Genomic DNA, 112865 nt, shown 5'->3' with positions numbered 1-112865 from the left:
GTCGTTCGCGGTGGTCGCGGCCGGCGTCGATCCGACGCGCGCGCTGGTGCTCAGCCAGGTCGTGCTGTCGTTTGCGCTGCCGGTGCCGATGGCCGCGCTCGTGTGGTTCACCTGCCGGCGCCGCGTGATGGGCGAGCACGCGAACGGGCTCGCGCTTGCCGCGGCGGCGCTCGTCGCGGCGTGCGCGGTGCTCGGCCTGAACGCGGTGCTGCTGCTGCAGACACTCGGGGTGGCGCTGCCCGGGCTGCCGGGGTGAGGGCGGGGGCGGAAGCGGAGGCGGAGGAGGCGGAGGCGGAGGAGGCGGAGGAGGCGGCGGAGGCGGAGGAGGCGGAGGAGGCGGAGGAGGCGGAGGAGGCGGAGGAGGCGGAGGAGGCGGAGGAGGCGGAGGAGGCGGCGGAAACGGCGGAAACGGCGGAAACGGCGGAAACGGCGGAAACGGCCAATGGGGCCAACGGGGCCAACGGGGCCGCGCAGTGCGCGCCAAACCGCCCGCTGTCATCGCGGCGCCTTTTTCGTGTGGATCATGTCGGCAGGGCGGTATCAGGCGTGCGACCCGCGACGGCGGGCGCCGTGCGCGGCCGGCCCTCCCTCCTTTCCCGCCACTCACCGATCCATTCATGCCCAGCCGAAGCCAGAAAGTCTCATGCATCATCTGCGCGTACAACGAGGCGCCGCGCATCGCGGCGGTGCTCGCGGTCGCGTCGGTCCATCCGCTGCTCGACGAGGTGATCGTCGTCGACGACGGTTCGACCGACCATACCGCCGACGTCGTGCGGCGGTTCCCGTCCGTGCGGCTGATCCGTTGTGCGCGCAACGGCGGCAAGAGCGCCGCGATGGCGCTCGGCATCGCCGCCGCGCAAAACGAGTGGCTGATGCTGCTCGATGCCGACCTGAAAGGGCTCGCGCCAGGCGACATCGGCGCGCTCGCCGAGCCGGTGCTGAGCGGACGCGCGCAAGTGAGCCTGAGCCTGCGGCAGAACAGTCTGCTGGTGTTCCGCCTGATCGGGCTCGATTTCGTGTCGGGCGAGCGCGTCGTGCACCGTCGTCTGCTCGACGCGGCGCTAAAGGAGATTCGCGGGCTGCCGCGCTTCGGCATCGAGGTGTTCATGAACCGGCTGATCATCGCGCGCCGGATGTCGATCGCGGTCACGCACTGGCCGCACGTCACGCAGGCGCGCAAGACCGAAAAGCTCGGCTACTGGAAGGGCCTGCGGGCCGAATGGCGGATGATCGCCGATCTGCTGAAGGCCGTGTACCCGCTCGCACTGGTGTCGCAGACGCTGCGTCTGTTCGCGCTGCGCGTCGATCATCCGGGCCATGCGCGGCTCGCGGTGCGGCTCAGAAAGCCGCGCGACAGCGCGGTCTGACGCGCGCCGCCTCCAGGGCGCGTGGCGACGTCGCCATGCGCGCCGCGACGACGCTACGCGCACCACGACGACGCCACGCGCACCGCGATGACGCTACGCGCGCCGCCCGCGCCGCGCCGATAGCGCGATGAAGCCGGCCGCGCCCATCAGCAGCGGGCAATAGAGGGTCGAGAAGCGCCATAGCACGAGCGCGGTGGCCATCGGCGCGCGCGGCACCCACGGCGCGAACGCCGCCGCGAGCGCGAGGTCGCCGCTGCCGCCGCCGGCGGGCACGCCGGTCCACAGCGCCGCGTGCAGCACGACGGCCTGCACCGCGAGCACGAAACCGAGCGGCAGGCGGTAGCCCAGCTCGGCGAGGATGTACCACAGCACCGCATAGCGCAGCAGCCACTGCAGCGTCGTCAGCACGAGCAGTGCCGCGAGCCGCCCGCGCGAGCCGGTGAGCAGCCGCGCCCACTGTACCTTCACGCCGCGGCGAAAGCGGTCCCAGCGCGCACGGCGTGCGCGCAGCCACAGGATGCGCCGCCCCGCGGCATCGAGCGCCTGGGCGAGCGGGCGACGGCTCGCCCACAGCACGATGGCGAGCACCGCCGCACCCAGCAGCGCGCCGACGATCGCCGACAGCGGAAACGCCGGGATGATCTGGCTGAGCGGCCCCAGCGCGACCAGTAGCGAGAGCGGCACCGCGACCGCGAAGAACGTGAAATCGAGGGCCTGGTCCGCGCCGACCACCGTCGTCGCGAGCGCCCACGATGCGCCCGCGCGCTGCAGCAACCCCATGTTGACGCCGTAGCCGGCCGCGCCGAGCGGCGAGACGAGGAAGGCGAAGTCGGTCACCACGGTGATCGTCAGCGTGCGCCGGAAGCGCAGCCGCAGGCCGAGCGCGGCCTGCATCAGATGCAGCTTGCCGGCCTTGGCGGCGGCGCTCAGCAGCGCGCTCGCCGCGAGCGCGGCGAACAGCGGCGGGCTGACGCTGCGCAGCCCCTGCCAGACGCCTCGCGCGCCGAGCAGGAACGGCGCGCCCATCGCGAGCGCGACCCCGAGCACCGCCAGCAGCAGCGCCGCGCGGCGGATCCGCGTGCCGCTCATGCGCGCCGCCCGCGCCGCGCGGCGAGAGCGGGCGCCGGCGCGGCGCTTCCCCGTAATATTCCGGTGACAATCATGGCCGACAATCGTGCCCGAAAAGTTTGGCGCGCCGATGACAGTGCGTCGCTTGCCGCACGTTCTAGCCCGAGGACCGTTTGAATCCGACCAACCCGACGTCCGCGGCCTGGTCGCCGCATCGCAGTGTGGAAGAGCTGTCGTTCGCGTTCGCGATGCTGCTGAACCAGCCGCTAGCGCGCGCGGAAGCTGCCAGCCGCTTCGCGCAGCTCTGGAACGAAACCAACGAGGCTGCCAGCGCGAGTCTCGGCAGCGGGCGCGCAAACGGCTATATCGCGCTGCTGCGCGACATGGACGCGCGCTGGCGCCGGCTGCCGGCGCTGAACTAGCGGGGCGGGCGCGGCGCGCGCGCTTCGGTTTCCCGCCCCCGTCCATGGTCCCAGGCGTGGCAATCAATATTGATTCGTACTGCGATATAACAGGGCGCGATGGGAAAATCGAAACGCTCGCGTGTCATGCCTTCACGGTCATGTCGAACGGCGTCGTGCGCTTGCGCTCGCCGGTGAGGCGGAAGATCGCGTTCGCGACGGCGGGCGTCACCGAAGGGCTCGACAGCTCGCCGACGCCACCCGGCTTCGCGGGATCGCCTTCGACGATCTGGATGTCGACCGCCGGCATGTCGCTCATCCGCATCACGCGGCAGGTGTCGAAGTTGCGTTGCACGACGCGCCCATCATGGATGTCGATGCGATCCGCGCTCGCGTGCCCGAGTCCCCACATCATGCCGCCGTACAGCTGCTCCTCGACGCCGCCGGGCGACACGGCGAGCCCGCAGTCCGCGACGCACGTGAGCTTTTCGACGACGAGCCGCCCGTCGCGCCGCGCGACCCGCGCGACGATCGCGATGAAGCTGTCGTACGCCTGATTGGTCGCGATGCCGAGCGCGACGTTCGCGGGCAGCGGGTCGTGCCAGCCCGCGCGGGCGGCGGCGGTGCGCAGCACGTGTGCGTGGCGCGGCTGGTCGTGCAGATGCGCGAGGCGGAAGTCGAGCGGATCGCGGCCGGCCGCGTGCGCCGCTTCGTCGATGAACGATTCGACCGCGAATACGTTCGGGATGTAGCTGACCGCGCGATACCAGCCGGTCGGCACACCGGTTTCGTGCCGTACCCAGCCCAGATCGAGATGCGGGGCGCGGTACGAGAATTCGCCCGCGTTGATCGCTTCGGTCGTGCTGTAGTCCATCCGGTTCGGCCGGTCGAAATAGCCGGGCTCCCACTGTTCCGGCGACGCGGGCATCACCGCGCGCAGCTGCATCGCGTCGAGCCGGCCCTGCGCGTCGAGCGCGCCGCGCACGCGGTGGTAGCTTGCCGAGTGATAAAAGAGCGCGCGCATTTCGTCCTCGCGGCTGTTCATCAGCTTGACGGGCGTGCCGGTCTGCAGCGTGAGCCACGTTGCTTCGAACAGCCAGTACTTCGATTCGCGCGAGCCGAAGCTGCCGCCGGAGATATGCTGATGCAGCGTCACGCGTTCGTGCGGAATGCCGCCGATCGCCTGGGCGGCCTCTTCGACCACCGACGGCACCTGCAGGCCACCCCAGTACGCAATCGCGCCGTCGTGCGCCCACGCAGTCACGTTGACGGGTTCGAGCGCGTTCTGCGCCTTGTACGGCATCGAGTACGACGCGTCGATCACCTGCGCCGCGTGTTGCAGCGTCTGCGCCGCGTCGCCCGTCTGCACGGTCGGCACGACGCGCGCGTCCGGATCGTCGAGCCACGCGGCCTGGCGGGCGGCGAGCGTGGCGCTGTCGAAGGTTTCGAACGGGCTGTCCTCCCATTCGACGTGCAGCGCCGCGCGTCCCTGATGAGCGGCCCAGTAGTCGTCGGCGAGCACCGCGACGCCGGCCTGGTTGCCGCCGAGCAGATCGGGGCGCGGCGGAATCTGCAGCACGTGACGCACGCCCGGAATGGCCAGCGCGCCACGCGCATCGACGTGGCGCACGCGCGCGTCGATTACCGGCGCGCGCGTGACGAGCGCCACCAGCATGCCGGGCAGCATCACGTCGAGGCTGTAGCGCAGCGCGCCGGTCGATTTCTGCAGCGCGTCGCGCTTCTTTTGCAGCTTGCCGATGTACTTGTACTGCGCCGGATTCTTCAGCGCGACGTTGCGCGGCACCGGCAGGCGCGCGGCTTCGCGGGCGAGCGCGCCATAGTCGAGCCGGCGCGCGTCCAGTCCGTTGATCACGCAACCATTGTCGGTCGTGCAGTGGGCGGAGCCGGTTCCCCAGCGCGCGGCGGCCGCCTCGACGAGCATCGCGCGCGCGGTTGCGCCCGCGTGGCGCAAGCGGTCGAATTCGAGCGCGACGCTGGTGCTGCCGCCGGTCGAAAACACCTTCCACAGCGGATGCAGGTAGGCGATGAAAAACGGGTCTTCCGGCGTGATCACGTCGACGCGGAACGGATCGACGTCGAGCTCTTCCGCGACGATGGCCGCGAGCGCGGTATACACGCCGGTGCCCGAGTCGTGCTTGTGCACGACGAGCTTGATCGTGTTGTCGGGCAGCACGCGCACCCATGCGTTCGGTTCGAATTCGCCGGGCTGCGGATGCGGATCGCCGCTCGCGTTCGCGGCGGCCGCGCAGGCATCGGGCAGATGAAAGCCGACCGCGAGGCCCGCTGCGAGCAGGCCGGCGCTGCGTTTCAGGAAGCGGCGGCGCGGCGCCTGCGGCACGGTGTCCGCGGATTGAACGATGCGCGCCATTTATGCCTCCGGCTGCTCGATCGCCGCCACTGCGGCGGCGCGCCGGATCGCCCGGCGAATGCGCTCGTAGGTGCCGCAGCGGCAGATGTTGCCCGACATCGCGGCGGCGATGCTCGCGTCGTCGAGTGCGGGCTGGCCCTTCAGGAACGCGGCCGCGGACATCAGTTGCCCGGATTGACAGTAGCCGCATTGCGGCACGTCCTCGGCGACCCAGGCGAGCTGCAGCGGATGGCGCCCGTCGGGCGACAGCCCCTCGATCGTCGTGATGTGGCGGCCCGCGAGCGCCCCGATCGGCAACTGGCAGGCGCGCGTGGCTTCGCCTTCGAGATGCACCGTGCACGCGCCGCAAAAGCCGCCGCCGCAGCCGAATTTCGTGCCGGTGAGCTTCAGGCGGTCGCGCAGCACCCACAGCAGCGGCATGTCTTCCGGTACATTATCGAGCGAGTGACGCTCGTTGTTGACGACGATCTCGATCATTCCGTGTCTCCTCGTGTTTGACGGAATTATCGAAACCGGCACCCGCGAGCGGCAAGCGACGATTTCTATCAGCGCCCGTCAGCCGGGCTAACAGCCATGTATAAACGGTACCCGTCGCTGCAGTCGATGCAGGCGTTTCTCTGCGCGGCCAAGGCGGGCAGCTTTTCGAGCGCTGCCCGGCAGCTTGCATTGACGCATGGCGCAATCAGCCAGCAGATCCGCACGCTCGAAGCGTTCGTCGGGCGGCCGCTGTTCGCGCGCGAAGGCGGGCGCGTCGTCCTGACCGATGCAGGCGTGCTGTTCGCGAACCAGCTCGCGGACGGCTTCGAGCAGATCGACAACGCGCTGTCGTCGGTGCACGCGCGCAAGGCGCGGCAGACGATCGTGCTCGACGTCGATCCCGAACTCGCGCAGCACTGGCTCGTCACGCGCCTGCCGACGCTGCTCGCGCAACTCGACGGCGTGTCGCTCACGCTGCTGTCCGCGCCGCGGCACGACCGCGGCGCGTTCGAGCGCGCCGATCTCGCGCTGCGCTACGGCTACGGCGCGTGGGAAGGCTTCGAAAGCGAGCTGGTCTGCGGCGACCGGCTGAGCGCGGTGGCCGCGCCCGCGCTGCTCGCGCGCGTGGGGCTGGCGGCGCCGCTCGACGCGTCGCAGGTGCTCGACTTGCCGCTGCTGGGCTACACGAAGCGCTCCTGGGTGCCGTGGCTCGCGGCCGCCGGCCTTCCCCCGGTGGAGCCGGCCGCGGTCGCGGTGTTCGACAACGCGGCGGCGCTGATCGCCGCTGCGTGCGCGGGAGTCGGCGCGGGACTCGCGCGCGGGCTGCTCGCGCTCGATGCGCGCCGCGAAGGGCGCCTCGTCGAGCTGACTCCGGTCGCGATTCCGACCCACTACAACCTGTACGCGGTGTGGCCGCGCGAGCGCACGTCGCGCGTGGCGCCGGTCGTCGACGCGATCCGCGCGCTCGTTCAGGCGTCGCAGCGCGCGCCGGAGGCGTCCGACGCCCCGGAGGCGTCCGACGCCCCCGATGGCGTGGCCGCGCGCAGGTGAGCGAGGAACAGCGCGAGCGCGGGCGAGGCGTCGCCCGTGCGATAGCGCGCGTGCAGCGAGACGTCGGGACCGGGCGCGGCGAGCGGCACGAACGCGATGCCGCCGGTGCTCATCTGCTGCGTGGCCGACGGCAGCAGCGCAATGCCGATGTGCTCGCGCACCAGACACAGCAGCGTGTGCACCTCGACGACCTGCTGCACGATGCGCGGCGTGAAGCCCGCTTCGACGCAGCAGTCGTGCAGCGCGCGCGCCAGCTGCGAATGATCCAGCCCGAACGACACGAAACGCTCGTGCGCCAGCTCGCGCAGCGCGAGGGTCGCGCGCCGCGCGAGCGGGTGCGCGTCCGGTAGCGCGACGACGGCGGTATCGCGCATCACCGCTTCGCAGCAGATCTCCGGGTCGTCGTGCGCGACGCGGAAGAAGCACACGTCGAGCCGCCGCTCCTTCAGCGCGGCGATCTGCGCGGCGGGCGTCATCTCGTGCAGCCGCCAGTGCAGCTTCGGATGGGCCTCGGCGAAGTTGTGCAGCAGGCGCGGCAGCGGATCGATCATCGCCGAGCTGATGATGCCGATCTCCAGGTTGCCGACTTCGCCGCGCCCCGCGCAACGCGTGAGGTCGATCGCGCGTTCGAACTGCGCGAAGATCAGCGGCGCCTGTTCCTTCAGTGTTTTCCCTGCCTCCGTCAGCTCGACCCGGTGTTGCGAGCGCAGGAACAGCGCCGCGCCCATCTCTTCTTCGAGCAGGCGGATCTGCTGGCTGAGCGGCGGCTGCGAGATGTGCAGCCGCGCGGCTGCGCGGCCGAAATGCAGTTCGTCGGCGAGTACCGCGAAGTAACGCAAGAGCCGGAGGTCCATATCGCCAACGTATCAGGAACGAGGTCAAAAAATATTGTACAGAGACGCGCGCTGCGGTGAGACTGCCACTCAAGCAGCAGTGCACGTCAGTGTGACACTCGATGCCGGCGAGGGGAAGGCGCAAGCGACGCGCCTTGTGAAAGGCCGCACGGAATGGCCGCACCGGTTCGCCCGGACGATGCCGCGCCTCATGGGCGGCAGCGCCGGCGGACCCGCGCGAGACCGGTCCTGCCGATGCGCCTGCCCGCGATCCGACAACTGGCTCGCGCCAGTTCCCCTACCTGGAGATCGAGTACATGATCATCGACACCAGCTGTTATCCGACCAACCTGGTCGACCTCGCCTGGCGCCACGACGGCGAGCCGTTCACCGGCGAGCGCCTGATCGAGATGATGGATGGTCCCTACATCATCAACGGCAAGCCGCGCCGTATCGACAAGGCCTTCATCCAGCCGCCGCAAGGCAACACCATCTACACGTGGACCGACGGCGAACGTTCGGGGCGCGAGTCGATCGACGACTACATGGCGTACACCGTCGAGCTCACGCAGCGCTACCCGGACCGGCTGCTCGGCTGCTTCGTCTACAACCCGCGCTGCGGCGCCGCGAACGGCGCCGATGCGATCGAGTTCTACGCGAAGGAGCACGGCTTCCGGATGGTCCAGCTGCAGGCCAACATGCACGCCTACCGGCCCGACCGCGCGCTCGACTGGCTGCGCCCGGCGCTCAGGAAGTGCGCGGACCTCGGCCTGCTCGTGAAGCTGCACACCGGCGACGGCCCGTACAGCATTCCGACCGAATGGTACCCGCTGATCCGCGAGTTTCCGTCGGTCAATTTCATCATGGCGCACTTCGGCGTGCAGACGGGCGGCGTGTACTGCTTCGAGCCGTACCAGATGGCGCTCGATGCGCCGAACGTCTACTGCGAGTCGGGCTGGTGCCTGCAGTCGCGCATCGTCGAGTTCGCGAAGGAACTGCCGAAGCACAAGATTCTCTACGGCTCCGACACGCCGCCGAACGAACCCGGCATGTGGCTGCGGCTGCTCGAGGTGCTCTGCCACGAACCGCCGCAGGGCCTGAACCTCGACGAGGACACGCTCGAAGACTACCTCGGCAACAACCTCGCGCGGATGATCGGACTCGAACCGAGCCCGCCGCCGCGCAGCGTCGCCGAGGCGCAAGCCCGTCTGAACCCGTTTTCCGGCACGCGGGACGCGCGCGCCGGCCAGTCCGCCTACGCCGGAGCCCGCTGATGATCATCGATACGCACCTGCACCCGACCAACCTCGTCGACGAAGCGTGGCGTCACACCGGCGAGCCGTTTACCGGCGAGCGTCTGCTGAAGATGATGGACGGCCCCTACCTGATCAACGGCAAGCCGCGCCGCATCGACATGGGCTTCATCCAGCCGCCGCCGGGCAATACCGGCTATCGCGACGGCAACCGGCGCGGCCGCGACGGCATCCGCGACTACATGTCGTATATCGCCGAGCTCACGCAGAAGTACCCGGACCGCTTCATCGGCAACTTCACGTACAACCCGCGCTGGGGCCCGGAAAACGGCGCCGCGGAGCTGGAATTCCACGTGAAGGAGTACGGCTTCAAGATGCTGAAGCTGCACGCGAACATGCACGGCTACCGGCCCGACCGCGCGCTCGACTGGCTGCGCCCGGCGATGAAGAAGTGCGCGGAGCTCGGCGTCGTCGTGCTGATCCACACCGGCGACGGCCCGTATTCCATTCCGACGCAGTTCTATCCGATCATCCGCGAGTTCCCGATGGTGAACTTCATCATCGGTCACTTCGGGATCCAGACGGGGGGCAACTACTCGTTCGAGGCGTTCTGGATGGCGATGGATACGCCGAACGTGTACTGCGAATCGGGCTGGTGCTTCCAGTCGCGCATCGTCGAGTTTGCGCGCGAGCTGCCGCGCAGCAAGATCGTGTTCGGCACCGACTCGCCGCCGAACGAACCGGGCATGTGGCTGCGCGAGCTGGAGATGCTGTGCTCGCCCGCCCCGCAGGGGATGGAACTCGACGAGGACGGTCTGGAGGACTACATGGGCAACAACATTGCCCGGCTGGTGGGCATCGAGCCGACGAAGCCGCCGAAAGACCTCGCGGAAGCGGAACAGCGTCTGAAGTCGACTTACGTGTGAGCGCCGCGCGGGCGCCGCGCGCCGGCACACGGCGCGCGGCATCCGCGCACCGCAGGGGCCGGCCCGTCCGGCGGCCACGCCCGGAGCACGGGCTGATCCGATGGAGCCATCATGGCGTATAGCGTTTTCAGTGAAACCCAGGATTTCCACACGTTCGTCGACGCGTATCGCGCGCGTTTCGCCGACGATGTGCTGACGGTCCCGGACCCGGTGTCCGCCGATCAGGACGTGAGCGCGCTCGTGTCCGGGCTGGCCGCGCGCGGCGCGCATCCGATGCTCGTCTGCGAACGGGTGGACGGCATCGGCACGCCGCTCGTGACGAACTGCTTCGCGTCGCGCGCGCGCATTGCCCGCCTGTTCGGCGTCGCGCCCGACGCGCTGCACGACGCGTACCAGCAGCGCGCGAATGCGCCGCTCGCGCCGAAGGTCGTCGCGCACGGACCGGTGCTCGATCAGGTGTTCGAGGGCGATGCGGTCGATCTCGCGTGCCTGCCGATGATCCGCCACTTCGAGACCGATCGCGGTCCTTACGTGACCAATGCGGTGATCGTCGCCGAGGATCCGGCGAGCGGCATCGCGAATCTGAGCTATCACCGCTCGATGCGGCACGCGCGCAATGCGCTCGCCACGAGCCTGCATTCGCGCGGCCATCTGTGGCGCATGCTGCAGACCGCGAAGGCGCGCGGCGACACGCTGAAGGTCGCGATGGTGATCGGCGCGCATCCGCTGTTCATGCTGGCGGCCGCCGCGCGCGTGCCGTTCGGCTGCGACGAGCGCGCTGTGGCGGGCGGCCTGTTCGGCGAGCCGCTCGCGATCGTGCGCACGCCGCGTCATGGGATCGGCGTGCCGGCCGCGGCCGAGTTCGTGCTCGAAGGCCATATCGATCCCGATGCGCACGCGGACGAAGGACCGTTCGGCGAATTCACCGGGTACTCGTCGGACCGTTCGACGAACAACGTGCTGCGCGTGGACGCGCTGTTGCGGCGTCACGACGCGTGGCTCGTCGACGTGGTCGGCGGCCCGTATGCGGAGCATCTGACGCTCGCGCGCCTGCCGCGCGAAGCGGAGATGATCGAGAAGCTGAAAGCGCGCTTTCCCGCCGTGACCGCCGTGCACTATCCGAACTCGGGCACCCATTTTCACTGCTACGTCGCGATGACGCCGGGCCGCGACGGCGAGGCGCGCCAGGTGATGCTCGCGCTGCTCGGCTGGGATCCGTATCTGAAGAACGTCGTCGCGGTGGACAGCGACATCGACGTCAGCAGCGACGCCGAGGTGCTGTGGGCGATCGCGACGCATTTCCAGCCGCATCGCGATCTGTTCGTCGTCGACGGGCTGCCGGGCAGCGCGCTCGATCCGTCGGCGTCCGCGACCGGCACGACCTCGCGCATGGGGATCGACGCGACGCGCGGCGCGGGGTTCGACGGCGTGCGCGCGCGCATCGGCGATGCCGCGCAGCAACGTGCACGCGCCGTGCTCGCGCGGCTCGACGACAGCGCGCGAGGCCGGACATGAACGCGCGTGTCGCGGCGGGCGCGCGGCGGCTGGTGGTCGGCATCAGCGGCGCGTCGGGCTTCGTGTACGGCCAGCGGCTGCTCGAATTGCTGCGCGGGCTCGACATCGAGACGCACCTGGTGGTTTCGCGCGGCGCGCTGCTGACGATGACGCACGAAACGTCGCTGAAGCTCGCCGGGCTGAACGCGCTCGCATCGGTCACGTACCGCTGCGACGACATCGCGGCGGCCATCGCGAGCGGCTCGTTCGCGACGCTCGGGATGATCGTCGCCCCCTGCTCGATGAAGACGCTCGCCGAGATCGCGCACGGCTTGTCGTCGACGCTGCTCGCGCGCGCCGCCGACGTGACGCTCAAGGAGCGTCGCCGGCTGGTGCTGCTCGCCCGCGAAACGCCGTACACGCTGGCGCATCTGCGCAACATGGCCGCGGTCACCGAGATGGGCGCGATCGTCGCGCCGCCGGTGCCCGCTTTCTACGCACGACCCGCATCGCTCGAACAGATGGTCGATCACACGCTCGGCCGCGTGCTCGATCTGTTCGGGCTCGATACCGGCCGCGTCGCGCGCTGGGGCGAGGCGTGCGGCGTTTCCTCGCTGCAGAAGAGCAGTTCCGAGAGTACGACTGGAGAGACGACATGACGATGATCCATACGACGCACCACCACCCCGAACGCATTCCGGTCACCGTGCTGACCGGCTTTCTCGGCGCGGGGAAGACGACGCTGCTGAACTACATCCTGCGCGAGAAGCATGGCCGCAAGATCGCGGTGATCGAGAACGAATACGGCGAGATCGGGATCGACGGCGGCCTCGTGCTCGACTCGACCGAGGAAATCTACGAGATGACGAACGGCTGCATCTGCTGCGTCGGCGCGGTGCGCGAAGACCTGGTGCGCATCGTCAGGATGCTGGTCGAGCGGCCGGAGCGGCTCGATCACATCATCGTCGAGACGAGCGGTCTCGCGGATCCGTACCCGGTCGCGCAGACCTTCTTCATCGACGATCCGATCGCGCAGCGCGTGACGCTCGACGCGGTCGTGACGATGGTCGACGCGAAGCACATCGGCGCGCATCTGGACGATCTCGTGCTCGACGGCACCGACAACCAGGCGGTCGACCAGATCGTCTGCGCGGACCGCATCGTGATCAACAAGGTCGACCTCGTCACCGGTGCGCAGGTGGACGCGCTCACACAGCGCATTCGCGGGCTGAACGAAACGGCGCAGATCGTCACGTCGAGCTATGCGCAGATCGATCTCGACAGGATTCTCGGCGTGGGCGCGTCCGAGTTCGCGCAGACGCTGGTCGACGCGGACGGGCTGCTCGGCGCGGCGGCGCACGGGCATGAGCATCAGCATGAGCATGAGCATGAGACGGACCACGACGCCCATCACGCGCACGCCGGCGCTCACGATCACGACGACCATCAGCACGACCCCACGGTGTCTTCGGTCGGCATCGAGGTGGCCGCCGACATCGATCTCGACGCGCTGCAGACCTGGCTCGCCGAGCTGCGCCGCGCCGGCGCCGACGCGCTGTTCCGGATGAAGGGCATTCTCGCGGTGCACGGTCAGCCGTATCGCTACGTGCTGCAAGGGGTGCACGACATCATCGAACTGCGCGCGGCGCAGGCGTGGGGGAGCGAGCCGCGCACGAGCCGCATCGTATTCATCGGCCGCGATCTCGATCGCGCCGCGCTGACCGACCGCTTCCACGCCTGCCTTGCCGAGCCAGTGACGGCCTGACGGGCGAACCGCGCGGCGCGCGCCGCGCCGCCGGCGCACAGGCAAGCCGGCAGGCGCGTGCCGATCGACAACGAGATTCAGGAGACAGACGATGAACACTGCCGTACACCCGGTCGACCGGGTTCTGCCGAAGCGCCAGATGATCACGCTCGGTTTGCAGCACATGCTGGTCGCGTACATCGGCGCGATCGCCGTCCCACTGATCGTCGCGTCGGCGCTGAAGATGTCGCAGGCCGACACGACGATCCTGATCAGCACCGCGCTGTTCTGCTCGGGCATCTCGACGATCCTGCAGACGGTCGGCTGCTGGCGTTTCGGCGTCCGGCTGCCGATCCTGCAGGGCGTCGCGTTCAGCAGCGTCGGGCCAGTGATCGCGATTGGCACGAGCCCGGGGGTCGGTTTTGCCGGCGTGTGCGGCGCGGTGATCGGCGCGGGGCTGTTCACGATGGTGGCGGCCTCGGTCGTCGGGCGGCTGCGGCGTTTCTTTCCTCCGGTGGTGACCGGATGCATCGTGATCGTCATCGGCCTGCAACTGTTTCCGGTCGCGTATCACTGGGTCGGCGGCGGCTCCGGCGCAAAGGCCGCGGGGCACTTCGGCGGACTGGCCTATCTGGGCGTGACGCTGTTCGTCGCACTGGTGATTCTCGGGATCAACCGGTTTGCAAACGCATTCGTGCGCAACCTGGCAGTCCTGATCGGTCTGATCGCCGGCGGCGTGCTGGCCTGCGCGCTCGGCATGGGCGATTTCACGCCGGTCACGCGCGCACCGTGGTTCACGGTGCCCGTGCCGTTCCATTTCGGCACGCCGGTGTTCGCACTCGTGCCGGTGCTCACGATGATCGTCGTGATGATCGTGCAGATGGTCGAATCGATGGGCTTGTTCGTCGCGATCGGCGGCATCGCCGGCAAGGAAGTGAGCGAAGAGGAGGTGGTGAGCGGGCTGCGCGCGAACGGCCTCGCGAGTGCGATTGCCGGCATGTTCGCCGCGTTCCCGTTCATCGCGTTCATGGAGAACGTCGGTCTCGTGATCCTGACGGGCGTGCGCAGCCGCTGGGTGGTCGCGGTGAGCGGGGTGCTGATGTGCGTGGTCGCGCTGGTGCCGAAGATCGGCGCCGTGGTGGCCTCGACGCCGCCCGCGGCGCTCGGCGGTGCGGGTATCGCGATGTTCGGCGTGGTCGTGGCGGCCGGCGTGCAGACGCTCGCGAAGGTCGACTTCGACGGCAACCGCTACAACGTGCTGATCGTCGGCTTCTCGCTCGCCACCGCGCTGATTCCGGTGATGGCGCCCACGGTGTTCGGCCGGATGCCCGAGTGGACCCAGCCGTTCCTGCAAAGCGGCGTGGTGCTCGCGTGCCTCGTGTCGGTCGCGCTGAATGCGGTATTGAACGGCGTGCATGCTGCGCCGCCGTTGTCGGCGGCCACGCATCCGCTCGTCGGCGACGAGCAGCAGACGGTCTGAATCCACAAGGAGAACGCATTGAACACGCAAACCGGATCCTTGCTGATCAGGCGGCCGCTCGCGGTGATGAGCGGCCGGGAGGGCGACGACGCGCGCCTCGGGTCGGTCGACCTGCGCATCCGCGACGGACGGATCGCGGAAATCGGCCGCGATCTCGTGCCCGGCGACGGCGAGCGCGTGATCGACGCAAGCGGCTGCGTCGTCTACCCGGGCTGGGTCAACACGCACCATCATCTGTTCCAGAACCTGCTGAAAGGCGTGCCGTCGGGCCTGAACGCGGACCTGCAGGCATGGCTCGCGGCGGTGCCGTACCCGCGGCTCGCGAAGTTCGACGACGCACTGGTGCGCACCGCGGTGCGTCTCGGCCTCGCGGAGTTGCTGCTGTCGGGCGTCACGACCTGCGCGGATCACCACTACCTGTATCACCGCGACGGGTCCACGCACAGCGGCGATCTGCTGTTCGAGGAGGCCGCCTCGTTCGGGATGCGTTTCGTGCTGTGCCGCGGCGGCGCGCTGCAGTCGGCGGGGGATCATCCGGGTTTCGCGAGCGGTGCGCTGCTGCCGGAGACGCTCGACCAGATGCTCGCCGACATCGAGCGGCTCAAGTCGCGCTATCACGACGCGGGCGCGGCATCGATGCGGCGCGTGGTGGTGGCGCCGACCACGCCGACCTTTTCGCTACCGCCCGCGCTGCTGCCCGAGCTCGCGCGCGCGGCGCGCGGGATGGGCCTGCGCCTGCACACGCATCTGTCGGAGACGATGCGTTACGTGGATTTCTGCCGTGAGCGCTTCGGCAAGCTGCCGGTCGAGTTCGTCGCCGATCACGAATGGCTCGGCCCCGACGTCTGGTTCGCCCATCTCGTGCATCTGCAGCCGGGCGAGATCGCGTTGCTCGCACAAAGCGGCAGCGGCTGCGCGCATTGCCCGGCGAGCAACGCGCGGCTCGGCAGCGGCATTGCGCCGGCTCCGCAGATGGCGCAGGCGGGCGTGCCGATGTCGCTTGCCGTGGACGGCGTCGCGTCGAACGAATCCGGCAGCATGAGCCACGAGGCGCATTTCGCGTGGCTCGTGCACCGTGCCGCGCAGGGTGCGGACGCGACGAGCGTCGAGCAGACGATCCATTGGGGCAGCGCCGGCGGCGCGCGCGTGCTGGGTCTCGCCGGCGTGGGCACGCTCGAAGCCGGCAAGGCGGCCGACCTCGTCGTCTACGATCTGAACGCGCTGCGCTTCGGCGGCTTTCACGATCCGGCGGTGGCGCCGGTGGTCGCGGGCGAGCCGGTGCGCGTGCGCTACAGCATCGTGAACGGACGCGTGGTGGTCGACGACGGCGTCATTCCCGGCCTCGATCTCGAACGCTTGCGCCGCGACGCGCGTCAGGGGGTGCGGGCGCTGCTCGACTGAGCGGGCACAAAACGATAACGGCCATCGGTAACGGCGGCGCGCGGCGGAACTTGAGCAACATTTCGCCGCGCCGCGCATATTTTCCGAACGCGCACGAATGCGCGTCTATCCCCGTCGTTCAGAGCAACGGCGAGCAGCGGCGCGGCCCACGGATCCGCGCATGGTCATCTGCAGGTCACATTCTTCCCACGATAATCGTGACGCTCGTCACAGCGGCTCACGCAATCAACAAGATCGGGCCGCGTGCTCCACACCAGGGTGCGCACAGCTTACGGGGAATTGCCTTCATGACCATTCGTCATCGCATCATCTTGCTGGTCCTTCTGATGTTCGCGGCCCTGTCCGCGATCGGCATCTATGCGGTTTATCAGACCTCGCGCAGCGCCGTCGAGGTGAAAACCGTGACGCAGGGCGTGGTGCCGAGTGCGCTCGCCTCGTCCGATCTCGTGGCCGAGGTGAAGGACGTCCAGCTCGCCGTCATGACGCTCGTCTACTCGCCCGACGGCAACCTCGTTGCCCAGGCGCGCGACGAGCTGAAAGCGAAGGAAGCGGCGCTGAAGCAGGCGCTCGCGCTGCAGGCGCGCGATGCCGCGAGCCACGCGCAGACCGGACTGGTCGCGCAGGCCGACGAAAGCCTCGGCAACTATTTCGCCGCGATCGACGAAACCGCGAAGATGAAGGCGGCCGGCAAGGACGCGCTCGCGCAGGCCTATCTGTTCGCCGACGTCGCCGAATACCGCGACGAGCTCGAAGGTATCGTCGAGACGCTGCGCATCGAGAAGAATCGCGAAAAGGATGCGGCCATTGCCGCGCTCAACGGCACGCTGTCGACCACGACGACCGCGATCGGCATCGTGACCGCATTGACGGTGCTGGTGCTGGCCGCGATCGGCGTGCTGCTGTATCGCCAGATCACGCGTCCGCTCACGCGCATGCAGTCGATGATGAGCGAGATCGCCGCGAGTCAGGACTTCACGCGGCGCGTGCCGGTGGGCCGCCTCGACGAAATCGGCCGCTCGATCGTCGCCTTCAACGAGATGATCGCGAAGATCGAGGAGAGCGCGCTGCAGCTCAGGCAGAAGACCGCCGACATCCAGGCGATGCTGCAGAACATGCAGCAGGGCATCCTCACCGTGCTCGACGGCGGCGTCATTCACGCCGAGTACTCGGCGTATCTCGAAGCGATCTTCGAGACCCGCGAGATAGCGGGCCAGGACCTGATGGCGCTGGTGTTCGCGCAGGCGGACCTGAGCGCGGACGTGCGCGCCCAGATCGACGCGGCGGTGCACGCGTGCCTTGGCGAGGATGCGATCAACTTCGCGTTCAACGAGCATCTGCTGATCGGCGAGATCGAACGGCGCATGCCGGACGGACGCGTGAAGATTCTCGACCTGAACTGGTCAGCGATTACCGACGACCACGACACGATCGTGCGTTTGATGCTGTGCGTGCGCGACGTGACCGAGTTGCGCAAGCTCGCGGCCGAAGCGGGCGAGCAGAAGCGCCAGCTTGAAATGATCGGCGAGATACTCGCGGTCAGCGAAGAGAAGTTCCACCGCTTCATCGAGAGCGCGACCGGCTTCGTCAGCGAAAACGAACGGATCATTCGCCAGCATTCGGAGGCCGATCGCGAAGCGATCGCGCGGCTGTTCCGCAACATGCACACGATCAAGGGCAACGCGCGCACCTATAACCTGCAATACCTGACCGGCGTCGTGCACGAGACGGAGCAGCGCTATCACGCGTTGCGCGAGGCGGCGGAAGACGTCGAATGGGATCAGGACACGCTGATGCAGGAGCTGGCGCGCGTGCGCGCCGCGCTGGACAGCTATGCAACGATCAACGAGGTGAGCCTCGGCCGCAAGGGTAGCATGCCGCGCGACGCCGCCGAGCAGTATCTGAGGGTCGACATCGCGCACATCCAGGAGAGCCTGCGCCTGCTTGAAGCGGCGAAGGGCGACGATCTGCAGGCGCTGCAGGCAATGCGCGACACCGTGCGCCAGACCTTGCGCGTGCTCGGCACCGCGAGCATCGGCGAGGCGCTGGCGGGGGTGCTCGGCTCGCTGCCGTCGCTCGCTCGCGAACTGGGCAAGGACGCGCCCGCCGTGCGCATCGACGACAACGGCTACCGCGTGCGCGGCGAAGCGGCGAGCACGCTGAATCACGTATTCATGCATCTGCTGCGCAACTCGGTCGATCACGGCCTGGAGGCGGCCGACGCGCGCGTCGCGCAGGGCAAGCCGCCGGCGGGCACGATCGGCATCGAGGTCGGCGTCGACAGCGGTGCGCTGGAGATCACGCTCGGCGACGACGGGCGCGGACTCGCGCTGCAGCGGATTCGCGGTGTCGCGATCGACAAGGGGCTGATCGATGCCGATGCGGTGCTGAGCGACGAGCAGATCGCGGAACTGATTTTCCGGCCCGGCTTTTCGACGGCCGATGCGGTGACCGAGGTGTCGGGCCGCGGCGTCGGCATGGATGCGGTGCGCGACTTCCTCGCGCGCGCGCAGGGCGGCATCGCGCTGCGCTTCACCGATACGCACGTGGGCGCGGCGTTCCGCTCGTTCGAGACGATCGTCAGCCTGCCGGCGCACCTCGCGGTCGACACCGTCGGTCTGCCGTTGCGCGCGCATGCGGGCGGCGATGCGTCACGCGGCGCGCTGGTCGCCTGAGCGCGCGACGTGCGCAATGTTCAATTGATTGCCGGCAAGGAAAAGCAGTGATTCAACCGTATCTGTGGGCGGCGCTGGCGGGCGGCGCGGCGAGCGCGTGTGGCGCGCTGGGTGTGCTGCGGTTCGCGCACGCGAGGACACAACGGCGCGCGCGCACCGACGCGGGTCGCCATGAAGCGGCGCTCGCGCAGGCCGAGGCGCGCGTGGATGCGCTGGGTGCGCAGCACCTGGAGGAAAGGGAGCGATTCGAAGCGATGCTGGGCGCGCTGCGCGACGAACTCGATGCGCAGACCCGGCATGCCGTTCAGGCGCACGATGCGCTGCAGGCCGCGCGCGACGACAAGGTTCAGTGGGAGCGCCAGGCGAACCGGATCGCGAGCGAAGCGTCGCGGCTGAAAGGGCTCGCGGCCACGTTCGAACGCTGGCACGAGCAGATGATCTCGCTGATGACCCAAAACCAGGACATGCATACGAAGAATCACGAACTGTCGTCGATCGTGCGGCACGTGGTGATCGTGTCGCTGAACGCGTCGATCGAAGCGGCGCGCGCCGGCTCGGCGGGGCGCGGTTTCGCGGTCGTCGCGAGCGAGGTGCGTGCGCTCGCTGCGCGCTCCGAGGAACTGTCGCGCAGCTATCGCGACAGCCTGCATCGCAACGATCTCACGACTACCGCGACGTTTCAGGACATTCAGGCCGGCGGCAAGATGCTGGCGGCGTCGCTTGCCAGCGTCGAGACGCTCGCGAGCCAGTTCGAGGCGGCACTGCAGCAGGCGGCGCCGTGATCGGTCCGCATGCACGGGAAGGCTTCGAGCGGATTCTGTTCCACGCGCTGCGCACGCGTCTTGCCGCGCGGCCGGACGACACGTGCGAGATCACTCGGGCTGGCGAGGCGCGCGTGCCCGGCGCGCCGCACACGCACCTCGCGGTGCTGACCCTCTCCGGGCTGGCGTTCAGGCTGCTGCTGATCCTGCACTTCGGCGAGGACGAACGCACGGTGCGCCATTACGTGCGCGACGACGGGCCACGTGCGTTTCGCGAAGTGTTTCTGGAGATCAGCAACCTGTGCTGCGGCGCGCTCAACCAGTCGCTGCAACAGCATTTCCCGGATCTCGGGATGTCCACGCCGTATCTGCTGAGCGCGAAGTGTGCATCGTATCTGGCTGCGCTGAAGCCGGATCTGCTCGCGACGTATGCGGTGACGCTCGCCGACGGCGTGACGCTGGGCGCGACGCTGTGCGTGTGCGCGCATGCACCGCTCGATTTCGTCGCGCAGATCGACGACGTGCCCGAGACAAGCGGCGAACTCGAACTGTTTTGAACGACTCAACACGGACGAACATCAAGGACGAACATGGCAAAAATTCTGGTGGTGGACGATTCGAGCACGGTGCGCGACGAGGTGGCGGGCTTCCTGCGCAAGAACGGCCTCGACGTGGACACGGCGGTGGACGGCAAGGACGGGCTCGCGAAGCTGCGCGGCAGCCCCGGCGTGCGGCTCGTGATCAGCGACGTCAACATGCCGAACATGGACGGGCTGACGATGGTCGAGAAGATCCGCGGCGAACTGGGCAACAGCGCGGTGAACGTGATCATGCTCACGACCGAGAGCAGCCCGGCGATGAAGGAGCGCGGCAAGGCGGCCGGCGTGAAGGGCTGGATCGTGAAGCCGTTTCGCGGCGAGGCGGTGCTGGAGACGTTCCGCAAGCTCGCGGGCTGAGCCGGGCGGATTTCCCCACGCCCCCGGGCGGGGCCGCGCCGCGTGGCCGCCCCGGCGCCGGGCGGTGTAAGGCGGGCGAGCGGCAGGTGCGCGGCAGGTGCGCGGCGGCCGCACCGCCGCCCGCGGCGATGCGCGACACATGCGGCGCCGGGGGGGGCCACGCGGCGCGACGTGAAGTGAAGTGAGCGGGCGCAGGCAGATTGTCGGCACGATCGGCCACTTTCGGCTACATTGCGGAAGTTGTCGTTGCCTCTGCAACGAAGCGCCGGGCCTGCGCCCGGCCCGTTCGATCCATGCTCGCGCCTGTTTTTACTTCATCCATGACGCCCATCGTCACCGTCAAGAATCTGTCCAAAACCTATGCGTCCGGCTTTCAGGCGCTGAAGAACGTCAACCTGACGATCGAGCGCGGCGAGATTTTCGCGCTGCTCGGTCCTAACGGCGCCGGCAAGACCACGCTGATCAGCATCATCTGCGGGATCGTGAAGCCGAGCGAAGGCACGGTGAGCGTCGACGGCCACGATATCGGCAGCGGCTACCGCGCCGCGCGCTCGCTGATCGGCCTCGTGCCGCAGGAACTCACCACCGACGCGTTCGAGACCGTGTGGGCCACCGTGTCGTTCAGCCGCGGCCTGTTCGGCAAGCCGCCGGATCCCGCGTGGATCGAGAAGGTGTTGCGCGACCTCTCGCTATGGGACAAGCGCAACAACAAGATCATGACGCTGTCGGGCGGCATGAAGCGCCGCGTGCTGATCGCCAAGGCGCTGTCGCACGAGCCGCGCGTGCTGTTCCTCGACGAACCGACCGCGGGCGTCGACGTCGAATTGCGGCGCGACATGTGGGCGCTCGTGCGCGCGCTGAGCGAAAGCGGCGTGACGATCATCCTCACGACGCACTACATCGACGAGGCCGAGGAAATGGCCGCGCGCATCGGCGTGATCAACGGCGGCGAGATCATGCTGGTCGAGCGCAAAGAGGAACTGATGCGCCAGCTCGGCAAGAAGCAGCTCACGCTGCAGCTGGAGCAGCCGGTCGCGGCGCTGCCGCCGGCGCTCGACGCGTACCGGCTCACGCTGTCGGCCGACGGCAGCGAACTGACCTATACGTATGATGCGCAGCGCGAGCATAACAGCGTCGTCACGCTGCTGAAGGGGCTGGAGGATGCCGGCGTGCGCTTTCGCGATCTGCAGACCACGCAGAGTTCGCTCGAAGACATTTTCGTGAGTCTGGTGGGAGGCCGGCAATGAATCTGCACGCAATCCGCGCGATCTACCGGTTCGAAATGGCGCGCACGTGGCGCACGCTGATGCAGAGCATCATCGCGCCGGTGATCTCCACGTCGCTGTATTTCGTCGTGTTCGGTTCCGCGATCGGCTCGCGCATCCGCGAGGTCGGCGGCGTGAGCTACGGCGCGTTCATCGTGCCGGGGCTGATCATGTTGTCGCTGCTGTCGCAGAGCATTTCGAACGCATCGTTCGGCATCTACTTTCCGCGCTTCACAGGGACGATCTACGAACTGCTGTCCGCACCGGTGTCCTATCTGGAGATCGTCGTGAGTTACGTGGGCGCGGCGGCGACGAAGTCGATCCTGCTCGGCCTCATCATCCTCGCGACGTCGGGGCTGTTCGTGCCGATCCAGATCCAGCATCCGCTGTGGATGGTGCTGTTTCTCGTGCTCACGGCCGTGACCTTCAGCCTGCTCGGGTTCATCATCGGCATCTGGGCCGACAGCTTCGAGAAGCTCCAGCTGGTGCCGCTCCTGATCATCACGCCGCTCACCTTTCTCGGCGGCAGCTTCTATACGGTGAACATGCTGCCGCCGCTCTGGAAGATCGTCACGCTGTTCAATCCGATCGTCTACCTAGTGAGCGGATTCCGCTGGAGCTTTTATGGCCTCGCCGACGTGAACGTCGGCGTGAGTCTCGGGATGACGGCGCTCTTTCTCGCCGTGTTTCTCGTGATCATCGCGTGGATCTTCAGGACCGGCTACCGGCTCAAGTCGTGAACGCACGCCTGCCGAAGCGCATGCCGCACGCGCGCCGCATCCGATGAAAATGCTTTTGCTGCGCGTATTGATGGCCCTCCTCGCGGCGGCGAGTTCGGTCGCGCACGCGCGCATCGACGACCAGTCGGGGCCGCAGGCGCTGATCCGCAGCGCGACGGGGCAGGTGCTCGACGAAATCCGGCACGAGGCTATCGCGCCGGACGATTCCGCACGCGTGATCGACATCGTGAACCGCGACATCCTGCCTTACGTTGACTTCGACTATACGACCCGGCTCGCGCTCGGCCGCTACTGGCGCGAAGCGACGCCGGCCCAGCGGCAGGCACTGGTGGTGCAGTTCCGTACGCTGCTGATCCGTCTTTATGCGGGCGCGCTCGCGCAACTGCGTCCCGACCAGCGGATCGAATACCCGCCGCAGCACGTCGCGCCCTCGGCCACCGATGCGCTCGTGCGCACGGTGGCGCTGACCCGTTCGCAGCCGGTCGAGATCGACTATCGGCTGCGCAAGACCGCGCAGGGCTGGCGCGTGTACGATCTGAACGTGCTGGGCGCGTGGCTCGTGCAGACCTATCGCGAGCAGTTCGGCGAACAGATTGGGCAATCCGGTCTCGACGGGCTGATCCGCACGCTGACCGAACGGAATCAGGCGCTGGCCGCGCCGCGGCCCTGACGCGCCGCACGAACGGGTGTCTTGTGCCGTAGCGGGCGGCGCCCGGCGTGTGAAGCGGCCGGCGCGCGCCCGGCACGGCGCGGACCCGGAGCAGCGGCCGGGCGTGCCCGCGAACTGGCCCGACCGGCCGCGCCGCAACTGTTACTGTCGGCGCCGCGCAAGCGGCGCGACAATGGGCGCCGACCGGCCACCCCTTTCACGCATTCTGTGGACAGACGCTCATGACCCGACTTCGCATTACCGCCTGCGGCCATTCGTTCGTGGCCGACACGCATCCCGACGCGCCGCATACCGTGGCTGCTTTCCTGAAGCTGCTGCCGTACCGGCAAAAGCTGATTCACGTGCGCTGGAGCGGCGAAGGCTGCTGGGTGCCGCTCGGCGATTTCCGGCTCGAACACGACGGCCAGGCGGTCGGCTTCGAAAATCATACGAGTCATCCGTCGGTGGGCGACATCCTGTTCTATCCGGGCGGCTACAGCGAAACGGAGCTCATCCTCGCGTATGGCGCGTGCTGCTTCGCGAGCAAGCTGGGGCAGCTCGCCGGCAATCATTTCCTGACGATCGTCGAAGGCAAGGAGCATCTGCGTGCGCTCGGCACGCGCGTGCTGTGGGAAGGGGCGCAGGAGGTGCTGTTCGAACTCGCGTAGCGGGCGGCCGCCCGGCCGCCGTGTCGCGAGAGCGGCGGGCGTGAGCGCGCCGCCGCGGCCGCCCGTCGCGCGCGGGCGGCGACGGGCGGCCCTGGCGGCGTCTAGCCGAACAGCTTGACCGCTTGCCGCAGCGTATTGATGACGCCCCACGCGAGCGGAATCAGCACATACAGCCAGAAAACCGCAAGCGCGACAGGCGAGGTGCGATGTACCGACGGGCTTTCATTCATTTCGGTTTCCTCATTGTTCGGATTTCAGCTGCGCGTCGCTCATGAAGTGCGCGTCGTCGACACGCCGCACCAGCAGGTTGCAGATGAAACCCACCACGAGCAGCACCACCATGATATGAACGGTCATCGTGTACGCGTCGGCCTTCGCGACGCCGTGCGCGACTTCGTACGCGCGGATGTAGTTCACCAGCACCGGGCCCGCGACGCCGGCCGCGGCCCAGGCCGTGAGCAGCCGGCCGTGGATGCCGCCGACGAACGCCGTGCCGAACATGTCGGCCAGATACGCGGGCACGGTCGCAAAGCCGCCGCCGTACATCGACAGGATCACGCAGAACGCGAGCACGAAGAGTGCGATCTGCCCCGCGCCGGCGAAGCCCGGCACGAGGTAGTAGAGCACCGCGCCCAGCACGAAGAAGATCGAGTAGGTATTCTTGCGGCCCACCCAGTCCGACGCTGAAGCCCATACGAAGCGTCCGCCCATGTTGAACAGCGACAGCAGCCCAACGAAGCCGGCGGCGGCTCCCGCGCTCACCGTGTTCCTGAAGCTCTCCTGGATCATCACGGAGGCCTGGCCGATGATGCCGATCCCCGCTGTCACGTTCAGGAACAGCACGAGCCAGATCAGGTAGAACTGTGGCGTCTTCAGCGCTTCGTCGATGTGCACGTGCGCGCGCGTGATCATCTTCTTCGCGCTCGTGTCAGGGGGCGTCCAGCCTGCGGGCTTCCAGTCGGGCGCGGGCACGCGGATCAGCAGCGCGCCGATCGACATCGAGATGAAGTACGCGATGCCGAGCACGACGAACGTCTCGGCGACGCCGACGCTCGTCGCGCTGCGGAAGTGGTTCATCAGCGCCACCGACGCCGGCGCGGCGATCATCGCGCCGCCGCCGAAGCCCATGATCGCCATGCCGGTCGCCATGCCGCGCCGGTCCGGGAACCAGCGGATCAGCGTCGACACCGGCGACACATAGCCGAGGCCGAGCCCGATCCCGCCGATCACGCCGTAGCCGAGGTACAGCAGCACGATCTGATGCAGCCAGACGCCGATCGCCGACACGATGAAACCGCCGCCGAAGCAGCATGCCGCGGTAAACATCGTGCGGCGCGGGCCGACGTGTTCGAGCCACTTGCCGGCAAACGCCGCGGACAGGCCGAGGAACACGATCGCCAGCGAGAAGATCCAGCCGAGCGTCGTGAGCTTCCAGTCGCCGGGCGCCGATTGCGTGATGCCGATCACCTTCGTGAGCGGGCCGTTGAACACCGAGAACGCGTATGCCTGGCCGATGCACAGGTGCACGGCAAGCGCGGCGGGCGGCACCATCCAGCGCGAGAAACCGGGCTTGGCGATGGTGGCCTGTTTGGAAAAGAAAGGCGCGGAGCCGCTGCTGCCGCGCGGCTCGCTGATTGTACTCATGGTCGGTCTCCTGACACAGGTCTTGTCCTGGGGGGGCTGCCACACTACAGAACCGCGTCATGCACGCGCGTCGCCGTTATAGGTCGTCGGTCTTCATATTGAACGAACGAGCGTGCAAAAAGACGTCGGCGACTGAACGATAGGTGGTGCGCGACGCGTTGGCAATATGAGATAGGACTGCATAAGGGACAGGCCTGACACGATGCGCCCGCAAGGCAGGATCGAAACGATCGGAAGCGCAGCGGGGGAGGGGGCGGCCTGGACGGCGGGGCGGGTGGGAGCCCCCGGAAGCCAGAGGAGCCACGGAAGCCACGGAAGCCACGGAAGCCACGGAAGCCACGGAGGCCACGGAGGCCACGGGAGCCACAGAAGCCACGGCTTCCGGCCGGTATGGGGCCGCTATCCCGGCGCGATCGGGCTGCGATTGCAATCACCGCGCAGTGCGGCTGCAACGCGCTTGAAGCGCGGTTCGCCGTCCGTCCGGCATTGGCTCCAGGCGCGGCGTGGGGTGCGTCGCGAGCGCGGCGGCCCGCGATGCGGGCGCCGCGCGGCGGGATCAGGCGACGGTCCGGCCGGTTTTCATCCGTGCGGCGACGACGAGCGACAGCAGGCAGCCGATTCCGAGGTAGGCCGCCACCGGATGCCACGATCCGCCGGCGGCGCTCACCAGCGCGACCGCGATGAACGGCGTGAACCCGCCGCCCACCACGCTCGCGACCTGGTAGCCGACCCCCGCGCCGCTGTAGCGGTACGCCGTGCCGAACAGTTCGGTGAACATCGGCTGCTGGACGCTCACGACCATGTCGTGTGCAACGTTGGCGAGCATCACCGCGAAGAACACGATCCAGATCGTTGCGCGTGCATCGAGTGCGACGAAGAACGGCACCGCGCTCAGCATCCCGACGAGCGCCCCGGTCATGTAGACGTTGCGGCGGCCGAAGCGGTCGGCGGCGAGCGCGAACAGCGGAATGGTCACGCAACTCACCGCGCCGACCAGAAAACCGATCGTGAGAAAGAAACTGCGCGGCATGCCGAGGTTCGCGGTCGAGTAGTTGAGCGCGAACGCGGTGACGATGTACATCGTGAACAGCTCCGCAAGGCGCAGCGCGATGATCAGCAGGAACGCCTTCGGATTCTGCAGCAGCGCCTCGACGATCGGCAGGCGGCGTTTCTCCGCCCGGTGCCCGGCGACCCTGTCGGTGAACTCCTTCGACTCCTGCATGCTGGTGCGGATCCACAGTCCGATCAGCACCAGTACGACGCTGAACAGGAACGGCAGACGCCAGCCCCATGCGAGAAACGCGGCATTGTCCATCAGATGGCTGATCAGCGACACGAGTCCGGTGGCGAGCACGAGGCCCACGCCGTAGCCGACCTGCACGCCGCAGCTGTAGAACGCCTTGCGCTTTTCCGGCGCGCTTTCGACGGCCATCAGCGCCGCGCCGCCCCATTCTCCGCCGACCGCGAAGCCCTGGATCGCGCGCAGCGTGACGAGCGCGAGCGGCGCCCACCAGCCGATCCGCGCAAACGACGGCAGCAGGCCGATCGCCGCGGTCGACAGGCCCATCATCATCACGGTGAGGACCAGCATGCGTTTGCGTCCCAGCCGGTCGCCGTAGTGACCGAAGACGAAGCCGCCGAGCGGACGGAACAGGAAGCCCACGCCGAAGGTGGCGAACGCGGCGAGCGTGCCCATCGCCGGGCTGACGTTCGGAAAGAACTGCGAGTTGAACACGAGCGCGGCGATGATGCCGTACAGCAGAAAGTCGTACCAGTCGACGACAGCGCCGACGAAGCTGCCCAGCGCGGCCTTGCGGGCCGCCTGTGCGTTGAGTCCGGCGCCGACGGGCGCCGCGGTCGTGACTGCCGGGGTCATGGTCTGTCTCCTGTGTCTTGGGCTGCAGGCGCCGCGTGCCGGGGGAGGTGGCCGCCAGGCGCGCATCGTGGGCTGCAGGGTTCCCCGAAGGATAGGGGCGACGCGGGGCTTCGACAATCCGTGTCCCGCCCCGGTTGCGCGATTAGCGCACGAAAGTGCGCGCATAGCGCGCGTTTTCCGCGTTAACACCGAGTCGCTGCGAGGCCGTGCCGAGGGGCCGGGACGCGCGCCGGGGACGCGGGGCCGGGCGTCCGGTTGACGGAGCGCTCAGTTGACCGAGCGGAGGAAGGCGGGGTCGCGGATCAGCGCTTCGACACTCAGCGAGACCGTATCTTCGAGTGCGTCGTTTGCGTTGGTGAACGTCGGGCGCCTGAGCCTGACCGTCTGGGTGGACGCATAGACGAGCCGCCCGGTCGCGGTGTCGTGCACCGTGTAGTGCGTCCTGAGCGTCCAGACGGCCGGCGAGCGGATGTCGCTGACCGAGAAGTGCTCGATGCGGCCGGCCAGCGCGCGCGCGGGGTTGTCGAGCTGGAAGCCGCGCAGACGCAGGGCGCGTGCGACCGCGTCACGCACCGCCTCGTTGATGTCCTCCTTCAGCACGATGCTGCTCATCGCCGTGTTCTCGATGCGGTTCGGCGAAATCCTGCCGTCGCGCGCGGCCAGGTAGACGAACATCCGCGCGGGTGCGACGCTCAGCGACCCGCCGGCGGCCATCGGCGCGGACGGATGCAGGAAGCCGAACCACGAACAGGCGGACAGTTGCAGCACGGCCGCGGCGGTGCCGCAGCGTTTGAGGAGGGCGAATTTCACGTGTGCGGACGGCTTCGGGGAGGGAGCCGCATGCGCGGCGTGCCGCCGCGCATGCGGGCAAAAGCGCGAGTGTGCGGCACAAACCATTCCGTGTATACGGGCAATCTCGCGTGCGGGCGCGCGGCCGGCGCGGTTCAGTGGAACAGCGGCAGCGCGAGAAAGCCCTTGATCACGATTGCGTTGGCGATGTCGATGAAGAACGCGCCGACCATCGGCACGACGAGAAAGGCGACATGCGAATGCCCGAAGCGGTTCGTGACGGCCTGCATGTTGGCAATCGCGGTGGGCGTCGCGCCCAGCCCGAACCCGCAATGGCCGGACGCGAGGACGACGGCGTCGTAGTTGCGGCCCATCACGCGAAACGTGACGAAGATCGTGTACAGCAGGATCAGCAGGGTCTGCGCGGCAAGCAATGAGATGACGGGCAGCGCGAGCGTGGCGAGGTCCCAGAGGCGCAGCGTCATCAGCGCCATCGCGAGAAAGAGCGCGAGGCTCACGTTGCCGAGCAGCGCCACCGCATGCGAGGCGACCGGTTTGCCGAGCGCCTTCAGGCCATTGCTCAGCAGCACGCCGACGAACAGCACGCAGACGAACGCCGGCAACTCGAACGTCGTGCCCGCGAGCAGGCCGGCGATCGCGTTGCCGGCCGCGAGGCTGATTGCGATCAGCGACAGCGTGGCGATGAATGCGGCGGGCGTGGTCGGCTGCTCGGCCTTCGGCTCTTCGAATGCGTGGCCTACTTCGTCGGCGGTGTTTGCCGCGGGCGGCGCGCCGTGCGGCGCGATGCGGCGCATCAGCACGCGCGCGACCGGGCCGCCGAGAATGCCGCCCATCACGAGACCGAACGTTGCACAGGCGATCGCCGCCTCGGTGGCGGACTGCAGGCCGTAATGCTCGGTGAACACCTTGCTCCAGGCCGCGCCGGTGCCGTGCCCGCCCGACAGCGTGATCGAGCCGCCCAGCAGTCCGAACAGCGGATCGATGCCGAGCAGCCGCGCGAGGCCGATGCCGACCGCGTCCTGCAGCACCAGCAGGCCGACCACCACGCCGAGAAAGCGCACCAGCACGAGGCCGCCGCGCCGCAGGCTGGCGAGATCGGCGTTCAGACCGATGGTGGCGAAGAACGCGAGCATCAGCGGCGTCTGCAGCGCGGCGTCGAAGCGGACTTCGACATGGCCGGCCATGCGCACGACCAGCAGCACGAGCGCCGCGACGAGTCCGCCCGCGACCGGCTCGGGGATGGTGTAGGCGCGCAGCAGTCCGATGCGCGCGACGAGCTGGTTGCCCAGCAGCAGCACCAGCGATGCGATGACGAGGGTGCCGTAGGTATCGATTTTCATGGGTCACCTCAGGATGCCGGATGCGTGCGGCGGCATGTCGCCGCCGCCTCGCAAACCCGATGGCGTAGTGAAGCCGATGGGTTGCGCCGTGTGATGTCGCTGTCCGCAGGCATGCGGCAGTCCTGTCCATCTTGACCATTAGTCCGCCGCCGCGCAAGGGGGCGAACCGCGAGTCAGACGATGTCAAGGGTGCTTGTCGGTGGAGGGCTGACGTGTCCTCCCGTTGAGCAGTGCATCAAGCCGGACGAGTCTGATTTTTTCGCGCCGTTTTTGTCCGTACACTCGCAGGTTCTGTTGCCGGGCCACCGTGTTCCGTCCTTGCTTGTTGCCCATTGCCCATTGCCCGTTGCCGGTTGCCCATTGCCGGCGCGAGGGCGGCCGTTTTGCAGCAGACCCTTCCGACTGCCGGGTGCCTTGTGCGCGCCCCTGCACGCCTCGCGTGCGCCGGCAGCCTTCTGGTTGAACTGCGGGTTGAACTGCGAGACTGTCAAACGATGATGTGGTTGTCGTATCGAAGCAAGTCCCCTGAGCGTTCGCAACGCTCTTCCTTTGCATGGCACCCTGCCGCGCGCTTCCTGAAGCGGGTCTTGCAGACCTCGCGGATCTCGCAGACCTCGCAGACCTCGCAGACCTCGCAGACCTCGCAGACCTCGCAGACCTCGCGGATCTCGCGGATCTCGCGGATCTCGCGGACCTCGCCGGTCGCGCGGTCCCGCGCGGCCATCGCGGCTGCGCTGGGCGCGGCGCTCGCGCTGCTCGGGTCGGGCGTCGCGCATGGCGCGCTGCCGCCGTCGCAAGCGGGGCGCGTCGGCGCGCCCGACCCCGCGCGCGTAGCGTTCGCGCCGCCCGCGCCGCATCCAGGATGGGCAGCCGGCGCGCAGACGGGCGGGCCGTCCGTGCTGCGGCGCGATCTGCTCACGAACCCGTCGCTGACGCTGGCGCCCGATCAGGCGGTACTGGTGGCGATGTGCCGGCGCTATCTCGCGCCGTGCACGGCGCCCAGGTCCGCCGGCGGCACGCCGGACGCGGCGCGGTCGTTTGCGTCGTTGCTGGCGTCGCCGCCTGGGTCGTCGCCTGTGTCCTCGTTCGCGTCTTTGTTTGCGTCTTCGCTTGCCTCGCCGGCGGACGCGGGCGGCTGGTACGACGGCGCGCTGGCGGCCGGACCGCACGGCACGTGGCAGCTCGTCGGCTTGCCGGACGACCTCGCAGCCGAGGTCAAGGCAATCTTCGCGGATCCGTTCGGCGGTGCGATGCAGGCGAGCCCGCAGGACCGCTATCGGGTCATCCATGAACCGGCTGCGCACGCGACGCACGCTGCGCCGGGTGTCCCGGGTGTCCCGGGTGTCCCGGCTACGCCGGCGCAGCGTCGCGTGAGCGCCGTCGAATTGCGCGCCGCGGGACGTACCTATACGGCCGTCTGGTTCGAGCCGGCAGGCGGCGGCACGGGGGCGTACTACTCGTTCGACGGCGCGCATCCCGGTGCGCAGCCTTTTGCGATGCCGGTCCCGCGCGCACGGCTGAGTTCTCCGTTCGGCTACCGGCTCCACCCGGTGACGCGCCAGCGCGTGCTGCATGCCGGCATCGATCTCGCCGCGCCGTCCGGCACGCCGGTGTGGGCGGCGGCGGCCGGCACGATCGGCTACGTGGGCGCCGGCCGCGGATACGGGCGCTATGTTCTCGTGTATCACGCGCACGGCTATGCGACCCGGTACGCGCATCTGTCGGCGTTCGCGCCGGGGCTGCGGGTGGGGATGCCGGTCGGGCAGGGCGCGCCGCTCGGCGCGATCGGACGCAGCGGAGTATCGACCGGCGCACACCTGCATTTCGAGGTGCGTCTGAACGGGCAGCCGGTCGATCCGCTCGGCGTCACGGACGTCCCCGGCGCCCCGCTGCTCGCGGGTGCGCAGCGCGCGGCGTTCGAGCGGACCGTCGAACGCGCGCGTGCGAAGCTCGACGCCGTCGCGTCTCACCAGCATGTGGCGTCAGACGCGTTCCCTGTGTATCGCTAATGACGCACAGCGCCGCGTTGTTGCACGTCGCACATGTTGCCCGGCGTGGTTGCCCGGCGTGGCGGCAGGACTGCGTGTGAGCGACACGGGCGGGCTCGTTCGCCCGATCGCCGCGTCTTGCCGGGTCGGTTCGTTATCCTGATCAGAATGCGTGGTGCATCGGTTGACGCGCATCGGTTGACGCGCCCCCGCGCCGCTCTCGCCCGCGATGCGCGCCGGCGTGCCGCCGCGCATCCTTGGCACGTCCGTCGCCGTACTTGCGCGGCGCGGGCGTGCACGCTCTAATACGGCATCGTGGACACCCGCGCCGCGCCGCGGCCCACGGCCGGCTCTCCCGCAGGTGCGGCCGGCGCCGTCGGCGCGGCGCGGGGCCGCCCGGCAGACCATTCCAACGGAGGAGAGCATGAAAGCCAGCACCATCGCGCAGCGGGAGGCGCGCGGCAAGGCGGCGCGCGAGCACTCGAAGCGCTCGCTCCATCGCGGCGTCGGCGATCTGCATCGCGATCCCGTCGCGCTGCTGCGGCAAAGCAGCGAGGGACGCGTGACGAAGCTGGTGCCGCTGCGCTACGGACGGATGGCGGAGTCGCCGTTCGCCTTCCTGCGCGGCAGCGCGATCCTGCAGGCGCACGACCTCGCCCGCGGGCCGGCGACCGGCCTCGTGATGCCGATCTGCGGCGACTGCCATCTGCTGAACTTCGGCGGCTTCGCGACGCCCGAGCGGCGGCTCATCTTCGACCTGAACGACTTCGACGAAGTCGCGACCGGCCCGTTCGAATGGGACCTGAAGCGGCTCGCGGTCAGCCTGGTGGTGACCGCGCGCCATATGCGGCTGAGCCGCGGCGTCGCGCATGACCTCGCGATGACCGCGCTGACCGAATACCGCGACCGCGTCGCGCAGTACGCGCAGGGCGGCGCGCTCGAACTGTGGTACGAGCACATCTCGTTCGAGCGCATGAGCGAGACCGCGCTTACCCAGGAGCGCCGCCGCACCGTGCGGCGCGCGATGGAAAAGGCGGCGGGCCGCACGCACGAGAGCATGCTGGAGAAGCTGTGCGAGCAGCACGGCGAGCACTTCGAGATCCGCGACGCGCCGCCCGCGCTCTTTCACGTGCACGGCGCGAACACGCTGTTCGAGCCGGAGGACGACTGGTTCAGGATCGGCGACTGGCGCAGGCTCATCGAGCCGATGTACGCGAGCTACCTGAAGACGCTCGCGTACGACCGCCGCGAGCTGCTCAGCCATTTCTCGACGCAGGACCTCGTGTTCAAGGTGGTGGGCGTCGGCAGCGTCGGCACGCGCTGCCTCGTGCTGCTCAATACCGACCACCTCGGCAAGCCGCTGTTCCTGCAGATCAAGGAAGCGCGGCCGTCGGTGATTTCGCGCTACTTCGAGGCGCCGTCGCCGCTTCACGAAGGCGAGCGGGTGGTGCGCGGGCAGCGCATGCTGCAGGCGGCAAGCGACATCTTTCTCGGCTGGGCGAGCGGTCCGTCGGGACGGCATTTCTATTTTCGGCAGCTGCGCGACATGAAGCTGTCGGCGAACGTCGAGCTGTTCGACAACGATCTGCTGACGGGCTACGCGCAACTGTGCGGGTGGGCGCTCGCGCGCGCGCACGCGAAGGCGAGCGGGCTAGCGATCGAGCTGCGCGCGTACATCGGGCGCAGCGACCAGTTTGCCGAAGCGCTGACCGACTACGCGCTCGTGTACGCGAATCAGGTCGAGCGCGATTACGACGCCTTCCTCGCGGCTTGCCGCAGCGGCGAGCTCGAAGCGCGCAACGACGACGACATGGCGGCGGACTTTCTCATCTAGCGGGGCCGCGCGGGCCGTGCGGCCCCGCTGCCCGCATCCGCGAGCCGTGCGAGGATGCGGGTGACGGAAGCCGCCCGGGTTTCCGCTCACCCGACAGGAGGGGGCGATAGTGACAGGCACAGGCACAGGCACAGGCACAGGCACAGGCACAGGCACAGGCACAGGCAGGATCGCGCTCGTGACGGGCGCAGGCAGCGGCATCGGCCGCGCAAGCGCGCGCCGGCTGCTCGAACGGGGCTACTGCGTGGTGCTGGCAGGCCGCCGCCGCGCACCGCTCGACGCGCTCGTCGAGGAAGCCGGCGCGCGGGGCGCGCAGGCGCTCGCGGTGCCGTGCGACGTCAGCGATCCAGCCAGCGTCGCGATGCTCTTCGAGACGATCCGCACGCGCTACGGCCGGCTCGACGTGCTGTTCAACAACGCGGGGCGCAATGCGCCGCCGGTCGAGATCGACGCGCTGTCGGTCGACGACTGGCGCGCGGTGGTCGACACCAACCTGACGGGCGTCTTCCTCTGCACGCGCGCGGCGTTCGGTTTGATGAAGGCGCAGATGCCGCGCGGCGGGCGCATCATCAACAACGGATCGATCTCCGCGCATGCGCCGCGGCCGCACAGCATTGCCTACACGTCGACCAAACACGCGATCACCGGACTCACGAAGGCGGTGTCGCTCGACGGCCGCCCGTACGACATCTGCTGCGGACAGATCGACATCGGCAACGCGGCGACCGAAATGGCCGCCCGGATGGCGCGCGGCGTGCCGCAGGCGAACGGCGAGATCGCGGCGGAGCCGCTGATGGACGTCGAGCAGGTCGCCGACGCGGTGCTGCAGATGGCCGAGCTGCCGCTGTCGGCGAACATCCTGTTCATGACGATCATGGCGAGCAAGATGCCGTTCGTCGGGCGCGGCTGACGGCGGCGTGCGCCGGCGCGTCTTATACTGTGAGTTCGCCTGAACCGGGACTTCGCCATGACGCGTGCTTCGCACAAGGGGCCGTTGCGCGGCAACCCGCGTGACGACGTGGGCACCCCCCCGGGCGACGACCCTCCTCCGACGCCGCCCGTCGCGCCCAGCCCGGATGCGTGTTGCGGCAACGGTTGCGATCCGTGCGTCTACGATCTCTACGAAGCCGCCCTGCGGCGTTACGAAGCGGCGCGAGCCGAATGGGCGGCGCGCCACGGCCGGCCGGCGAAGCCGCGCGGCCGTCGTTGACCGGCGTGCCGGCGCTATGTGACGACCGACGATGACACGCGACAAGACTCGAGGACATGCGATAAGACGCGACCGCCCGCGACGACACGCAACCGCCCGCGACCGCCCGCAACCGCACGCGACCGCACGCGACCGCCCGCGACGACCCGCGACCGCATGCGACCACCCGCAACCGCCCGCGACGACCCGCCGGAATACGCCGGGCCGCGCGCCGGCCCCCACCCCGACGTGCGCCGCCCGCAGGACTGCCCATGACCGAATGCCCTTCATCGACATTGCCTGAATCGTCCCCTGACGCGCTGTACGATTTCATCCAGCGCCACCCGCGCGTGTTCGTGCTGACCGGCGCGGGCATCAGCACCGCTTCCGGCATTCCCGGCTACCGCGACGCAAACGGCGACTGGCAGCGCTCGCCGCCGATCACGCTGCAGGCGTTCCTCGGCTCCGAGGCGTCGCGGCAACGCTACTGGGCGCGCAGCATGCTCGGCTGGCCGGTGCTCGCGCAGGCGCGCCCGAACGCCGCGCATCGCGCGCTCGCGCGGCTCGAGGCCGCGCGGCGGCTGACTGCGCTCGTCACGCAGAACGTCGACGGGCTGCACCAGGGCGCCGGCAGCGAAGCGGTGATCGAACTGCATGGCAGCATCGGCGCGGTGCAGTGCCTCGATTGCGGGGCCGCGCACGCGCGCGCGACGATCCAGCAGCAGCTTGAAGCGGACAACCCGGCGCTGCGCGCCGTGCGCGCCGAACCGGCCGCCGACGGCGACGCCCATTTCGACGACGACCCCGGCAGCTTCCGCATTCCCGCCTGCCCGCGCTGCGGCGGCCTGCTGAAACCGGCGGTGGTGTTTTTCGGCGAGAACGTCCCGCGTCCCCGAGTCGAAGCGGCGACGCGCGCGCTCGAAGCCGCCGATGCGGTGCTGGTGGTCGGATCGTCGCTGATGGTGTATTCGGGGTATCGTTTCTGCGTGTGGGCGCAAAAAATGGGCAAGCCGATTGCCGCGGTCAATCTGGGCCGCACCCGCGCCGATCCGCTGCTCGCGCTGAAGGTCGAGGCGCCGTGCGGCGATGCGCTCGGCGCCCTGGCGGCGCGCGTTGCCCCGGCGTGACGCGCGCGGTTCGCCGTCAGGTCCGGTGCGCGCTTTGTCGCGCGGTTCGCCGCATCGCGCGCCCGATTCGCCGATAATGTGCGGCATCAGGAGGCCACCCCCATGACATCCGACTCCGACCCGGAATTTGCATTGCGCCAGCGCGCGCCTGCCGCCGAGCGCAACCGCGAGCCGATCCTCGCGGTGCTGCGCGACGTGCTGCCGGCGCGCGGCGTCGTGCTCGAAATTGCCAGCGGCACCGGTCAGCACGTGATGCATTTCGCCGCCGCGCTGCCCGCGCTCGACTGGCAGCCGAGCGACCCCGATGCCGGCGCGCGCGCGTCGATCGCCGCATGGACCGCGCATGCGGCGCTCGCGAACGTGCGCGCGCCGCTCGATCTCGACGTCGAGTGCACGCCGTGGGGCATCGATGCCGCCGCCGCGCTGCTGTGCATCAACATGATCCATATTTCGCCGTGGAGCGCGACGCTCGCGCTGTTCGACGGCGCGCGCCGCGTGCTCGGCGCGGGCGGCATCCTGTACCTGTACGGCCCGTACCGGCGCGGCGGCGCCCACACGGCGCCGAGCAACGCGGCCTTCGACGAACAGTTGCGCAGCCGTCATCCGGCATGGGGCGTGCGCGATCTCGAACAGGTCGTCGCGCTAGGCGACGCACACGGGTTCGACTGCGGCGAGCCGATCGGGATGCCGGCGAACAATCTCAGTCTGGTGTTCACGAAACGCAAGTGAATGCGGGTATGAACGCGCGCATGAACGCGCACAGGAACGCGCACAGGAACGCGCACAGGAACGCGCGCAGGAACGCGCGCAGGAACGCGCGCAGGAACGCGCGCAGGAACGCGCGCAGGAACGCGCACCGATGACGCCGGTCTGATCCGGGCTTCGCCGCGGCTTCGGTGTCGCGCGCGGGCCGCATGCCGTTCTGCGAGCGGTGCATGGCCGTTTATTTTATGCTTGCATCCTTGAGGCCGCGCGGCGAGGGCAGCAGGGGCGCGGCGTCCCGACATGACGGAATCTGGAGAATTCAAATGGGCAAACAGGCAATCGGCGTAGTGGGGCTCGCGGTGATGGGGCGCAACCTCGCATTGAACATCGAAAGCCGCGGGTATGCGGTGTCCGTGTTCAACCGCAGCCGCGAAAAGACCGACGAGCTGATCGGCGAATTCCCCGACCGCAAGCTGGTGCCGAGCTACACGCTCGAAGCGTTCGTCGAATCGCTCGAAACACCGCGCCGCATCCTGCTGATGGTGAAGGCCGGCGAGCCGACCGACGCGACGATCGCGTCGCTCAAGCCGCTGCTGGAGAAGGGCGACATCCTGATCGACGGCGGCAACACGCACTTCACCGACACGATTCGCCGCAATCAGGAGCTCGCGAAGGCGGGCCTGCATTTCATCGGCACCGGCGTATCGGGCGGCGAGGAGGGGGCGCTGAAAGGCCCGTCGATCATGCCGGGCGGTCAGCGCGACGCATACGACCTGGTTGCGCCGATTCTCACGCAGATCGCCGCGCGCGCGCCCGACGGCGAGCCGTGCGTCGCTTACATGGGCCCGGACGGTGCGGGCCACTTCGTGAAGATGGTGCACAACGGGATCGAGTACGGCGACATGCAGCTGATCGCCGAGAGCTACGCGGTGCTCAGGCAGGTCGCGGGCCTGACGAACGCGGAGCTGGGCGCGGTCTATACCGAGTGGAACACGGGCGAGCTCGACAGCTATCTGATCGAGATCACGTCGAAGATCTTCGGCAAAAAGGACGAGGCGACCGGCAAGGACCTCGTCGACGTGATCCTCGATCGCGCCGCGCAAAAGGGCACTGGCAAGTGGACCAGCCAGAACGCGCTCGACCTCGGCGTGCCGCTGCCGCTCATCACCGAGTCGGTGTTCGCGCGCGTGCTGTCGTCGCTCAAGACCGAGCGGGTCGCGGCGAGCAAGGTGCTGCGCGGACCGTCGCCGCAGGCGTTCGGCGGCGACCGCGCGGCGTTCGTCGAAGCGGTGCGCCGCGCGCTCTACTTCAGCAAGGTGATCTCGTACGCGCAGGGTTTCGCGCAGTTGCGCGCGGCCTCCGCCGAGTACCACTGGGATCTCGATTTCGGCACGATCGCGAAGATCTTCCGCGCGGGCTGCATCATTCGCGCCCGTTTCCTGCAGAAGATCACCGATGCCTACACCAGGGACAAGGCGCTCGCGAACCTGCTGCTCGACCCGTACTTCAGCGACATCGCCGCGCAATACCAGGGGGCGCTGCGCGACGTGGTGGTGGCGGCCGTGCAGGCCGGCGTGCCGGTGCCGGCATTCGCGTCGGCGATTGCGTATTTCGACGCGTACCGTTCGGAGCGCCTGCCGGCCAATCTCGTGCAGGCGCAACGGGATTTCTTCGGCGCGCATACGTTCGAGCGCATCGACCAGCCCGGCAGCTTCCACGCGAACTGGTCGCAGGGCTGAACGGCGCGCCCGGACGCGTCGTCTCAAGCGGGTTAAGGGTTTACGCCTGGCTGTCGCCCCGGCAGCCGCGCGGGCCGCGTCGGGCGGCCCGCACGCCGCTCACTTTCAATCCTTACGCGCCTGGGCCGTCGATGGCGTGCAGCGCGTTCTAGCGCGTGGGCAGATGCGGCACGCCCTCGCTGCTCGCGACGTTCAACTGGTGGATCTGCCGGAACGCCTTGTTCAGTTGCGCCTGCGCGGCCACGCGCTGCGCTTCGAGCTGCGCCACCTCTTTGCGCACCTGATGCTGGCGCCCGCTGACCGACTGCTCCTGGGCCGCGTTGCGCTGCAGGTTGCCGCGCAGCCGCTCGGCCTGCGCCTCGGACTGGGCGATCATCCGCGCGAGCTGTTCATTCTGCGCGGCAAGCTGGGCGCGGCGCGTCTCGCCTTCGGCAAGACGGCTCGCCTGCTCCTCGAAATGATGGAACGCGGCCTCGGCGGCATCGAGGTCGCCGGCCTTCACCGCGCGCCACAGCGAGCCGTCCTGATAGAGCGCCACGTAGTAGACGAGCGCATGCGCATGGAACAACAGGCTGACCGAGTAGTCGAAACTGCGGAACAGCCGGAATGTCGTGAGCGCATCCTCCTGCGCGAGCCACTCGAGTTCGACTGCGTCCGCGCTTTGCAGCGACTTGCCGTTCACCTGCGAGGGGACCGTGGGCACCGGCCGCAGCGTCGTGACCGGGCGGGCCGTCGACTCCTGGGGGTCGGAGACCTCCTCGGCGTCCTCGGGCGGCTCGCCGCGCGGCGCATGGCTGCCGAGGCCGATCGGCACGAGATGGGACGGGCCGGAGCCGGGTAGGGCGCTGCGTCGGTTCAGAAGACTTTTCACGGCGGTTCCTCTCAGGGGCAAGTCCGTCGTCGCGCGGTGCCGGCAGTACGGCGGTCGCCGGAGCGTCGGGCGTGGCGGGCGGGCAACGAAAACAGGGCAGTGGACAGGGCGCCGCGAGAGCGGCGCGTCGCGATGCTCGGTGAACTCAGTGCAAGGTGCGATGCCGGTGCGCGATCCCGTCGAAGAGCGCGCGGCTCGGCTCCAGCGCGAGCAGCCACGACTCGTCGTAGCCGCTCAGGGTGTCGAGCGCTTCGCGCAGCCGTTCGAGCGCGACGGCGGGAATTTCGACGCTTGCCTCGATGCCGCTCGACAGGCGGGCAATGCTGGCAAGCTGGACCAGGGCGTCGGCCGCTTCGGCCACGTCCGCCGCGAACACCAGGTGAGCGTTGAGCAACTCGACCAATCCAGAGGACGCCGCAACATCGTCGACGTTCAGTTGCACGGCCAGAAACGTGGCTTTGTTCATCCCCGGACTCCTTCGGAACTCAGGATGTGGCGGCGAGCGTCGGCGGCGGTACGTCGCATCGGCAAGACCCAGTATAGGCGAGCGTCCGCGGGTTGCAATGGCGAGGGCTCGCGGGCGGGCCGGACAGGCGGTTGCGCGGGCGATCGTACAAGCCGGCGTCATGGGCCCCTATAATGAGGGCGGCAGTGTCGCGGGGTCGTCCCGCTCATGCGCACGGGCAAGGGCTTGCACAGGGTGCGTAACGCGGCGGCGCGTACCGTCATTCAGTCTGCATGAGAAAAATGAAAGTCATTCGTAGCCGAAGCTTTACCGCAGAGCGCCCGTGGGGGGCAATGGAGATCGCCAGCATGCGCGGCATCACGACGCGCCTGCACTGGACCGATCAGCCTTACCGCTGGCACGTCAACGACGGCGAGGAAGTGTTCGCCGTGCTCGATGGGCGCGTCGAAATGCGGTACCGCGAGGCCGGCGTCGAGCAGTCGGTCGTGCTGGAAACCGGCGACGTGTTCTACGCGTCGGCCGGCACCGAGCACGTTGCGCATCCGCTTGGCGAGGCGCGCGTGCTCGTCGTCGAGACCGAAGGCTCCGTTTGAAACGGATGATATTGCTTCGGACCGCCAGGCAAGATGCGGCGCGCGGTGCGCGGCCGCCGTCCGCGTGGCGCGCCGCATCGGGGCACAGATGAAAAGATTGATGGACTCTTATGTCGAGGTTTTTCAGATGACAGATCAGTCACTTCGTACGGGTTTGCAACGCCTGCTCACCGCAACGGCCGTCGTGGCGCTCGCGGGCTGCACGATCACGCCGTGGGGAGCGTCGCCGGCGTCCGATAACGGCACGGCGGGCAGTTACAGCACCGGCGTGCCGGTCGAGCCCGGCTATTACCGGGTCAATCCGGGCGATACGCTGCCGGCCATCGCGGCGGCGTTCGGTCAGCGGCCACAGGACGTGGCGCGCTGGAACGGCTTGCAGCCCAATGCGTCGGTGACCGTGGGGCAGGTGCTGCGGGTCGCGCCGCCGCCGGCCTCGATGCCGGTTCCGCCCGCGGCAACCGCGGCCGCGCCGCAGCCGCAGTCCGGCGCGGCCGCGAGCACGGCGGCGGCGCCCGTGCCGGGCATGCTGAAATGGCCGCTGCAGGGGCCGCTCCTGAATACCTTCAAGCCCGGCGTGACGAAGGGCATCGTGATCGGCGGCTGGGTCGGCGAGCCGGTGAAGGCGGCCGCGGCGGGACGGGTCGTCTATGCGGGTGACGGGATCGAGTCCTACGGGCCGCTCATCATCATCAAGCACAGCGATTCGCTGATCACCGCCTACGGCCAGAACAGCGCGATGTTCGTGAAGGAAGGCGACGTGGTCACGCAAGGACAGACCATCGGCGAGGTCGGCACGGACAGCCGCGGGGTCGCGTCGATCCAGTTCGAAGTGCGTCAGGACGGCCAGCCGGTCGATCCGCTCGCGTGGCTGCCGAAACAGGGCGGCTAGCCGCTCCTTGAGGGGCACCCGCCGGGGCCGCCGCTTGTCGCGCGGGTGTCGCGCGGGCGTGGCGTGCCGGGCGGCCGGTTTTTTCGACCGCCCAGCGAGTGCACCGTTGTTCCGCCGAAGCGCTGGACCGCCGGACCGCCGGAGCGCCGAAGCGCCGAAGCGCCGAAGCGCCGAAGCGCCGGAGCGCCGGAGCGCCGGAGCGCAGGTCGCCTTACGGCCTCTCCTTTCTCGTTCCTTTCTTCGCCGCTCCTCCACGCCGATCGCCGCGCGAGCAGCCCGTATCGCGGCGCGGCTGGCGTGCCCGCGAATGGTTGCGCGCGCATCCAATGCGCCGGGAGCGCTTGCCGGCAACGCGCGGTTTTCAGCGCCGGCATAATTGAATACACTGTCCGGATTACCCGCTCCGCATGCCGCGCGACGCCGTTCGCCGTCCGCGCCCGTTCACTCCCACAGGATTCCCCGATGATCGATTTACGCAGCGATACCGTCACCCGCCCGAGCCAGCCGATGCTGGCGGCCATGATGTCCGCCGAGGTCGGCGATGACGTCTGGGGTGACGACCCGACCGTGCAGCGTCTGCAGGCCGTGGTGGCCGGATGGGCCGGCAAGGAAGCCGGGTTGTTCTTTCCGAGCGGCACGCAGAGCAACCTGGCGGCGCTGATGGCGCACTGCGCGCGCGGCGACGAATATCTGGTCGGGCAGGCGGCGCACACTTACAAGTACGAGGGCGGCGGGGCGGCGGTGCTCGGCAGCATCCAGCCGCAACCGATCGAGAACGCCGCCGACGGTTCGTTGCCGCTCGAGAAGATCGCCGCCGCCATCAAGCCGATCGACGATCACTTCGCCCGTACGCGGCTGCTCGCGCTCGAAAACACGATCGGCGGCAAGGTGCTGCCGGCCGATTATGTGGCGCAGGCCGTGCAACTCGCGCGCTCCCATCGTCTGTCGACCCATCTGGACGGCGCGCGCGTCTGCAATGCCGCCGTCGCGTCGGGGCAGCCGGTCGACGCGCTGTGCGCGCCGTTCGATTCGGTGTCGATCTGCTTTTCCAAGGGGCTCGGTGCGCCGGTGGGCTCGGTGCTGGCCGGCAGCCGCGCGCTGATCGAAAGCGCGCACCGCTGGCGCAAGATGCTGGGCGGCGGCATGCGCCAGGCGGGCGGGCTGGCCGCGGCGTGCCTCTATGCGCTCGAACACAACGTCGAGCGTCTCGCGGACGATCACGCGAACGCCGAACATCTCGCGGCGGGGCTCGCGCAGATCGAGTCGGTGACGGTGCTGTCGCAGGCGACCAATATGGTGTTCGCGCAGTTTCCCGCGCAGCATTGCGCGCCGCTCGAAGCGTGGCTGAAGGCACGCGGCATCCTGACGCAAATGCTGTACGCGTCGCGTTTCGTCACGCATCGTGACGTGTCGCGCGCGGACATCGACACGTTCGTGGCAGCGGTGAAGGCGTATTTCGCCGCGCATTGAGCGCATCGGACTGCGCGCGACACACACGTCCCTGCTGCGATGACGGCGTTGCGCGTGGTGTTTGCTGTCGTGCTGTGAAGGTGCTTGCTGCGAAGGCACTGTGAAGGTGCTTGCTGCGAGGGCACTGCGAAGGCACTGCGAGGGCACTGCCAGGGCACTGCGAGGGCACTGCGAGGGCACTGCGAAGGCACTGCGAAGGCACTGCGAAGGCATTGCGAAGGCATTGCGAAGGCGCTGCGAGGGCACTGCGAAGGCATTGCAAGAGCACTGCCAACGCCCCGCCCCCCCGCAAGCCGCCGCTATCGCCCCGCCGCGCGGGCCGCGGCGCCTCCGCGGTGCGACGGAGCCAGCAGGCGCAGCGCGCTCGCGACAGCCGCCAGCAGCGCGAACACCGCGCCGGCCGCCAGCGACAGCGTGGGCCCGTGCCGGCCGCTCATGCCGAAGCTCAACGCAACGAGCGCCGCGCCGGTCGTCTGACCCAGCAGCCGCGCCGTCGCGACGATGCCGCTCGCCCCGCCGCTGCGGTGCGGCGGCGCGCTGGCCATCAGTGCTTTCAGGTTCGGCGACTGGAAAAAACCGAAGCCCGCGCCACAGACCGCCATCCGGATCGTGATGTCGAGCACCTGCGGGTGCGCCGGCAGCAGCGCGAGCGATGCCATCCCCGCTGACAGGATCGCAAGGCCGATCGCGCCGAGCAGGCCCGGCGGGTAGCGATCGGACAGCCGCCCGGCAAACGGCGCGGCGAGCGCCACGACCACCGGCCAGGGCGTCATCAGAAAGCCGGTCTCGACCTGGCTGCGGTTCAGCAGGTCCTCGAAATAAAACGGCAGCGACACGAACGCAAGCCCTTGCGCGGCGAACGAGCAGACCGCGGTGAGCGCCGACAGCGCGAACACAGGCAGCCTGAACAGGTCCACCGGCAGCATCGGCGCGGGGTGGCCCGCTTCGCGGCGCAGCAGCAGCGCGCCGAACACCAGCGCGAGCACCGCGGCGACCAGCGCGTAGCGGGCCGGCTCGCGCTGCGCCGCTTCGGCGAGCGCGAAGATCAGCGCGGAAAACGTGACGACGTTCAGCAGCGCGGCAACCGGGTCGAATGCGTGGCGCCCGCGCGTCGTGTGCGGCAACGCGGGCAGCGCGAAGCCGAGCGCCAGCACGCCGAGCGGCACGTTGACCGCAAACAGCCACGGCCACTTGCCGAGCGACAGGATCAGCGACGCGACCGTCGGCCCGATCGCAAACGACACGCCGACCACCAGCGCGTTCAGCCCGACGCCGCGGCCAAGCCGGTGCGGCGGATAGAGGAAGCGGATCAGCGCGACGTTCACGCTCATGATCGCGCTCGCCCCGAGGCCCTGCAGCACGCGCGCGAGCGCGAGCATCGGCAGCGTGCCGGACAGCGCGCACACGAGCGAGGCCACCGTGAACGTCGCGATGCCGCCGATGTAAATGCGCCGGTGCCCGACGATATCGCCGAGCGCGGCGAACGGCAGCAGCGTCGCGACCATCGCAAGCTGATAGGCGTTGATGATCCAGACCGACGCGGCGGGCGCCGCATGCAGGTCGGTGGCGATCGTCGGCAGCGCGGTGTTGGCAATTGCCGTATCGAGCGTCGCGAGCGCGACGGCCAGCATGATGGCGGCCATGGCGCGCTGGTGGCTGGCCGACATCGGCGCGTCGGCGCGCAGCGGGACGTCGGGTGTCGGGCCTGGCTGTTCGGACAAGGCGAATCCCTGCGAGGTGGCGCGTCGGCGCACGCACGGCGCGCCGGGTTTCGCGCGGCGCGCCGCGCATCGGTGCGAGGACGCGGATCAACGGGTTGGTCGGGCAGGCGCGCGGGTGGTCGGCTGCGAGGATCGATCACCGGTCGCGAAGGTCGTCATTGTTGCAGAGATGGCGCAATCGTGCAGGCGGCCCGTCGGGCGCCTGCGCGCGCCGGGCCGGTCGTGCGTGTGTGTGGCGCGTGCGTGCGGTGCGTGTGGCGCGTTCGGTGCGCGCGGCGAGTGTGGCGCGCACGATGCAGCGGGTCGCGACGCGATCCGGCCCAAAGCAGGCGCGACTGCGCGCACGGTGACGACTCGGACGCGGTGGTCCGGCGTCTTTAACGCAACTAACGGTCCAGCGCGACCCGCATCCCCGAGCAGGGGCGTTTTCGCGTGCCGCCGTCCGCTCCTTTCAACTGAAAGACGCAAGCAGAATCGACAGCCGGCGAATATGCGCAGTGAATGCTTCGGTGGCTTCACGCCCGGCGGCGGCGTCCCGATGCGGCGATTCGGTCCGCTCGACCTGCGCATGGAAGCCGTCGGCGATCGCGCTGCGCGTCTCGGGCGGCAGCGCGCGGATCACCGAGATCAGCAGCAGTTCTTCGGCGTGCAACATGCCGAGCATGGTTTGTGCGTTCATGTTGACCTCCCGTGCGGCGAACCGGCCAATGGACGCGCGATACGCAGGCATCGGGGCGATGCGTGCCGCGCGTCTTACCGTGCGTTGGTACCGTGTCTGTCACCGCGCTATGTCACCCTGTCCATCCATCGTAGTGCAGGCATGGGTGCAAGGGGGCGTGCGGCGTGTCCGGGTGCACCATGCGTGTGCGTGTGCGTGTGCGCGCGCGCGCGCGCAGCCCGCAAGCCAATTGCAAAGCGGCGACACGGGTTTGCAAGCGTCTGTCGCGCGCCGGAGGCCGTCGCAATGGGCACGCGCGGGTGACGCGTGCGATGAAATGTCCTACGCTGCTACTTTGTCCGCCTGACCGGCTCGTGTGCGTTGTCCGTCCGTTGGCAGGGCGCGCGTGCCGCGTCGCTTTTACCGGAGGCTTCGATGACCGCGGTGGATCTGGAGATTGACCAGCTCAACAGTACCGTCGACGCGCTACGGCGCTCCATTTCGAACCGTCTGATGTACGGCGTCGGCAAGGACGCCGTGACTGCGCAGCCGCGCGACTGGCTGCACGCGGCCGCGCTCGCGGTGCGCGACCGGCTGGTCGCGCGCTGGATGAAGACCACCCGCCTGCAATACGAGCAGGACGTGAAGCGCGTGTACTACCTGTCGATGGAGTTTCTGATCGGCCGCACCTTCACGAACGCACTGCTCGCGCTGGGCATATACGAGCCGATGCGCGAAGCGCTCGCGAGCCTCGGCGTCGACATGAGCGCGCTTGCCGAACTGGAGCCCGACGCCGCGCTCGGCAACGGCGGCCTCGGCCGGCTGGCTGCGTGCTTCCTCGATTCGATGGCGACGCTCGGCATCCCGGGCTTTGGCTACGGAATCCGCTACGAATACGGTATGTTCCGCCAGGAGATCGTCGACGGCGAGCAGGTCGAGGCGCCCGATTACTGGCTGCGGGCCGGCAATCCGTGGGAGTTTCCGCGTCCCGAGATCCAGTACCTGGTGCACTTCGGCGGGCGCACCGTGCAGCGCGGCGAGCACGTCGAGTGGATCGACACCGAGCACGTGAATGCGACCGCCTACGACACGGTGATCCCCGGCTATGCGACGAGCGCGACCAATACGCTGCGGCTGTGGTCCGCGCGCGCGACCGAGGAGCTCGACCTGTCCGCGTTCAACCGCGGCGACTACCGCAGCGCGGTGGCCGCGAAGAACATGTCGGAGAACGTGTCGCGGCTGCTGTACCCGGACGACTCGACGCCCGCAGGCCGCGAATTGCGGCTGCGCCAGGAGTATTTCTTCGTGTCCGCGACGATGCAGGACCTGATTCGCCGCTACCAGCGCACGCACAGCACGTTCGTGCGCTTCCCGGAGAAGGTCGCGGTGCATCTGAACGACACGCACCCGGTGCTCGCGATCCCCGAGCTGATGCGCCTGCTCGTCGACATTCATCACGTGCCGTGGGATACCGCGTGGAAGCAGGTTCAGCAGATCTTCTCGTACACGAACCACACGCTGATGCCCGAAGCACTGGAGACGTGGGAAGTGGAGATGCTCGCGCGCCTGTTGCCGCGTCACCTCGAAATCATCTTCGAGATCAACGCGGAGTTCCTGAAACAGGTGAGCATGCACTCGGGCCACGACATCGACATGATCCGGCGCATCTCGCTCGTCGACGAGTACGGGCAGCGACGCGTGCGCATGGCGTATCTCGCGATCGTCGCGAGCCACAAGGTCAACGGGGTATCGAAGTTGCATTCGCAACTGATGACGCGCGACATCTTCGCCGATTTCGCGCGGCTCGATCCGCAGCGCTTCACCAACGTGACCAACGGCATCACGCCGCGCCGCTGGCTCGCGCAGGCGAGCCCGCCGCTGTCGGCGCTGATCGACGCGCGCCTCGGCACGCACTGGCGCCGCGACCTGTTCGAGCTCGCGCAACTGCGCGAACTGCGCGAGGACGACGCGTTCATCGACGCGTTTCGCGAGGCGAAGCGGCGCAACAAGGCGCGTCTCGCACAACGGCTCGCGCAGCATACGCACATTGCGTTCGACCCGGACGCGCTGTTCGATCTGCAGGTCAAGCGCATTCACGAATACAAGCGGCAATTGCTGAACGTGCTGCATGTGATCGTGCGCTACAACCAGATCCGCGCGCATCCGGAACGCGACTGGGTGCCGCGGGTCGTGATGTTCGCGGGCAAGGCCGCGTCCGCATACCGGATGGCGAAGACGCTCATCCACCTCATCAATGACGTCGGCGAGAAGGTCAATCGCGATCCGCTCGTCGGCGACCGCCTGAAGGTCGTGTTCGTGCCGAACTACGGCGTGAGCGTGGCGGAGCTGATCATTCCGGCGGCGGACCTGTCCGAGCAGATCTCGATGGCGGGCACCGAGGCGTCGGGTACCGGCAACATGAAGCTCGCGCTGAACGGCGCGTTGACGATCGGGACGATGGACGGCGCGAACATCGAGATCTGCGATGCGGTCGGACGCGAGCACATCTTCATCTTCGGCCATACCGCCGACGAGGTCGACGATCTGCGCGCGCGCGGCTACCGGCCGCGCCAGCTCTACGAGGACAACCCCGATCTGCACCTGGCGCTCGACCAGATCCGCAGCGGCTTTTTTTCGCCCGACGACCCGCGCCGCTTCGCGGATATCTTCCACACGCTGGTCGACTGGGGCGATCACTACATGGTGCTGGCCGATTTTGCCGCGTTCGCGGCCGCGCAGCGCGACGTGGATACGCGCTTTCGCACGCCGCGCCAATGGGCGCAGAGCGCGATCGAGAACGTCGCCGGCATGGGCCAGTTCTCGTCGGACCGCACGATCGCCGAGTACGCGCGCGACATCTGGCGCGTGAAGCCGGTCGATCTGTCGTGATGCGCCGTGCGCCGCCTCAGTGCGGCGCAGCAGGCGGCGCAGCGGGCATCATCTGGCGAACCGCCTGGGCGACGCGCTCGACGAACGGGCGGTCCACGCTCGACAGTGCTTCGCGTTCGCCGCCGGCGGTCGTCACGATGAGCCGATGCAGGATGTCCTGGGTCGACCAGCTCAGGTAGCCGACCACCACCAGCATCGCGCCGCACACGAGCGCGACGGGCCACCAGTAGAGTGCGCCCACGATCGCGGTGACGAGCCCGGCTGCCGCAATGGCAAGCGGCACGACGCGGTTCTTCGGCACGGTCTGCACGCGCACGGCCTGGATGTCGCGCAACGGGAATACCTGGCCGGCGGCCGATAGCGCGTTGCGCGTGACCGACACGCCGCGGTCGTTGAAAGGGGTTTCCATCGGGTGAAGGGCTGACAGTCTCGAAGCGCGCAGCGTACCAGATGCGCGGGCATCGCAGAAAGAGGCCGGGTGACGCAGCCGCGCCTGCCCCGCCGCGAAGCGGGGCAGGCGCGGCGCGCGCGGCTGTGCGTTCGTCAGTTCGACAGCAGCGAGCCGCTGCGGAACGGCGTGGCGCCGGCAATCCGCGCGAATTCGAGGCCGGCGGTTGCAAAGCGCGTCAGGTGACGGGCGTACAGCACGCCGGCGACGCTGCTCTTCAACGTGACGACCTGATCGGTGAGCGGATCGACGATGTCGGCGATCGGATGGCCGGCATCGACCCACGTGCCCGGTTCGGTGCGGTACACGAGCACGCCGCTCATCGGCGCGACGATCGGCTCGGCGCCGGCCAGCGGCGTCGCCGGGAAGGCGAGCGGCGGCAGCGGCGCTGCCGTGCCGTCGATCACGCCGCGATGCGTCAGGTACTCGACGATCGCCTGCGCGTCGTGCTCGGCGAATTCATACGTGACGTCGCGCTGGCTGCGCAGCTCGATCGTCACCGAGATCGCGCCGTTCGGAATCGGGAAACGCTCGCCGTAGCGGTTGCGCAGGTCCGACCAGCAGAAGCTGTGGATTTCGTCGAACGGATTGCCGACCGAATTCAGCGCGAGCAGCGACGCTTTCGCGTCCAGATAGCGGGCGAGCGGCTCGACGTCCTGCCACAGGTCCGGATTCGTGTACAGATGCAGCGCGGCTTCCCAGTCGCAATGCAGGTCGAGCACCACGTCGGCGTCGTAGGACATGCGCTGCAGCGCGAGGCGTTGCGAGTCGAGTTCGGTGGCCGGCTGCTGCGCGTCGAGCGCTTCGCGCATCGCCGCGCGGATGACGCGGCGGTTTTCGTCGGCATCGGCCGTGAGGCGCGACTCGATCACCGGCTGCACGAGCGCGGCGAGGTCGTGGAAGTTGCGGTTGAAATTCTGCGCGGTGTGCGTCTCGAAGCGGCCCATCAGATGGCCGAGCAGATGCTGGTTCAGCCCGATCGGATTGGCGACCGGCACGACGACGATTTCGCCCCGGATCCTGCCGGCGGCTTCCAGCGCGGCCAGCTTGCGCCGCAGCGCCCACGATACGAGCATGCCGGGCAACTCGTCGGCATGCAGCGACGACTGGATGTAGATCTTTTGCCCGCCGCCCGCGCCGTAGTGGAAACTCGTCAGGCTGCGGGCGGTGCCGAGGGTCGGGGAGATGAGCGGATGAGAGTGTGTTCGCATGATGTCCGGGCGCGGACCACGCCGGCGCGGTCCGCGCTATGTCTTTGATTGCAGTGGGAAAGCCGGGATCCGGCGAGACCGGCGGCGCGACGCGGCGCCAGCCTGTCGTTCGATCTTAGCCGATCTGCGCCGCGCTGGGCAGCGTGCGGGCCCGCCCGGTATCGTTGCGGGCGCAACCAACCGCGCGCGCAGCGGCGCCGCAAATGCAACGGGCCCCGCCGGTCGGCGGGGCCCGTTGCGCAAGACCGCGGCACGCGGCGCGTGCCGCGTGCTGTCTGTCGTGCGGGCGGCTTTTAGCTGCCGTACACGTCGAACGTGAAGTACTTCTTCTCGATCTTCTTGTAGGTGCCGTCCTTGATCATCGACGAGATCGCGCCGTCGATCTTCTCCTTCAGGTCGGTGTCTTCCTTGCGCAGACCGATGCCGGCGCCATTGCCGAGAATCTTCGGATCGACGAGGTTCGGACCCGCGAACGCATAGCCCGTGCCGCGCGGCGTATTGAGGAAGCCGAGATCGGCTTCGACCGCGTCCTGCAGCGACGCGTCGAGGCGGCCCGACAGCAGGTCCGTGTAGACCTGGTCCTGGTTCTGGTACGACACGACCTTCACGCCCTTCGGCTCCCAGTAGGTCTTGGCGTACGTTTCCTGGATCGTGCCCTGTTCGACGCCGACTGTCTTGCCCTTCAGCGATTCGGCCGTCGGCAGCAGGCCCGAGCCCTTCTTCGCGACGAGGCGCGTCGGCGTGTTGAACAGCTTGTCGGAGAACGCGATCTGCTCTTCGCGCTGCGGCGTCATCGACATCGACGACAGCACGCCGTCGAATTTCTTCGCCTTCAGCGCGGGGATCATCCCGTCGAAGTCGTTTTCAACCCACACGCATTTCGCGTGCAGGCGGCGGCAGATCTCGTTGCCGAGGTCGATATCGAAGCCCACGAGCTGGCCGTTCGCACCCTTCGATTCGAACGGGGGATAGCTGGCGTCGACGCCGAAGCGGATTGTCGACCAGTCTTTCGCATGTGCGCCAATCGAGACGGTGGCAAGCAGGGCGACCGTCAAAGCCGCTAGCAGTTTTTTCACTGTTGTACTCCTCGGAGTGGTTCATGTGTTACGCCCGCATGCGGTTGTGCCGCGGCGGGAGAGGCCCGGCGCGACTTACGACCGGGCGGCATTGTGCGCGAGCCCGGCGGGCTCGCAGCGCGGGCAAAGCTTATCAGGTCAAAAAATTTGCGTACTTGGTGAAACACCGGATAGTGCTGCAAATTGCGCCTGACTCGCGTGGCTGCCGTTGCCGCATGCGGGCTGCATCGTACCTGCTGGGCGATCGGGCTGTCCACCGTGCGGGCGGGGGCGGCCTGCGCGGCATGGCGGGCGCGCGGCCTGAAGGGGGCGCGAGGGCGGCGTGAGCGGGTCCATGAGCGGTCCTTGCGCGATCGTTGCGCGATCGTTGCGCGATCGTTGCGCGATCCTGCGCGGTGCGCGGCATGGGCTGCGCACCGCGCGCTACAATGCGCGTCTGCAACCCGGCGCGGCAACGCCGCGCCGCGCCCGACCCGCCAGGCCGACGCGCCCGCACCGCGTCCCCGGCCTCGCGCGCCCCTTCCGGAGTGACCGATGACCGATGCCCCGCACGCTGTTTCCCCGTTGACCCGCATTGCCGACCTGGAGCCGGCCGCGCCGATGCTGCGCGAGATTCGCCATCACATCCATCACCATCCCGAGCTCGCATACGAGGAAGTCGCGACCGCGGCGCTCGTGGCGAGCAAGCTGGAGGAATGGGGATGGCAGGTGACGCGCGGCGTCGGACGCACCGGCGTGGTCGGCACGCTGACGGCCGGCAGCGGCACGCGCCGCATCGGCATTCGCGCGGACATGGACGCGCTGCCGATCGTCGAGCAGACCGGGCTGCCGTATGCGAGCGGCACGCCCGGCAAGATGCACGCGTGCGGCCACGACGGTCACACGACGATCCTGCTCGGCGCTGCCAGGCACCTCGCAAGCACACGGCGTTTTTCGGGCACCGTGCATCTGTACTTTCAGCCGGCCGAGGAAAGCGGCGTCGACAGCGGCGCGCAAAAAATGATCGAAGACGGGTTGTTCGAGCGCTTCCCGTGCGATGCGGTGTTCGGCCTGCACAATCATCCGGGCGCGGAGCCGGGGGTGCTGCTGTTTCGCAAGGGCCCGTTCATGTCGGCGGGCGACAAGGCGATCATCGCGATCGAGGGCGTCGGCGGCCACGCGGCGCGCCCGCATCTGGCGGTCGACCCGGTGGTGGTGGCGGCCAGCATCGTGATGGCGCTGCAGACGATCGTCGCGCGCAACGTCGATCCGTCGCAGCCGGCGGTCGTCACCGTCGGCTCGATGCATGCGGGGACCGCGAACAATGTGATCGCGAGCACCGCGCGGCTCGAACTGAGCGTGCGCTCGTTCAGCCCCGAGGTGCGCGCGCTGCTGAAGAAACGTATTGTCGAGCTGGCGGAGCAGCAGGCCGCGAGCTACGGCGCGAAGGCGAGCGTGGAGTACATCGAAGGGTATCCGGTCGTCGTGAACAGCGACGCCGAGACGGAGTTCGCGGTGCAGGTCGCGCGCGAACTGGTCGGCGACGAGCGCGTCGTCGCGCAGACCGATATCCTGATGGGCAGCGAGGACTTCGCGTTCATGCTCCAGAAGCGCCCCGGCACGTTCCTGCGGATCGGCAACGGCGTCGGCGAAGACGGTTGCATGGTCCACAATCCGCACTACGACTTCAACGACCGCAATCTCGCGGTGGGGGCCGCATTCTGGGCGCGCCTCGTCGAGCGCTATCTGCCGGCCTGATCCGGCGCGCGCGGCGACCCGCGCGCCGGCACGGCGCTGCAATGTCGTGACCGCGCGACCGCGCGGCGCCGCCCGCCTAGCCGCGCCGCGCGACCAGTTCCGACACGTTGCGCGCGGCGTTCTGCAGCGGATCGAGGAACGTCTTGACCATCTGCTTCGCGGACGAGCGCTGCGCGTTGCCGCTGATGTTCATCGCGGCGATCACGCGCCCCTGGCGGTTGCGGATCGGCGCGGACAGCGAAATCAGGCCCACCTCCAGTTCCTGGTCGACGAGCGCCCAGCCCTGCAGGCGCACCTGTGCGATCAGCTTCTTCAGTTCTTCGCGATCGACGACCGTGCGCGGCGTGTGCGCATAGAGCGGCGACGCATTCAGCGTCGCGTCGAGCGTGCGCTCGTCGAGCGCGGCGAGCAGCACGCGGCCCATCGACGTGCAATACGCCGGCAGCCGGCTGCCGATCGACAGGTTGATCGTCATGATCTTGTGGGTCGGCACGCGCAGCACGTAGACGATCTCGCTGCGATCGAGCACGGCGGCCGAGCAGCTTTCGTGCACCTGCGCGGACAGTTCCTCCATGACCGGCTCGGCGAGGTTCCAGAACGGCATCGACGTGAGATAGGCGAAGCCGAGATCGAGAATTTTCGGCGTCAGGCGAAACAGGCGTCCTTCGGACTCGACGTAGCCGAGTGTCTGCAGCGTGAGCAGGATGCGGCGCGCGCCGGCGCGCGTGAGACCGGTGGCGGCGGCGACGTCGGTGAGCGTCTGCTCGGGCCGTTGCGCGTCGAACGCCCGGATCACCGCGAGGCCGCGCGCAAACGACTGCACGTACGAGTCGCCCGGCTTGTCCGGCGCGGCAGCGTCGGAGGACGCGGCGTCGGTGGGCGCGACAGGGGCTTTGTTCATGAATCGGTGTGGATTCGTGGTGGTGACGGTGGGAATGAACGGTCGTGACCGGCCGCGCCTGCGGGTTCGCCGCGTTACGCGGAAAGCCGAGAAGATAGCCGATTGACGCGGATTTCGCCAATCGCGCCGGCCATGCGCGCGGGTTTGACGGCCGGCGCGGCGCCCGCGCGGCGCGTCGGCCGCTCATGCAGCGGGGGGCAGCGGGCGGGCAGCGCGCACGCATCAGGGTTTGCCGCGATACGCCGCGTGCATGCAGATTTGTATGATAACCCGATCACATGATCAATCGGGCCGCCATGTTCGAGAAGATTCCGGCACGCGCGCTAAGCGATGCGGTCGCGCAGCAACTGCTCGGGCAGATCGACAAGGGCGTGTTCGCGCGCGGCGGCAAACTGCCGACCGAGGCGGTGCTCGCGCAGCAGTTCGGCGTGAGCCGCACGGTGATCCGCGAGGCCGTGTCGCGGCTGAAGAACGAAGGGGTCGTGCAGCCGCGCCAGGGCAGCGGCGTATTCGTCGCGGCGCAGGGGGCGGTGCGGCCGCTGCGCATCGACTACGCCGAGGCGATCGAAGGCGACGCGGTGCTGCAGATTCTGGCGCTGCGCCGCGCGATCGAAGCCGAGGTCGCATCGGAAGCCGCGCAGCGGCGCAGCGCAGCCGATCTGGCCGCGCTCGATGCCGCGCTTGCCGCGCTGGATCGTGCGGTCGCCGAGGGGCGCGACGGCGTGGCGGAGGACGTCGCGTTTCACCGGACGATCGCCGAAGCGACCGGCAATCCGTATTTCCTGAAGACCCTCGCGTTCCTGAACCAGTACCTCGAAGCGGGGACGCTCGTCACGCGCCGCAACGAGGCGCGCCGCGCGGATTTCTCGCGCGAAGTGCGCGACGAGCACGCGGCGATCGTCGCGGCGATCCGGGCGGGCGACGCGTCCGCCGCCCGCCACGCAGCCGCCACCCATCTGCACAACGCGGCGCGCCGTCTGACCCAGGCGGGCGCGCGCACTCTGTCGGGAGATGAACATGGCGGCTAACGTGGGTGTGATCGGCCTCGGTGCAATGGGGCTCGGCGTGGCGCGCACGCTGCTGCGCGCGGGCTTTCGCGTGCATGCATGCGATCTGCGCAGCGCGGTGCTGCAGGACTTCGCCGCGCAGGGCGGCATCGCCTGTGCGAGCCCCGCCGAACTCGGCGCGCAGTGCGACATCGTGATCACGCTGGTCGTCAATGCCGCGCAGACCGAGGACGTGCTGTTCGGCCCGCAGGGCGCGGCCGCGCGGATGCGGGCCGGCGGTGTCGTGATCGCGAGCGCGACGGTGCCGCCCGAGTTCGCGGCGGCGCTCGGCGCGCGCCTCGCCGCCGCGTCGCTGCTGATGCTCGATGCGCCGGTATCGGGCGGCGCGGCCCGCGCGGCATCCGGCGAGATGACGATGATGACCTCCGGGCCGGCCGCTGCCTACGCGGCCTGCGAACCGGTGCTGGCGGCGATTGCCGGCAAGGTGTACCGGCTCGGCGACGCACACGGCGTGGGCTCGAAAGTGAAGATCATCAACCAGCTGCTCGCCGGCGTGCATATCGCGGCGGCCGCCGAGGCGATGGCGCTCGGATGGCGCGAAGGCGTCGACGCCGACGCGCTGTACGACGTGATCACGCACAGCGCGGGCAACTCGTGGATGTTCGAAAACCGGGTGCCGCACATGCTGAAGGGCGACTACACGCCGCTCTCGGCGGTCGACATCTTCGTGAAGGACCTCGGGCTCGTGCTCGATACCGCGCGCCGCTCGAAATTTCCGTTGCCGCTGTCGGCGGCGGCGCACCAGATGTTCATGATGGCCTCGGCCGCCGGACACGGCGGCGAGGACGACGCGGCGGTGATCCGGATTTTTCCGGGCATCACGCTGCCGCAAGCGAAACCGTCGTGACGGCGCCGGCGCCTTCACGCGCTGATTGACCCGGACGTTCACCAGGAGTGGCTCCATGCCCCGTTTCGCCGCGAATCTGACGATGATGTACACCGAACACGCGTTCCTTGACCGCTACGCCGCCGCCGCGCGCGACGGGTTCGCCGCGGTGGAGTTCCTGTTTCCATACGACTTTCCGGCCGCGGACCTGCGTCAGCGGCTCGATGACCACGGCCTTGTCCAGGCGCTGTTCAATGCCCCTCCTGGCGACTGGGCGGCCGGCGAACGCGGGCTTGCGTCGTTGCCGGGCCGCGAGGACGCATATCGTCGCGGCATCGATACCGCGCTCGACTACGCGCGCCGGCTCGGCAACCGCAAGCTGCACGTGATGGCGGGCCTGCTCGCCGACGAGGCATCGCGCGCACGGCAGCGCGAGTGCTATCTGCGCAATCTCGCGTATGCGGCCGAAGCGGCGCGCGCAGATGGCATCACGATCCTGATCGAGCCGATCAATACGCGCGACATGCCCGGCTATCTGCTGAACCGGCAGGACGATGCGCATGCGATCTGCGCCGAGGTGGGCGCGCCGAACCTGCAGGTGCAGTTCGATTGCTATCACTGCCAGATCGTCGAGGGCGATCTCGCGACGAAGCTCAAACGCGACATCGCGGGCATCGGCCACATCCAGGTGGCGGGGGTGCCGGAGCGCCACGAGCCGGACCTCGGCGAGCTGAACTATCCGTACCTGTTCGAACTGATCGATGCGCTCGGCTACGACGGCTGGATCGGCTGCGAATACCGGCCGCGCGGGGACACCTCGGCGGGACTCGGCTGGCTGCGCGCGCTACGGCGCACCGCATGACGCCGAACCGCGCACGGGCGCGCCGCCGGGCGCCTCGTGGCATGCTTTGCGGGTCGCTTTGTTGCACGCTTTGTTGTACGCACACCCTTTTGCGACACGCGGAGAAATGCCGATGAAGGTACTGATCACAGGGGGCGCCGGATTTCTCGGCGGGCATCTGGCGCGCGCGCTGCTCGCGCGCGGCACGCTGCGCGGACGGGACGGCGCGCCGCAACCGCTCGATGAACTCGTGCTGGCGGACGTCGCGCGCGCCGGGGGCTTCGACGGCGATGCGCGCGTCCGCGTCGAAGTCGCGGACATCGCCGCGCCGCAGGCACTCGACGCGCTGATCGACCCGGATACCGACGCGATCTTCCATCTGGCCGCGATCGTCAGCGGCCAGGCGGAGGCCGATTTCGACCTCGGGATGCGGATCAACCTCGACGCATCGCGGCTGCTGCTCGAAACCTGCCGGCGTCGCGGCCATCGGCCGCGCGTGGTGTTCACGAGTTCGGTGGCCGTCTATGGCGGCGCGCTGCCTGAGCAGGTGCGCGACGATACCGCGCTCAATCCTCAGTCGTCCTATGGTATGCAGAAGGCGATGGCGGAACTGCTGCTGAACGACTACACGCGGCGCGGTTTCGTGGATGGCCGCGTGTTGCGGCTGCCCACGATCAGCGTGCGGCCGGGCAAGCCGAACGCGGCGGCGTCGTCATTCGCGAGCGGCATCATCCGCGAGCCGCTGAACGGCGAGACCGCGATCTGTCCGGTGGCGGGCAGCACGCGTTTGTGGCTGCTGTCGCCGCGCAAGGCGGTGGCCTGCCTGATTGCGGGGCTCGAACTCGATGCCGACGCGCTCGGCGTGCAGCGCGCGGTGAACCTGCCGGGGCTATCGGTGAGCGTCGACGAGATGATCGCCGCGCTGCGCGAAGTGGCCGGCGACGCGGTTGCGGCGCGCATCGCGTGGCGGCCCGACGCGCGTATTGCGCAGATTGTCGGCAGCTGGCCCGGCGCGTGGGACACGACGCGCGCGGAGCAGTTAGGGCTGCCGGTGGAGCGCAGCTTTGCTGAGGTGATCCGCGCTTACATCGAGGATGAGCGCGTGCAGGCAGGATAGTGTCTGGGGCCGCTGCTGCGTGTGCCGTGTTGTTCGCTAGCGCGGGGCCGGCGGGGTTGCCCGGACATGCTTGCGGTCGTCCACATCGCCATTGGCTTCGCCCCACTGCGCGCGGATCTGCTCGGGCGTTTCTGGCGGCCATTTGACTCCCAGACGGATGATGCGGTCGCGGATTTCGACGAGTTTTTTGTAGGTGATCGAATCGGGGGCCGAGGCATTCCGGTTGAGATCGTCGGACAATGCGAGCGCGAACGACACGCCGTTGACGTTCCAGGTGTTGGGGTTGGCGCCGTGGTCGAGCAGATAGTCGATCTGGTCGAGCGAATCGCCCATCAGCGCCTCGTAAAGCGGGGTATTGCGCAGCGAATCCCGCTGGTTGACATCTGCGCCGCGCGCGACGAGCAGTTTGAGTGAGGCGAATGTGGGTTCCTGGACCACGTAGAAGATGATGGGCGCATCTCCGTCGATCATCGTGTTCGGATCGAGGCCGGCATCGAGCAGCGCGTGCAGGAACTCGGGATGCGGGCTGTTGAGCACGACGCCCAACACGCTGCCATAACCCGGTACCTGCTGTCGCGGGTCGGCGCCGGCTTTGACCAGCACGGTGATCATGGCCAGTTGTTTCGGATCACGCTGGAGGGCTTTCTGTATGGCAAAGAACAGCAATGTCATGTGCTTGCGCCCAGGCGTGTTGAGATCGGTGGCGGGGGCAAGTTGCTGAACCTTCTGGATGTCGCCCTCTTCGATGGCCTGGGCAAGCACGAGTTGCTGGCCAGAGAAGAAATCGGTAGCGGGGAATTTTTTCATGGCGTTTTTCACAAAAGGCATTAGCGATAGCAAGAGGGTGACCAGGCTGAGTGCAGCAATTCCACGCTTCACGGTGTCAACTCCTGCAGGATCGCCATGTCCGCTTCCTTCTGTTTTTCGATGCCAGCGATCACTTGACAGAGGCGTCCGGCGTATAAAGTTGCGCGCGAAAGTTTGTGCCCTCGATGTTGAAGAGTCGCGGCGCGAGGCCATACTGCTTAAGCACCCCCGCATCCCCGCTCACATTCCGCCACCCCTGCGGCACCGCCCGCGTCGGGTGATAGATATGATCGGCGAGCCGCGCTTTTTCCACCGCCACGTTATTGATCGCGAGCCGCTGCGCGGCCGCGTTCGCCCGCGCCGACGGCGCCGCGCGTCCGGCTGCCACCCGTTGCTTGCGCTCGGCCCAGCGCTGCGCCTTGGTCGGCGCCGCGGGGGCCGGCGCCGCAGCGGCGCGGGACGAAGCCGCCGTGCGCGCGGGCTTCGCCGGGGCCCGGTGCGGTTCGGGCGTGGCCGTCGCACCGTGGGACACCCGGACGGTCGCCCGTCCGAGCAGCACGTCGACCACCGTCTCCGTGCCGATCTCCCGCGCCGCATCGATCAGATGGTCGCCCGCGAAGTCCAGATCGAGCGACTCGCGCGCATCCACGACCGCCTGCCCAAACCCGACGATGCGTTTCATCGCAAAGCGGGCCTGCGCGCGCTCCACCGGCGACGCCTGCGGGTCGGCCCGCACGATGCCGGTCACCTCCATCACGTCAGCCGTCCCGTACGGATCGAGCCAGCCGGGCAGCCGCGCGGCCACCGATTCCACGCCGCGCGTCGCGCGCAGCTCGCCGAGGCGTGCCCCATGCAGGTCCGGCATCCGCCACGAGACGTCCCAGAGCGCCTGCGCCAGCTTGCCGGTATGCGGCCGCCGGGCAAACCCGACGCGTTCCTTCAGTTCGAAGCGGTGGCTGCGCAGCGTCGCGCAATGCGAGGCAAGTGCGCGCTCCAGCCGGCACGTTTCCTCTTCGTAGCGGCTCACCAGCCGGTCGAATCCGAACGTGTGCGTAAGGGGATGCCGTTCGTCTGCCATCCTGCTTCTCCTCGTTTCCTGACACGGAGAACGCAACCTAGAGCGTGTTAGGTACTTTCGGTCAAACCTGGTAACCTGGCGGAATGCCAGAACGCAAGCCATATCCCACGGACGTTTCGGACGAGGAATGGAGCTTCGCCGCTCCCTACCTGGTCTTGATGAACGAAGGCGCGCCGCAGCGCCGATACGAACTGCGCGAAATGTTCAACGCGCTGCGCTGGATGGCGCGCGCCGGTGCGTCGTGGCGCATGCTGCCGACTAATTTTCCGCCGTGGGAGATGGTCTACCAGCAAACGCAACGCTGGCTTAACGCGGGTTGCTTCGAGGCGATGGTCAACGATTTGCGCTCGGTGCTGCGCGTGGCACAGGAGCGGCAGGGCCAGCCCAGTGCGGTTATCCTGGATGGCCGCACGTTGCAGTCCACGTGTGAGAGCGGTCCGCGCGCGGGCTATGACGGTCACAAACGCAAGCGGGGCAGCAAGGTTCATATGGCCGTCGACACCCTGGGCCTGCTGCTCGCGGTACACATTACGCCGGCCAACGAGCAGGAGCGTGCGCAGGTGGGCGAGCTGGCGCGCCAGGTTCAGCACGTCACCGGCCAGACAGTGAAACTCGCCTTTGCAGACCAGGGCTATACGGGTGACACGGCGGCACAGGCCGCTCGTGACGAAGGTATGGAATTGCAGGTCATCAAGTTGCCCGAGGCGAAAAAGGGCTTCGTGCTGCTGCCGCGTCGCTGGGTGGTCGAGCGCAGCTTCGGATGGCTCAACCGCTTCCGGCGGCTGGCACGCGACTATGAGCGCTTGCCTGAAACCCTGGCGGGCCTGCACTTTGTCGTCTTTGCCATGCTCATGCTCGTCCATGCTGTGCCCATTATCCAAAGTGCCTAACACGCTCTAGCTTTCCCGGGGGAGGGTGCCTATCGGAGTAATCTGAAAATGCGCCAGGCCTGCCCGGCCTGCGCCAGCCGGTATCCCGCGAGGGACGTTGCCTCCCCGCAGCGGATGTCCTTGACACGGTTTCCGGCTCCCGCCTATCATCGTGGCCTGATGTTCGATTAGCGATCTATTGTTCACATAAAGAACAATTGGGGCGCCCGGCATCCCGTTCAACTGGAGACAACCATGACCGAAGCTTTCCTGTGCGACGCGATCCGCACGCCGATTGGCCGCTATGCCGGCGCGCTGTCGTCGGTCCGCGCCGACGATCTGGGCGCCGTGCCGCTGAAGGCGCTGAGGGAGCGTCATCCGGCGCTCGACTGGAGCGCGATCGACGACGTGATTTACGGCTGCGCGAACCAGGCGGGCGAGGACAACCGGAACGTCGCGCGCATGTCGCTGCTGCTCGCCGGACTGCCGAAGGACATCCCCGGTTCGACGGTCAACCGCCTGTGCGGCTCGGGCATGGACGCGGTGGGCATCGCCGCGCGCGCGATCAGGTCGGGCGAGGCCGCGCTGATGGTGGCCGGCGGCGTCGAGAGCATGAGCCGTGCGCCGTTCGTGATGGGCAAGGCCGCGAGCGCGTTCGCGCGCCAGGCCGAGATCCACGACACGACGATCGGCTGGCGCTTCGTCAACCCGCTGATGAAGCAGATGTACGGCGTCGATTCAATGCCGGAAACCGGCGAGAACGTCGCGACCGACTATCGCGTGAGCCGCGCCGACCAGGACGCGTTCGCGTTGCGCAGCCAGCAGAAAGCCGCCCGCGCGCAGCGCGACGGCACGCTCGCGCAGGAGATCGTGCCCGTGACGATCGCGCAGAAGAAGGGCGATCCGGTGGTCGTGTCGCACGACGAGCATCCCCGCGAGACGAGCCTCGAAGCGCTCGCGAAGCTGCGCGGCGTCGTGCGCGCGGACGGCACCGTGACCGCGGGCAACGCATCGGGCGTGAACGACGGCGCCGCCGCACTGCTGCTCGCAAGCGAAGCGAGCGCGCGGCGCTTCGGTCTCACGCCGCGCGCACGCGTGCTCGGTGTCGCGACCGCCGGCGTCGACCCGCGCGTGATGGGAATCGGCCCGGCGCCGGCCACGCAAAAGCTGCTTGCGCGGCTGAACATGACCCTCGACCAGTTCGACGTGATCGAGCTGAACGAGGCGTTCGCGTCGCAAGGTCTCGCGGTGCTGCGCGCGCTCGGCGTGGCCGACGACGATCCGCGCGTGAATCCGAACGGCGGCGCGATCGCGCTCGGGCATCCGCTCGGCATGAGCGGCGCGCGTCTCGTGACGACCGCGATGTACCAGCTGCAACGCACCCAGGGGCGCTATGCGCTGTGCACGATGTGCATCGGCGTCGGCCAGGGCATCGCGCTCGCGATCGAACGCGTCTGAGTCCGCGGGCGGCGCGGCCTGCTTCGTCCGCTGCCGCCCGCCAACGTGACAGCGCCGTGACGCCCGCGCGCTGCGGGTATTCCGTCATCCGCTTGTGCGAAGGGACGCGTTATATTGACGCGGGATCCTCGATGGATTCTTTCCGACCTTGCACAACGGACCGGCGCTGCGATGCAGGCACTGAGCTTTCTTCCCGACAGCTTTGCGGAGTACGAGGACCTCAAGGGGATCCTCGATGCGGGCAGCGCGCATTTCGAGGTCCGCACGCTCGCGGATGTCGACGTGCGCGGCCGGACCTTCCCGCTGCTGGCCGCGACGATCGGCTCGCGCGATCCGCGCGCGCCGGCCATCGGCTTCTTCGGCGGCATTCACGGGCTTGAACGGATCGGCACGCAACTCGTGCTCGACTACATGCGCGCGCTGTTGTCGCGGCTCGAATGGGACACGCTGCTGATGCAGCAGCTCGAAGCGATCCGGCTGGTCTTCGTGCCGATCTGCAATCCGGGCGGCATGTGGGCCGCGACCCGCGCGAATCCGAACGGCGTCGACCTGATGCGCAACGCGCCGCAGGATGCGGACGCGCGCGTGCCGTGGCTCGCGGGCGGTCAGCGGGTGGGGGCGTGGCTGCCCTGGTATCGCGGCCGGCGCGGCGCGCCGCTGGAGCGCGAGGCCGCCGCGCTCGTGGCGCTCGTCGAAACGGAGCTCGCCGCGCGTCCGCTCAGCTTCGCGCTCGACTGTCATTCCGGTTACGGGTGGGCCGACAGCATCTGGTTTCCCTACGCGCGCACGCATGCGCTGATGCCGCATCTGCCGGAGATGTACGCGCTCAAGCAGATGCTCGAACGGGCGCATCCGCATCACGGATATGCGTTCGAGCCGCAAAGCCATCAATACCTGCTGCATGGCGATCTGTGGGACTACCTGTACGATCGCGCGCCGGCGTCGAGCGTGTTCTTGCCGCTCACGCTCGAACTCGGCTCGTGGCTGTGGATCAAGAAGAATCCGCGCCAGCTTTTTTCCCGTCACGGGATGTTCAACCCGGTGAAGGCTCACCGCACCGCGCGCGTGCTGCGCCGTCACGCGAATCTGCTCGACTTCCTGACGCGCGCCGCGTTTGCCGCGCCGCGCTGGCTGCCGCAAGGCGAGCGGCGCGCGCAGATGCTGCGGCGCGCGAGCGAGCACTGGCGCCGCACGGCAACCCGATGAGCACGTGGATCCTGCTGCGCGGGCTCACGCGCGAAGCGCGTCACTGGGGCGATTTTCCGCTGCTGTTGCGCGATGCCGTGTCGGCGGGCCGGATTCTGCTGCCCGATCTGCCGGGCAACGGCACGCTCGTGCACGCGCGCGCACCGGGCGCGGTGCCGCAGATGGTCGACGCGCTGCGGCGCGCGCTCGCGGACGCGGGCGTGGACGGCCCGTACCGGGTGGTCGCGATGTCGCTCGGCGGGATGGTCGCCACCGCGTGGGCCGAACGCTATCCGCAGGACATCGAGCGGCTCGTGCTGATCAACACGAGCATGCGGCCCTTCAGCGGCGCGCTGCAGCGGCTGCGTCCGTCCGCATGGCGGGCGCTGCTGCGCGCCGCCGCGCACTGGCGCGACGCGCCCGCGGCCGAGGCCGCGATTCATGCGATCACCTGCAACCGTCACACGACGCGCGCGGCCGATCTGGATGCGTGGACGGCAATTCGCGCGAGCGCGCCGGTGAGCCGCGCCAACGCGCTGCGCCAGCTATGGGCGGCGGCGCGTTTTCGCGCCGGCCGCGCGGCGCCGCGATGCGCGACGCTGATCCTGTCGTCGGCGGGCGACCGTCTCGTGAACCCGTGCTGCTCGGCGTCGGTCGCGGCGGCCTGGCATGTGCCGCATCTGCGGCACCCGTGGGCGGGACACGATCTGCCGCATGACGATCCGCGCTGGGCCAGCGACATGATCGGCCTGTGGCTCGCCGAAGCCGCGGCGGCCGACGACGCGCCCTGATGCGCGCGTTTTCCCCGTCAGCGGAAGCCGGCCGCTAAAATCGCTGCGTCCGGGTACGTCCGCGCGGCGCGTGTCGCAGCCGCGCGGGTTGCGCGTACGGGTTCGACGAGGAGATCACTGCATGTTTTCAGGTATTTGCCGGCGCCGCACGTGGTTGACGAGCCTGGCGGGCGCACCGCTGCTGCTGGCCGGTTGCACGATCACGCCGGTTGCCGCGCAGGCCCAGGGCTCGCCGTCGGGCCCGCTCGCGCCGCCGGTGGCGACGCGGGTGCTGACGCGGCTGGAAGCCGCCGGCACGCAGCGCTATGTGTGCCGGGCCGCCGCGAACGGCCGGCCGTCGTGGGTCTATGTGGGGCCGAGCGCGCAGCTCTACGACGCGGCGGGGCAGCCGCTCGCGACGCTCGGCACCGGTCCCGCGTGGGAAGGCGCGGACGGCAGCCGGATCACCGGCCGGCTGCTGCACGCGATGCCCAATCCCGACGCGCCCGCCAGTCTCCCGCTCGAACTGCTGCAGGCGAGCAATGCGGGGCTCCCCGGCTGGCTCGAATCGGTGCGCTACGTGCAGCGGCTCGCCACGCACGGCGGGCTGCCGCCCGCGCGCGCGTGCTCGGCGGACGGGCAGCAGGGGCGCAGCCCGTTCATGGCGGAGTACGTGTTTCTGGAGTGAGACGGCCGCGACGCGCCGCCCGGGGGGGGGGGGCCGCGCCGCGCCGGCGCACGCGTTGTGCGCGGCCGTTGGACGCCGTGCGCCCGGATTGCCCATAATACGCACTGTTATACGCACTGTTGCGTGGCCACCCTGCCGATCTCATGACCGAACCTGTTCCTTCGAATTCCGCCGTGCCTCGCCTGACGAGCCTCTCGCATGGCGGCGGCTGCGGCTGCAAGATCGCCCCGGGCGTGCTGTCCGGTCTGCTTCGGCGCAGTGTGCCGCTGCCGGCGTTTCCGGACCTGCTGGTCGGCACCGAAACGGCCGACGACGCGGCTGTCTACCGGTTGAACGACGAGCAGGCGATCGTCGCGACGACCGACTTCTTCATGCCGATCGTCGACGACCCGTATGATTTCGGCCGCATCGCGGCCACCAATGCGCTGTCGGATGTGTACGCGATGGGCGGCAAGCCGATTCTCGCGCTGGCGCTCGTCGGCATGCCGATCAACGTGCTGCCGCACGACGTGATCGCAGCCGTGCTGCGCGGCGGCGAGGACGTGTGCGCGGCGGCGGGCATTCCGGTGGCGGGCGGGCATTCGATCGACTCGGTCGAGCCGATCTACGGGCTCGCGGCGCTCGGCGTCGTGCATCCGCAGCGCGTGAAGCGCAATGCGGCCGCGCGCGCGGGCGACCAGCTGGTGCTCGGCAAGCCGCTCGGCGTGGGCGTGCTGTCGGCCGCGCTGAAGAAGAACCGGCTCGACGCGGCCGGCTATGCGGCGATGATCGACTGCGCGACCCGCCTCAATCGTCCGGGCACCGCGCTCGCCGCGCTGCCGGGCGTGCACGCGCTCACCGACGTAACGGGCTTCGGCCTGCTCGGGCACACGCTGGAACTCGCACGCGGCGCGGGGCTCGATGCGCATCTGCGCTACGCGGATCTGCCGTGGCTCGACGGCGTCGAGGCGCTTGCCGCCGACGGTGCGATCACGGGCGCATCGGGGCGCAACTGGGCCTCGTATGGCGACAGCGTGGGCCTCGCCGCGACGCTGCCGCCGCTCGCGCAGGCGCTGCTGACCGATCCGCAGACCTCGGGCGGCCTGCTCGTGTCGTGCGCGCCGGATAGCGTCGACGAGGTGCTCGCGATATTCCGCGCGGACGGTTTCGCGCGCGCCGCGGTGATCGGCGAGATGCGCGCCGGTACCGGCCGGGTCGACGTCGCATGAGGGCGCGCGCCCGCGGCCTCGCCGCGCCCGGTCCGATGCAGGCCGCTTCGCGGCACCGGTTGCGCGCGCAACGATGAAAGAAGAGTCGCCGAAAGCCATCCTGTACGCGCTTGCCGCGAACTTCGGCATCGCGGTCTGCAAGTTCGCCGCGGCGATCTTCACGCAGTCCGGCTCGATGTTCGCCGAGGCGATCCATTCGAGCGCCGACTGCGGCAATCAGCTGCTGCTGCTGTTTGGCCGGCGCGAGGCGCGCCGGCCGCCGAGCCCGCTGCATCCGATGGGCGCGGGGCGCGAAATCAACTTCTATTCGCTGCTGGTCGCGTTGCTGCTGTTCTTTGTCGGCGGCGCGTTCTCGGTGTACGAGGGGGTGCATCGGCTCTTCGCGCGCGAGCCGCTGAACGATGCGTTCGTCGCGCTCGCGGTGCTGGGCGTGTCGGTCGTGCTGGAAACGCTGTCGCTGATGGGCGCGCTGCGCGAGATCCGCAAGACGCACCCGGACAAGTCGATGTGGCGGTGGTTTCGCGAAACGCGCGAGGCGGATCTGCTGGTGATCGCCGGCGAGGATATCGCCGCGCTCGCGGGACTGGCCATCGCGTTCGTCGCCGTGCTGCTGACGATGCTCACCGGCGAGCCGCGCTACGACGCGCTCGGCTCGATCGGCGTCGGCCTGCTGCTGATGCTGATCGCCGCGCTGGTCGCGCGCGAGGTGAAGTCGATGATCGTCGGCGAATCGGCGAGCCCCGAGGTGCGCCGCGCAATCGAAGCGCATCTGCGCGGGCGCGTCGAGATTCGCAGCGTCATCAACCTGATCACGCTGCAGTGGGGCCGCGACGTGGTGGTCGCCGTGCAGGCCGAGATGATCGCGTATCCGAGCGGCCGCGCGATGGTCGATGCGATCAACGTGATCGAAGCCGATCTGCAGGCCGCGTTTCCCCAGGTGCGCTGGGTGTTCTTCGAGCCGGACGTGCCGCGCGCGCAGCGCACGCCGCCCGCGTGACGCGGGCCGGCGCGCGGCCTGTGTTGCGGCCCGTGTTGCGGCCTATTTGAAGCCGGTCACCGCGTGCGGCACGTACAGCGCTTCGAGCTGCGCGACTTCGTCGGCCGACAGGGTCAGCGACAGCGCGGCGACTGCGTCATCGAGGTGGTGCGGCTTCGTGGCACCGACGATCGGCGCGGTGATTGCGCTCTTCTGCAGTACCCACGCGAGCGCGACCTGCGCGCGCGGCACGCCGCGCGCCGCGGCGATTTCGCCGACGCGCTCGACGATGCGCCGGTCCGCGTCCCCGGTGTGCACGTACAGCGAGCGGCCGAACGCGTCGGTCTCCGAGCGTGCGCTCGCGGTGTCCCAGTCGCGCGTGAGACGCCCGCGCGCGAGCGGGCTCCACGGAATCACGCCGATGCCTTCGCTTTCGCACAGCGGCAGCATCTCGCGTTCCTCCTCGCGGTACAGCAGGTTCACGTAGTTCTGCATCGACACGAAGCGGGCCCAGCCGTGCCGGTCCGCCACGTGCAGCGCCTTCGCGAACTGCCACGCGTACATCGACGACGCGCCGATATAGCGCGCCTTGCCGGCGCGCACGACGTCGTTGAGCGCTTCCATGGTTTCTTCGATCGGCGTCGTGTCGTCCCAGCGGTGAATCTGGTAGAGGTCCACGTAGTCGGTGCCGAGGCGCTTGAGGCTCGCGTCGATCTCGCGCAGGATCGCCTTGCGCGAGAGCCCCATCCCGTTTGCGCCCGGATGCATGCGGCCATGCACCTTGGTGGCGAGCACGATCTCATCGCGCTTCGCAAAGTCTTTCAGCGCGCGGCCGACGATCTCCTCGCTGGTGCCGTCCGAATAGACGTTGGCCGTATCGAAGAAGTTGATCCCGTGGTCGAGTGCCTGGCGGATGAACGGACGCGCGTCCGCTTCGTCGAGCGTCCACGGATGCGTGCCGCGCCCGGGCGCGCCGTAGCTCATGCAGCCGAGACACAGGCGCGAGACTTCGAGGCCGGTGCGTCCCAGTTTCACATAGTCCATTGTCCAGCTCCCGTTGAGGTTCGCATGCGCGGCGAAAGGGGGGGGCCGCATGCGGGTCACGGCGCGCTCATCGGGGTGGGACCGCGCCGTACGCCAGCCTCCAGCATAGGGGATATCGCCGCGGCCTTCAGCCGGCGTGCCACGCGCCTGTGGCGCGCCTCGCGCGCGCATCGGGCACAGGCGGCACAGGCGGCACATCGGGCACATCCGGCACATCCGGCACATCCGGCACATCCGGCACATCCGGCGCAGGCGAAATAGCCGCGCCGGCGTCGCTCACACGGCCCACTCGGTCATCACCGGCGTGTCGGTGGACGACACGGCTTCGCGCTCTTCGAGCGTGCGCTTCGAGCACGGCGTGTCGAGGCGGCCGCGTCCGCTCAGCAGCGGGCAGCGCTCGAACAGCTCGGCGATCCAGTCGACGAACACCCGCACCTTCGGCGACAGATGCCGGCTGTGCGGATAGACCACCGAGATCGGCATCGGCATCGGCCGGATTTCGGGCAGCACTTCGACGAGCTTGCCGGACTGCAGCCACGGCAGCACCATGAAGCGCGCCGGCTGGATCAGCCCGAAGCCTTCGAGGCCGCAGGTGACGTACGCATCCGCGTCGTTGACCGAGACGCGGCCCTTCATCTTCACCTCGACTTCCTTGCCGTCGACGAGAAACGCCCAGTCGATCACGCGGCCCGTGCGGCTCGAAAAATAATTCACGGCATGGTGCGCATCGAGCTCGGCGAGCGTGCCCGGCGTCCCGTGTCGCACCAGATAGTCCGGTGCCGCGCAGGTCACGCCCTCGAACAGTCCGATGCGCCGCGCGACCAGCGACGAATCCTGCAGCGCGCCGACCCGCACCACGCAGTCCACGCCTTCCTGCAGCAGGTCGACGGGCCGGTCGGTGAGGCCCAGCTGCAGGTCGATATCCGGGAAGCGCGTGTGGAAATCGCACAGGGAAGGAATCACGACGAGGCGCCCGAGCGAGCCCGGCATGTCGATGCGCAGCTTGCCGTGCGGTTTGCGGTTGCCGTTCTGGAAGCTCGCCTCGGTTTCCTCGACGTCCGCGAGAATGCGCACGCAGCGCTCGTAGTACGCGGCGCCGTCCGGCGTGAGCGACAGGCGCCGGGTCGTCCGGTGCATCAGGCGCGTGCCGAGAAACGCCTCCAGATTCTGGATGATCGTGGTGACCGACGCGCGCGGCAGATTGAGCGTTTCCGCCGCGCGCGTGAAGCTGTTGGTATCGACGACACGGGTGAACACCTGCATGGCCTGAAGCCGGTCCATGGCTGATCTCCGAAAAGGGCAAGGACGCCGCGCGATGCGGGTCGCATCTTGCGCGTCACGGCACTGCGCCGGCATGCGGCAATGATTGTTTTGGCATGCCGAATTGTGTTGCCGGATTATAGGCATTTATTTGGAAGTTTGCCGAACGCACAATGCGCACCATTCGTATTTTCATGGGTGAGTGCGTCTTCAATGGACTCCTTCGCTACGCCGTCTTCCGCGGGGCCGCAGGACGAGGCTGCCGCGCAGGCGCTCGCCGTCACCGACGTGACGGTGGACGGCTATGCGCAGCCGCTGACGCTGCGGCTGTATCGGCCCCGCGCGAAAAATGCGCTGCCTGTGCTGCTTTATTTTCATGGCGGCGGCTTCGTACGCGGCTCGCTTGCCGACGCGGACCGTGCCGCGCGCTTTCTCGCGGCGCAGGTGCCCGCATGGGTCGTGTCGGTCGGCTACTCGCTCGCGCCGCAGTTTCCGTTTCCGGCCGCGCCGGAGGACGCCTATCGCGCGGCCCGCTGGGCGTGCGCGAACGCCCGTGCGGCGGGCGCCGATGCGCGGCGCCTCGGCGCGGCGGGCCACGACGCGGGAGGACACCTGGCGAACTCGCTCGCGTTCATGGTGCGCGATCGCGGCGACATGCGCATCGTCGCGCAGGCGCTCGTCGGGCCGATGCTCGATCCGAGCCTCACGCGGGTCGGCGACGCGGACCACCTCGATTCCGACATCACCGCGCAGCAGTGCGCGGCGTGCTATCGCGCGTATCTGCCGCAGGCGGTGCAGCGCATGCACCCGTATGCGGCGCCGCTCGAAGCGTCGCGGCTCGCCGGCTTGCCGGCCACGCTGATCGTCACCGCGCAAAAGGATGTGCTGCACGTCGAGGCCGAGAAGTACGCGAGCCAGCTGATCGGCGCCGGCGTGCCGACCCAGGTGGTGCGTTTTCCGGGCGTCTCGCACGCGGCGCTCGCCGACGACACGCACGCGCTGGAGGAAGCGGTGCGGTTCTTCCAGTGCCGCTTCGCCGCCTGCAGCGCCCGCTCAACCTGATACCCGATACCCGATTCTCTTTCCCGGAGCTTCCTATGTCAGTCATGTTTCGTTCCCCCTCGCGCATCGCGCTCGCCGTGCTGGCTGTCGTCGCGCTCGCGGGCCTGGGCGTATTCGGCGCGGTGCGCGTGCATGCCGACGCGCCCGCCCACGCGGCGCCGCCCGCCGCACCGGAAGTGGATGTCGCCACCGTGGTGCAGAAAACCGTCACGGACTGGCAGAGCTATTCCGGGCGTCTCGAAGCCGTGCAGCATGTGGACGTGCGTCCGCAGGTGTCGGGCACGATCGTCTCGGTGAACTTCAGGGACGGTGCGCTCGTGAAGCAGGGCGACACGCTGTTCGTGATCGATCCGCGTCCCTACCAGGCGGCGGTGGACCGCGCGGCGGCGCAACTGGCCGCTGCCCAGGCGCAGGCCGGCTATGCGGCGAGCGACTGGGCGCGCGCGCAGCGGCTGATCGCGGACAACGCGATCGCGAAGCGCGATTTCGACGCGAAGCAGAACGCGGCGCGCACCGCCGACGCGGATGTCAAGGCCGCGGCGGCGGCGCTCGAAAGCGCGCGCATCGACCTCGGCTATACGCGCATCGTGGCGCCGGTGTCGGGCCGTGTGTCGCGCGCACTGATCACGGTCGGCAACGTCGTGGCGGCCGGCGCGAACGCGCCGACGCTGACGACCCTGGTGTCCGTCTCGCCGATCTACGCGTCGTTCGACGTCGACGAGCAGACCTATCTGCGCTACATCGCCCGCGAAAAAGACCGCACGAAGGTGCCGGTCGAGCTGGGCCTTGCCGACGAGCGCGGTTACTCGCGCAGCGGCGTGATCGAGTCGGTGGACAACACGCTCGATACGTCCTCGGGCACGATTCGCGTGCGCGCGCGCTTCGACAACGCGGACGGCATGCTGATTCCCGGCCTGTACGCACGGGTGAAAGTGGGGGGAAGCATGCCTCACCAGGCACTCCTGATCAATGAGGTCGCGGTGGGCACCGATCAGGACCGCAAGTTCGTGTTCGTCGTCGACGGGCAAGGCCGCGTCGCCTACCGGCAGGTGTCGCTCGGCGAGCGGCAGGGCGATCTGCGCGTTGTGACGGCGGGCCTGAAGCCCGGCGAGCGGATCGTGGTGGGCGGCATCCAGCGCGTGCGCCCGGGCATCACGGTGCGCGCGCACACGGTGTCGATGGACCCGGATGCGGCGGGCGGCGACGCACTGGCGCAGGCCGCGTCCGGCGCGCAGGGCAATTCGTGAGCGGCGCGCGTCCCAATCGTCCCAATCGGGGGATTCCAGAATGAACATATCGAAATTTTTTATCGACCGGCCGATCTTCGCGGGCGTGCTGTCCGTGCTGATCCTGCTGGCGGGCGTGATCGCGCTGTTCCAGTTGCCGATTTCCGAGTATCCGGAGGTGGTGCCGCCGTCGGTGGTCGTGCACGCGCAGTACCCGGGCGCGAATCCGAAAGTGATCGCCGAGACCGTGGCGTCGCCGCTCGAAGAGCAGATCAACGGCGTCGAAAACATGCTGTACATGCAGTCCCAGGCGAACAGCGACGGCAATCTGACGCTGACGGTCACGTTCAAGCTCGGCACCAACCCCGATCTCGCGACGCAGCTCGTGCAGAACCGCGTGAACCAGGCGCTGCCGCGCCTGCCGGAGGACGTGCAGCGTCTCGGCGTGACGACGATCAAGAGCTCGCCGACGCTGACGATGGTCGTGCACCTGATCTCGCCGGACAACCGCTACGACATGACCTACCTGCGCAATTACGCGCTGCTGAACGTGAAGGACCGGCTCGAACGGATTGCGGGCGTCGGCGAGGTGCAGCTGTGGGGCTCGGGCGACTACGCGATGCGGATCTGGCTCGACCCGCACAAGGTGGCGGCGCGCGGCCTGACCGCGATGGACGTCGTGAACGCGATTCGCGAGCAGAACGTGCAGGTCGCGGCGGGGGTGATCGGCGGTGCGCCGTCGGCGCCGGACACGCCGCTGCAACTGTCGGTGAATGCGCGCGGCCGGCTGCAGACGCCCGAGCAGTTCGGCGACATCGTGCTCAAAACGGCGCCCGATGGCGGCGTGACCTATCTGCGCGACGTTGCGCGGATCCAGCTGGCGGCATCCGAGTACGGACTGCGCGCGCTGCTCGACAACAAGCCGGCGGTCGCGCTGGCGATCGAGCAGGCGCCGGGCGCGAACTCGCTCGCGATTTCCGCGCAGGTGCGCGAGCAGATGAAGGAGCTGAAGCAGGACATGCCGCCGGGCGTCGACTACCGGATCGTCTATGACCCGACGCAGTTCGTGCGCGCGAGCATCGATGCGGTGATCCATACGCTGCTCGAAGCGATCGCGCTCGTCGTGATCGTCGTGATCGTGTTCCTGCAGACGTGGCGCGCGTCGATCATTCCGCTGATCGCGGTGCCGGTGTCGATCATCGGCACGTTCTCGCTGCTGCTGGCGTTCGGCTTTTCGATCAACGCGCTGTCGCTGTTCGGGATGGTGCTCGCGATCGGGATCGTCGTCGACGACGCGATCGTCGTGGTCGAAAACGTCGAACGCAACATCGAAAGCGGCCTGAGCCCGCGCGAGGCGACCTACAAGGCCATGCGCGAGGTGAGCGGACCGATCATCGCGATCGCGCTGACGCTGGTGGCCGTGTTCGTGCCGCTCGCGTTCATGACGGGCCTGACCGGCGAGTTCTACAAGCAGTTCGCGATGACGATCGCGATCTCGACGGTAATCTCCGCGTTCAACTCGCTGACACTGTCGCCGGCGCTGTCGGCGCTGCTGCTGCGCAGCCACGATGCCCGCGAAGACTGGCTCACGCGCGCGATGAACCGCGTGCTGGGGCCGTTTTTCCGCGGCTTCAACAAGGTCTTCCGGCGCGGGTCGAGCGCGTACGGACGCGGCGTGAAAGGCGTGCTGGGCAGAAAAGGCGCGATGCTGGCGGTCTACGCGGTGCTGCTCGGCGCGACCGTGCTGATCACGCGCGTCGTGCCGGGCGGCTTCGTGCCCGCGCAGGACAAGGAGTATCTGATTGCCTTCGCGCAACTGCCGAACGGCGCGTCGCTCGATCGCACCGAGAAGGTCATCCGCGAAATGAGCGCGATTGCGCTGAAACAGCCAGGCGTCGAGGACGCGGTCGCGTTCCCCGGGCTGTCGGTGAACGGCTTCACGAACAGCTCCAGCGCCGGCATTGTGTTCGTCACGCTGAAGCCGTTTAGCGAACGGCGCAGCGCGAGCCTGTCGGCCGGCGCGATTGCCGGCGCGCTGAACCAGCAATACGGGGCGATCAGGGACTCGTTCGTCGCGGTGTTTCCGCCGCCGCCGGTGCTCGGTCTCGGCACGCTCGGCGGCTTCAAGCTGCAGCTCGAAGATCATGGCGCGCTCGGCTATACCGCGTTGAACAATGCAACCCAGGCGTTCATTCGCAAGGCGGCGAGCGCGCCCGAACTCGGGCCGGTGTTTTCGAGCTACCAGATCAACGTGCCGCAACTGAACGTCGATCTGGACCGCGTGAAAGCGAAGCAGCTCGGCGTGCCGGTGACCGACGTGTTCGACACGATGCAGATCTACCTCGGTTCGCTGTATGTGAACGACTTCAACCGCTTCGGGCGCGTGTATCAGGTGCGGGTGCAGGCCGATGCGCCGTTCCGCGCGCATCCGGACGACATCCTGCAGCTGAAGACGCGCAATGCGGCCGGGGACATGGTGCCGCTGTCGTCGCTCGTCACCGTGACGCCGACCTACGGGCCGGAAATGGTGGTGCGCTACAACGGCTATACGGCTGCGGACATCAACGGCGGTCCCGCGCCGGGCTACTCGTCGGGCGAGGCGCAGGCGGCGATCGAGCGGATCGCGGCGCAGACGCTGCCGCGCGGCGTGAAGTACGAGTGGACCGATCTGACGTACCAGCAGATCATCGCCGGCAATGCGGGGCTCTGGGTGTTTCCGATCAGCGTGCTGCTGGTGTTTCTCGTGCTCGCCGCGCTGTATGAGAGCCTGACGCTGCCGCTCGCGGTGATCCTGATCGTGCCGATGAGTTTGTTATCCGCGCTCACGGGGGTGTGGCTCACACACGGCGACAACAACATCTTCACGCAGATCGGCTTGATGGTGCTGGTGGGGCTCGCGTCGAAGAACGCGATCCTGATCGTCGAATTCGCGCGCGAGCTCGAACACGACGGCCGCACGCCGCTCGCGGCGGCGATCGAGGCGAGCCGGCTGCGGCTGCGGCCGATCCTGATGACGTCGATCGCGTTCATCATGGGCGTGGTGCCGCTCGTGCTGTCGAGCGGAGCCGGCTCGGAGATGCGTCACGCAATGGGGATCGCGGTGTTCTTCGGGATGCTCGGCGTCACGCTGTTCGGCCTGATGCTCACGCCGGTGTTCTACGTGGTGCTGCGCACGCTCGCTGGCGGCAAGATTCATGTCGCGCAGAAGGATGCGTCGCGCTACGCGATGCCCGCTGGCGACGCACGAGGAGAAGCGTGATGACATGGTTCGATTTTCGTTCTGTTGCGACGTCGCGCGCGCTGGCCGGCGCGCTGCTGTTCGCGCTGCTCGCGGCCTGCTCGGTCGAGCCCGCGTATCGGCGTCCGGCGGTGCCGGTGCCGGCCGCGTTCAAGGAAGCCCCTGCGCTCACGACACAGGAGGCGGGTCGCTGGAAGCCCGCGCAGCCGTCCGACGGCGCGCCGCGCGGCGCATGGTGGACGATCTTCGGCGACCCGACGCTCGACGCGCTCGAACAGCAGGCCGCCTCCGCCAACCAGAACCTGAAGGCGGCGGCCGCGCGCGTCGAGCAGTCGCGGGCGCTGCGCGCGGCGGCGCACGCCGGCTGGTTCCCGCAACTCGATGCGGGCTTCGGGCCGACGCGCGAGACGGTCTCGTCGGCGTCGCTGCTGGAGCCGCAGAGCGCGGGCTCGCAGAGCACGACACTGTGGCGCGCGCAGGGCACCGTCTCGTATGAGACCGATCTGTTCGGGCGGGTCGGCGCGAACGTGGACGCGGCAACCGCCGACGCGCAACAGAGCGAGGCGCTGTTCCTGTCCGTGCAGCTCGCGCTGCAGGCCGACGTCGCGCAGAACTACTTCCAGTTGCGCGAGCTCGATCGCGAAGGGCAGTTGTACCAGCAGACGGTCGCGTTGCGCGAGGATGCGCTCAAGCTGATCCAGCACCGCTTCGACAACGGCGACATCAGCGAACTCGATCTCGCGCAGGCGCGCAACGAACTGGCGAACGCGCGCGCGGCGGCGATCGGCGTCGCGCGGCAACGCGCGGCGTCCGAGCACAGCCTCGCGATCCTGCTCGGCGAGACGCCGGAGTCCTTTTCGTTTCCGGCGACACCGCTCGTGCCGGTGACCGCGCGCGTGCCGCCGGGACTGCCGTCCGCGCTGCTCGAACGACGCCCCGATATCGCCGCCGCCGAGCGCGCGATGGCCGCCGCCAATGCACGGGTCGGGCTCGCGAAGTCCGCGTTCTTCCCGCAGCTCGACATCACCGGCGCGTTCGGCTACGAGTCGGCCACGCTCGGCGATCTGTTCATGTGGTCGAGCCGCACCTTCCTGCTCGGACCGTTCGCGGGCACCGCGCTCACGCTTCCGCTGTTCGACGGCGGCCGGCGCAAGGCCAACCTCGCCGGCGCGCGCGGCCGCTACGACGAGGCGGTGGCGCAGTATCGCCAGCAGGTGCTCGAAGCGTTCAAGGAGGTCGAGGACAACCTCGCCGACCTGCGGCTGCTCGGCGCGCAGATCGATGCGCAGGATGCCGCGCTCGGCGCGTCGCAGCGCGCCGCCCATCTGTCGCAGGAGCAGTATGACGAAGGGCAGGTCAGCTATCTGGACGTGATCGACAGCGAGCGCCAGGTGTTGCAGTCGCAACTGCAGGCGAGCCAGCTGGCCGGCACGCAGGCGGTGGCGACGGTGAACCTGATCCGCGCGCTCGGCGGCGGCTGGGGTACGCCCGCGGCGGACGCCGCATCGGCAGGTGCCGCCGCCGCGCATGCGAGCCCGGCGCATACGTCCGGCTAGCCGCGCGGCGGGCGGTTTCGGCGCGCGCGGCGGGGCGCGCCGCCGCGTTTCTTTGTACACTGGAGGCCGTCCGCGGCGCGCTTCCCGCAGCGCCGCATCCAGGTCCCCCTCAAGAGGTCCGCGGCTTGCCATTCAACTTACCTACGACCGCCACCGCGCCGTTCTGTCCATCCGAAGTGCAGGGTACGGTCGTCGTCGCACCACGCGCCGCGCTCTGGAAAAAGCTGTTTCAGTTCGCCGGTCCCGGACTGCTGGTGTCGATCGGCTACATGGATCCCGGCAACTGGGCAACCGACATCGAGGCCGGTTCGCGCTACGGCTATCGCCTGCTGTTCGTCGTGATGCTGTCGAGCCTCGCCGCGATCGTGCTGCAGTGCCTGAGCATGCGGCTTGGCATCGCGACCGGGCAGGATCTCGCGCAGCTCTCGCGCGAGCGCTATACGCCGGCGGTCGCGCGCATCCAGTGGCTGCTCGCCGAGGTGTCGATCGTCGCGTGCGATCTGGCCGAAGTGCTGGGCGGCGCGCTCGCGTTTCACCTGCTGTTCCGCTGTTCGCTGACGACCGGCGTGCTGCTCACCGCGTTCGACACGCTGATCGTGCTCGGTCTGAAGGGCAAGAACTTTCGCGATCTCGAAGCGATCATCCTCGGCCTGATCGCGACGATCGGCGTGGGCTACATCGTGCAGCTGGCGCTCGTGCATCCGCACTGGCCGTCGGTGGCGGCCGGGCTCGTGCCGTCGTGGCGCGCAATCGACAGCCGCGCGCCGCTCTATCTGGCGATCGGCATCCTGGGCGCAACCGTGATGCCACATAACCTTTACCTGCATTCGTCGATCGTGCAGACGCGCGCGGTCGGGCGCGACGTGCAGAGCCGCGCGGCGGCGATCGGTTTCGCGCGGCTCGATACGATCGTGTCGCTCGCGATCGCACTGCTGATCAACGCCGCGATCCTGATTCTCGCGGCGGCGGCGTTCAATGCGACCGGGCACAACCAGGTCACGGAGATCGAGGATGCGTACCGGCTGCTCGCGCCGATCGTCGGCACGAGCGTGGCGGCCGTGCTGTTCGCCGTGACGCTGCTCGCGTCCGGGCAAAGCGCGACGTTTACCGGCACAGTGGCCGGGCAGGTCATCATGGAAGGCTTTCTGAAGCTGAAGATTCCGTGCTGGCAGCGTCGCCTGATCACGCGGGTGCTCGCGCTGATTCCGGCGTGGCTGGGCGTGCAGATGTTCGGCAACGGCGCGGTCGGGACGCTGCTGGTCGCCAGCCAGGTGGTGCTGAGCCTGCAATTGCCGTTCGCGCTCTATCCGTTGATCCGGATGACGGGCGACCGCTCGCTGATGGGGCCGTTCGCGAACGGCTGGGTCACGCGCAGCACCGCCTGGGCGCTGTTCGGCGTGATTGGCGCGGCGAACCTGTGGCTCGTCGCGCAGACGTTTGCCGGAGGACAGTGAGCGGGAGAACGGGGGCGACCGGGCCGGACCCGGCGATATGCGGCGGACCGCAGTCGTTGCGCACGCAACGACCATGCGGGCGCGGCGCCGCCCGGCACGCTGCCTGTGACGGAGGGGGGGCCGCCCTCAGGCGGCTTCGGCGACCTGCGGCGCGTCGAGCGCCTCTTCCTTGCTGGCGGCCTTCGCGGCGGCCGCGGCCTTGCGGGTCTTGCCCGCGCGCGACGGCGGCTGGCAGGCGCCGCACACCACGTTGTGCTGCAGGTCGTGCCGGTGGGCGACGAACTTGCCGCTGCAGCGGCAGCACGGCGTGAGCTGCAGGATGTCCGCGTCGAAGAAGCGCACGAGCGTCCATGCGCGCGTGAGATCCAGCACCGGCTCGGCGCCGCTGTGCTGGCAATGTTCGAGATAAAGACGATAGCCCTTCGTGAGCGCATCCAGATGCGAGCAATGCGCTTCCTTCTTCAGGAACAGGTACGTGTTGTAGAACAGCGACGCGTGGATGTTGGCGAGCCACGTCATGTACCAGTCGGCCGAGAACGGCAGCATGCCCTTCGGCGGCGACACGCCCTTCACCTCGCGGTACAGCCGGATCATGCGGTCGCGCGACAGCGTCAACTCGCTTTCGAGCACCTGCATGCGCGCGCCCAGTTCGATCAGTGCGATCGCACGAAATACTTCCTGGGCGTCTTCCGTGAGGCTTCGCTTGAGCATCGTCGTGACTCCGTCAGGCGAACTGTTCGGCCGGCTGCCCGGCAAGCAGGATGGCAGCGTGCGTCGGCGCGACCTCGGTGTGTTTGGGCGACTGCGTCAGCGCCGACAGCATCGCGTGGTCGTTGAAGCGGAAAAAGCACAACAGCTGGTCGGAGGAGGCAAGCTTGACGACCTGCGCGAGCGACAGGCCCGTCAGCAGATCGGCCAGCTCCGACGACAGTCCCAGACGGAACATGCCGATGGCTTTGTCCTCGCGCAACATGCGTTGTGCGAGCATGATGTAAGACAAGTTGATCTCGCGGATCGAATCCCGAGTTTCGCTGCTGCGGTCCATTTTTGCTGTTTCCGAAGCCCCGAATTGCTATGCCGGCTTTGGTGTGCCGTTATGCTTTTCTGCCTCGCCGGACTCGCGGTCCTCCGGCGACAAGTCACTGCCTGATACGAAAGCTGACTGATTGATACAAGGTGTTACATCTCGTAACAGCTTGGAGGGAATTGTATGAAGTGCACTTGAGGAAATCAATACCTTCTCAAAAAAATATCTCGCTTAAATACAACATTTCTCGGTAACTCTTTCATGGTGCTGTAACGGAACCCCGTCGCACCGCCGCGTGCCTTGCAGGACAGCGCTTTGGCGCGCCGGACGGAGAACTGGAAAATCATCTGAAGAAATTGGGCGGCCATCGGTGTAAATGCCAATAGCCGATTAAAACAGAAAGGAAAAAGAAAGGATGTGAAATTTCCAGTAATATGTACCGGCGACCCGAATGCATTCGGGGTCGAATGGATTCGTAACATCCTCCGCGGCGCTGGTTACAAATTCCGCAGCGTTTGTAACGCGGGCGAGGACGTATCGCCGCGCCGCCGATTCGCGCCATGCGAAGCGGAAAAAGGCAGCGCGGTCGCGATTGTTGCGCGGAATCGTTTGCGGGTCGGAGCGCAAAGGCGGGGCCGGGGGGCGCACGATGCCAGATCATTGGCGATCGACCTGACAACCGTGCAACAACCGTACAACAACCGCGCGGACCCGCCCCCCGCCCCCCGGGTCCGCATGCACGGCGCGCGTCAGGCGAGCGCGCCGCCTTGCGGCGCACCGGTGGGCACGAACACGTAGCCCCGGCCGCGCACGGTCTGGATCAGACGCGGCGCCGACGGATCGACTTCGAGGATGCGCCGCAGACGCCAGACCTGCACGTCGACGCCGCGGTCCGTGTGCGCGCGCGCCGAACCATAGAGCAGATCGTTGAGCCTTTCGCGCGTGAGCGTGCGCATCGCATGCGAGACGAACACGTTCAGCAGCGCGAACTCGCTTGCGGACAGCATCAGCGCGCGTTCCCCGGTGCGGAGCATGCGCGTGCCGGGATCCAGCGTGAAGCGGCCGATCTGCAGCGCGTGCGGCCGGCCGCGCGCGATCGACGGCGGCCCGGCGCGACGGCGCAACACCGCGTCGATGCGCGCGAGCAGTTCGCGCGGGTTGAACGGCTTGCCGAGATAGTCGTCGGCGCCGAGTTCGAGGCCGACAATGCGATCGACGGCTTCGCTGAGTCCGCTCAGCAGCACCACCGGCAAGTCGTCGCCTTGCGCGCGCAACGCACGCAGCACAGCGAGTCCGTCGATGCCGGGCAGCGTGATGTCGAGCACGAGCGCGTCGGGACGGTCCTGTTCGAGACGCAGCGCCAGCGAGCGCGCATGGCCGAGGGTCGCCACTTCGATGCCGTGGCGGGTCAGATAGGTACTCAGCAGCGCGCGCAGATCGGCGTCGTCGTCGACAAGGAGAATGCGGTTGGCCATTGTGTGCCTGTCCGGAAGGGGCGGGGTCCGCATCGCCGGCGGCGATCGCGGTATGCGTCCCTTTAAACGGAATCAGGGCGGAAAATCCGTCGCGGCGTGCGGACCGCCGGCGGAGCGCGCGCGGCATGGCGGCTGCTTGCAAAGAGAGCTGACAAAAAAACGCCAGCGCAAGGCTGGCGTAAAAAGTTCTGGCTTCTTCCGAGGGCTGCCAGAACCTGAGAGAGGGGCGCGCGGTGGGATCCGCCAGGGCTGGACGGGATCCGGCAGAGCCCGCGCGGTCGCGGCCGGGCGGGTCGAGGTCTGTGTCGTGCTGCGCCGCGGCGGCGTATCGCGCGCGAGGCAGGCGTACTTTTATCCGACGCGCGGGCCTTCGGCAATGAGGGATGACCCGTTTCGGCGCGACAGGCGCTTCCCGTCGCTAACCTATCAGTTTGTGATAGATAATGCCAGGGCCGCGCCGGCCTGCGTTCCGGCGCGCATCCCGTCAAACGAGCCCATGGAGACACCGTGCTGAAGAACCTCGACCCCCTGCTGAACGCCGACATCCTGTATGCGCTACGCGCGATGGGCCACGGCGACGAGGTCGTGATATGCGATGCGAACTTCCCCGCCGATTCGGTTGCGCGGGCAACGGTGTCCGGCAAGCTGCTGCGTCTGGACGGCGCCGACTCGGCGCGTGCGGTTCGCGCGGTGCTGTCGGTGCTGCCGCTCGATACGTTCGTCGACCATCCGGCACTGCGGATGGAAGTGGTCGGCGAACCGCAGACGGTTCCCGCCGTGCAGCGCGAAGTGCAAACCGAAGTGGACGCCGCGCACGGCGGCCCGCTGCCGCTTGCGTCGCTCGAACGGTTTGCTTTCTACGCGCGCGCGAAGACCGCCTATTGCGTGATCGCGACCGGCGAGCGCCGCGGCTACGGCTGCTTCGTGTTCAAGAAGGGCGTGCTGCTCGCGCCGGACGCGCCGCGCGCGTCATAAGCGCCGTGGCGGTGTCTGGGCCGGCCGTTGCCGGTGCATGGGCCGGTCGCTGCCGGTGCACGGGCCGGCCGCCGCCCGCGTGCACGATGACGGCTTGCCCGCGGCGCGGGCAACGCGATGGCGCGTCCGCGACAAAGCGGCGATGAAGCAGCGATGAAGCACCGGCCAGGCGACGTCGCAGGCCGGCATCGCCGGCCTGCGCAGTCACACCGCGTATTGCAGGGCGAGATCGAGTGCGATCACGGCGAGCGAGCAGCCGATGCCGGCGAGCACGTTCGCCACCCGATGTGCGTAGTCCGGATGCCGCGTGGCGGCCGCGCCGACCAGAAACACGATTTCCACGACGATCTGCAGCGCAACGAACGCGAGCATCAGCAGGAATTCGTAGCCCATGTCGTGGAAATGGGTGAAATTCAGACCGAAATCGTGGATCCAGCGGCCGACCCGGTACACCTCGTAGAGGATCAGGACGATCGGGAACAGGTAACTGGCTACGTAGGTGGGTACGGATGCGTGACGCAGTTCGAGATGAACGTGATGAGCGCTTTGCATATCTCCTCCTTGCTCGCGTGGGCGTATGACCCTTGCATTGCTTTCGACCAGCATAGCGCGAAAAGGTGCGGATCGGCGCATCGGATGCGGCGCCGCGCACACAATGGAGCGAAGCGGACGACGACGGGCGCCGCCCGTGTCCTTAGCCGTAGCCGTAGCCGCAGCCTTAGCCTTAGCCGCAGCCTTAGCCGCAGCCTTAGCCTTAGCCTTAGCCGCAGCCTTAGCCGCAGCCGTGCTGGTGCTGGTGCTGGTGCTGGCGCCCGTGCCCGTGCCCGCGGCAGGCTATCGGGCCCCGTGCGGCCGCATCCGCCGGGCGCGCGGTTGTCAGACCGCTTTGGCCGCGTCGTCGTCCGCCGCTAGCGAACGGATCTGCCTGAGCGCCGGGAACAGTCGCATCCACAGCAGCGCGACGGCCAGCGTGGCCACCCCGCCGATCACGACCGCGCGCTGCGCGCCCCACCAGCCGGCCGTCAGCCCGGACTCGAACTCCCCGAGCTGGTTCGACGAACCGATGAACAGCGAGTTGACCGCGCTCACGCGCCCGAGCATCGCGTCGGGCGTCCGGAGCTGGACGAGCGACATCCGCACGACGACGCTGATCACGTCCGACGCGCCGAGCGCCGCGAGCGCCAGCAGCGAAATGGCGAAGCGGTGCGACAGCCCGAACACGATCGTCGCGATGCCGAAGGCGATCACGCCGCCGAACATCGCCGCGCCGGGGCGGCGGCGCAGCGGGAAATGCGCGAGCCAGATCGTGCCCGCGAGCGCGCCGACTGCCGAGGCCGAGCGCAGCATCCCGAGCGCGAGCGGGCCGGCGTGCAGGATGTCGCGTGCGAACACGGGCAGCAGCGCGGTTGCACCGCCGAACAGCACGGCGAACAGATCGAGCGACAGCGCGCCGAGAATCACCGGCTGGCTGCGGATGAACGCAATCCCCGAGAACACCGACGCGAGCGTCACTGGCGTGCGCGCGGGCGGCTTGCCCTGCAGCGGCAGGTTCGTGACGAGCGCCGCAGCGAGCGCGTAGCCGAACGCGCAGGCGAGGTACGCCTTGCCCGCGCCGATTCCATATAGCAGGCCGCCGAGCGCCGGGCCGAGGATCTGCGCGGTCTGTCCCGCCGAGGTCGCCCAGGCGGTCGCCTGCGGGAGCTGCGCGCGCGTCACGACGCCGGGCAGCAGCGACGACAGCGCCGGCGACTCGAACGCGCGCGCAGCGCCCACGCATGCGGCGAGCGCATAGATCAGCGGCGCGCTGATCCAGCCGCCGAGCGACCCGGCGGCGAACAGCAGCGCGGCGGCGGCCTCGATCGTCTGGCAGATGCCCGCGATGCGCCGCCGGTCGTAGCGGTCGGCCACCTGGCCGACCACGAGCGTCAGCGTGAACATCGGCAGGAACTGCGCGAGCCCGACCAGCCCGAGCGCGAACGCGCTATGCGTGAGTGCGTAGATATGCCAGCCCATCGCGACCGCCAGCATCTGGAACGACAGGGACGACAGCACCCGCGCGCACCAGAAGCGCTGGAATGCCCGGCTGCGCGCGACCCGCGCCGGCGGGGCGCCGCCGGGCGGCGCGTCTGAGGCCGATGGGGCCGGTGAGGCCGACGGAGCAGACCCGGCAGACCCGGCAGACCCGGCAGACCCGGCAGACCCGGCAGACCCAGCAGACCCGGCAGACCCAGCAGACCCAGCAGACCCAGCAGACCCAGCAGACCCAGCAGACCCAGCAGACCCAGCAGACCCAGCAGACCCAGCAGACCCAGCAGACCCAGCAGACCCGGCAGGCGTGTCATAACCCCCAAATGAGCGCCCAGGCGAGGCGGGCGGGGCGCCGGCGGGCTCTGCGGCCGGTTCGGTGGGCGGAAGGGTCATCGTCGAGGGGGCGGAGGCGCGCAGCGTCGGGAGCGGCGGCGTCGCCGGATAAAAGCCCGTCAGTGTAGAGCAAGCGGGCGCCGCCGTCGCGCGGCAGCGCCCGCGGCCCACCCCCGCGCCCGCGCCCGCGCCCGCCGGCCCACCGGCCGGCCCACCCGCCGACCCGCATGCCGGTCGACTCCGGCCGCATTTTTTCGCCAGATTTCAATGAAAACATCCATTTAACTTTCGGTAACCCGCACAGTTTCGTTTGACTTCGTGCGACGCTCGCACAGTCGGTTGGCTCGACGCCCCTGGTCGAACAAACGGCAACTCCTTGTCACCTTCCTTGGGGAATAAAAATGGAACGTCTGAATCTCACACACGAAGTCGTCCGGATGTCCGAAGAGCGTGGCCGCAAGCCGGAACTGATCGCGGTCGAGCCGCTTCAGAAGCCCGCCTGGATGCCGTTTACCGTACGTATCGCCACCGAGGACGCCGATCTCGAGCAGGTGGTCCGCCTGCGGCGCACCGCGTATGGACGGCATGTGCCGGAATTCGCGCAGCGGCTGGGCGTCGAGGACGGCGACCGCGCGCCCGGCGGGACGATCCTGCTGGCCGAATCGAAGCTCGACGGCGCGCCGCTTGGCACGATGCGGATCCAGACCAACGAGCACGCGCCGCTGCAGGTGCAGCGCTCGGTCGCGCTGCCCGACTGGTGCAGCCGCGGCCGGCTCGCCGAGGCAACGCGCCTCGCGGTGGCGGCGGGCGCGCCGGGCCGGGTCGTGAAGGCGATGCTGTTCAAGGCGCTGTTTCTGTTCTGCGAGCAGCAGCACATCGACTGGATGATCATCACCGCGCGCGCGCCGCTCGACCGCGAGTACGAGACAATGCTGTTCCAGGATGTGTTCGGCGACCGGCAATTCATTCCGATGCCGCACGTCGGCAATCTGCCGCACCGGGTGCTGGCGGGCGAGGTGAGCGAGGCGCGGCGGCAGTGGCGGGAGGCGGGGCATCCGCTGTTCGGCTTCGTGTTCCAGACGCATCATCCGGACATTGATTTGCGGCAAGCAGAGCGTTTCACTTTGCCCGCGGACAGGTTAGCATGCGACGAGCACGCTGATCTCGTCGCGGCCGGCTGACCTCGCGGGCTCACGCGGGCCGCACCTCGAAGTGACGCTGCAGGGCAGTCGGGAGCGGGGCGGGCGCAGGGCGCGGCCGCCGCCGCGACTCAAGGTAGGAAGACAAGCAGCACTTCGGGGGAGAGTCGCAGGTATGTCGCTGTCTGGTGCGTTGTCCCGCTTCAAGATCAGACGGTCCGGTTCGTGGCTCGATCAGGCGCTGTACGCCTTTTCGGTCTACGCGGTGCCGGCCCTGATCGCACTCGGCGCGCTGATCGCGATGCTGTTCCTGCCGCGCGAGTTTCCGGCCGAGCACGGACCGCCGCTCGCGTTTCACGTATTCGACGCAAAACAGACGTCGCCCGATCCGGCCGAAGCGCTGGCGCGGCTCGCCGGCACGCCGGCGGTTGCGAGCTATCACACGCATCTGTCGGAAACGCCGATCTGGTTCAGTTTCGTCGCCGCGCCCGCGGACGACCCGGCGCGCCCGGCGCTCCTCGAACTGCCGTCCCGCCATGCGCGCTCGGTGCAATGCTGGCGCGCGCGCGACCTGCATCCGCTCGGCACGGGCGACCGCGTCGCGACCTCCGGGCAGATACGCACGGCGCGCGCGGGCTTCGCGCTGTCGCTCGGGCGGCTGGCGGCGCCCGAAACGATCCTCTGCGAGAGCCGCTTTTCCGGGCCGGCCGAACTCACGGTGCTCGCATGGACCCCGCGGCAGCTGCGCAACGCGGAACTCGATTTCGAGCAGAGCTCGGGCCTGATCGCCGGCGGCCTGCTCACGCTCGCGGTGTTCGTGTTCGTCACCGCGCTCATCAACCGCGAGTGGACCTATGTGATCTTCGCGGTCTGGCTGGTCGGCAACCTGCGCCTGTGTGCGAACGCCATGGGCTGGGACGGCGAATGGCTCGGCCGCGTGATCCCCGCGGACGACCTCGCGCTGCTGCGCAAGCTCAGCTTCGCCGCCTATTACCTGCTGACGGGGGCGCTGTTCAGCCAGCTGTTCCGGCGCGAGCTGCTGCGCATCGGCTATCAGTGGCTGCTGCGCGCGGCGCAGTACGCGGGGCTGCTGCTGCTCGCGCTGGCGGTGCCGCTGTCATATGGGCATTTCGAGCTGGCGCTGTGGGGGATCGGCGGCTTCGGCATCGGCGTGCTGATTTTCCTGCTCGGCCGGCTGGTGTGGAAAGCGCGCTCGCGCACCGTGATGTGGTACGTCGCATCGCTCGCGGTCGTGCTGGTCGCGACCCTCTCCGAGGTGTTCGGCGCGGTGTTCGGCATCTCGCGGCTCGCGGCGGGCGTGAGCCCGGTGCTCGCGGCGCTCACGTCGAGCATGATGGCCGCGTTCGCGATCGCCGAGCAGATGCGCGCCGAGCGCGAGCGGCGCCGGCGCATCCAGAGCGAGCTGCGCAACACCTACGAGGTGACGCCGATCGGCCTGTTCACGCTCGATGAAACCGGACGTTTCGTGCGCGCGAATCCGGCGCTGCGCGCGATGCTCGATCTGCGCAAGTCCGAGTATCGCGAGCGCCTCTGGAAGGACTATTTCGAGCCGGGCGCATGGGGCGCGCTGCTCGCGCTCGCGCACAAGGGCAGCGAGGGCGAGCTGGAGCTGGGCGGTTCGCCCGCGGGCGGCACCGGCGAGCGGCGCTATTCGCTGAAGGCGACCCGCGCGAACGGCTGGATCGAGGGCTCGCTGCAGGACGTGACCGAGCGCTCGAAGGCGGTCGAGCGGCTGCGCTTTCTTGCCGGCCACGATCCGCTCACCGGGGTGCTGAACCGGCGCGGCCTTGAACTCGCCATCGGCGCGCAAAGCGAGGAACCCGCGCCGTGGGCGCTCGCCTACATCGATCTCGCCCGCTTCAAGCTCGTCAACGATCTGTTCGGCCATCGGGCCGGCGACGAAGTGCTCCGCCAGGTGGTCGCGCGCATCCAGGCGCTGATGCGCCCGGACGACGCGGTCGGCCGCATCGGCGGCGACGAGTTTATCTGCGTGATGGGGCGCACGACGATCGACGAGGCCGTCGCGCTCGGCCGCGAGCTGATCGCGGCGATCGGTGCGGCGCCGTATCAGATCGGCCAGAGCGCGTTCCAGATGCGTGCGGCGATCGGCATCGTCGAATGCGCGACCGGCGTGCGCGTGCAGGATGCGCTGTCGCATGCGGACGCCGCGTGCCGCAAGGCGAAGCACGGCGTGCAGGGGCAACTGGTCGCCTATCGCAAGGGCGCGCCGGCGTTCGAGGAGCGTGCCAGGGAACTGATGCTCGTCGAGACGCTCGGCCAGAACCGCGTGCCCGAGGGCCTTTTTCTCGTGATGCAGCCGATCATGTCGCTCGATGCGCCGGGCGCGTCGCTCGACTTCGAAGTGCTGCTGCGCTGGCGCGCCGGGGACGGCTCGACGCTGCCGGCCCACAAGGTGATCGCCGCGGCCGAGGAGTCGGGCAACATCACCGCGATCGACCGCTGGGTGCTCACGAGCGTGCTCGCCTGGCTCGAACAGCATCACGCGGCGCTGCCGAAGACGCACTTCGTGTGCGTGAACCTGAGCGGCGGCTCGCTCAACGACGGGCCGTTCCTCGACGAGATTTTTGCGCTGTTCGCGCGCTATCGCGCGGTCGTGCATTACCTGTGCCTCGAAATCACGGAAGGCGTCGCGCTGCACGATCTCGCGAACACGCAGCGCTTCATTGCGCGCGTGCACGAAATGGGCGCGAAGATCGCGCTCGACGACTTCGGCGCGGGCTATACGTCGTTCCGGTATCTGAAGGAACTGTCGGCGGATGCGCTGAAGATCGACGGCGAGTTCGTCCGCACGATGTGCGCGCATCCGGCGGATACGGCGATCGTCGAGGCGATCGTCGCGCTCGCGCGCAACCTCGGGATGCGCAGTATCGCCGAGTGGGTCGAGGACGCCGTCACGCTGCAGGCGCTGCGGGACATCGGCGTCGACTACGTGCAGGGCTTCGTGGTCGCGAAGCCGCAGGAAGGCGCGGCGATTCTGGCCGCGCACTCGGCAGCGGGCTTCATCCAGGACCCGGCGACGCAACGCTTCGTCGAGCACCTGATGGCCGACGGCGGCGTCGCCGAGGAGGCGCGCGTGCGCGCCGATCTGCATTGAGGGCGCACGCATCGTGAGCGCGCCTCCGCGCAGATGAGCGCGTCATCCCCGAACGCGCCGCCCGGCGCCGATCCGCTCGCGACCGCGCTTGCGCTGTGCGCGGCCGGCCGCTTCGCCGACGCGGCGGCATGCGTGCAGCCGCTGCTTGCGCAGGGGGCGGAGCAGGGTACAGCGCCAGGTACAACGCCGGGTACAACGCTGGGTACAGCGCAGGGTACAGCGCAGGGTACAGCGCAGGGTACAGCGCCAGGTGGTTCCGCACCGGCCCCCGCGCCAGGCGCGCGCCCCGATCCGCGCGCGCTGCACATGGCCGGCGTCTGCGCGCTCGGCCTCGACCGGCTGGACGCCGCCGAGGCATACTGGCGCGCAGCGATCGCGGCCGAGCCCGCGTTCGCCGATGCGCACAACAGCCTCGGCATCCTGCTGCAGGGACTCGGCCGGCTCGACGAAGCGGACGCGCAGTTTCGCGCGGTACTCGCGCAGCGTCCCGACGACGCGCAGGCGCACAACAACCTCGGGGCGACGCTGTACCGCCGCGCGCGCATCGACGAGGCGGAGCAGGCTTACCGCGCGGCGCTGGCGTGCCGGCCCGATTACGCCGAGGCGCACTACAACCTCGGCATCGTGCTGCACGACCGCGGCCGGCTCGACGACGCGCAGGCCGCGTACCGCGCGTCGCTCGCGCTGCGCCCCGACTGCGCGGAAGCGCACAACAACCTCGGCAACCTGCTGAACGCGCTGGGTCGTCCCGCTGACGCGGAACAGGCGTACCGCCAGGCGCTCGCGGTCCGCGCGCACTACCCGGAGGCGCTCAACAACCTTGCGGGCGTGCTGAAAGGCCAGCGCCGGCTGCCCGAGGCGGAGCTCGCCTGCCGGCTCGCGATCGCACTGCGCGCCGACTACCCGCAGGCATACAACAATCTGGGCGGCGTGCTCGGCGATCAGGGACGCTTCGCGGACGCCGAAGCGGCCTGCCGCCAGGCGCTCGCGTTGCAGCCGGGGTACGCCGAGGCCTGCTACAACCTCGGCATCGCGCTGTACGGGCTCAAGCGGCCCGACGAGGCCGAGGCCGCGTACCGCGACGCGCTGCGGCTGAATCCGGCGGCCGTCGAGGCGTACAACAATCTCGGCAACCTGCTGCACGAGCGCGGCCGGATGGCCGACGCGGCCGCCGCGTACGCGCAGGCGATCGCGTTGCGGCCCGCGCTCGCCCCCGCGCATTACAACCTCGGCAACGCGCTGAAGGAGCTCGGCCGGACGGACGACGCCGAGGCGGCCTACCGGCAGGCGCTGGCCATCGAACCGCACAACGCCGACGCGGATTTCGCGCTCGCGACGCTGCTGCTCAGCGCCGGCCGCTTCGACGAAGGCTGGCGGCGCTACGAAGCGCGCTACCGCAAGCCGGACTTCATCTACCACAAGACGCCCGCGCTGCTGCCGTGTCCGCGCTGGCGCGGCGAACCGCTCGCGGGCAAGTCGCTGCTGGTGTGGCAGGAAGAGGGGCTCGGCGACATGATCCAGTTCGGCCGCTACCTGGCGCAGCTGAAGGCGAGCGGCGCGCGGCATCTGACGGTGGCGTGCCTCGCGCCGCTGCATCGGCTGCTTGTCGCGGTGGAGGGTGTCGACGCGGTGCGCGATCATCGCGACGCGCTCGCGCGCGCGTCCGCCGGCGACTACGACGGCTGGACCAGCCTGTTGAGCGCGCCGCTCTATCTGCGCACGCGCGTCGACACGATTCCGCCGGCGGCCTACCTGCGCGCGGAGCCCGCGCTGCTGGCGCGCTGGCGCGCGGTGCTCGGTGCGCTGCCGCCCGGCCGCCGCGTCGGCCTCGTCTGGAAGGGCAATGCGCGGCACCAGAACGACGCGCACCGGTCGCTGCCGTCGCTCTCGACGCTCGCGCCGCTATGGCGGGTGCCCGGCGCGCAGTTCATCAGCCTGCAAAAAGGACAGGGCGAGGACGAGGCGCTCAGCCCGCCCGCCGGCCAGCCGCTGCTGCATCTGGGTTCGCAGGTCGAGGATCTGGCCGATACCGCGGCCATCGTCGCGCAGCTCGACCTGGTGATCTGCGTGGACACGTCGGTGGCGCATCTCGCCGGGGCGCTCGGCAAGCGCTGCTGGGTGCTGCTGCCGGCGCGCAATCCCGACTGGCGCTGGATTCGCGGACGCACCGATTCGCCGTGGTACCCGGACACGCTGCGGCTGTTCGCGCGCGCGGCGCACGAGGACTGGGACGCGGTGCTCGGGCGCGTGGCGGATGCCTGCGCGGACGCATTCGCACCCGCACCCGCACCCGCACCCGCGCCGCGCAACTGCACGCGTTGATGCAGCGGCGGCGCGCGGGTCAGAGCACCGCGAGCCAGCCGCCGTCTACATAGATGATCTGGCCGTTCACGTAGCTCGATGCCGCGGACGCCAGGTAGACCGCGGTGCCGACGAGTTCCTCCGGCCTGCCCCAGCGTTGCGACGGATTGCTGGCCTTGACCCATGCGTCGAACGCGGCGTTGTCGATCAGCGCGCGGTTCATTTCGGTGAGGATGTAGCCAGGGCCGATCGCGTTCGTCTGGATGTCCGAGGCGCCCCATTCGGCGCTCATCGCGCGCGTGAGCATCCTGATGCCGCCTTTGGCCGCGGTGTACGCGCCGACCGTCGCGCGGGCGCCCTCGCTCGTGAGCGAGCCGATATTGACGATCTTGCCGCCGCCGCCGCGCGCGATCATGCGGCGCGCAGCCTGCTTCGCGACGATGAACGCGCTGGTCAGGTTGGTGTCGATCACGCGCTGCCAGTCGCTTAGCGCGAGTTCGAGCAACGGCTGGCGGAACTGGATGCCCGCGTTGTTGATCAGGATGTCGACCCGCACGCCCGCGCGGTCCCACGCGTCGAACGCGGCGGCGACCGCGCGCTCGTCGGTCACGTCGAACGCATCGCCGCGCGCGTCGAAGCCCTGCGCGCGCAGCCGCTCCACCGCGTGTTCGACGCCGTCGGCGCGGGTGCCGTTGATCAGCACGGCGGCGCCGGCTTCGGCGAGGCCTTGTGCGAGTGCGAGGCCGATCCCGCGTGTCGAGCCGGTGACGAGCGCGGTGCGGCCGCTCAGATCGAACAGGGATGTCATGGGGAGTCCGCCGCGATCGGGAGAAAAAGGGGCCGCCGGTGCATGCGCCGGCCGCCCGCACGATGATAGCAAGGGCATCCCGATGCCGCGCGGGAACTGACGCGGCAGCACCGGGTCTGTCGGATATTCACGATCTGGAGCCCGCCCTCATGACGCGTCCCGTCGATTCCGGCCTCATTCTCCTCGCCCGCCTGGCGCTGTCCGTCCTGTTTGTCTGGAGCGGAGCAATGAAGCTGCTCGGTTACGCGGGGTTCGCCGCGTGGCTGCACGCGAAGGGGGTGCCGTTCGTGCCGGTCGCGGCGCCGCTTGCCACGGCGGTCGAGGTGCTGGGCGGCCTGTTCCTGATCGTCGGCTTCAAGATCCGGCCGCTCGCGCTGGTGATGGCCGCCTACACGGTGGCGGCCGCGCTGCTCGGCCACGACTTCTGGAACCTGAGCGACCCCGCGCAGCAGCGGGACGCGGTGATTCACTTCTGGAAGAACATCGGCATCGCGGGCGGTTTCCTGTTGCTGTTCGTGACCGGCGCGGGCGGCCTGAGCATCGACGGCGCCCGCGCGCCGCGCCGCCTGCTCGGCTGACCGCCCGCGCCGCGCCCGCTGCGCCCGCTGCGCCCGCTGCGCTCCGGCGCGTGTATCCTGTTCCGATGCACCCATGAGGAATCCACGATGATCCAGAATTTCGACCAGACGATCGACGGCAACGTGATGCAGTTCTGCGCCAGTCTCGGCGAAGGGCCGACGCTGCAGCGCGTCATCATCAGCCGCGCCGATTCCGCCGAGACGCTCGTGATCTTCGATGCCTCGGGGCTGCTGGCGGCGCTGCGGGCCGAATTCGAGGATCCGGCGCGGCTTGTCGCGCATGCGATCGGCAAGGCGCAGACCGATGGGCTGATCGAGCGCGCGCTCGCGAGCGGCGAGATCCAGCACGCGTCGCTCTGACGCCCGCCGTCCGGCCGCCGGAAGGCGGGCGTCGCCGCGGGCGCGGCCGGTCTTTTGCCGACGACCCTAGTCCGTTTCGAGCGGTTGCCCGGCTGGCCGCGTGACCGGCTGCGCGGCGCCCCCGGCGGGCGCCGCATCATCGGGCCGTGCCGCGTGTGCTTGCGGATGGATCAGGCAGGCAAGGCCGATTCCAATGATCAGTAGTCCTGCCGAAATCGCGCTCGATGTCTGCATTCCCGCGACGATGTGCGCCGCGCCCGTGCCGCTCGCCAGCGCGCCGTATGCCGCGACGCCGATCGCGCCGCCCGCCTGGCGCGCGGTGTTCAGCGCCGCCGACGCAATGCCGGCGCGCTGCCGCTCGACGCTCGCCAGCACGGCGGTCGTCATGGCCGGTACGGCGAGACCCATGCCGGACGGGATCAGCACGAACGCAATCAGCACGACGGGTAGCGGCGTCGCGGCGTCGAGGTGATGCAGCAGCGCGTAGCCGAGCGCGGCGGTCGCGCCGCCGGCGATCATCGGCACCCGCACGCCGAAGCGCGCGACCACCCAGCCGCTCAGCACGTTCGACACGAGAAAGCCGCCGGTCAGCGGCAGGAACGCGAGGCCGGCGCCCGTCGCCGAATACCCGCGCGCCTGCTGCAGGTACAGGCTCAGCACGAACACCATCCCGTAGTAGCTGAGGTTCACGCAGATGCCGAACAGCACCGCTGCGCTGAAGCTGCGCTTGCGGAACAGCGCGAGCGGCAGCATCGGCGCGGCCGCGCGCGACTCCACGACGACGAAGGCCGCGCCGGCCGCGAGCGCCGCCGCGACACTGCCGACGACGAGCGGATGCGCGACACCGAGTGGCCGGCATTCGATCACCGCGCCGGTGAAAGCGGTCAGCGCGAGCACCGCCAGGCCTTGCCCCGGCAGGTCGAGGCCGCGCGCGCGCTCGCCCGCGGCGCGGCGCGCGCCCGGCGCGGCCGGCACCCAGGCGAGCGTCGCGAGCAGTCCGGCCGCGCACAGCGGCAGATTGACGAGAAAGATGCTGCGCCAGCCCAACCCCGCAATCAGCACGCCGCCCACCACGGGGCCCGCGGCAATCGAGATCGCTCCGGCCGCGGTCCACAATCCGACCGCGCGGGCGCGCAGGCGCGGGTCGTGCGCGCACGCCTGGTTGAGCAGCGCGAGCGAGTTCGGCAGCATCGCCGCCGCGCCGACGCCCTGCAACGCGCGCGCCGCGACCAGCGTCGCCGGCCCGGGCGCGAGGCCGCAGGCGAGCGAGGCGCCCGCGAAGAGCGCCATGCCGCCCGCGTACAGGCGCCGCGCGCCGAACTGCTCGCCGAGGGCGCCGGCCGACAGCATCAGGACCGCGAACGCGAGCGTGTACGCGTCGACGATCCACTGCAGGCCGGCGACGCGCGCGTGCAGATCCGCTCCGATACGCGCGAGCGCAATGTTGACGATGGTCACGTCGAGCTGCGTGACGACGAAGCCGATGCTCAGCGTCGCGATGATGCGCGCGAGCGGCAGGCCGAACGAGGTGGGAGAAGACGTTTTCATGATGCGTCCATCGTAGGGCATGCGGCCGCCGCGATGCTTCGAGACGGGCTGAAGCGTCGATGCAGGGCGCTGCCGTGCGGCGAAGCGTCGTGCAGGGGCACGACGCGCGGTGCGTCAAGAAAATGCCGGTTGGCGTCAGAATGCGATGAGATCCGGTCGGTTCGCGCCAGATTCTCAGTGATTTAGGAATGTTCCGATGGTCCCGCCGATCCCCGGTTTGCACAATCGGAAGCACCTTTCCCGCCGCGAGCCTCCGTTATGCATGTTGCGCTGCTTCAGCACGATCCCCGGCGATGCGTGCCGGTCGAACCGATCCTTGCGCGGATGGGACATACCTGTTCGGTCTGCGGCGACGAGCGCACGCTATCGACCGCGCTTGCGGACACCACGGTAGACCTGCTGGTGCTCGACGAGGGCGGCCGGCACGGCGCGGGACTCGACGCGCTGCGCTGCGTGCGGGTCGTGCACGGCAATCCGCTGCCGGTTCTGCTCGTCTCGGCCGACGGCGCGGAGCGCAGCGCGGTCCGCGCATTCGCCGCGGGCGCCGACGACTACATCACGCTGCCGCTGCGCGCGGCCGAGTTCGGCGCGCGCGTCGCCGCGCTGCTGCGGCGCGCGTATCCGGCGCGGCAGCGGTCCGTCGGGTTTGCGGTGGGGCCTTACCGGTTCGACGCGCGTCACCAGATCGTGATGCTGCACGGCGCGCCGGTCGCGCTGTCGGGCACGCAGTACCGGCTTGCCGTGCTGTTTTTCGCGAACGTCGGCCGCGTGCTGTCGCGCGATCACATTTTCGCGACCGTGTGGGGGCGCGAATGCCGGGCGTTCACCCGTACCATCGACAGTCACGTGTCGCGCCTGCGGTTGCTCCTGCAGATCGATGCGCACAACGGCTTCCGGCTGCAGCCGGTGTACCGCAGCGGCTATCAGTTGCTGAGTCTCGAAGGGCGCGACGCGCAGGTTCGCCAGGCGGCCGCCTGAGCGGCTTCGTGAAAGGCTTCCTGAGCGACTTCCGGCGCGGCTTCACGCGCGGCTTCCCGTGCGACTTCCGGTGCGGCTTCCGGTGCGACTTCCCGCGCGGCTTCCGGTGCGGCTTCCCGTGCGACTTCCGGCGCGGCTTCCCGTGCGGCTTCCTGAGCGGCTTCCTGAGCGGCCGCGCGGGGTTCGTGACTCAGAGGGCGGGCAGCGCGGGCCGCGTCTCGATCGAGCGGCGGATCAGCCGGTCCACGGCCGCGCGCTCCTCGCCGGCGAGCGGCAGCCGCGGCGGCCGCACGTGCTCGGTGCCGAGTCCGACTATCGCCTCGGCCAGCTTGATGTTCTGCACCAGCTTAGGCGATACGTCGAGCGCGAGCAGCGGCGCGAACCAGCGGTAGATCGCGCGCGCTTCCTCCAGCCGGCCGGCTTTCAGCAGCCGGTAGATCGCGACCGTCTCGCGCGGAAAGGCGCACACAAGACCCGCGACCCAGCCGTGCGCACCCATCAGCACGGCTTCCATCGCGAGATTGTCGACGCCGCACAGGATCGCGTAGCGGTCGCCGACCACGTTGATCAGATCGGTGACGCGGCGCACGTCGCCGCACGATTCCTTGATGGCGACGAACTTCGTGTCGTCCGCGAGTTCGGCGAACATGTCGGGTGTCGTGTCGACGCCGTAGGCGAGCGGATTGTTGTAGATCATCAGCGGCAGCGGGCTCGCGCCGGCAACCTGGCGGAAGTGCTGCAGCGTCTCGCGCCGGTCGGAGAGATAGCGCAGGCCGGGCAGCACCATGTAGCCGGCCGCGCCGCGCGCCGCGCCGGCCTCGGCCTGGCGGCACGCGTCGAGTGTGCTGTTTTCCGCAATCGTCAGCAGGACCGGCACGCGGTCGCGCGCCGCCGCGACGGCGATGTCGAGCACGTCGAGCTTCTCGTCGAGCGACAGCGTTGACGCCTCGCCGAGCGAGCCGCAGACGATGATGCCGTCCACGCCCGCGTCGATCTGCGCTTCGATGTTCATCGTCGTGTTCGCGCGATCGATGCTGAAATCCGCGTTGAACTTGGTGGTGACGGCGGGCAGAACGCCCTCCCAGATATGCGCCACGGCTTCTCTCCTGAGCGTGATGGATAGAGCGCAGTTTAAGGATCGAAAAAGGCGTCGTCTTGCGCGATTCGCGCGCGCCGGATGACGATTTCAGCATAGTCGCTGTGCGCGCATCGCATCGCCGTGTCGCGCGCGGACCCGCGGGGGCGCGCGTCATGCCCGCCGGCATGCGGTGCCCGGCGCGCCACGATCTTCATGCTGCGGCGCAAGGCGCCGGGGCCCGCGGACGGCGCGCCCGGCGGACCCTTGCGAGGCGCCGCGCGGCGCATCCGGGATTATGCTGAAATCGTCATAATCCGCGCGCACTGTTCTCAAGACCGCCGGGTACCCGCCTTCCTAAGATGGCGCCATGAAAACCGTGAACATCATCGACTCGCACACCGGCGGTGAACCGACCCGCCTGGTGGTCTCCGGCGGCCCGGATCTCGGCGGCGGCACGCTCGCCGAACGGCTCGACGTGTTTCGCACCCGCTTCGACGCGTGGCGCGCCGGCATCGTCACCGAGCCGCGCGGCTCGGATGTCGTGGTCGGCGCGCTGCTGTGCGAGCCGGATACGCCCGGCTGCGCGGCTGGCGTGATCTTCTTCAACAACGTCGGCTATCTCGGCATGTGCGGGCACGGCACGATCGGGCTCGTCGTGTCGCTCGCACACATGGGGCGCATCGGGCCCGGCGCGCATCGCATCGAGACGCCGGTCGGCGTCGTCGAGGCCACGCTGAACGCGGATGGCAGCGTCGCGGTGCGCAACGTGCCTGCGTATCGCTATCGCAAGGCGGTCAGCGTCGATGTGCCGGGCTTCGGTCCGCTTGCCGGCGACATCGCGTGGGGCGGCAACTGGTTCTTCCTCACGTCCGGGCACGGCAAGACGCTCGATGCCGAGCGGATTCCCGAGCTGACCGCGTTCAGCGCGGCGATCCGCGATGCACTGATCGCGCAGCGCATCACCGGCGCAGACGGCGCGCTGATCGACCATATCGAACTGTTTGGCCCGGGCTCGCGCGCGGGCATCGACAGCCGCAGCTTCGTGCTGTGTCCGGGCAACGCATACGACCGCTCGCCGTGCGGCACCGGCACCAGTGCGAAGATCGCCTGCCTCGCGGCCGACGGCCTGCTCGCCGAGGGCGCGACATGGCGGCAGGAGAGCATCGTCGGCAGCGTGTTCGAGGGCCGCTACCAGCGTGAAGGCGCGGGCGATGACGGCGGCGCGGCGATCGTGCCGACCATCACCGGTCACGCATACGTGATGGCCGAAGGCCGCCTGTGCTTCGATGCGCGCGATCCGTTCGCATGGGGCGTGCGCACGGCATGAGCGCGGATGCGGTGATCGTCGGCGCGGGCATCGTCGGGGCGGCGTGCGCCGCCGCGCTCGCCGCGCGCGGCCTGCGCGTCGAGGTGATCGACGCGCAGGGCATCGGCGGCGGCGCGACGGCCGCGGGGATGGGCCACATCGTCGTGATGAACGACTCGCCGGCGGAACTCGCGCTGAGCGCGTGGTCGCGCGCACTGTGGCTCGCGCTTGCGCCGCAGTTGCGCGCGCGCGATGCGTTCGCGCGCTGCGGCACGCTGTGGGTCGCCGCCGACGACGAGGAGCGGCAGGCCGCCCGCGCGATGCAGACGCTGTTCGCGGCGCACGGCGTCGCGGCCGAATGGCTCGACGCGCGTGCGCTCGCCGACTGCGAGCCCGCGCTTGCGCCCGGCATGGCCGGCGGCTTGCGCATCGCGGACGACAGCATCGTCTATGCGCCGACGGCCGCCGAATGGCTGCTCACCCAGGCGCCCGGCGCGGCGAACATCACGGTGCGCTGCTTCGCTGACGTCGCTGCCGTCGACGCGCGCGCGGTGACGCTGGCCGGCGGCGAGCGTATCGAGGGCGCCTGCGTGATCGTCGCCAACGGCATGGGCGCGCAGCGCCTCGTGCCGACGCTGCCGCTTCAGCCGAAGAAAGGCCATCTGCTGATCACCGACCGCTATCCGGGGCTGATCCGCCATCAACTGCTCGAACTCGGCTACATCAAGAGCGCGCATCACGCGGCGGGCACCTCGGTGGCGTTCAACGCGCAGCCGCGCCCGACCGGGCAGTTGCTGATCGGCTCGTCGCGGCAGTTCGGCACGACCGATCCCGCCGTCGAGATGGACGTGCTCGCGCCGATGCTGCGCCGCGCCGCACGCTATCTGCCGGCGCTGCCGACGCTCGGTGCGGTGCGCGCGTGGACCGGGTTTCGCGCGGCGTCGCCCGACGGTCTGCCGCTGATCGGCCCGCTCGACGATGCCGCCGGCGCGCGCGTGTGGCTCGCGGTGGGGCACGAGGGACTCGGCGTCACCACGTCGCTTGCGAGCGCGCAACTGCTGGCCGCGCAGATCGTCGGCGAAGCCACGCCGATTCCGCCGGATCCGTATCTGCCGCAGCGCTTCTTTCAACCCGAACTGCGTGCCTGAACCGATGCCGACCCCGCTCACCGTGACGATCAATGGACGCGCCGTGCAGGTCGAAGCCGGGATGACCGTGTTTGCCGCGCTCGCGATCGCGGGCGTGCGCGCGACCCGCACGTCGGTGAGCGGCGAGCCGCGCAGCGCATTGTGCGGAATGGGGATTTGTCAGGAGTGCAGAGTAACGGTCGACGGCGTGCGGCACGTGCTTGCGTGCCAGACCCTGTGCGCGAACGGCCAGCGGATCGACACGACGGGGCCGCGATGAAGCAGGATTTCGACGTCGTGATCGTCGGCGCGGGTCCGGCGGGGTTGAGCGCCGCGCAGGCGGCCGTGCGCGCGGGCGCGCGGGTGGCCCTGCTCGACGACAACCCGCGCGCGGGCGGTCAGGTCTGGCGGCACGGGCCGGCGCACCCGATGCCTGCGCCGCTGCGCGCGGTGCAGGCGTTACTGCAGGATCCGGCGGCGCTCACGTCATGGCCATCGGCGCGCGTGGTGGCGCTGCCCGCGCCGCGCACGCTGCTCGTCGAACTGGCCGGGCAGCGCGGCATGCAGGTGGGCTATCGGACGCTGATCCTCTGCACCGGCGCGCGCGAGCGGCTGCTGCCGTTCAGCGGCTGGACGCTGCCGGGCGTGACCGGCGCGGGCGGCCTGCAGGCGTTGATCAAGGGGGGCCTGCCGGTGCGCGGCGAGCGCATCGTGATCGCGGGCAGCGGTCCGCTGCTGCTGGCCGCGCTGGCGACCGCGCGTGCCGCGGGCGCGCAGGTTCAGGCGGTCGTCGAGCAGGCGCCGGCTGCCGCGGTGGCGCGCTTTGCGTTGTCGCTCGGCGCCACGCCCGCGAAGCTGCTGCAGGCCGCGCAACTGACGCGCGGCTTTCCGCTGTCGCGCTACTGGAGCGGCAGCGTCGTGCGCGCCGCGCACGGCACGGCGCGCGTCGAGGCCGTGACGGTGCTGCGCGGCGCGCGCGAGGTCACGCTGGATTGCGAGCGCGTCGCGTGCGGTTACGGGCTCGCGCCCGAGAGTGCGCTTGCGCGGGCGCTCGGCTGCGCGATCGACGCGTCGGGGGCGATCGTCGTCGACGACGCGCAACGCACGTCGATTGCCGATGTGCTGGCGGCGGGCGAGTGTACCGGCGTCGGCGGCATGGAACTGGCGCGCGTGGAGGGCGAGATCGCCGGCTGGCACGCAGGCGGGCGCGCCGACGCGGCGGCTGCGTGTGCCGGCGAGCGTGCGCGCTGGCGGCGCTTCGCGCAGCGCGTCGCGCGCGCGTTCGCACTGCGCGACGCCGCGCGCACGCCGCCGCCGGACGACACGCTGCTGTGCCGCTGCGAGGACGTGCCGTTTGGCGACGTCGCACGGCGGGCGAACTGGCGCGACGCGAAACTCCAGACGCGCTGCGGGATGGGCGCATGCCAGGGGCGGATCTGCGGCAGCGCGGCTGAGACCTACTTCGGCTGGCAGACCGCGCAGGTGCGCCCGCCGGTGTATCCGGCGCGCATCGCGACACTGATGGCCGCGACCGACGACAGCGCACCGGAGCGATGACGCCCGCGCGGTGGCGACCGTTCGAGGGCGACAGCGCAACGACGACAGCGCAGTGATGACAGCAACGACAGCAACGACAGCACTACCAGCACTACCAGCACTACCAGCACTACCAGCACTACCAGCACTACCAGCACTACCAGCACTACCAGCACTACCAGCACTACCACCAGCAAACCCGAGACCCGAACAAACTGCCGCCGCGCGGTTTAGCCCCATTTTTTTGCCGTATCGCCCGGCTCTATAATCGAGCGCAGCCTCCACACCCGATGTCCTGGATACGCATGATGAACCCGCTGGATCATCCGCTCGACCCAGCCGATGCCACGCTGACGGGCATGCTGTCGCACTTCACGCTGCTCGAACCGGTCTTCGACGCGATGCCCGACGTGGTGTTTTTCGTGAAGGATGCACAGGCGCGCTACGCGCTCGTCAACCGCACGCTGGCGTCGCGCTGCGGCCACAAGGACAAGGCCGCGCTGCTCGGCAGGACCGCCGAGGACGTATTTCCGCGCCGCTTCGGCCGCATCTATACGGCGCAGGACCGGCACATCATCACCGTCGGCAACCGGCTGGTCGACCAGCTCGAGCTGCACCTGTATCCGGGGCGCCAGCCGGGCTGGTGCCTGACCTGCAAGCAGCCGCTGCGCGACACGGAAGGGCGGGTGGTGGGGCTCGCGGGCATCTCGCGCGACCTGAAGGCGGACGAGGTCAGTCATCCCGCGTACAGCCGGCTCGCCGCGGTCGTCCAGTCCATCCAGGACAACTACGTGCAGCCGCTGAACCTGAAACAGCTGGCGGCGATGGCCGACATGTCCGTCGCGCAGCTCGAACGCTACTTTCACAAGGTCTTTCATCTCACGCCGCGCCAGGTGCTGCTGAAGACGCGCCTCGACGCGGCGACCGCGCTGCTCGTGTCGCACGACAAGGTGACGGACGTCGCCGCGCTGTGCGGCTACACCGATCACAGCGCGTTCACCCGGCAGTTCAAGGCGACCGTCGGCATCACGCCGACCGAGTACCGGATGCTGCTGCACGGCACCGCGCAGGGCTGACGCGGCGCGATGACATCGGGTTCGGGCAGCCGCGCGCGTCACCGCTACTGCGTCTACGTGATCGCGTTATCCGACCCGGTGTGGAACGAGGCGCGCTTTCGCCGCGCGAATCCGGACTACCGCTTCGAGCGGCCTTGCGTGTATGTCGGGATGACGGGGCTGGATCCGGATCTGCGCTTCGACCGCCACAAGGCCGGCATCCAGGCCAATCGTTTCGTGCGCGATTACGGGCTGCGCCTGATGCCCGAACTGTATGCGGTGTTCAACCCGATGCCGTATGACGGCGCGCGCGACATGGAGGTCGAACTGGCCATCGGGCTGCGCGAGGCCGGTTACGCGGTGTGGCAGGCCTAGGCGTCGTCGTCGTCGTCGCGCTTCGAGCGCACGTCGCGCACGCCGAGACCGCGCAGCACCGCATTGCCTTCGGGCGTCAGGCGAATCCTCGACGCGCCGGCTTCGCTCGCGACCGTCTCGACGAGCCCCGCCTCGTGCAGGATCGGAATCTCCGGCTTGGCTGACGCGTCGATCGGCGCATGCAGCAACAGCAGCAGCGTGGCGAGTTCGTGGTGGCTCAACAGACGACGCAATATCGTCGGCCGCTTGGCGGGCGCCGCGGGTGCAGCGGGGTTGCGATCTGTCGGGGCCATGCTTTCCACCTCTTGTTTTGCCGTGCGGTGGATCATGGCGGGCGAGTCTTAAACCATTCTTAAGCGCCCCGGCATGAGCGGGGCGCACATGTTGCAAGAATCGGCAAAGTGTTACGCGGCGTTACGCGCGATGCTCAGAACAGGGTCGCGATGCCGACCATGCCGACGAACTGGCCGTTCGTCGAGGACGGCGTCGCGTTCTGCGAGTCGCCGACCGACGGCGCGGCGTCGACAATGTCGCCGGCGCCCGCCGCGCCCAGCGTCTGTCCGCTCGCGTGCTGGTAGGCCTGCAGCGCGTACAGCGAGGTGCGCTTCGACAGGTGGTAGGCCTCTTTCAGCGAGAATTGCTGATAGCGCGCGGCGCTGCCGATGCCGTTTGCCTGCGAGGCGAGCGTGTATGCGAACCCGCCGCCGACGTCGAACGCCGGCGAGAAGCGGTAGGTGGCAAGCGCCGCGTACGTGTTGAATACCGCGGTGTCGGCGAAGCGCGCGCGCCCGCCGGCGAGGTACTCGACGTTCGACCAGCTCACGCCGAGCATCAGGTTGCCGAGCGTGTAGTTGCCCGCCAGCGCGACGTGCTGCAGCGCGCGCGCCGACACGTAGCCGGCATTCAGCGCCGACGTGCCGAAGCTGCCGGTCGAGGCCGGATCGAAGCCGGTGGTCTGCTGCGCGTTGTCCATCCTCAGATAACCCGCCGCGAGGTTCAGCGGGCCGCGCCCGTAGCGCAGCGCGCCGCTCAGCGTCTGCCCCTCGCCGGGACTGCCGGCGATGCCGGCGAGCGCCACCATGCCGCTTGCCTGCAGGCCATTCCAGTCCGGGGTGTCGTAGACCGCCGCGTTGTTGATGCGGATCGTCGTGTCGAGCCCGTCGATGTCGCCCGGGTGCGCGCCGGTCGCGCCGGTGAGCCAGTTGCTGCCGGTCAGCGGGCCGACGAACTGGTAGTACGGCGTGTACTGGCGACCGAGCATCAGCGTGCCGTACGTCGCGTTCTGCAGCCCGACGTAGGCCTCGCGGTTGAACAGTTGCGAGGCCGACGAAAGCGCGCCGGTATTCGGGTCGAAGCCATTCTGCAGGTCGAAGATCACGTGGGTGCCGCCGCCGATGTCTTCGTTGCCGCGCAGCCCGAACTTCGACGCGTACACGTTGCCCTGCCGCAGATAGAGGTTCGAGTGACCCTTCTGGTTGCTCGCGTAGACGAACGCGTCGTCGACCGCGCCATACAGCGTGACGCTGCTCTGCGCGAATGCCGGCGCGGCGAACAGCGTCGCGCCGGTCGAGAGGGCGAGCTTTTTCAGGGTGTGGCGAGTTTTCTTCATCGGTCGTCTCCGTGTTGTGAAGCGTGGGTTTCTTGTCATGTGCGGGGCGCGGCGACGCCGTGCCCCGACGGCCTCGGGACGAGGCCGTTGCGGTGCGTGCTGCCGGGAAAGCGGTGCGGAAGCGGCGCGCCTCGCGGCGCGTCTAGTGGCGGCGCTGCCGGGCCTGTGCGGCGAGCCGCACGGCGGTGTTGCCGGCGCCGTAGCCGTCATAGCCGCCGCGCCGCTCGACGATTTCGAGGAAAAAGCGCTGGTCGAGCGGCTCGGTGCAGGCGTGGAAGAATTCGCCGCCGCGCTCGTCGCGCTCGTACAGGATGTGGCGCGCGGACATGGCGTCGATCAGCGCGTCGGGCAGCGCGTAGCGGGCCGCGAGGTCGTCGTAGTAGTTGCGCGGAATGCGCAGGATCGGCAGGCCGGCCGCAATGAACTGCGGAACCGCGTCGAACAGGTTGCCGGTGCCGAACGCGACGTGATTCAGCCCCGTGCCGCGATAGGTGTGCAGTGCCTCGGCCACCGCGGTGTGGCGGTCCACCGACGCGTTCAGCGCAATCCGCACCGAGCCGTCGCGGCTGCGCAGCGCACGGCTGCGCACGAGCCCGTAAGGGTCGGGCACGACATAGCCCGGCTCGGCCGTGAAGCCGAGCACCGCGCGAAAGAACAGCACCCATGTGTCGAGCGCGTCGGCCGGCAACGACAGCACGATATGGTCGATGCCGCTCAGGAGCGGCGTCGCGGGCGCGGTGTCGCACGCGAGCACGAAATCGGCTTCGAACAGCGTGGGCGCGTCTGGCGCCTCGTCGACGAAATAGCTGAGACTGCCGTCCGGCGCGCGCACGGCGGGCACCACCCGCTCGTTCGGGCCGACCTTGCCGGAGAACGGCGCGCAGCCGAAACCGGCGGCGCGCTCGAACGCGCGCGCGGCGTCGTCCACGCGCAGCGCCGACGCGCACAGCGACAGCCCATGCTGCTGGAAGAACGCGCTCGCGAACGAGTCCGCCTCCGCGTTCAGCACGATCGACGCGGCGCCGTGCTGATACAGCGTCACGTCCTTCGAGCGGTGCTCGCCGGCGCGCCGGAACTGCAGCTTGCCGAGCCAGTCGGCGAGGCGGGCGCGCGCGTCGTCGTCGACCGCGAATTCGAGAAACTGGAAGCCGATATGCGCAGGCGCGGCCGGCGGACGGAACAGTACGGCGGCGGGGGCGGCGGCGTCGGCGTCGGCGCGCGCGGCCGGCTTCAGCTTCTCGCGCACGCATTCTTCGAGATACAGCAGCGAGCGGTGACCGTCGGCTGCGGTCGCCGCCGTCGGCGCGGCGCGAAAGCCGTCGTTGAAGATCTCCAGTGACAGCGGCCCCTGATAGCCCGTCTCCACGACGCGCGCGGCGAAGTCCGCGACGTCCAGATCCCCTTGCCCCGGAAAGCAGCGGTAATGACGGCTCCATTCGAGTACGTCCATCGCGAGCTTCGGCGCGTCGGCGATCTGCACGAACGCGATGCGCTCGCCGGGAATCGTTGCGATTTCGTCGAGCGGGTCGCCGATCGACAGCGTATGGAAGCTGTCGAGCACGAGCCCGAGGTGCCGATGGCCGACCGCGTTCACGAGCCGCCACGCATGCCGGTACGAATTCACGTGACGCCCCCAGGCCAGCGCCTCGTAGCCGGCGGTCACGCCGGCCGCTTCGGCGGCCTGCGCGAGCGCGCCGAGCTGCTCGACGATCAGCCCGTCGTCGCGCAGCGTATCGGCGGACACGTTGCTGCAGACGAGGATCCGGTCGGTGCCGAGCGCGTGCATCAGTTCGAACTTGCGCTTCGCGCGTTCGAGGTTGCGCGCGAGGCGCTCGGGCGCGACGCCCTCGAAATCGCGGAACGGCTGGAACAGCATGATCTTCAGGCCGAGATCGGCAGCGAGGCGGCGCACGTCGGCGGGCGAGCCGTCGAAGTACAGCAGGTCGTTCTCGAAGATCTCGACGCCGTCGAAGCCGGCCGCCTGGATCGCCGTCAGCTTCTCGACCAGCGTTCCGCTAATCGACACGGTGGCAATCGAACGCTGCATGAACGGCTCCTGTGGGGCGAAAAAGAGGCGGCATAACGGCGGCAAACGTCGGGAACCGTCGGGAAATGAACCAGCCCGTTCCCTCGACATTCCCAAAAACCGGCGTAATCGCCCAGTTTGAATTGAATATGGCCGGAGTCTATACAAACTAACTAGATCGTACAAATTAGCATAAACCCCAGAAGACGCGCATGGGGTTCGGGCGCACACTACCGGCACGCTCACCCCGGCGCCGCCATGCGGGCCGCGCAGGGCGGGCAGGATTTTTCTGGAGTGGTGGTGATGAGCTTTGCATCGGTGCTGGTCCTGAACGGACCGAATCTCAACCTGCTCGGCACGCGCGAGCCGGCGATCTATGGCGGCGAGACGCTCGCGGACGTCGAGCGGATGTGCCGCGACGCGGCCGCGCGGCTCGATCTGGCGCTCGATTTCCGCCAGTCGAACGCGGAGCATCAACTGATCGACTGGCTGCACGCGGCGCGCACGACGGTGGACGGCGTGATCATCAACCCGGCTGCGTACACCCACACGTCGGTTGCGATCGCCGATGCGCTCAGCGCGATCGGCAAGCCGGTCATCGAGGTGCACATCTCGAACGTGCACCGGCGCGAGGCGTTCCGGCACCACTCGTATGTGTCGGCGATTGCCGAGGCGGTGCTCGTCGGCTGCGGCACGCAGGGCTATGTGCTCGCGCTGGAGCGGATGGCCGCGATCGTGCGCGCGAGGGCGGCACGATGAACGCCTCCGCGAGCGACCAGTCGTTCCTGGTGGGGCTGATCGGCCTCGGTATCGGCGGCTCGCTGAGCCCCGCGTTGCACGAGGAGGAGGGGCGCCGCCTCGGTCTGAACTACGTGTACCGCCGCATCGATCTCGAAGCGCTGAAGCTCGATCCGTCCGCGTTGCCCGAACTGCTGACCGCCGCCGGGCGGATGGGCTACGACGGGCTGAACATCACGTATCCGTGCAAGCAGCAGGTGATCCCGCTCCTCGACGAGCTGTCCGACGACGCGCGCGCGCTCGGCGCGGTCAACACGGTGCTGCTGAGGGACGGCCGGCGCATCGGCCACAACACCGATTGCTCTGGTTTCACGCGCGCGTTCCAGCGCGGCCTGCCGGATGCGCCGCTCGCGCGCGTCGTGCAACTGGGCGCGGGCGGCGCCGGCGCGGCGGTCGCGCACGCGGCGCTCGCGATGGGCGCGCGCGCGCTGACGCTGTTCGACGTCGACGCGGCGCGCGCCCAGTCGCTTGCGGCGGAACTGCAGCTGCGCTTTCCGGCCGCCGCGGTGCGCGCGGGCGAAGGGTCCGGCGACGCGCTTGCCGAAGCGCTCGCGCAGGCCGACGGCCTGATTCACGCGACCCCGACCGGCATGGCGAAGCTCCCCGGCATGCCGCTGCCGGCCGACCTGCTGCATCGCGACCTGTGGGTGGCCGACATCGTCTATTTCCCGATTCGCACCGCGCTGCTGCAGGCCGCCGAGGCAGCGGGCTGCCGCACGCTGAGCGGCGGCGGCATGGCGGTCTATCAGGCGGTCGACGCGCTGCGCCTCTTTACCGGACTGGAACCGGATGCCGAGCGGATGTTCGCGCATTTCCAGACCTTGCTGCCGCGCTGAGCCCCGCGCTTCGCGCATCCAACAACATATGGTGGAGACACGACATGCCGCAACCCAGTCACCCTGCGCAGCCCGATCTGCACGACGCCGCGCGGCCGCCGTCCGCGCTTGCCGGCGCGCGGCGCTCGAACGTGCGCTACCGGATTCTCGCGCTGCTCGCAGTCGGCACGCTGATCAACTACCTGGACCGCACCGTGCTCGGCATCGCGGCGCCGCAGTTGACGAAGGAACTCGGCATCAACGCCGCGCTGCTCGGGCTGCTGTTCTCGATGTTCTCGTGGAGCTACGTGGTCGCGCAGATTCCGGGCGGCCTGTTTCTGGACCGCTTCGGCAGCAAGCTCACGTATTTCCTGTCGATGACGTTCTGGTCGCTGTGCACGCTCGCCCAAGGGCTCGTGAGCGGCATTGCGCCGCTGATGGCGCTGCGGCTCGGACTCGGCGTGGCCGAGGCGCCGTGCTTTCCGACCAATAGCCGGGTGGTCGCCACCTGGTTTCCGCAGAGCGAACGCGCGATGGCGACGGGCACCTACACCGTCGGCGAGTACATCGGCCTCGCGTTCTTCAGCCCGGTGCTGTTCGCGCTGATGGGTGCGTTCGGCTGGCGCTCGCTGTTCTGGGTTGTGGGCGGCGTCGGTATCGCGTTTGGTCTCGTCTGGTGGTTCTGCTATCGCGAGCCGCATGCGCATCCGGCGGCGAACGCGGCAGAACTGCAGTACATCGAGGCGGGCGGCGGACTCACGCATCGCCGCGGCGGTGCGCAGAAGGGTGCGCAGGCAGGCGCGCAGATCGCCGCACAGACGGACACACCGACCGGCACACCGACCGGCACACAGACCGGCGGCCGGGCCGGCGCGGCGCGCGGCTTCGACTGGCGCACGATCGGCCAGTTGCTGAAGCACCGGCAACTGACCGGCATCTGCCTCGGCCAGTTCGCCGGGAACTCGACGCTGGTGTTCTTCCTGACGTGGTTTCCGACCTATCTGGCCACTGCGCGGCATATGGGCTGGCTGAAGATCGGCTTTTTCGCGGTGATGCCGTTCATTGCGGCGTCGATCGGCGTGATGTTCGGCGGCCTGTTCTCGGACTGGCTGCTGCGCCGCGGCGCGTCGGCCAACCTCGCGCGCAAGCTGCCGATCATCGCCGGGCTGCTGCTTGCGTCGACGATCATTCTCGCCAATTACGTCGAGAGCAACGTTGCGGTGATCGCGATCCTGTCGGTGGCGTTTTTCGCGCAGGGGATGGCGGCGCTCGGCTGGACGCTCGTGTCGGATATCGCGCCGGACGGGCTGCTCGGCGTGACCGGCGGCATCTTCAACTTCGCCGCGAATCTGGCGGGCATCGTGACGCCGCTGGTGGTGGGATTCATCGTCGCGGCGACCGGCTCGTTCGTCGGCGCGCTGATCTTCATCGGCGTGGTCGCGCTGATCGGCGCGCTGTCGTACATCTTCATCGTCGGGGATATTCGCCGCATCGAGATGCACGCGTAGCACGCACGCGGGCGTCATGCGCCGCTGAGGCGGCCGGGCAGCCGGGCAGCCGGGCAGCCGGGTGGCGACGGCGGCCCACGCTGTGCGTTTGCGCCGGGTTGCGCGGCGCCGCGCGCCGCGCCGCGCGTTTCGTTGTGCTCTTCATTTCGCGCTTCGTTGCGAACCTCGCGTTGCGAACCTCGCGCTGCGCACCTCGCGTTGCGCACCTCGCGTTGCGCATCGGGTCGGGCGCCGGGCACCCGCGATGCCGCGGGATCAGTCGTCCTTGCGCAGATAGCGCAGCACGGCGTCGACGATCATCGCGCGATGCCGCGCGCGCAGCCGCGGATGCGACGGGTCGCGGCCAAACGCGGTGCCGAACGTGTGCCGGTTGCCGATCCGGTGAAAGCACATTGCGCTGAACATCAGGTGCAGGTCGATCGGGTCGACGTCGCTGCGGAACTGGCCGGACGCGACCCCGCGCGCGAGCAGGTCCTCGATCGTTTCGATCGCACTCGCATTGTTCGTCTTGAACGTCTTCAACTGCTCGACGTACTTCGCGCCGTGGATGTTTTCGATCGTGATCAGCCGCACGAAGTCGCGATGGCGGTCGTGGTAGTCGAACGTGAACTCGACGAGCTTGCGCATCCCCTCGACCGGATCCAGCTCGCTCACGTGCAGGTCCTGTTCGAGCGCGCGGATGTCGCCGTACACTTTTTCGAGCACGGCCTGATACAGGCCTTCCTTGCTCTCGAAGTAGTAATACAGCATGCGCTTGGTGGTGTTCGTGCGCTCGGCGATCGCGTCCACGCGCGCGCCCGCGAGTCCCATCGCGGAGAACTCCTGGGTCGCGACTTCGAGGATGTTGCGCTTCGTCTCTTCGGGATCGTACCGGCGCCGGGGCTCGCCGCGCCGCGCGCCGCCGGGCCGGGGTTCGGACGGGATGCCGGCGGGATCGGGAGCGGCGCCCTTGCTTGCCTTTTGCATTGTGTAATTCATCGGCGATGACAGGAAATTCTAGCACGCCGGATTCTCCGTCCACGGACCGCCCGGGCAACGCCCGGCGCGGCCGGGCGGCCGCGTGCGCCGGGTCTTACGCGGCCGGGTGGCGGTACGCGGCGAGCGCGTCGCGCGCCTGCATCGCCGTGTAGGTCAGCTGCGCGGCCGCGAGGCCGAGCGCGCCGAATGCGGGCGCGAGGCCGAACGCGGCGAACCCTTCGGCGATCGGCCGCTCGCCGCTCAGCGCGGCCGCGAGCTGCTCGCCGGCGACCGTGGTCGGCGCCATCCCGTGGCCGCCGAAGCCGACCGCGTGCCACACGCCGTCCGGGTCGCGGCCGATCTGCGGCATCTTGTGACGCGCGTAGCTCATCAGGCCGCCCCAGGCGTGCTCGATGCGCACGTCGCGCAACTGCGGGTACACCTTCACGAGATCGCGTTGCAGGAGCCGCGCGATCGCCTGCGGCGAGCGGTTGCGCACCGAGATGCGGCCGCCCCACAGGATGCGCGTGTCGCGCAGCGGCCGGTAGTAGTCGAACGCGAAGCGGGTGTCGTAGACCGCCGCCGCGGTATCGATCGCGTCCTTCAGACGGTCGCCGAGCGGTTCGGTCGCCATCACGTAGGTCGCGATCGGCAGCACCGCCCGTTCGACGCGCGGATAGACGTCGCGCGCGTAGCCGCCGCCCGCCATCACGACATGGCGCGCGTCGAGCACGCCGGCCGCCGTTTCGACCGCAAAGCCGCCCGCCTGCGCGCGGATGCGCACGGCCGGCGAGTGCTCGTACACGCGCGCGCCGCCGGCTTCGAGCGCCGCCGCGACGCCGAGCAAGTACTTCAGCGGATGAAAGTGAAACGCGTCGCGCTCAAAAAGGCCGCCGCAATAGCGGCGTGTTTTCAGGCGCTGGGCGAGCGTCGCGGCCGGCACCGGTTCCCAGTCGACGCCGAAGCTGTTTTTCATCAGCCGGCGCTGGCGGTCGAGCCGCGCGTCGTCGCCGAACCAGTTGGCGAGGATCACGCCGGCGTCGGTGAGGTCGCAGTCGATCGCGTAGCGCGCGATGCGCGCGCGCATCAGCGCGACGGCGTCGGTGGTGAGCGCGTACAGCGCGCGGGCGCGCGCCGGTCCGAGGCGGCGCAGCAGATCCGCGCAGTCGAGGCTGTAGCCGCCGAACACGAAGCCGCCGTTGCGGCCCGACGCGCCGAAGCCGACAGCCTCGGCGTCGAGTACGACGACCTCGCGGATGCCGCGCTCGACGAGGCCGAGCGCGGTGGACAGTCCGGCGAGCCCGCCGCCGACCACGCAGACTTCCGCGCTCTGCCGGCCGCGCAGCGCCGGGCGCGACGGCCGGTGCACGGTCGCTTCGTAGTAGCTGCGCATCCGCGTCACGTCACGTTACGTGACCGGCAGCAGCTTGCCGCTCAGCACGACGGGGCCGCTCGGGCCGTTCGGATTGGGCGAGCCGCCCGGATTCTCGATCGAGATCGCGAGCGCCGCATAGCCCTCCGGCCGCGCGTGACGGGCCGGCAGCGTGCCGTTGCCGCTGTCGGGCATCATCCCGAGCGCCACCGGATGACCGCTGGCGGGAATGCCCCACAGCTCCATCGCCTTGCCCGGCGGCAGGTCGACCTTGCCGACACGATGCACCGACATCGTGTCGTGCGCCTCGTCCCACGCAACGAGCAACACGGGCTTCTCGGTCTTGTCGGCGAGCACGGCGACGTGCGAGAACGCCGCCTCGCCCTGCTGCGCGAGCGTGGCCGGCGGTACGCCCGCTGGCGGGCCCGGCGCGAACAGCGGGCGCAGCGCGACCACCAGCGCGATCGCCGCGAGCGCGGTGACGGCGACCGCCCAGCCGCGCCAGAACGCGAGGCTGTCGACCAGCCGGCGCGGCGCGCGCGCGGCGGCGGCCCGCGCCGGGGCCGATGGGGCCGACGACGCGGAGGCTGACGCCGCCGCCGAAGCCGCACCCGCGGAGGCTGACGCCGCCGTAGACCCCAGGCCGAGGCGCCGCTCGATCAGTGCCCAGACCTGCGGCGACGGCAGGCTTTCCGGCGCGAGTTCGGCCATCGGCGCGAGACGCTGTTCCCAGTCAAGCAGTGCGCGGCGCAGCACGGCGTCGCCGCGCGCATAGGTTTGCAGCCGGCGACGTGCGCCGTCGCGCAGCGTACCGAGCGCGTATTCGGCGGCGAGCAGATCGACCAGATGCGGATAGCGGTGCAGGTTCATCACGCACCCCCCAAGCAGGTTTTCAGCTTGCTCAGGCCGCGCCGGATCCATGACTTGACGGTGCCGAGCGGCACGGTCAGCACGTCGGCGATCTCGCTGTGGCTCAGATCGCGCAGATAGGCGAGGGCGACCGCCTGGCGCTGGGCCGGCTCCAGCTGCTGCATGCATCCGTCCAGTTGCCGCGCCTCCAGACTGACGGCCGACAGCGCCTCGGGGTCCGGGGTTGCGCTTGCGACAAGGTCTTCCAAGCCATCACTCCATTCGGTTTCCTGCGGGTTGACCCGCCGCAGGTGGTCGAGCGCGCGGTTGCGGACGATGGTCGACATCCAGGTCATCGGCGCCGACAGTCCGCGACGGTAATCGCCCGCGTAGCGCCAGATGTTGACGAAGCTGTCCTGCAACACTTCCTCGGCCCACTCGTGCCTGCTCAATATACGGAGCGCAACCCCAAACAGTTTCGGGGCGACGGTGTCGTAGAGCGTGCGCAGTGCCGCGGGGTCTTCCGCGGCCACACGTTCGAGCAGTTCGGCGAGCGTTTCCGGCGTGAGTTCTCGGCGTGGTGCTGTCATGGGTCGGCGAGTGATGGGGTGCGCGGCTATGTTACTCAATTTGGCGCCGTCCGCCATCCCGCGATGGCGGACGCGCGGGTTGTGCAGGTTGCACGAGCCGTACCGGGCCGCATAAGGCCGCATAAGGCCGCACAAGCCTCACGGGCCTCACGGGCCTCACGGGCCTCACGGGCCTCACGGGCCGCCCAAGCCGCCCAAGCCGCCCAAGCCGCCCAAGCCGCACCGGGCCGCACCTGGCCGCCCAAGGCCGCCCAAGGCCGGGCATGCTGGCCTCGGCTACGCGCGACCCGGCCGGGCGGCGCGCCGCGCCGGCCGCGCGCTCAGTGGCCCCAGCGCAGCACCAGCGGATCGAGGCGCCGGGCGATGGTGAGCAGTCCGGCGCGGGTGGCCGGATGCATCGGCGGCAGCGGCGCGCGCACCGCGTCGCAGCGGATCACGCCGCCTTCTTTCATCAGCGCCTTGCACGACGCAAGGCCGCCCTGGCGGTTTTCGTAGTTGATGAGCGGCAGCCAGCGCTGGTAGTGGGCGGCGGCCGCTTCGGCGTCGCCGGCGGCGTACGCGTCGACGATCTGGCGGATGCCGTCCGGGTAGCCGCCGCCGGTCATCGCGCCGGTCGCGCCGGCGTCCAGGTCGGCCATCAGCGTGATTGCCTCTTCGCCGTCCCACGGACCCTCGATCGCCGCGCCGCCCAGCTCGATCAGCTCGCGCAGCTTCCCGGCGGCCTGCGGCGTCTCGATCTTGAAGTACGCGATGTTGCGCAGCTCGCGGGCCATTTGCGCGAGGAACGCCGCCGACAGCGGCGTGCCGGCCACCGGCGCGTCCTGGATCATCACCGGGATGTCGATTGCATCGGACACCGTCTGGTAGAACGCGTAGATGCCGCGCTCCGGCACGCGGATCGTCGCGCCGTGGTACGGCGGCATCACCATCACCATCGCGGCGCCGGCGTCCTGTGCGGCCTTGCTGCGCTGCGCGCACTGATACGCGCTGAAGTGGGTGGTCGTGACGATCACCGGCACGCGGCCGGCCACATGGTCGAGCGCGAGCCGCATCAGCATGTCGCGCTCGTCGTCCGAGAGGCTGAACTGTTCGGAGAAATTGGCGAGCACGCACAGGCCGTTCGAGCCCGCATCGATCATGAAGTCGATGCAGCGCTTCTGGCCTTCGGGATCGAGCCGGCCGGCTTCGTCGAAGATGGTCGGCACGACCGGAAACACGCCGCGATAGCGCGGCCGCGAGATGGCGTTGTTCATGGCGGACAGGCGGGAAGTTGAATGGGAGCGCCGGGCGGGGCGCCCGGCAGCGCGCATCGACTATACGGCGGGCGCAAGTGCCTTGTATAGTGAATTGTTTCCAACTCGTGATCGCTTTTGCGACTTACATGAAAGACACGCTGAACGTGCTGTTCTCGCGGCTGCGGATGAAGCAGCTGCACCTGCTGATCGCGCTCGACGATCACAAGTCGCTGCACAAGGCGGCGCGCGCGCTGGCGATGACGCAGTCGGCGGCGAGCAAGGCGCTGCACGAACTGGAGACGATGCTGGAGGCGCCGCTGTTCGAACGCTCGAAGAACGGGATGCGGCCCAATCCGTTCGGCGACTGCGTGATCCGCTATGCGCGACTCGTCGCCACCGACCTGACCGCGCTCTGCCGCGACGTCGCGCAACTGCGCTCGGGGCGCGGCGGCCGGCTCGCGATCGGCGCGATCATGGGGGCGCTCGCGGACTGGGTGCTGCCGGCGCTCGATGCGCTGCACGCGAGCGACCCGGACCTCGCGATCGAAATCCTCGAGGACACCAGCGCGCGCATGCTCGTGCAGCTCGACGACGGGCGGCTCGATCTCGTGGTGGGCCGCGCCGCGGTCAGTGCCGATCCGTCGCGCTATGCGTATCACGCGCTCGGCGCCGAGCCGCTGTCGGTGGTGGTGGGCCGCGTGCATCCGCCGGTGCTGCGCCGGGAGATGACGTTGCGCGATCTCGCCGGCTATCGCTGGGTCACGTATCCGAGCCAGATGCCGCTGCACGCGCTGCTCGAACGCGAACTGGATCTCGCCGGGATGAGCCTGCCGGCGAGCGCGATCTCGACCGCGTCGACCTTCGTGACCGTGGCGCTGCTGCAGCAGAGCGCGGACCTGGTGTCGCTGCTGCCGGCCGGCATCGCCGCGCTGTTCGCACAGCACCGGCTGCTGCGGATCCTGCCGGTGCAACTGAAGTCGCCGTCGCAGACGTTCGGCATCGTCACGCGGCGCGGCGGCGTGCTGCCGGCGCCGGCCGCGCAGTTCATCGCGCTGCTGCAGGCGCGCCGGCCAAACGGGTGAACGCGGCGGTACGCCGCCAGGTCGAACGAAAAGGATAGCCTCGGGAGCGGGTTTTCGCGGGCGCGGCGCGCGGCGTGCGGCGCAGTGCGCGCGTGCGCGTACTTGCTGTGCGCGTGCTGCGCGGGCTGTTTGCGGCCGCAGGCGGGTCTGCCTGCGCAAAGCGACGCGGAAACACTCACTATCTCATGCCGCTTCGCGCTTTGCCAGGCCCGCTTGAAGCGGTGTTGCGGGCGCGAGACTGTCGGGTAAGTCCGGCCCCGTCGGGACGGGACGAACAGCGCTACACTGAATGCGATGCAGGCCATGTTTGCATCCTTGCGGCCTGCGAGGGAGACGCCGCCATGAATCGGCCACT

At 69.0% G+C, this 112865-nt stretch carries 102 protein-coding genes and 1 pseudogene (2 of these 103 cut by a window edge); 65 read left to right on the top strand and 38 right to left on the bottom strand.

Annotated features, from left to right (window positions below; all coding sequences use genetic code 11):
- Both AC3AP7_RS26270 and AC3AP7_RS26265 read left to right on the top strand, forming a co-directional pair.
- Nucleotides 1–256, top strand: partial view of an Nramp family divalent metal transporter gene (locus tag AC3AP7_RS26270; RefSeq protein WP_487363224.1) — the 3' portion only. 1064 nt of this gene lie to the left of the window's left edge; the window shows 256 of its 1320 coding nt (coding positions 1065–1320); its start codon lies beyond the left edge, outside the window; its stop codon occupies nt 254–256.
- A 361-nt stretch (nt 257–617) separates the two neighbouring features.
- Nucleotides 618–1367 carry a glycosyltransferase family 2 protein gene (locus tag AC3AP7_RS26265; RefSeq protein WP_487363223.1) on the top strand — a complete coding sequence of 250 codons (750 nt, stop codon included), beginning with the start codon at nt 618–620 and terminating at the stop codon, nt 1365–1367.
- A 93-nt stretch (nt 1368–1460) separates the two neighbouring features.
- Here AC3AP7_RS26265 and AC3AP7_RS26260 read toward each other — a convergent pair whose 3' ends face one another.
- Entirely contained in the window at nt 1461–2456 is a 996-nt protein-coding gene (locus AC3AP7_RS26260) for a lysylphosphatidylglycerol synthase transmembrane domain-containing protein (RefSeq protein WP_487363222.1), read from the bottom strand.
- Between the two features lie 152 nt (nt 2457–2608).
- On the opposite strand from AC3AP7_RS26260, the gene AC3AP7_RS26255 reads away from it, so the two are divergent.
- Nucleotides 2609–2857, top strand: a complete 249-nt coding sequence (locus AC3AP7_RS26255) for a hypothetical protein (RefSeq protein WP_487363221.1) — start codon at nt 2609–2611, stop codon at nt 2855–2857.
- 124 nt (nt 2858–2981) lie between these two features.
- On the opposite strand, the gene AC3AP7_RS26250 is transcribed toward AC3AP7_RS26255, so the two are convergent.
- The gene (locus AC3AP7_RS26250) at nt 2982–5225 is read right to left on the bottom strand and encodes a xanthine dehydrogenase family protein molybdopterin-binding subunit (RefSeq protein WP_487363220.1); all 2244 of its coding nucleotides are present in this window, start codon (nt 5223–5225) and stop codon (nt 2982–2984) included.
- Nucleotides 5226–5702 carry a (2Fe-2S)-binding protein gene (locus tag AC3AP7_RS26245; RefSeq protein WP_487363219.1) on the bottom strand — a complete coding sequence of 159 codons (477 nt, stop codon included), beginning with the start codon at nt 5700–5702 and terminating at the stop codon, nt 5226–5228.
- Nucleotides 5703–5798: 96 nt separating this feature from the next.
- On the opposite strand from AC3AP7_RS26245, the gene AC3AP7_RS26240 reads away from it, so the two are divergent.
- Complete coding sequence (locus tag AC3AP7_RS26240; RefSeq protein WP_487363218.1) at nt 5799–6752, top strand: LysR substrate-binding domain-containing protein; 954 nt, start codon at nt 5799–5801, stop codon at nt 6750–6752.
- Here the strand turns inward: AC3AP7_RS26240 and AC3AP7_RS26235 are convergent.
- Nucleotides 6671–7606 carry a LysR substrate-binding domain-containing protein gene (locus tag AC3AP7_RS26235; RefSeq protein WP_487363217.1) on the bottom strand — a complete coding sequence of 312 codons (936 nt, stop codon included), beginning with the start codon at nt 7604–7606 and terminating at the stop codon, nt 6671–6673. The two genes, AC3AP7_RS26240 and AC3AP7_RS26235, sit on opposite strands and share 82 nt — an antisense overlap.
- A gap of 296 nt (nt 7607–7902) precedes the next feature.
- Here AC3AP7_RS26235 and AC3AP7_RS26230 point away from each other — a divergent pair, with 296 nt between their 5' ends.
- From AC3AP7_RS26230 to AC3AP7_RS26160, 15 genes are all read left to right on the top strand, one after another.
- Nucleotides 7903–8859 carry an amidohydrolase family protein gene (locus AC3AP7_RS26230; RefSeq protein ID WP_487363216.1) on the top strand — a complete coding sequence of 319 codons (957 nt, stop codon included), beginning with the start codon at nt 7903–7905 and terminating at the stop codon, nt 8857–8859.
- Entirely contained in the window at nt 8859–9764 is a 906-nt protein-coding gene (locus tag AC3AP7_RS26225) for an amidohydrolase family protein (RefSeq protein ID WP_487363215.1), read from the top strand. Before AC3AP7_RS26230 ends, AC3AP7_RS26225 begins: the two co-directional genes overlap by 1 nt.
- A 111-nt stretch (nt 9765–9875) precedes the next feature.
- Nucleotides 9876–11279 carry a UbiD family decarboxylase gene (locus AC3AP7_RS26220; protein ID WP_487363214.1) on the top strand — a complete coding sequence of 468 codons (1404 nt, stop codon included), beginning with the start codon at nt 9876–9878 and terminating at the stop codon, nt 11277–11279.
- A complete protein-coding gene (locus AC3AP7_RS26215) occupies nt 11276–11917 on the top strand; it encodes a UbiX family flavin prenyltransferase (protein ID WP_487363213.1) in 642 nt (213 codons plus the stop codon). Before AC3AP7_RS26220 ends, AC3AP7_RS26215 begins: the two co-directional genes overlap by 4 nt.
- Nucleotides 11914–13023 (top strand): CobW family GTP-binding protein, encoded by a 1110-nt coding sequence (locus tag AC3AP7_RS26210; protein ID WP_487363212.1) that lies wholly within the window; start codon nt 11914–11916, stop codon nt 13021–13023. The genes AC3AP7_RS26215 and AC3AP7_RS26210 overlap by 4 nt, the downstream gene beginning before the upstream one ends.
- Before the next feature lie 91 nt (nt 13024–13114).
- On the top strand, nt 13115–14482 hold the full coding sequence (locus AC3AP7_RS26205) for a nucleobase:cation symporter-2 family protein (protein WP_487363211.1): 1368 nt from the start codon (nt 13115–13117) through the stop codon (nt 14480–14482).
- A gap of 66 nt (nt 14483–14548) precedes the next feature.
- On the top strand, nt 14549–15883 hold the full coding sequence (locus AC3AP7_RS26200; RefSeq protein WP_488324879.1) for an amidohydrolase family protein: 1335 nt from the start codon (nt 14549–14551) through the stop codon (nt 15881–15883).
- A gap of 287 nt (nt 15884–16170) precedes the next feature.
- Nucleotides 16171–18555, top strand: coding sequence for a HAMP domain-containing protein (locus AC3AP7_RS26195; protein WP_487363209.1), 2385 nt, complete (start codon nt 16171–16173; stop codon nt 18553–18555).
- A 47-nt stretch (nt 18556–18602) separates the two neighbouring features.
- On the top strand, nt 18603–19337 hold the full coding sequence (locus AC3AP7_RS26190; protein ID WP_487363208.1) for a methyl-accepting chemotaxis protein: 735 nt from the start codon (nt 18603–18605) through the stop codon (nt 19335–19337).
- Entirely contained in the window at nt 19334–19873 is a 540-nt protein-coding gene (locus AC3AP7_RS26185) for a hypothetical protein (RefSeq protein ID WP_487363207.1), read from the top strand. The genes AC3AP7_RS26190 and AC3AP7_RS26185 overlap by 4 nt, the downstream gene beginning before the upstream one ends.
- Before the next feature lie 33 nt (nt 19874–19906).
- A complete protein-coding gene (locus AC3AP7_RS26180) occupies nt 19907–20272 on the top strand; it encodes a response regulator (RefSeq protein ID WP_487363206.1) in 366 nt (121 codons plus the stop codon).
- A gap of 320 nt (nt 20273–20592) precedes the next feature.
- Nucleotides 20593–21519 carry an ABC transporter ATP-binding protein gene (locus tag AC3AP7_RS26175; protein ID WP_487363205.1) on the top strand — a complete coding sequence of 309 codons (927 nt, stop codon included), beginning with the start codon at nt 20593–20595 and terminating at the stop codon, nt 21517–21519.
- Entirely contained in the window at nt 21516–22277 is a 762-nt protein-coding gene (locus AC3AP7_RS26170) for an ABC transporter permease (RefSeq protein WP_487363204.1), read from the top strand. Before AC3AP7_RS26175 ends, AC3AP7_RS26170 begins: the two co-directional genes overlap by 4 nt.
- Nucleotides 22278–22320: 43 nt before the next feature.
- Nucleotides 22321–22947, top strand: coding sequence for an MlaC/ttg2D family ABC transporter substrate-binding protein (locus AC3AP7_RS26165; protein ID WP_487363203.1), 627 nt, complete (start codon nt 22321–22323; stop codon nt 22945–22947).
- Between the two features lie 221 nt (nt 22948–23168).
- On the top strand, nt 23169–23594 hold the full coding sequence (locus AC3AP7_RS26160; protein WP_487363202.1) for a DUF3830 family protein: 426 nt from the start codon (nt 23169–23171) through the stop codon (nt 23592–23594).
- A gap of 101 nt (nt 23595–23695) precedes the next feature.
- On the opposite strand, the gene AC3AP7_RS26155 is transcribed toward AC3AP7_RS26160, so the two are convergent.
- From AC3AP7_RS26155 to gltS, 5 genes are all read right to left on the bottom strand, one after another.
- Complete coding sequence (locus AC3AP7_RS26155) at nt 23696–23824, bottom strand: MFS transporter small subunit (protein WP_487363201.1); 129 nt, start codon at nt 23822–23824, stop codon at nt 23696–23698.
- A 10-nt stretch (nt 23825–23834) separates the two neighbouring features.
- Entirely contained in the window at nt 23835–25238 is a 1404-nt protein-coding gene (locus AC3AP7_RS26150) for an L-lactate MFS transporter (RefSeq protein WP_487363200.1), read from the bottom strand.
- A gap of 556 nt (nt 25239–25794) precedes the next feature.
- Nucleotides 25795–27114: a shikimate transporter gene (gene shiA / locus AC3AP7_RS26145; RefSeq protein ID WP_487363199.1), complete on the bottom strand. Its 1320-nt coding sequence runs from the start codon at nt 27112–27114 to the stop codon at nt 25795–25797.
- A 267-nt stretch (nt 27115–27381) separates the two neighbouring features.
- Nucleotides 27382–27924, bottom strand: coding sequence for a hypothetical protein (locus AC3AP7_RS26140; protein WP_487363198.1), 543 nt, complete (start codon nt 27922–27924; stop codon nt 27382–27384).
- A 134-nt stretch (nt 27925–28058) separates the two neighbouring features.
- Nucleotides 28059–29264: a sodium/glutamate symporter gene (gene gltS / locus AC3AP7_RS26135; RefSeq protein ID WP_487363197.1), complete on the bottom strand. Its 1206-nt coding sequence runs from the start codon at nt 29262–29264 to the stop codon at nt 28059–28061.
- A gap of 587 nt (nt 29265–29851) precedes the next feature.
- Between gltS and AC3AP7_RS26130 the strand changes: the two genes are divergently transcribed.
- From AC3AP7_RS26130 to AC3AP7_RS26105, 6 genes are all read left to right on the top strand, one after another.
- Nucleotides 29852–31273: a M23 family metallopeptidase gene (locus AC3AP7_RS26130; RefSeq protein ID WP_487363196.1), complete on the top strand. Its 1422-nt coding sequence runs from the start codon at nt 29852–29854 to the stop codon at nt 31271–31273.
- A gap of 403 nt (nt 31274–31676) precedes the next feature.
- On the top strand, nt 31677–33086 hold the full coding sequence (locus AC3AP7_RS26125) for a DUF2252 domain-containing protein (RefSeq protein ID WP_487363195.1): 1410 nt from the start codon (nt 31677–31679) through the stop codon (nt 33084–33086).
- A 169-nt stretch (nt 33087–33255) separates the two neighbouring features.
- Nucleotides 33256–33996: an SDR family oxidoreductase gene (locus AC3AP7_RS26120; RefSeq protein WP_487365024.1), complete on the top strand. Its 741-nt coding sequence runs from the start codon at nt 33256–33258 to the stop codon at nt 33994–33996.
- A 57-nt stretch (nt 33997–34053) separates the two neighbouring features.
- The gene (locus AC3AP7_RS26115) at nt 34054–34296 is read left to right on the top strand and encodes an oxidoreductase-like domain-containing protein (RefSeq protein ID WP_487363194.1); all 243 of its coding nucleotides are present in this window, start codon (nt 34054–34056) and stop codon (nt 34294–34296) included.
- A 251-nt stretch (nt 34297–34547) separates the two neighbouring features.
- Nucleotides 34548–35402, top strand: coding sequence for an NAD-dependent protein deacetylase (locus AC3AP7_RS26110; RefSeq protein ID WP_487363193.1), 855 nt, complete (start codon nt 34548–34550; stop codon nt 35400–35402).
- A gap of 102 nt (nt 35403–35504) precedes the next feature.
- Nucleotides 35505–36131 (top strand): DUF938 domain-containing protein, encoded by a 627-nt coding sequence (locus tag AC3AP7_RS26105; RefSeq protein WP_487363192.1) that lies wholly within the window; start codon nt 35505–35507, stop codon nt 36129–36131.
- Here AC3AP7_RS26105 and AC3AP7_RS26100 read toward each other — a convergent pair.
- Nucleotides 36115–36339: a hypothetical protein gene (locus tag AC3AP7_RS26100; RefSeq protein WP_487363191.1), complete on the bottom strand. Its 225-nt coding sequence runs from the start codon at nt 36337–36339 to the stop codon at nt 36115–36117. The two genes, AC3AP7_RS26105 and AC3AP7_RS26100, sit on opposite strands and share 17 nt — an antisense overlap.
- 91 nt (nt 36340–36430) lie before the next feature.
- Here AC3AP7_RS26100 and gndA point away from each other — a divergent pair, with 91 nt between their 5' ends.
- Nucleotides 36431–37846 carry an NADP-dependent phosphogluconate dehydrogenase gene (gndA, locus tag AC3AP7_RS26095; protein WP_487363190.1) on the top strand — a complete coding sequence of 472 codons (1416 nt, stop codon included), beginning with the start codon at nt 36431–36433 and terminating at the stop codon, nt 37844–37846.
- Between the two features lie 148 nt (nt 37847–37994).
- On the opposite strand, the gene AC3AP7_RS26090 is transcribed toward gndA, so the two are convergent.
- Together AC3AP7_RS26090 and AC3AP7_RS26085 are read right to left on the bottom strand one after the other, a co-directional pair.
- Nucleotides 37995–38717, bottom strand: coding sequence for a DUF2968 domain-containing protein (locus AC3AP7_RS26090; protein ID WP_487363189.1), 723 nt, complete (start codon nt 38715–38717; stop codon nt 37995–37997).
- A gap of 145 nt (nt 38718–38862) precedes the next feature.
- Complete coding sequence (locus tag AC3AP7_RS26085) at nt 38863–39183, bottom strand: hypothetical protein (protein ID WP_487363188.1); 321 nt, start codon at nt 39181–39183, stop codon at nt 38863–38865.
- Nucleotides 39184–39464: 281 nt separating this feature from the next.
- Between AC3AP7_RS26085 and AC3AP7_RS26080 the strand changes: the two genes are divergently transcribed.
- The 3 genes from AC3AP7_RS26080 (at nt 39465) to ltaE (ending at nt 42135) form a co-directional block, all read left to right on the top strand.
- On the top strand, nt 39465–39776 hold the full coding sequence (locus AC3AP7_RS26080) for a cupin domain-containing protein (protein WP_487363187.1): 312 nt from the start codon (nt 39465–39467) through the stop codon (nt 39774–39776).
- A gap of 127 nt (nt 39777–39903) precedes the next feature.
- Entirely contained in the window at nt 39904–40665 is a 762-nt protein-coding gene (locus AC3AP7_RS26075; protein ID WP_487363186.1) for a peptidoglycan DD-metalloendopeptidase family protein, read from the top strand.
- A 462-nt stretch (nt 40666–41127) separates the two neighbouring features.
- Nucleotides 41128–42135 (top strand): low-specificity L-threonine aldolase, encoded by a 1008-nt coding sequence (gene ltaE / locus AC3AP7_RS26070; protein WP_487363185.1) that lies wholly within the window; start codon nt 41128–41130, stop codon nt 42133–42135.
- A 299-nt stretch (nt 42136–42434) separates the two neighbouring features.
- On the opposite strand, the gene AC3AP7_RS26065 is transcribed toward ltaE, so the two are convergent.
- Both AC3AP7_RS26065 and AC3AP7_RS26060 read right to left on the bottom strand, forming a co-directional pair.
- A complete protein-coding gene (locus AC3AP7_RS26065; protein WP_487365023.1) occupies nt 42435–43802 on the bottom strand; it encodes an MFS transporter in 1368 nt (455 codons plus the stop codon).
- Nucleotides 43803–44307: 505 nt separating this feature from the next.
- The gene (locus tag AC3AP7_RS26060) at nt 44308–44535 is read right to left on the bottom strand and encodes a hypothetical protein (protein ID WP_487363184.1); all 228 of its coding nucleotides are present in this window, start codon (nt 44533–44535) and stop codon (nt 44308–44310) included.
- A 414-nt stretch (nt 44536–44949) separates the two neighbouring features.
- On the opposite strand from AC3AP7_RS26060, the gene AC3AP7_RS26055 reads away from it, so the two are divergent.
- Nucleotides 44950–47403, top strand: a complete 2454-nt coding sequence (locus AC3AP7_RS26055; RefSeq protein ID WP_487363183.1) for a glycogen/starch/alpha-glucan phosphorylase — start codon at nt 44950–44952, stop codon at nt 47401–47403.
- A 16-nt stretch (nt 47404–47419) separates the two neighbouring features.
- On the opposite strand, the gene AC3AP7_RS26050 is transcribed toward AC3AP7_RS26055, so the two are convergent.
- The 3 genes from AC3AP7_RS26050 to AC3AP7_RS26040 form a co-directional block, all read right to left on the bottom strand.
- Nucleotides 47420–47812 carry a DUF6232 family protein gene (locus AC3AP7_RS26050; RefSeq protein ID WP_487363182.1) on the bottom strand — a complete coding sequence of 131 codons (393 nt, stop codon included), beginning with the start codon at nt 47810–47812 and terminating at the stop codon, nt 47420–47422.
- A gap of 134 nt (nt 47813–47946) precedes the next feature.
- On the bottom strand, nt 47947–49062 hold the full coding sequence (locus tag AC3AP7_RS26045) for a succinylglutamate desuccinylase/aspartoacylase family protein (RefSeq protein ID WP_487363181.1): 1116 nt from the start codon (nt 49060–49062) through the stop codon (nt 47947–47949).
- Nucleotides 49063–49355: 293 nt separating this feature from the next.
- On the bottom strand, nt 49356–50138 hold the full coding sequence (locus AC3AP7_RS26040; RefSeq protein ID WP_487363180.1) for an ABC transporter substrate-binding protein: 783 nt from the start codon (nt 50136–50138) through the stop codon (nt 49356–49358).
- 534 nt (nt 50139–50672) lie between these two features.
- Here AC3AP7_RS26040 and AC3AP7_RS26035 point away from each other — a divergent pair.
- Nucleotides 50673–51875: a M20 aminoacylase family protein gene (locus AC3AP7_RS26035; protein WP_487363179.1), complete on the top strand. Its 1203-nt coding sequence runs from the start codon at nt 50673–50675 to the stop codon at nt 51873–51875.
- 76 nt (nt 51876–51951) lie between these two features.
- Here AC3AP7_RS26035 and AC3AP7_RS26030 read toward each other — a convergent pair whose 3' ends face one another.
- Entirely contained in the window at nt 51952–52776 is an 825-nt protein-coding gene (locus tag AC3AP7_RS26030) for an IclR family transcriptional regulator (RefSeq protein WP_487363178.1), read from the bottom strand.
- A 296-nt stretch (nt 52777–53072) separates the two neighbouring features.
- On the opposite strand from AC3AP7_RS26030, the gene AC3AP7_RS26025 reads away from it, so the two are divergent.
- The 4 genes from AC3AP7_RS26025 (at nt 53073) to denD (ending at nt 56627) form a co-directional block, all read left to right on the top strand.
- Entirely contained in the window at nt 53073–53804 is a 732-nt protein-coding gene (locus tag AC3AP7_RS26025; protein ID WP_487365022.1) for a FadR/GntR family transcriptional regulator, read from the top strand.
- Nucleotides 53794–54690, top strand: a complete 897-nt coding sequence (gene ltnD, locus AC3AP7_RS26020; protein WP_487363177.1) for an L-threonate dehydrogenase — start codon at nt 53794–53796, stop codon at nt 54688–54690. Before AC3AP7_RS26025 ends, ltnD begins: the two co-directional genes overlap by 11 nt.
- Before the next feature lie 55 nt (nt 54691–54745).
- Nucleotides 54746–55531 carry a 2-oxo-tetronate isomerase gene (gene otnI / locus AC3AP7_RS26015; RefSeq protein WP_487363176.1) on the top strand — a complete coding sequence of 262 codons (786 nt, stop codon included), beginning with the start codon at nt 54746–54748 and terminating at the stop codon, nt 55529–55531.
- 112 nt (nt 55532–55643) lie between these two features.
- Nucleotides 55644–56627 (top strand): D-erythronate dehydrogenase, encoded by a 984-nt coding sequence (denD, locus tag AC3AP7_RS26010; protein ID WP_487363175.1) that lies wholly within the window; start codon nt 55644–55646, stop codon nt 56625–56627.
- Between the two features lie 36 nt (nt 56628–56663).
- Here the strand turns inward: denD and AC3AP7_RS26005 are convergent, their stop codons facing one another.
- Together AC3AP7_RS26005 and AC3AP7_RS26000 are read right to left on the bottom strand one after the other, a co-directional pair.
- Nucleotides 56664–57506, bottom strand: a complete 843-nt coding sequence (locus AC3AP7_RS26005) for an ankyrin repeat domain-containing protein (RefSeq protein ID WP_487363174.1) — start codon at nt 57504–57506, stop codon at nt 56664–56666.
- 58 nt (nt 57507–57564) lie between these two features.
- The gene (locus AC3AP7_RS26000) at nt 57565–58512 is read right to left on the bottom strand and encodes a hypothetical protein (RefSeq protein ID WP_487363173.1); all 948 of its coding nucleotides are present in this window, start codon (nt 58510–58512) and stop codon (nt 57565–57567) included.
- Between the two features lie 83 nt (nt 58513–58595).
- Here AC3AP7_RS26000 and AC3AP7_RS25995 point away from each other — a divergent pair, with 83 nt between their 5' ends.
- The 7 genes from AC3AP7_RS25995 to AC3AP7_RS25965 all read left to right on the top strand — a co-directional run bounded on the left by AC3AP7_RS25995 (nt 58596) and on the right by AC3AP7_RS25965 (nt 65687).
- The gene (locus AC3AP7_RS25995) at nt 58596–59402 is read left to right on the top strand and encodes an IS5 family transposase (protein WP_487363172.1); all 807 of its coding nucleotides are present in this window, start codon (nt 58596–58598) and stop codon (nt 59400–59402) included.
- Nucleotides 59403–59636: 234 nt separating this feature from the next.
- On the top strand, nt 59637–60839 hold the full coding sequence (gene pcaF / locus AC3AP7_RS25990; RefSeq protein ID WP_487363171.1) for a 3-oxoadipyl-CoA thiolase: 1203 nt from the start codon (nt 59637–59639) through the stop codon (nt 60837–60839).
- Nucleotides 60840–61010: 171 nt separating this feature from the next.
- The gene (locus tag AC3AP7_RS25985) at nt 61011–62045 is read left to right on the top strand and encodes a M14 family zinc carboxypeptidase (RefSeq protein ID WP_487363170.1); all 1035 of its coding nucleotides are present in this window, start codon (nt 61011–61013) and stop codon (nt 62043–62045) included.
- Nucleotides 62042–62815, top strand: a complete 774-nt coding sequence (locus AC3AP7_RS25980) for an alpha/beta fold hydrolase (RefSeq protein ID WP_487363169.1) — start codon at nt 62042–62044, stop codon at nt 62813–62815. The genes AC3AP7_RS25985 and AC3AP7_RS25980 overlap by 4 nt, the downstream gene beginning before the upstream one ends.
- A 121-nt stretch (nt 62816–62936) precedes the next feature.
- A complete protein-coding gene (locus tag AC3AP7_RS25975) occupies nt 62937–63482 on the top strand; it encodes a DUF3455 domain-containing protein (protein ID WP_487363168.1) in 546 nt (181 codons plus the stop codon).
- A 143-nt stretch (nt 63483–63625) separates the two neighbouring features.
- Nucleotides 63626–64690: a selenide, water dikinase SelD gene (selD, locus tag AC3AP7_RS25970; protein ID WP_487363167.1), complete on the top strand. Its 1065-nt coding sequence runs from the start codon at nt 63626–63628 to the stop codon at nt 64688–64690.
- A gap of 73 nt (nt 64691–64763) precedes the next feature.
- Nucleotides 64764–65687: a cation diffusion facilitator family transporter gene (locus tag AC3AP7_RS25965; protein WP_487363166.1), complete on the top strand. Its 924-nt coding sequence runs from the start codon at nt 64764–64766 to the stop codon at nt 65685–65687.
- Nucleotides 65688–65729: 42 nt separating this feature from the next.
- Here AC3AP7_RS25965 and AC3AP7_RS25960 read toward each other — a convergent pair whose 3' ends face one another.
- Together AC3AP7_RS25960 and AC3AP7_RS25955 are read right to left on the bottom strand one after the other, a co-directional pair.
- Nucleotides 65730–66710, bottom strand: a complete 981-nt coding sequence (locus AC3AP7_RS25960; RefSeq protein ID WP_487363165.1) for an aldo/keto reductase — start codon at nt 66708–66710, stop codon at nt 65730–65732.
- 276 nt (nt 66711–66986) lie between these two features.
- Nucleotides 66987–67991 (bottom strand): LysR family transcriptional regulator, encoded by a 1005-nt coding sequence (locus tag AC3AP7_RS25955; protein ID WP_487363164.1) that lies wholly within the window; start codon nt 67989–67991, stop codon nt 66987–66989.
- 192 nt (nt 67992–68183) lie between these two features.
- Between AC3AP7_RS25955 and AC3AP7_RS25950 the strand changes: the two genes are divergently transcribed.
- The 5 genes from AC3AP7_RS25950 to AC3AP7_RS25930 all read left to right on the top strand — a co-directional run bounded on the left by AC3AP7_RS25950 (nt 68184) and on the right by AC3AP7_RS25930 (nt 76506).
- Entirely contained in the window at nt 68184–69032 is an 849-nt protein-coding gene (locus AC3AP7_RS25950; RefSeq protein WP_487363163.1) for an alpha/beta hydrolase, read from the top strand.
- A gap of 44 nt (nt 69033–69076) precedes the next feature.
- Nucleotides 69077–70279: an efflux RND transporter periplasmic adaptor subunit gene (locus AC3AP7_RS25945; protein ID WP_487365021.1), complete on the top strand. Its 1203-nt coding sequence runs from the start codon at nt 69077–69079 to the stop codon at nt 70277–70279.
- Nucleotides 70280–70319: 40 nt separating this feature from the next.
- Nucleotides 70320–73517, top strand: coding sequence for an efflux RND transporter permease subunit (locus AC3AP7_RS25940; protein ID WP_487363162.1), 3198 nt, complete (start codon nt 70320–70322; stop codon nt 73515–73517).
- Nucleotides 73517–75052: an efflux transporter outer membrane subunit gene (locus AC3AP7_RS25935; RefSeq protein WP_487363161.1), complete on the top strand. Its 1536-nt coding sequence runs from the start codon at nt 73517–73519 to the stop codon at nt 75050–75052. The genes AC3AP7_RS25940 and AC3AP7_RS25935 overlap by 1 nt, the downstream gene beginning before the upstream one ends.
- Before the next feature lie 125 nt (nt 75053–75177).
- Complete coding sequence (locus AC3AP7_RS25930) at nt 75178–76506, top strand: Nramp family divalent metal transporter (RefSeq protein ID WP_487363160.1); 1329 nt, start codon at nt 75178–75180, stop codon at nt 76504–76506.
- Between the two features lie 126 nt (nt 76507–76632).
- On the opposite strand, the gene flhC is transcribed toward AC3AP7_RS25930, so the two are convergent.
- The 3 genes from flhC to AC3AP7_RS25915 all read right to left on the bottom strand — a co-directional run bounded on the left by flhC (nt 76633) and on the right by AC3AP7_RS25915 (nt 79008).
- Entirely contained in the window at nt 76633–77217 is a 585-nt protein-coding gene (gene flhC, locus AC3AP7_RS25925; protein WP_487363159.1) for a flagellar transcriptional regulator FlhC, read from the bottom strand.
- Between the two features lie 13 nt (nt 77218–77230).
- The gene (flhD, locus tag AC3AP7_RS25920) at nt 77231–77551 is read right to left on the bottom strand and encodes a flagellar transcriptional regulator FlhD (protein ID WP_487363158.1); all 321 of its coding nucleotides are present in this window, start codon (nt 77549–77551) and stop codon (nt 77231–77233) included.
- 731 nt (nt 77552–78282) lie between these two features.
- Nucleotides 78283–79008: a response regulator gene (locus AC3AP7_RS25915; RefSeq protein WP_487363157.1), complete on the bottom strand. Its 726-nt coding sequence runs from the start codon at nt 79006–79008 to the stop codon at nt 78283–78285.
- Nucleotides 79009–79515: 507 nt separating this feature from the next.
- On the opposite strand from AC3AP7_RS25915, the gene AC3AP7_RS25910 reads away from it, so the two are divergent.
- Nucleotides 79516–79983, top strand: a complete 468-nt coding sequence (locus AC3AP7_RS25910) for an RbsD/FucU family protein (protein ID WP_487363156.1) — start codon at nt 79516–79518, stop codon at nt 79981–79983.
- A 204-nt stretch (nt 79984–80187) separates the two neighbouring features.
- Here the strand turns inward: AC3AP7_RS25910 and AC3AP7_RS25905 are convergent, their stop codons facing one another.
- Complete coding sequence (locus AC3AP7_RS25905) at nt 80188–80535, bottom strand: hypothetical protein (protein WP_487363155.1); 348 nt, start codon at nt 80533–80535, stop codon at nt 80188–80190.
- Between the two features lie 324 nt (nt 80536–80859).
- Nucleotides 80860–82128: pseudogene (locus AC3AP7_RS25900) on the bottom strand (MFS transporter); the annotation flags it as partial.
- Between the two features lie 617 nt (nt 82129–82745).
- Between AC3AP7_RS25900 and AC3AP7_RS25895 the strand changes: the two are divergent.
- The 3 genes from AC3AP7_RS25895 to AC3AP7_RS25885 all read left to right on the top strand — a co-directional run bounded on the left by AC3AP7_RS25895 (nt 82746) and on the right by AC3AP7_RS25885 (nt 88941).
- The gene (locus tag AC3AP7_RS25895) at nt 82746–83525 is read left to right on the top strand and encodes an N-acyl amino acid synthase FeeM domain-containing protein (protein ID WP_487363154.1); all 780 of its coding nucleotides are present in this window, start codon (nt 82746–82748) and stop codon (nt 83523–83525) included.
- A 133-nt stretch (nt 83526–83658) separates the two neighbouring features.
- Complete coding sequence (locus tag AC3AP7_RS25890; RefSeq protein ID WP_487363153.1) at nt 83659–86619, top strand: putative bifunctional diguanylate cyclase/phosphodiesterase; 2961 nt, start codon at nt 83659–83661, stop codon at nt 86617–86619.
- Nucleotides 86620–86652: 33 nt separating this feature from the next.
- Nucleotides 86653–88941, top strand: coding sequence for a tetratricopeptide repeat protein (locus AC3AP7_RS25885; protein WP_487363152.1), 2289 nt, complete (start codon nt 86653–86655; stop codon nt 88939–88941).
- A 19-nt stretch (nt 88942–88960) separates the two neighbouring features.
- Here the strand turns inward: AC3AP7_RS25885 and AC3AP7_RS25880 are convergent, their stop codons facing one another.
- A complete protein-coding gene (locus AC3AP7_RS25880) occupies nt 88961–89728 on the bottom strand; it encodes an SDR family oxidoreductase (protein ID WP_487363151.1) in 768 nt (255 codons plus the stop codon).
- Nucleotides 89729–89877: 149 nt separating this feature from the next.
- Between AC3AP7_RS25880 and AC3AP7_RS25875 the strand changes: the two genes are divergently transcribed.
- A complete protein-coding gene (locus AC3AP7_RS25875; protein ID WP_487363150.1) occupies nt 89878–90306 on the top strand; it encodes a DoxX family protein in 429 nt (142 codons plus the stop codon).
- An 87-nt stretch (nt 90307–90393) separates the two neighbouring features.
- A complete protein-coding gene (locus AC3AP7_RS25870) occupies nt 90394–90666 on the top strand; it encodes a hypothetical protein (RefSeq protein ID WP_487363149.1) in 273 nt (90 codons plus the stop codon).
- Nucleotides 90667–90732: 66 nt separating this feature from the next.
- On the opposite strand, the gene AC3AP7_RS25865 is transcribed toward AC3AP7_RS25870, so the two are convergent.
- Complete coding sequence (locus AC3AP7_RS25865; protein ID WP_487363148.1) at nt 90733–92214, bottom strand: MFS transporter; 1482 nt, start codon at nt 92212–92214, stop codon at nt 90733–90735.
- A gap of 258 nt (nt 92215–92472) precedes the next feature.
- Between AC3AP7_RS25865 and AC3AP7_RS25860 the strand changes: the two genes are divergently transcribed.
- Nucleotides 92473–93192 (top strand): response regulator transcription factor, encoded by a 720-nt coding sequence (locus AC3AP7_RS25860; protein ID WP_487363147.1) that lies wholly within the window; start codon nt 92473–92475, stop codon nt 93190–93192.
- Between the two features lie 190 nt (nt 93193–93382).
- On the opposite strand, the gene AC3AP7_RS25855 is transcribed toward AC3AP7_RS25860, so the two are convergent.
- Nucleotides 93383–94288, bottom strand: a complete 906-nt coding sequence (locus AC3AP7_RS25855; protein ID WP_487363146.1) for a dihydrodipicolinate synthase family protein — start codon at nt 94286–94288, stop codon at nt 93383–93385.
- Between the two features lie 349 nt (nt 94289–94637).
- On the opposite strand from AC3AP7_RS25855, the gene AC3AP7_RS25850 reads away from it, so the two are divergent.
- The 6 genes from AC3AP7_RS25850 to AC3AP7_RS25825 all read left to right on the top strand — a co-directional run bounded on the left by AC3AP7_RS25850 (nt 94638) and on the right by AC3AP7_RS25825 (nt 99669).
- Entirely contained in the window at nt 94638–95597 is a 960-nt protein-coding gene (locus AC3AP7_RS25850) for a 4-hydroxyproline epimerase (RefSeq protein ID WP_487363144.1), read from the top strand.
- Complete coding sequence (locus AC3AP7_RS25845; RefSeq protein ID WP_487365020.1) at nt 95594–96724, top strand: NAD(P)/FAD-dependent oxidoreductase; 1131 nt, start codon at nt 95594–95596, stop codon at nt 96722–96724. The genes AC3AP7_RS25850 and AC3AP7_RS25845 overlap by 4 nt, the downstream gene beginning before the upstream one ends.
- 4 nt (nt 96725–96728) lie before the next feature.
- Entirely contained in the window at nt 96729–96983 is a 255-nt protein-coding gene (locus AC3AP7_RS25840; protein ID WP_487363143.1) for a (2Fe-2S)-binding protein, read from the top strand.
- On the top strand, nt 96980–98260 hold the full coding sequence (locus tag AC3AP7_RS25835; RefSeq protein ID WP_487363142.1) for an FAD-dependent oxidoreductase: 1281 nt from the start codon (nt 96980–96982) through the stop codon (nt 98258–98260). The genes AC3AP7_RS25840 and AC3AP7_RS25835 overlap by 4 nt, the downstream gene beginning before the upstream one ends.
- A 287-nt stretch (nt 98261–98547) precedes the next feature.
- Nucleotides 98548–99315, top strand: a complete 768-nt coding sequence (locus AC3AP7_RS25830) for a helix-turn-helix domain-containing protein (RefSeq protein ID WP_487365019.1) — start codon at nt 98548–98550, stop codon at nt 99313–99315.
- A gap of 9 nt (nt 99316–99324) precedes the next feature.
- Entirely contained in the window at nt 99325–99669 is a 345-nt protein-coding gene (locus tag AC3AP7_RS25825) for a hypothetical protein (protein WP_487363141.1), read from the top strand.
- On the opposite strand, the gene AC3AP7_RS25820 is transcribed toward AC3AP7_RS25825, so the two are convergent.
- The 3 genes from AC3AP7_RS25820 to AC3AP7_RS25810 all read right to left on the bottom strand — a co-directional run bounded on the left by AC3AP7_RS25820 (nt 99666) and on the right by AC3AP7_RS25810 (nt 103325).
- Nucleotides 99666–99962, bottom strand: a complete 297-nt coding sequence (locus AC3AP7_RS25820) for a hypothetical protein (protein ID WP_487363140.1) — start codon at nt 99960–99962, stop codon at nt 99666–99668. The two genes, AC3AP7_RS25825 and AC3AP7_RS25820, sit on opposite strands and share 4 nt — an antisense overlap.
- Before the next feature lie 134 nt (nt 99963–100096).
- Complete coding sequence (locus AC3AP7_RS25815; protein WP_487363139.1) at nt 100097–101278, bottom strand: porin; 1182 nt, start codon at nt 101276–101278, stop codon at nt 100097–100099.
- 142 nt (nt 101279–101420) lie between these two features.
- Nucleotides 101421–103325 carry a bifunctional sugar phosphate isomerase/epimerase/4-hydroxyphenylpyruvate dioxygenase family protein gene (locus AC3AP7_RS25810; RefSeq protein WP_487363138.1) on the bottom strand — a complete coding sequence of 635 codons (1905 nt, stop codon included), beginning with the start codon at nt 103323–103325 and terminating at the stop codon, nt 101421–101423.
- A 282-nt stretch (nt 103326–103607) separates the two neighbouring features.
- On the opposite strand from AC3AP7_RS25810, the gene aroQ reads away from it, so the two are divergent.
- The 3 genes from aroQ to AC3AP7_RS25795 are packed head-to-tail and all read left to right on the top strand — an operon-like array spanning nt 103608 to nt 106425.
- Nucleotides 103608–104063, top strand: coding sequence for a type II 3-dehydroquinate dehydratase (aroQ, locus tag AC3AP7_RS25805; RefSeq protein WP_487363137.1), 456 nt, complete (start codon nt 103608–103610; stop codon nt 104061–104063).
- A complete protein-coding gene (locus AC3AP7_RS25800; protein ID WP_487363136.1) occupies nt 104060–104938 on the top strand; it encodes a shikimate dehydrogenase in 879 nt (292 codons plus the stop codon). Before aroQ ends, AC3AP7_RS25800 begins: the two co-directional genes overlap by 4 nt.
- A 44-nt stretch (nt 104939–104982) precedes the next feature.
- The gene (locus tag AC3AP7_RS25795) at nt 104983–106425 is read left to right on the top strand and encodes an MFS transporter (RefSeq protein ID WP_487363135.1); all 1443 of its coding nucleotides are present in this window, start codon (nt 104983–104985) and stop codon (nt 106423–106425) included.
- A 255-nt stretch (nt 106426–106680) separates the two neighbouring features.
- Here the strand turns inward: AC3AP7_RS25795 and AC3AP7_RS25790 are convergent, their stop codons facing one another.
- From AC3AP7_RS25790 to AC3AP7_RS25770, 5 genes are all read right to left on the bottom strand, one after another.
- Nucleotides 106681–107391 carry a TetR/AcrR family transcriptional regulator gene (locus AC3AP7_RS25790; protein ID WP_487363134.1) on the bottom strand — a complete coding sequence of 237 codons (711 nt, stop codon included), beginning with the start codon at nt 107389–107391 and terminating at the stop codon, nt 106681–106683.
- 106 nt (nt 107392–107497) lie between these two features.
- A complete protein-coding gene (locus AC3AP7_RS25785; protein ID WP_487363133.1) occupies nt 107498–108775 on the bottom strand; it encodes an NAD(P)/FAD-dependent oxidoreductase in 1278 nt (425 codons plus the stop codon).
- A 15-nt stretch (nt 108776–108790) separates the two neighbouring features.
- Complete coding sequence (locus AC3AP7_RS25780; RefSeq protein WP_487363132.1) at nt 108791–109624, bottom strand: anti-sigma factor; 834 nt, start codon at nt 109622–109624, stop codon at nt 108791–108793.
- Entirely contained in the window at nt 109624–110193 is a 570-nt protein-coding gene (locus tag AC3AP7_RS25775; protein ID WP_487363131.1) for an RNA polymerase sigma factor, read from the bottom strand. The genes AC3AP7_RS25780 and AC3AP7_RS25775 overlap by 1 nt, the downstream gene beginning before the upstream one ends.
- 320 nt (nt 110194–110513) lie before the next feature.
- A complete protein-coding gene (locus AC3AP7_RS25770) occupies nt 110514–111446 on the bottom strand; it encodes a dihydrodipicolinate synthase family protein (protein WP_487363130.1) in 933 nt (310 codons plus the stop codon).
- Nucleotides 111447–111574: 128 nt separating this feature from the next.
- Here AC3AP7_RS25770 and AC3AP7_RS25765 point away from each other — a divergent pair, with 128 nt between their 5' ends.
- The gene (locus tag AC3AP7_RS25765; RefSeq protein ID WP_487363129.1) at nt 111575–112510 is read left to right on the top strand and encodes a LysR family transcriptional regulator; all 936 of its coding nucleotides are present in this window, start codon (nt 111575–111577) and stop codon (nt 112508–112510) included.
- 341 nt (nt 112511–112851) lie between these two features.
- A protein-coding gene (locus AC3AP7_RS25760; RefSeq protein ID WP_487363128.1) for a transglycosylase domain-containing protein crosses the window boundary here: on the top strand, nt 112852–112865 show its 5' portion. 3070 nt of this gene lie beyond the right edge of the window; 14 of the gene's 3084 nt are visible here — the first part of the coding sequence; its start codon is at nt 112852–112854; the stop codon falls past the right edge of the window.

The organism is Paraburkholderia sp. PAMB 6770 (genome assembly GCF_057748135.1).
This window is presented reverse-complemented; position numbering and strand designations above follow the sequence as displayed.

Bases quoted from the DNA above. Each gene is read 5' to 3' on its own strand.
- AC3AP7_RS26265 (WP_487363223.1), top strand. From the start codon at position 618: ATGCCCAGCCGAAGCCAGAAAGTCTCATGCATCATCTGCGCGTACAAC.
- AC3AP7_RS26260 (WP_487363222.1), bottom strand. From the start codon at position 2,456: ATGAGCGGCACGCGGATCCGCCGCGCGGCGCTGCTGCTGGCGGTGCTC.
- AC3AP7_RS26250 (WP_487363220.1), bottom strand. From the start codon at position 5,225: ATGGCGCGCATCGTTCAATCCGCGGACACCGTGCCGCAGGCGCCGCGC.
- AC3AP7_RS26245 (WP_487363219.1), bottom strand. From the start codon at position 5,702: ATGATCGAGATCGTCGTCAACAACGAGCGTCACTCGCTCGATAATGTA.
- AC3AP7_RS26240 (WP_487363218.1), top strand. From the start codon at position 5,799: ATGTATAAACGGTACCCGTCGCTGCAGTCGATGCAGGCGTTTCTCTGC.
- AC3AP7_RS26235 (WP_487363217.1), bottom strand. From the start codon at position 7,606: ATGGACCTCCGGCTCTTGCGTTACTTCGCGGTACTCGCCGACGAACTG.
- AC3AP7_RS26230 (WP_487363216.1), top strand. From the start codon at position 7,903: ATGATCATCGACACCAGCTGTTATCCGACCAACCTGGTCGACCTCGCC.
- AC3AP7_RS26225 (WP_487363215.1), top strand. From the start codon at position 8,859: ATGATCATCGATACGCACCTGCACCCGACCAACCTCGTCGACGAAGCG.
- AC3AP7_RS26220 (WP_487363214.1), top strand. From the start codon at position 9,876: ATGGCGTATAGCGTTTTCAGTGAAACCCAGGATTTCCACACGTTCGTC.
- AC3AP7_RS26215 (WP_487363213.1), top strand. From the start codon at position 11,276: ATGAACGCGCGTGTCGCGGCGGGCGCGCGGCGGCTGGTGGTCGGCATC.
- AC3AP7_RS26210 (WP_487363212.1), top strand. From the start codon at position 11,914: ATGACGATGATCCATACGACGCACCACCACCCCGAACGCATTCCGGTC.
- AC3AP7_RS26205 (WP_487363211.1), top strand. From the start codon at position 13,115: ATGAACACTGCCGTACACCCGGTCGACCGGGTTCTGCCGAAGCGCCAG.
- AC3AP7_RS26200 (WP_488324879.1), top strand. From the start codon at position 14,549: ATGAGCGGCCGGGAGGGCGACGACGCGCGCCTCGGGTCGGTCGACCTG.
- AC3AP7_RS26195 (WP_487363209.1), top strand. From the start codon at position 16,171: ATGACCATTCGTCATCGCATCATCTTGCTGGTCCTTCTGATGTTCGCG.
- AC3AP7_RS26180 (WP_487363206.1), top strand. From the start codon at position 19,907: ATGGCAAAAATTCTGGTGGTGGACGATTCGAGCACGGTGCGCGACGAG.
- AC3AP7_RS26175 (WP_487363205.1), top strand. From the start codon at position 20,593: ATGACGCCCATCGTCACCGTCAAGAATCTGTCCAAAACCTATGCGTCC.
- AC3AP7_RS26170 (WP_487363204.1), top strand. From the start codon at position 21,516: ATGAATCTGCACGCAATCCGCGCGATCTACCGGTTCGAAATGGCGCGC.
- AC3AP7_RS26165 (WP_487363203.1), top strand. From the start codon at position 22,321: ATGAAAATGCTTTTGCTGCGCGTATTGATGGCCCTCCTCGCGGCGGCG.
- AC3AP7_RS26160 (WP_487363202.1), top strand. From the start codon at position 23,169: ATGACCCGACTTCGCATTACCGCCTGCGGCCATTCGTTCGTGGCCGAC.
- AC3AP7_RS26155 (WP_487363201.1), bottom strand. From the start codon at position 23,824: ATGAATGAAAGCCCGTCGGTACATCGCACCTCGCCTGTCGCGCTTGCG.
- AC3AP7_RS26150 (WP_487363200.1), bottom strand. From the start codon at position 25,238: ATGAGTACAATCAGCGAGCCGCGCGGCAGCAGCGGCTCCGCGCCTTTC.
- shiA (WP_487363199.1), bottom strand. From the start codon at position 27,114: ATGACCCCGGCAGTCACGACCGCGGCGCCCGTCGGCGCCGGACTCAAC.
- gltS (WP_487363197.1), bottom strand. From the start codon at position 29,264: ATGAAAATCGATACCTACGGCACCCTCGTCATCGCATCGCTGGTGCTG.
- AC3AP7_RS26125 (WP_487363195.1), top strand. From the start codon at position 31,677: ATGAAAGCCAGCACCATCGCGCAGCGGGAGGCGCGCGGCAAGGCGGCG.
- AC3AP7_RS26115 (WP_487363194.1), top strand. From the start codon at position 34,054: ATGACGCGTGCTTCGCACAAGGGGCCGTTGCGCGGCAACCCGCGTGAC.
- AC3AP7_RS26110 (WP_487363193.1), top strand. From the start codon at position 34,548: ATGACCGAATGCCCTTCATCGACATTGCCTGAATCGTCCCCTGACGCG.
- AC3AP7_RS26105 (WP_487363192.1), top strand. From the start codon at position 35,505: ATGACATCCGACTCCGACCCGGAATTTGCATTGCGCCAGCGCGCGCCT.
- AC3AP7_RS26100 (WP_487363191.1), bottom strand. From the start codon at position 36,339: ATGCACCGCTCGCAGAACGGCATGCGGCCCGCGCGCGACACCGAAGCC.
- gndA (WP_487363190.1), top strand. From the start codon at position 36,431: ATGGGCAAACAGGCAATCGGCGTAGTGGGGCTCGCGGTGATGGGGCGC.
- AC3AP7_RS26085 (WP_487363188.1), bottom strand. From the start codon at position 39,183: ATGAACAAAGCCACGTTTCTGGCCGTGCAACTGAACGTCGACGATGTT.
- AC3AP7_RS26080 (WP_487363187.1), top strand. From the start codon at position 39,465: ATGAAAGTCATTCGTAGCCGAAGCTTTACCGCAGAGCGCCCGTGGGGG.
- AC3AP7_RS26075 (WP_487363186.1), top strand. From the start codon at position 39,904: ATGACAGATCAGTCACTTCGTACGGGTTTGCAACGCCTGCTCACCGCA.
- ltaE (WP_487363185.1), top strand. From the start codon at position 41,128: ATGATCGATTTACGCAGCGATACCGTCACCCGCCCGAGCCAGCCGATG.
- AC3AP7_RS26065 (WP_487365023.1), bottom strand. From the start codon at position 43,802: ATGTCGGCCAGCCACCAGCGCGCCATGGCCGCCATCATGCTGGCCGTC.
- AC3AP7_RS26060 (WP_487363184.1), bottom strand. From the start codon at position 44,535: ATGAACGCACAAACCATGCTCGGCATGTTGCACGCCGAAGAACTGCTG.
- AC3AP7_RS26055 (WP_487363183.1), top strand. From the start codon at position 44,950: ATGACCGCGGTGGATCTGGAGATTGACCAGCTCAACAGTACCGTCGAC.
- AC3AP7_RS26050 (WP_487363182.1), bottom strand. From the start codon at position 47,812: ATGGAAACCCCTTTCAACGACCGCGGCGTGTCGGTCACGCGCAACGCG.
- AC3AP7_RS26045 (WP_487363181.1), bottom strand. From the start codon at position 49,062: ATGCGAACACACTCTCATCCGCTCATCTCCCCGACCCTCGGCACCGCC.
- AC3AP7_RS26035 (WP_487363179.1), top strand. From the start codon at position 50,673: ATGACCGATGCCCCGCACGCTGTTTCCCCGTTGACCCGCATTGCCGAC.
- AC3AP7_RS26030 (WP_487363178.1), bottom strand. From the start codon at position 52,776: ATGAACAAAGCCCCTGTCGCGCCCACCGACGCCGCGTCCTCCGACGCT.
- AC3AP7_RS26025 (WP_487365022.1), top strand. From the start codon at position 53,073: ATGTTCGAGAAGATTCCGGCACGCGCGCTAAGCGATGCGGTCGCGCAG.
- ltnD (WP_487363177.1), top strand. From the start codon at position 53,794: ATGGCGGCTAACGTGGGTGTGATCGGCCTCGGTGCAATGGGGCTCGGC.
- otnI (WP_487363176.1), top strand. From the start codon at position 54,746: ATGCCCCGTTTCGCCGCGAATCTGACGATGATGTACACCGAACACGCG.
- denD (WP_487363175.1), top strand. From the start codon at position 55,644: ATGAAGGTACTGATCACAGGGGGCGCCGGATTTCTCGGCGGGCATCTG.
- AC3AP7_RS26000 (WP_487363173.1), bottom strand. From the start codon at position 58,512: ATGGCAGACGAACGGCATCCCCTTACGCACACGTTCGGATTCGACCGG.
- AC3AP7_RS25995 (WP_487363172.1), top strand. From the start codon at position 58,596: ATGCCAGAACGCAAGCCATATCCCACGGACGTTTCGGACGAGGAATGG.
- pcaF (WP_487363171.1), top strand. From the start codon at position 59,637: ATGACCGAAGCTTTCCTGTGCGACGCGATCCGCACGCCGATTGGCCGC.
- AC3AP7_RS25985 (WP_487363170.1), top strand. From the start codon at position 61,011: ATGCAGGCACTGAGCTTTCTTCCCGACAGCTTTGCGGAGTACGAGGAC.
- AC3AP7_RS25980 (WP_487363169.1), top strand. From the start codon at position 62,042: ATGAGCACGTGGATCCTGCTGCGCGGGCTCACGCGCGAAGCGCGTCAC.
- AC3AP7_RS25975 (WP_487363168.1), top strand. From the start codon at position 62,937: ATGTTTTCAGGTATTTGCCGGCGCCGCACGTGGTTGACGAGCCTGGCG.
- selD (WP_487363167.1), top strand. From the start codon at position 63,626: ATGACCGAACCTGTTCCTTCGAATTCCGCCGTGCCTCGCCTGACGAGC.
- AC3AP7_RS25965 (WP_487363166.1), top strand. From the start codon at position 64,764: ATGAAAGAAGAGTCGCCGAAAGCCATCCTGTACGCGCTTGCCGCGAAC.
- AC3AP7_RS25960 (WP_487363165.1), bottom strand. From the start codon at position 66,710: ATGGACTATGTGAAACTGGGACGCACCGGCCTCGAAGTCTCGCGCCTG.
- AC3AP7_RS25955 (WP_487363164.1), bottom strand. From the start codon at position 67,991: ATGGACCGGCTTCAGGCCATGCAGGTGTTCACCCGTGTCGTCGATACC.
- AC3AP7_RS25950 (WP_487363163.1), top strand. From the start codon at position 68,184: ATGGACTCCTTCGCTACGCCGTCTTCCGCGGGGCCGCAGGACGAGGCT.
- AC3AP7_RS25945 (WP_487365021.1), top strand. From the start codon at position 69,077: ATGTTTCGTTCCCCCTCGCGCATCGCGCTCGCCGTGCTGGCTGTCGTC.
- AC3AP7_RS25940 (WP_487363162.1), top strand. From the start codon at position 70,320: ATGAACATATCGAAATTTTTTATCGACCGGCCGATCTTCGCGGGCGTG.
- AC3AP7_RS25935 (WP_487363161.1), top strand. From the start codon at position 73,517: ATGACATGGTTCGATTTTCGTTCTGTTGCGACGTCGCGCGCGCTGGCC.
- flhC (WP_487363159.1), bottom strand. From the start codon at position 77,217: ATGCTCAAGCGAAGCCTCACGGAAGACGCCCAGGAAGTATTTCGTGCG.
- flhD (WP_487363158.1), bottom strand. From the start codon at position 77,551: ATGGACCGCAGCAGCGAAACTCGGGATTCGATCCGCGAGATCAACTTG.
- AC3AP7_RS25915 (WP_487363157.1), bottom strand. From the start codon at position 79,008: ATGGCCAACCGCATTCTCCTTGTCGACGACGACGCCGATCTGCGCGCG.
- AC3AP7_RS25905 (WP_487363155.1), bottom strand. From the start codon at position 80,535: ATGCAAAGCGCTCATCACGTTCATCTCGAACTGCGTCACGCATCCGTA.
- AC3AP7_RS25895 (WP_487363154.1), top strand. From the start codon at position 82,746: ATGGAACGTCTGAATCTCACACACGAAGTCGTCCGGATGTCCGAAGAG.
- AC3AP7_RS25890 (WP_487363153.1), top strand. From the start codon at position 83,659: ATGTCGCTGTCTGGTGCGTTGTCCCGCTTCAAGATCAGACGGTCCGGT.
- AC3AP7_RS25885 (WP_487363152.1), top strand. From the start codon at position 86,653: ATGAGCGCGTCATCCCCGAACGCGCCGCCCGGCGCCGATCCGCTCGCG.
- AC3AP7_RS25880 (WP_487363151.1), bottom strand. From the start codon at position 89,728: ATGACATCCCTGTTCGATCTGAGCGGCCGCACCGCGCTCGTCACCGGC.
- AC3AP7_RS25875 (WP_487363150.1), top strand. From the start codon at position 89,878: ATGACGCGTCCCGTCGATTCCGGCCTCATTCTCCTCGCCCGCCTGGCG.
- AC3AP7_RS25870 (WP_487363149.1), top strand. From the start codon at position 90,394: ATGATCCAGAATTTCGACCAGACGATCGACGGCAACGTGATGCAGTTC.
- AC3AP7_RS25865 (WP_487363148.1), bottom strand. From the start codon at position 92,214: ATGAAAACGTCTTCTCCCACCTCGTTCGGCCTGCCGCTCGCGCGCATC.
- AC3AP7_RS25860 (WP_487363147.1), top strand. From the start codon at position 92,473: ATGCATGTTGCGCTGCTTCAGCACGATCCCCGGCGATGCGTGCCGGTC.
- AC3AP7_RS25850 (WP_487363144.1), top strand. From the start codon at position 94,638: ATGAAAACCGTGAACATCATCGACTCGCACACCGGCGGTGAACCGACC.
- AC3AP7_RS25845 (WP_487365020.1), top strand. From the start codon at position 95,594: ATGAGCGCGGATGCGGTGATCGTCGGCGCGGGCATCGTCGGGGCGGCG.
- AC3AP7_RS25840 (WP_487363143.1), top strand. From the start codon at position 96,729: ATGCCGACCCCGCTCACCGTGACGATCAATGGACGCGCCGTGCAGGTC.
- AC3AP7_RS25835 (WP_487363142.1), top strand. From the start codon at position 96,980: ATGAAGCAGGATTTCGACGTCGTGATCGTCGGCGCGGGTCCGGCGGGG.
- AC3AP7_RS25830 (WP_487365019.1), top strand. From the start codon at position 98,548: ATGAACCCGCTGGATCATCCGCTCGACCCAGCCGATGCCACGCTGACG.
- AC3AP7_RS25825 (WP_487363141.1), top strand. From the start codon at position 99,325: ATGACATCGGGTTCGGGCAGCCGCGCGCGTCACCGCTACTGCGTCTAC.
- AC3AP7_RS25820 (WP_487363140.1), bottom strand. From the start codon at position 99,962: ATGGCCCCGACAGATCGCAACCCCGCTGCACCCGCGGCGCCCGCCAAG.
- AC3AP7_RS25815 (WP_487363139.1), bottom strand. From the start codon at position 101,278: ATGAAGAAAACTCGCCACACCCTGAAAAAGCTCGCCCTCTCGACCGGC.
- AC3AP7_RS25810 (WP_487363138.1), bottom strand. From the start codon at position 103,325: ATGCAGCGTTCGATTGCCACCGTGTCGATTAGCGGAACGCTGGTCGAG.
- aroQ (WP_487363137.1), top strand. From the start codon at position 103,608: ATGAGCTTTGCATCGGTGCTGGTCCTGAACGGACCGAATCTCAACCTG.
- AC3AP7_RS25800 (WP_487363136.1), top strand. From the start codon at position 104,060: ATGAACGCCTCCGCGAGCGACCAGTCGTTCCTGGTGGGGCTGATCGGC.
- AC3AP7_RS25795 (WP_487363135.1), top strand. From the start codon at position 104,983: ATGCCGCAACCCAGTCACCCTGCGCAGCCCGATCTGCACGACGCCGCG.
- AC3AP7_RS25790 (WP_487363134.1), bottom strand. From the start codon at position 107,391: ATGCAAAAGGCAAGCAAGGGCGCCGCTCCCGATCCCGCCGGCATCCCG.
- AC3AP7_RS25785 (WP_487363133.1), bottom strand. From the start codon at position 108,775: ATGCGCAGCTACTACGAAGCGACCGTGCACCGGCCGTCGCGCCCGGCG.
- AC3AP7_RS25780 (WP_487363132.1), bottom strand. From the start codon at position 109,624: ATGAACCTGCACCGCTATCCGCATCTGGTCGATCTGCTCGCCGCCGAA.
- AC3AP7_RS25775 (WP_487363131.1), bottom strand. From the start codon at position 110,193: ATGACAGCACCACGCCGAGAACTCACGCCGGAAACGCTCGCCGAACTG.
- AC3AP7_RS25770 (WP_487363130.1), bottom strand. From the start codon at position 111,446: ATGAACAACGCCATCTCGCGGCCGCGCTATCGCGGCGTGTTTCCGGTC.
- AC3AP7_RS25765 (WP_487363129.1), top strand. From the start codon at position 111,575: ATGAAAGACACGCTGAACGTGCTGTTCTCGCGGCTGCGGATGAAGCAG.